This is a genomic window from Mesorhizobium sp. B3-1-9 (assembly GCF_006439595.1).
GTDB lineage: Bacteria > Pseudomonadota > Alphaproteobacteria > Rhizobiales > Rhizobiaceae > Mesorhizobium.
This window is the reverse complement of sequence record NZ_VFTJ01000010.1, coordinates 1-110,949: the sequence shown is the minus strand read 5'-3', so window position 1 is coordinate 110,949 and position 110,949 is coordinate 1. Positions and strand designations below refer to the sequence as shown.

Annotated in this window: 113 protein-coding genes and 2 pseudogenes (1 of these 115 only partly in view); 54 read left to right on the top strand and 61 right to left on the bottom strand. The window is 64.3% G+C overall.

The features are described from left to right. From phnK to phnG, 5 genes are all read right to left on the bottom strand, one after another. A protein-coding gene (gene phnK, locus FJW07_RS19265) for a phosphonate C-P lyase system protein PhnK (protein WP_140544515.1) crosses the window boundary here: on the bottom strand, positions 1-35 show its 5' end (the start). It extends 742 nt beyond the left edge of the window; 35 of the gene's 777 nt are visible here — the first part of the coding sequence; it begins with the start codon at positions 33-35; the stop codon falls past the left edge of the window. Then, on the bottom strand, positions 32-931 hold the full coding sequence (locus FJW07_RS19260) for an alpha-D-ribose 1-methylphosphonate 5-phosphate C-P-lyase PhnJ (RefSeq protein WP_140654424.1): 900 nt from the start codon (positions 929-931) through the stop codon (positions 32-34). The genes phnK and FJW07_RS19260 overlap by 4 nt, the downstream gene beginning before the upstream one ends. Positions 932-1,186: 255 nt before the next feature. Then, complete coding sequence (locus tag FJW07_RS19255; RefSeq protein WP_140858246.1) at positions 1,187-2,302, bottom strand: carbon-phosphorus lyase complex subunit PhnI; 1,116 nt, start codon at positions 2,300-2,302, stop codon at positions 1,187-1,189. Between the two features lies 1 nt (position 2,303). Continuing rightward, the gene (gene phnH / locus FJW07_RS19250) at positions 2,304-2,915 is read right to left on the bottom strand and encodes a phosphonate C-P lyase system protein PhnH (RefSeq protein ID WP_140858244.1); all 612 of its coding nucleotides are present in this window, start codon (positions 2,913-2,915) and stop codon (positions 2,304-2,306) included. After that, a complete protein-coding gene (phnG, locus tag FJW07_RS19245) occupies positions 2,915-3,376 on the bottom strand; it encodes a phosphonate C-P lyase system protein PhnG (protein ID WP_140644618.1) in 462 nt (153 codons plus the stop codon). The genes phnH and phnG overlap by 1 nt, the downstream gene beginning before the upstream one ends. 120 nt (positions 3,377-3,496) lie before the next feature. Here phnG and phnF point away from each other — a divergent pair, with 120 nt between their 5' ends. Further along, complete coding sequence (gene phnF / locus FJW07_RS19240) at positions 3,497-4,243, top strand: phosphonate metabolism transcriptional regulator PhnF (protein WP_140858323.1); 747 nt, start codon at positions 3,497-3,499, stop codon at positions 4,241-4,243. Positions 4,244-4,538: 295 nt separating this feature from the next. On the opposite strand, the gene FJW07_RS19235 is transcribed toward phnF, so the two are convergent. The 5 genes from FJW07_RS19235 to FJW07_RS19215 all read right to left on the bottom strand — a co-directional run bounded on the left by FJW07_RS19235 (position 4,539) and on the right by FJW07_RS19215 (position 11,141). Continuing rightward, positions 4,539-5,558 carry a zinc-binding alcohol dehydrogenase family protein gene (locus FJW07_RS19235; RefSeq protein ID WP_140858242.1) on the bottom strand — a complete coding sequence of 340 codons (1,020 nt, stop codon included), beginning with the start codon at positions 5,556-5,558 and terminating at the stop codon, positions 4,539-4,541. A gap of 70 nt (positions 5,559-5,628) precedes the next feature. Further along, positions 5,629-6,594, bottom strand: coding sequence for an ABC transporter permease (locus FJW07_RS19230; RefSeq protein WP_140644615.1), 966 nt, complete (start codon positions 6,592-6,594; stop codon positions 5,629-5,631). After that, entirely contained in the window at positions 6,591-8,144 is a 1,554-nt protein-coding gene (locus FJW07_RS19225; RefSeq protein WP_140858240.1) for a sugar ABC transporter ATP-binding protein, read from the bottom strand. The genes FJW07_RS19230 and FJW07_RS19225 overlap by 4 nt, the downstream gene beginning before the upstream one ends. Before the next feature lie 158 nt (positions 8,145-8,302). Continuing rightward, complete coding sequence (locus FJW07_RS19220; RefSeq protein WP_140858239.1) at positions 8,303-9,298, bottom strand: ABC transporter substrate-binding protein; 996 nt, start codon at positions 9,296-9,298, stop codon at positions 8,303-8,305. A 337-nt stretch (positions 9,299-9,635) separates the two neighbouring features. Then, complete coding sequence (locus FJW07_RS19215; RefSeq protein ID WP_140858237.1) at positions 9,636-11,141, bottom strand: altronate dehydratase family protein; 1,506 nt, start codon at positions 11,139-11,141, stop codon at positions 9,636-9,638. Positions 11,142-11,611: 470 nt separating this feature from the next. On the opposite strand from FJW07_RS19215, the gene FJW07_RS19210 reads away from it, so the two are divergent. The 6 genes from FJW07_RS19210 (at position 11,612) to gndA (ending at position 17,586) form a co-directional block, all read left to right on the top strand. Continuing rightward, positions 11,612-12,514: a GntR family transcriptional regulator gene (locus FJW07_RS19210; RefSeq protein WP_140858236.1), complete on the top strand. Its 903-nt coding sequence runs from the start codon at positions 11,612-11,614 to the stop codon at positions 12,512-12,514. Positions 12,515-12,809: 295 nt separating this feature from the next. Next, a complete protein-coding gene (locus FJW07_RS19205) occupies positions 12,810-13,157 on the top strand; it encodes a hypothetical protein (protein ID WP_140858234.1) in 348 nt (115 codons plus the stop codon). A 90-nt stretch (positions 13,158-13,247) separates the two neighbouring features. Next, entirely contained in the window at positions 13,248-13,802 is a 555-nt protein-coding gene (locus FJW07_RS19200) for a copper chaperone PCu(A)C (protein ID WP_140858232.1), read from the top strand. Positions 13,803-13,832: 30 nt separating this feature from the next. After that, a complete protein-coding gene (locus FJW07_RS19195; RefSeq protein WP_140858230.1) occupies positions 13,833-14,348 on the top strand; it encodes a YcnI family protein in 516 nt (171 codons plus the stop codon). Positions 14,349-14,399: 51 nt separating this feature from the next. After that, positions 14,400-16,037: a copper resistance CopC/CopD family protein gene (locus tag FJW07_RS19190; RefSeq protein ID WP_140858229.1), complete on the top strand. Its 1,638-nt coding sequence runs from the start codon at positions 14,400-14,402 to the stop codon at positions 16,035-16,037. 121 nt (positions 16,038-16,158) lie between these two features. Further along, entirely contained in the window at positions 16,159-17,586 is a 1,428-nt protein-coding gene (gene gndA, locus FJW07_RS19185) for an NADP-dependent phosphogluconate dehydrogenase (RefSeq protein WP_140858227.1), read from the top strand. Here gndA and FJW07_RS19180 read toward each other — a convergent pair. After that, the gene (locus FJW07_RS19180; protein ID WP_140858225.1) at positions 17,583-18,629 is read right to left on the bottom strand and encodes a LacI family transcriptional regulator; all 1,047 of its coding nucleotides are present in this window, start codon (positions 18,627-18,629) and stop codon (positions 17,583-17,585) included. The two genes, gndA and FJW07_RS19180, sit on opposite strands and share 4 nt — an antisense overlap. A 387-nt stretch (positions 18,630-19,016) precedes the next feature. Here FJW07_RS19180 and FJW07_RS19175 point away from each other — a divergent pair, with 387 nt between their 5' ends. The 8 genes from FJW07_RS19175 (at position 19,017) to FJW07_RS19140 (ending at position 26,901) form a co-directional block, all read left to right on the top strand. Beyond that, positions 19,017-20,255, top strand: a complete 1,239-nt coding sequence (locus tag FJW07_RS19175; RefSeq protein WP_140836146.1) for an ABC transporter substrate-binding protein — start codon at positions 19,017-19,019, stop codon at positions 20,253-20,255. Between the two features lie 79 nt (positions 20,256-20,334). Next, positions 20,335-21,228: a sugar ABC transporter permease gene (locus FJW07_RS19170; RefSeq protein ID WP_140858223.1), complete on the top strand. Its 894-nt coding sequence runs from the start codon at positions 20,335-20,337 to the stop codon at positions 21,226-21,228. Then, positions 21,221-22,153, top strand: a complete 933-nt coding sequence (locus FJW07_RS19165; protein WP_140709593.1) for a carbohydrate ABC transporter permease — start codon at positions 21,221-21,223, stop codon at positions 22,151-22,153. Before FJW07_RS19170 ends, FJW07_RS19165 begins: the two co-directional genes overlap by 8 nt. A gap of 2 nt (positions 22,154-22,155) precedes the next feature. Further along, positions 22,156-23,256 (top strand): sn-glycerol-3-phosphate ABC transporter ATP-binding protein UgpC, encoded by a 1,101-nt coding sequence (gene ugpC / locus FJW07_RS19160; protein WP_140709606.1) that lies wholly within the window; start codon positions 22,156-22,158, stop codon positions 23,254-23,256. A 31-nt stretch (positions 23,257-23,287) separates the two neighbouring features. After that, a complete protein-coding gene (locus tag FJW07_RS19155; RefSeq protein WP_140858221.1) occupies positions 23,288-24,040 on the top strand; it encodes a sugar phosphate isomerase/epimerase in 753 nt (250 codons plus the stop codon). Between the two features lie 5 nt (positions 24,041-24,045). Then, positions 24,046-25,188 carry a Gfo/Idh/MocA family oxidoreductase gene (locus tag FJW07_RS19150; RefSeq protein WP_140858219.1) on the top strand — a complete coding sequence of 381 codons (1,143 nt, stop codon included), beginning with the start codon at positions 24,046-24,048 and terminating at the stop codon, positions 25,186-25,188. A 112-nt stretch (positions 25,189-25,300) separates the two neighbouring features. Continuing rightward, positions 25,301-26,347, top strand: a complete 1,047-nt coding sequence (gene mgrA / locus FJW07_RS19145) for an L-glyceraldehyde 3-phosphate reductase (RefSeq protein WP_140858217.1) — start codon at positions 25,301-25,303, stop codon at positions 26,345-26,347. Positions 26,348-26,496: 149 nt separating this feature from the next. Next, the gene (locus tag FJW07_RS19140) at positions 26,497-26,901 is read left to right on the top strand and encodes a Fur family transcriptional regulator (protein WP_041003614.1); all 405 of its coding nucleotides are present in this window, start codon (positions 26,497-26,499) and stop codon (positions 26,899-26,901) included. Between the two features lie 157 nt (positions 26,902-27,058). Here FJW07_RS19140 and polA read toward each other — a convergent pair whose 3' ends face one another. Continuing rightward, positions 27,059-30,013 (bottom strand): DNA polymerase I, encoded by a 2,955-nt coding sequence (polA, locus tag FJW07_RS19135; protein WP_181182680.1) that lies wholly within the window; start codon positions 30,011-30,013, stop codon positions 27,059-27,061. A gap of 427 nt (positions 30,014-30,440) precedes the next feature. Between polA and FJW07_RS19130 the strand changes: the two genes are divergently transcribed. The 7 genes from FJW07_RS19130 (at position 30,441) to FJW07_RS19100 (ending at position 38,295) form a co-directional block, all read left to right on the top strand. Next, positions 30,441-31,826 (top strand): M20/M25/M40 family metallo-hydrolase, encoded by a 1,386-nt coding sequence (locus FJW07_RS19130; RefSeq protein ID WP_140858213.1) that lies wholly within the window; start codon positions 30,441-30,443, stop codon positions 31,824-31,826. Positions 31,827-31,947: 121 nt separating this feature from the next. After that, positions 31,948-32,568 carry a ribonuclease D gene (locus FJW07_RS19125; RefSeq protein ID WP_140644596.1) on the top strand — a complete coding sequence of 207 codons (621 nt, stop codon included), beginning with the start codon at positions 31,948-31,950 and terminating at the stop codon, positions 32,566-32,568. A gap of 52 nt (positions 32,569-32,620) precedes the next feature. Next, positions 32,621-32,818: a hypothetical protein gene (locus FJW07_RS19120; protein WP_140858212.1), complete on the top strand. Its 198-nt coding sequence runs from the start codon at positions 32,621-32,623 to the stop codon at positions 32,816-32,818. Positions 32,819-32,869: 51 nt separating this feature from the next. Beyond that, positions 32,870-33,016, top strand: coding sequence for a hypothetical protein (locus tag FJW07_RS19115; protein WP_140858210.1), 147 nt, complete (start codon positions 32,870-32,872; stop codon positions 33,014-33,016). 48 nt (positions 33,017-33,064) lie between these two features. Then, positions 33,065-35,032: an acyltransferase family protein gene (locus tag FJW07_RS19110; protein ID WP_140858208.1), complete on the top strand. Its 1,968-nt coding sequence runs from the start codon at positions 33,065-33,067 to the stop codon at positions 35,030-35,032. Between the two features lie 192 nt (positions 35,033-35,224). Beyond that, positions 35,225-37,480 (top strand): transglycosylase domain-containing protein, encoded by a 2,256-nt coding sequence (locus tag FJW07_RS19105; protein ID WP_140858206.1) that lies wholly within the window; start codon positions 35,225-35,227, stop codon positions 37,478-37,480. A gap of 65 nt (positions 37,481-37,545) precedes the next feature. Then, on the top strand, positions 37,546-38,295 hold the full coding sequence (locus tag FJW07_RS19100; protein ID WP_140644591.1) for an SDR family oxidoreductase: 750 nt from the start codon (positions 37,546-37,548) through the stop codon (positions 38,293-38,295). A gap of 10 nt (positions 38,296-38,305) precedes the next feature. On the opposite strand, the gene FJW07_RS19095 is transcribed toward FJW07_RS19100, so the two are convergent. Continuing rightward, the gene (locus FJW07_RS19095) at positions 38,306-39,223 is read right to left on the bottom strand and encodes a zinc-binding dehydrogenase (protein WP_140858204.1); all 918 of its coding nucleotides are present in this window, start codon (positions 39,221-39,223) and stop codon (positions 38,306-38,308) included. 123 nt (positions 39,224-39,346) lie between these two features. Here FJW07_RS19095 and FJW07_RS19090 point away from each other — a divergent pair, with 123 nt between their 5' ends. Further along, positions 39,347-40,153 carry a helix-turn-helix transcriptional regulator gene (locus FJW07_RS19090; protein ID WP_140858203.1) on the top strand — a complete coding sequence of 269 codons (807 nt, stop codon included), beginning with the start codon at positions 39,347-39,349 and terminating at the stop codon, positions 40,151-40,153. 6 nt (positions 40,154-40,159) lie between these two features. Here the strand turns inward: FJW07_RS19090 and ybaL are convergent, their stop codons facing one another. After that, positions 40,160-41,959: a YbaL family putative K(+) efflux transporter gene (gene ybaL, locus FJW07_RS19085; RefSeq protein ID WP_181182679.1), complete on the bottom strand. Its 1,800-nt coding sequence runs from the start codon at positions 41,957-41,959 to the stop codon at positions 40,160-40,162. A gap of 37 nt (positions 41,960-41,996) precedes the next feature. Here ybaL and FJW07_RS19080 point away from each other — a divergent pair, with 37 nt between their 5' ends. Further along, a complete protein-coding gene (locus tag FJW07_RS19080) occupies positions 41,997-42,182 on the top strand; it encodes a hypothetical protein (protein WP_140858201.1) in 186 nt (61 codons plus the stop codon). Here FJW07_RS19080 and FJW07_RS19075 read toward each other — a convergent pair. Together FJW07_RS19075 and FJW07_RS31775 are read right to left on the bottom strand one after the other, a co-directional pair. After that, the gene (locus FJW07_RS19075) at positions 42,170-42,610 is read right to left on the bottom strand and encodes a host attachment family protein (protein WP_140644587.1); all 441 of its coding nucleotides are present in this window, start codon (positions 42,608-42,610) and stop codon (positions 42,170-42,172) included. The genes FJW07_RS19080 and FJW07_RS19075 overlap by 13 nt on opposite strands. 250 nt (positions 42,611-42,860) lie before the next feature. Continuing rightward, positions 42,861-43,028, bottom strand: a complete 168-nt coding sequence (locus FJW07_RS31775; RefSeq protein ID WP_181182678.1) for a hypothetical protein — start codon at positions 43,026-43,028, stop codon at positions 42,861-42,863. Between FJW07_RS31775 and cysG the strand changes: the two genes are divergently transcribed. From cysG to FJW07_RS19035, 7 genes and pseudogenes are all read left to right on the top strand, one after another. Next, positions 43,027-44,475 carry a siroheme synthase CysG gene (gene cysG / locus FJW07_RS19070; protein WP_140858199.1) on the top strand — a complete coding sequence of 483 codons (1,449 nt, stop codon included), beginning with the start codon at positions 43,027-43,029 and terminating at the stop codon, positions 44,473-44,475. The two genes, FJW07_RS31775 and cysG, sit on opposite strands and share 2 nt — an antisense overlap. Beyond that, the gene (locus tag FJW07_RS19065; protein WP_140784531.1) at positions 44,472-44,765 is read left to right on the top strand and encodes a DUF2849 domain-containing protein; all 294 of its coding nucleotides are present in this window, start codon (positions 44,472-44,474) and stop codon (positions 44,763-44,765) included. The genes cysG and FJW07_RS19065 overlap by 4 nt, the downstream gene beginning before the upstream one ends. 43 nt (positions 44,766-44,808) lie before the next feature. Beyond that, positions 44,809-46,479, top strand: coding sequence for a nitrite/sulfite reductase (locus FJW07_RS19060; RefSeq protein ID WP_140784530.1), 1,671 nt, complete (start codon positions 44,809-44,811; stop codon positions 46,477-46,479). Continuing rightward, positions 46,454-47,218 carry a phosphoadenylyl-sulfate reductase gene (locus FJW07_RS19055; RefSeq protein ID WP_140858197.1) on the top strand — a complete coding sequence of 255 codons (765 nt, stop codon included), beginning with the start codon at positions 46,454-46,456 and terminating at the stop codon, positions 47,216-47,218. The genes FJW07_RS19060 and FJW07_RS19055 overlap by 26 nt, the downstream gene beginning before the upstream one ends. Positions 47,219-47,384: 166 nt before the next feature. Next, positions 47,385-47,918, top strand: coding sequence for a DUF934 domain-containing protein (locus FJW07_RS19050; protein ID WP_140858195.1), 534 nt, complete (start codon positions 47,385-47,387; stop codon positions 47,916-47,918). Between the two features lie 183 nt (positions 47,919-48,101). Then, a pseudogene (locus tag FJW07_RS32090) lies at positions 48,102-48,435 on the top strand (GMC oxidoreductase); the annotation flags it as partial. Positions 48,436-48,630: 195 nt separating this feature from the next. Next, complete coding sequence (locus FJW07_RS19035; protein ID WP_140858191.1) at positions 48,631-49,251, top strand: DJ-1/PfpI family protein; 621 nt, start codon at positions 48,631-48,633, stop codon at positions 49,249-49,251. 21 nt (positions 49,252-49,272) lie between these two features. Here the strand turns inward: FJW07_RS19035 and FJW07_RS19030 are convergent, their stop codons facing one another. Continuing rightward, the gene (locus tag FJW07_RS19030; RefSeq protein WP_319023000.1) at positions 49,273-49,440 is read right to left on the bottom strand and encodes a hypothetical protein; all 168 of its coding nucleotides are present in this window, start codon (positions 49,438-49,440) and stop codon (positions 49,273-49,275) included. 250 nt (positions 49,441-49,690) lie between these two features. Between FJW07_RS19030 and grpE the strand changes: the two genes are divergently transcribed. Together grpE and FJW07_RS19020 are read left to right on the top strand one after the other, a co-directional pair. After that, a complete protein-coding gene (gene grpE / locus FJW07_RS19025; RefSeq protein WP_140644579.1) occupies positions 49,691-50,323 on the top strand; it encodes a nucleotide exchange factor GrpE in 633 nt (210 codons plus the stop codon). 101 nt (positions 50,324-50,424) lie between these two features. Next, the gene (locus tag FJW07_RS19020; RefSeq protein WP_140858189.1) at positions 50,425-51,057 is read left to right on the top strand and encodes a trimeric intracellular cation channel family protein; all 633 of its coding nucleotides are present in this window, start codon (positions 50,425-50,427) and stop codon (positions 51,055-51,057) included. A 134-nt stretch (positions 51,058-51,191) separates the two neighbouring features. Here FJW07_RS19020 and FJW07_RS19015 read toward each other — a convergent pair whose 3' ends face one another. The 7 genes from FJW07_RS19015 to FJW07_RS18985 all read right to left on the bottom strand — a co-directional run bounded on the left by FJW07_RS19015 (position 51,192) and on the right by FJW07_RS18985 (position 58,723). Beyond that, the gene (locus FJW07_RS19015) at positions 51,192-52,079 is read right to left on the bottom strand and encodes a GNAT family N-acetyltransferase (RefSeq protein ID WP_140858187.1); all 888 of its coding nucleotides are present in this window, start codon (positions 52,077-52,079) and stop codon (positions 51,192-51,194) included. A gap of 183 nt (positions 52,080-52,262) precedes the next feature. Then, positions 52,263-54,542, bottom strand: a complete 2,280-nt coding sequence (locus FJW07_RS19010; RefSeq protein WP_140858185.1) for a PAS domain-containing hybrid sensor histidine kinase/response regulator — start codon at positions 54,540-54,542, stop codon at positions 52,263-52,265. Positions 54,543-54,652: 110 nt separating this feature from the next. After that, positions 54,653-55,642: an MDR family oxidoreductase gene (locus FJW07_RS19005; protein WP_140858183.1), complete on the bottom strand. Its 990-nt coding sequence runs from the start codon at positions 55,640-55,642 to the stop codon at positions 54,653-54,655. Between the two features lie 54 nt (positions 55,643-55,696). Beyond that, positions 55,697-56,185 carry a signal peptidase II gene (gene lspA / locus FJW07_RS19000; protein WP_140644574.1) on the bottom strand — a complete coding sequence of 163 codons (489 nt, stop codon included), beginning with the start codon at positions 56,183-56,185 and terminating at the stop codon, positions 55,697-55,699. A 10-nt stretch (positions 56,186-56,195) separates the two neighbouring features. After that, on the bottom strand, positions 56,196-57,056 hold the full coding sequence (locus FJW07_RS18995; protein ID WP_140858182.1) for an RNA methyltransferase: 861 nt from the start codon (positions 57,054-57,056) through the stop codon (positions 56,196-56,198). Next, positions 57,057-58,139, bottom strand: a complete 1,083-nt coding sequence (locus FJW07_RS18990; protein WP_140784524.1) for a class I SAM-dependent rRNA methyltransferase — start codon at positions 58,137-58,139, stop codon at positions 57,057-57,059. A gap of 98 nt (positions 58,140-58,237) precedes the next feature. Continuing rightward, positions 58,238-58,723 (bottom strand): DUF1772 domain-containing protein, encoded by a 486-nt coding sequence (locus FJW07_RS18985; RefSeq protein WP_140858180.1) that lies wholly within the window; start codon positions 58,721-58,723, stop codon positions 58,238-58,240. Positions 58,724-58,824: 101 nt separating this feature from the next. Between FJW07_RS18985 and FJW07_RS18980 the strand changes: the two genes are divergently transcribed. The 3 genes from FJW07_RS18980 to FJW07_RS18970 all read left to right on the top strand — a co-directional run bounded on the left by FJW07_RS18980 (position 58,825) and on the right by FJW07_RS18970 (position 60,408). Continuing rightward, complete coding sequence (locus tag FJW07_RS18980; protein WP_140658047.1) at positions 58,825-59,535, top strand: YafY family protein; 711 nt, start codon at positions 58,825-58,827, stop codon at positions 59,533-59,535. A 70-nt stretch (positions 59,536-59,605) separates the two neighbouring features. Continuing rightward, positions 59,606-59,986, top strand: coding sequence for a VOC family protein (locus FJW07_RS18975; RefSeq protein WP_140858178.1), 381 nt, complete (start codon positions 59,606-59,608; stop codon positions 59,984-59,986). After that, on the top strand, positions 59,983-60,408 hold the full coding sequence (locus tag FJW07_RS18970; RefSeq protein ID WP_140858176.1) for an EVE domain-containing protein: 426 nt from the start codon (positions 59,983-59,985) through the stop codon (positions 60,406-60,408). The genes FJW07_RS18975 and FJW07_RS18970 overlap by 4 nt, the downstream gene beginning before the upstream one ends. 106 nt (positions 60,409-60,514) lie before the next feature. Here the strand turns inward: FJW07_RS18970 and FJW07_RS18965 are convergent, their stop codons facing one another. The 4 genes from FJW07_RS18965 to sppA form a co-directional block, all read right to left on the bottom strand. Further along, positions 60,515-61,477, bottom strand: a complete 963-nt coding sequence (locus FJW07_RS18965) for an ornithine cyclodeaminase family protein (protein ID WP_140858174.1) — start codon at positions 61,475-61,477, stop codon at positions 60,515-60,517. A gap of 79 nt (positions 61,478-61,556) precedes the next feature. Next, the gene (locus FJW07_RS18960) at positions 61,557-61,889 is read right to left on the bottom strand and encodes a LapA family protein (RefSeq protein WP_140858172.1); all 333 of its coding nucleotides are present in this window, start codon (positions 61,887-61,889) and stop codon (positions 61,557-61,559) included. Between the two features lie 61 nt (positions 61,890-61,950). Further along, the gene (locus FJW07_RS18955; RefSeq protein ID WP_027165368.1) at positions 61,951-62,235 is read right to left on the bottom strand and encodes an integration host factor subunit beta; all 285 of its coding nucleotides are present in this window, start codon (positions 62,233-62,235) and stop codon (positions 61,951-61,953) included. 76 nt (positions 62,236-62,311) lie between these two features. Continuing rightward, positions 62,312-63,268, bottom strand: coding sequence for a signal peptide peptidase SppA (sppA, locus tag FJW07_RS18950; RefSeq protein ID WP_140858170.1), 957 nt, complete (start codon positions 63,266-63,268; stop codon positions 62,312-62,314). Between the two features lie 390 nt (positions 63,269-63,658). Between sppA and lptC the strand changes: the two genes are divergently transcribed. The 6 genes from lptC (at position 63,659) to ptsN (ending at position 68,884) form a co-directional block, all read left to right on the top strand. Beyond that, positions 63,659-64,372 carry an LPS export ABC transporter periplasmic protein LptC gene (lptC, locus tag FJW07_RS18945; protein ID WP_140644564.1) on the top strand — a complete coding sequence of 238 codons (714 nt, stop codon included), beginning with the start codon at positions 63,659-63,661 and terminating at the stop codon, positions 64,370-64,372. Beyond that, positions 64,359-64,952 carry an LptA/OstA family protein gene (locus FJW07_RS18940; protein WP_140858168.1) on the top strand — a complete coding sequence of 198 codons (594 nt, stop codon included), beginning with the start codon at positions 64,359-64,361 and terminating at the stop codon, positions 64,950-64,952. Before lptC ends, FJW07_RS18940 begins: the two co-directional genes overlap by 14 nt. Next, positions 64,952-65,770, top strand: coding sequence for an LPS export ABC transporter ATP-binding protein (gene lptB, locus FJW07_RS18935; RefSeq protein ID WP_140644562.1), 819 nt, complete (start codon positions 64,952-64,954; stop codon positions 65,768-65,770). Before FJW07_RS18940 ends, lptB begins: the two co-directional genes overlap by 1 nt. A gap of 191 nt (positions 65,771-65,961) precedes the next feature. Further along, entirely contained in the window at positions 65,962-67,491 is a 1,530-nt protein-coding gene (rpoN, locus tag FJW07_RS18930; protein WP_140858166.1) for an RNA polymerase factor sigma-54, read from the top strand. A gap of 279 nt (positions 67,492-67,770) precedes the next feature. Then, positions 67,771-68,358 carry a ribosome-associated translation inhibitor RaiA gene (raiA, locus tag FJW07_RS18925; protein WP_140858164.1) on the top strand — a complete coding sequence of 196 codons (588 nt, stop codon included), beginning with the start codon at positions 67,771-67,773 and terminating at the stop codon, positions 68,356-68,358. 61 nt (positions 68,359-68,419) lie between these two features. Next, the gene (gene ptsN, locus FJW07_RS18920) at positions 68,420-68,884 is read left to right on the top strand and encodes a PTS IIA-like nitrogen regulatory protein PtsN (RefSeq protein WP_140644559.1); all 465 of its coding nucleotides are present in this window, start codon (positions 68,420-68,422) and stop codon (positions 68,882-68,884) included. Positions 68,885-68,971: 87 nt separating this feature from the next. On the opposite strand, the gene FJW07_RS18915 is transcribed toward ptsN, so the two are convergent. Together FJW07_RS18915 and FJW07_RS18910 are read right to left on the bottom strand one after the other, a co-directional pair. Beyond that, complete coding sequence (locus FJW07_RS18915) at positions 68,972-69,229, bottom strand: DUF1150 family protein (RefSeq protein WP_140644558.1); 258 nt, start codon at positions 69,227-69,229, stop codon at positions 68,972-68,974. A gap of 63 nt (positions 69,230-69,292) precedes the next feature. Continuing rightward, complete coding sequence (locus FJW07_RS18910) at positions 69,293-69,718, bottom strand: Hsp20 family protein (RefSeq protein WP_140710216.1); 426 nt, start codon at positions 69,716-69,718, stop codon at positions 69,293-69,295. Between the two features lie 241 nt (positions 69,719-69,959). On the opposite strand from FJW07_RS18910, the gene FJW07_RS18905 reads away from it, so the two are divergent. Next, a complete protein-coding gene (locus FJW07_RS18905) occupies positions 69,960-70,904 on the top strand; it encodes a nucleoside hydrolase (RefSeq protein WP_140858162.1) in 945 nt (314 codons plus the stop codon). A 27-nt stretch (positions 70,905-70,931) separates the two neighbouring features. On the opposite strand, the gene FJW07_RS18900 is transcribed toward FJW07_RS18905, so the two are convergent. The 5 genes from FJW07_RS18900 to FJW07_RS18880 all read right to left on the bottom strand — a co-directional run bounded on the left by FJW07_RS18900 (position 70,932) and on the right by FJW07_RS18880 (position 75,504). Next, entirely contained in the window at positions 70,932-71,312 is a 381-nt protein-coding gene (locus tag FJW07_RS18900) for a hypothetical protein (RefSeq protein WP_140858160.1), read from the bottom strand. 76 nt (positions 71,313-71,388) lie between these two features. Further along, positions 71,389-72,003, bottom strand: coding sequence for a LysE family translocator (locus FJW07_RS18895; RefSeq protein ID WP_140858158.1), 615 nt, complete (start codon positions 72,001-72,003; stop codon positions 71,389-71,391). A 105-nt stretch (positions 72,004-72,108) separates the two neighbouring features. Continuing rightward, positions 72,109-73,566, bottom strand: coding sequence for an amidase (locus FJW07_RS18890; RefSeq protein ID WP_210239898.1), 1,458 nt, complete (start codon positions 73,564-73,566; stop codon positions 72,109-72,111). Continuing rightward, positions 73,566-74,471, bottom strand: coding sequence for a ribokinase (locus FJW07_RS18885; protein WP_140658069.1), 906 nt, complete (start codon positions 74,469-74,471; stop codon positions 73,566-73,568). The genes FJW07_RS18890 and FJW07_RS18885 overlap by 1 nt, the downstream gene beginning before the upstream one ends. A 127-nt stretch (positions 74,472-74,598) precedes the next feature. Beyond that, positions 74,599-75,504: a methylated-DNA--[protein]-cysteine S-methyltransferase gene (locus FJW07_RS18880; RefSeq protein ID WP_181175567.1), complete on the bottom strand. Its 906-nt coding sequence runs from the start codon at positions 75,502-75,504 to the stop codon at positions 74,599-74,601. A gap of 114 nt (positions 75,505-75,618) precedes the next feature. Between FJW07_RS18880 and FJW07_RS18875 the strand changes: the two genes are divergently transcribed. Beyond that, positions 75,619-76,434, top strand: a complete 816-nt coding sequence (locus FJW07_RS18875) for a class I SAM-dependent methyltransferase (RefSeq protein WP_140710222.1) — start codon at positions 75,619-75,621, stop codon at positions 76,432-76,434. An 84-nt stretch (positions 76,435-76,518) separates the two neighbouring features. Here FJW07_RS18875 and FJW07_RS18870 read toward each other — a convergent pair whose 3' ends face one another. Beyond that, complete coding sequence (locus FJW07_RS18870; protein WP_140644552.1) at positions 76,519-77,013, bottom strand: DUF2244 domain-containing protein; 495 nt, start codon at positions 77,011-77,013, stop codon at positions 76,519-76,521. Between the two features lie 22 nt (positions 77,014-77,035). Between FJW07_RS18870 and nth the strand changes: the two genes are divergently transcribed. Then, positions 77,036-77,842: an endonuclease III gene (gene nth / locus FJW07_RS18865; protein WP_140710224.1), complete on the top strand. Its 807-nt coding sequence runs from the start codon at positions 77,036-77,038 to the stop codon at positions 77,840-77,842. 9 nt (positions 77,843-77,851) lie between these two features. Here the strand turns inward: nth and FJW07_RS18860 are convergent, their stop codons facing one another. Continuing rightward, positions 77,852-78,307 carry a DUF2214 family protein gene (locus tag FJW07_RS18860; protein WP_140858156.1) on the bottom strand — a complete coding sequence of 152 codons (456 nt, stop codon included), beginning with the start codon at positions 78,305-78,307 and terminating at the stop codon, positions 77,852-77,854. 188 nt (positions 78,308-78,495) lie between these two features. Between FJW07_RS18860 and FJW07_RS18855 the strand changes: the two genes are divergently transcribed. Further along, complete coding sequence (locus tag FJW07_RS18855; protein ID WP_140710228.1) at positions 78,496-79,056, top strand: GNAT family N-acetyltransferase; 561 nt, start codon at positions 78,496-78,498, stop codon at positions 79,054-79,056. Here FJW07_RS18855 and FJW07_RS18850 read toward each other — a convergent pair. The 9 genes from FJW07_RS18850 to FJW07_RS18805 form a co-directional block, all read right to left on the bottom strand. Further along, on the bottom strand, positions 79,053-81,539 hold the full coding sequence (locus FJW07_RS18850; protein WP_140858154.1) for an EAL domain-containing protein: 2,487 nt from the start codon (positions 81,537-81,539) through the stop codon (positions 79,053-79,055). The genes FJW07_RS18855 and FJW07_RS18850 overlap by 4 nt on opposite strands. Positions 81,540-81,841: 302 nt before the next feature. After that, positions 81,842-82,240 (bottom strand): DUF1801 domain-containing protein, encoded by a 399-nt coding sequence (locus tag FJW07_RS18845; RefSeq protein ID WP_140858152.1) that lies wholly within the window; start codon positions 82,238-82,240, stop codon positions 81,842-81,844. Between the two features lie 78 nt (positions 82,241-82,318). Then, positions 82,319-82,762, bottom strand: a complete 444-nt coding sequence (locus tag FJW07_RS18840; protein WP_181182677.1) for a DUF1801 domain-containing protein — start codon at positions 82,760-82,762, stop codon at positions 82,319-82,321. Further along, entirely contained in the window at positions 82,762-82,995 is a 234-nt protein-coding gene (locus tag FJW07_RS18835) for a hypothetical protein (RefSeq protein ID WP_140786118.1), read from the bottom strand. Before FJW07_RS18835 ends, FJW07_RS18840 begins: the two co-directional genes overlap by 1 nt. Before the next feature lie 39 nt (positions 82,996-83,034). After that, a complete protein-coding gene (locus tag FJW07_RS18830; protein WP_140858148.1) occupies positions 83,035-83,427 on the bottom strand; it encodes a VOC family protein in 393 nt (130 codons plus the stop codon). 78 nt (positions 83,428-83,505) lie between these two features. Next, on the bottom strand, positions 83,506-83,916 hold the full coding sequence (locus FJW07_RS18825; protein WP_140858146.1) for an SRPBCC domain-containing protein: 411 nt from the start codon (positions 83,914-83,916) through the stop codon (positions 83,506-83,508). Continuing rightward, complete coding sequence (locus FJW07_RS18820; protein ID WP_140647935.1) at positions 83,913-84,236, bottom strand: metalloregulator ArsR/SmtB family transcription factor; 324 nt, start codon at positions 84,234-84,236, stop codon at positions 83,913-83,915. The genes FJW07_RS18825 and FJW07_RS18820 overlap by 4 nt, the downstream gene beginning before the upstream one ends. A gap of 185 nt (positions 84,237-84,421) precedes the next feature. Beyond that, positions 84,422-84,889, bottom strand: coding sequence for an NUDIX hydrolase (locus FJW07_RS18810; RefSeq protein ID WP_140858321.1), 468 nt, complete (start codon positions 84,887-84,889; stop codon positions 84,422-84,424). 246 nt (positions 84,890-85,135) lie between these two features. Next, positions 85,136-85,432, bottom strand: a complete 297-nt coding sequence (locus tag FJW07_RS18805) for a hypothetical protein (RefSeq protein ID WP_140710245.1) — start codon at positions 85,430-85,432, stop codon at positions 85,136-85,138. Between the two features lie 60 nt (positions 85,433-85,492). On the opposite strand from FJW07_RS18805, the gene FJW07_RS18800 reads away from it, so the two are divergent. After that, positions 85,493-85,861 (top strand): hypothetical protein, encoded by a 369-nt coding sequence (locus FJW07_RS18800; RefSeq protein ID WP_181182676.1) that lies wholly within the window; start codon positions 85,493-85,495, stop codon positions 85,859-85,861. A 32-nt stretch (positions 85,862-85,893) separates the two neighbouring features. Then, complete coding sequence (locus FJW07_RS18795; RefSeq protein WP_140858144.1) at positions 85,894-86,490, top strand: invasion associated locus B family protein; 597 nt, start codon at positions 85,894-85,896, stop codon at positions 86,488-86,490. 251 nt (positions 86,491-86,741) lie between these two features. On the opposite strand, the gene FJW07_RS18790 is transcribed toward FJW07_RS18795, so the two are convergent. From FJW07_RS18790 to FJW07_RS18760, 7 genes are read right to left on the bottom strand one after another with little or no spacing between them, the layout of a single operon-like run. Then, positions 86,742-87,434 (bottom strand): response regulator transcription factor, encoded by a 693-nt coding sequence (locus FJW07_RS18790; RefSeq protein ID WP_140647932.1) that lies wholly within the window; start codon positions 87,432-87,434, stop codon positions 86,742-86,744. Continuing rightward, complete coding sequence (locus FJW07_RS18785; protein WP_140858142.1) at positions 87,431-90,154, bottom strand: sensor histidine kinase KdpD; 2,724 nt, start codon at positions 90,152-90,154, stop codon at positions 87,431-87,433. Before FJW07_RS18785 ends, FJW07_RS18790 begins: the two co-directional genes overlap by 4 nt. A gap of 54 nt (positions 90,155-90,208) precedes the next feature. Further along, entirely contained in the window at positions 90,209-90,772 is a 564-nt protein-coding gene (kdpC, locus tag FJW07_RS18780) for a potassium-transporting ATPase subunit KdpC (protein ID WP_140858140.1), read from the bottom strand. Positions 90,773-90,784: 12 nt separating this feature from the next. Beyond that, complete coding sequence (kdpB, locus tag FJW07_RS18775) at positions 90,785-92,878, bottom strand: potassium-transporting ATPase subunit KdpB (protein WP_140858139.1); 2,094 nt, start codon at positions 92,876-92,878, stop codon at positions 90,785-90,787. After that, entirely contained in the window at positions 92,875-93,105 is a 231-nt protein-coding gene (locus tag FJW07_RS18770) for a hypothetical protein (RefSeq protein WP_140647944.1), read from the bottom strand. The genes kdpB and FJW07_RS18770 overlap by 4 nt, the downstream gene beginning before the upstream one ends. A gap of 7 nt (positions 93,106-93,112) precedes the next feature. Next, complete coding sequence (kdpA, locus tag FJW07_RS18765; protein WP_140858137.1) at positions 93,113-94,816, bottom strand: potassium-transporting ATPase subunit KdpA; 1,704 nt, start codon at positions 94,814-94,816, stop codon at positions 93,113-93,115. A 21-nt stretch (positions 94,817-94,837) separates the two neighbouring features. Then, a complete protein-coding gene (locus FJW07_RS18760) occupies positions 94,838-94,927 on the bottom strand; it encodes a K(+)-transporting ATPase subunit F (protein ID WP_036257910.1) in 90 nt (29 codons plus the stop codon). Between the two features lie 407 nt (positions 94,928-95,334). On the opposite strand from FJW07_RS18760, the gene FJW07_RS18750 reads away from it, so the two are divergent. Beyond that, positions 95,335-95,865, top strand: coding sequence for a hypothetical protein (locus FJW07_RS18750; protein ID WP_140786110.1), 531 nt, complete (start codon positions 95,335-95,337; stop codon positions 95,863-95,865). Here the strand turns inward: FJW07_RS18750 and FJW07_RS18745 are convergent. The 5 genes from FJW07_RS18745 to FJW07_RS18720 form a co-directional block, all read right to left on the bottom strand. Continuing rightward, on the bottom strand, positions 95,860-97,302 hold the full coding sequence (locus FJW07_RS18745; RefSeq protein ID WP_140858133.1) for an amidase: 1,443 nt from the start codon (positions 97,300-97,302) through the stop codon (positions 95,860-95,862). The two genes, FJW07_RS18750 and FJW07_RS18745, sit on opposite strands and share 6 nt — an antisense overlap. A gap of 184 nt (positions 97,303-97,486) precedes the next feature. Further along, positions 97,487-98,578, bottom strand: coding sequence for a Gfo/Idh/MocA family oxidoreductase (locus FJW07_RS18740; protein ID WP_140858131.1), 1,092 nt, complete (start codon positions 98,576-98,578; stop codon positions 97,487-97,489). Between the two features lie 318 nt (positions 98,579-98,896). Further along, positions 98,897-100,069 carry an ABC transporter substrate-binding protein gene (locus FJW07_RS18730; protein WP_140858129.1) on the bottom strand — a complete coding sequence of 391 codons (1,173 nt, stop codon included), beginning with the start codon at positions 100,067-100,069 and terminating at the stop codon, positions 98,897-98,899. Between the two features lie 64 nt (positions 100,070-100,133). Beyond that, complete coding sequence (locus tag FJW07_RS18725; protein ID WP_140858127.1) at positions 100,134-100,985, bottom strand: ABC transporter permease; 852 nt, start codon at positions 100,983-100,985, stop codon at positions 100,134-100,136. Next, entirely contained in the window at positions 100,982-101,809 is an 828-nt protein-coding gene (locus FJW07_RS18720; RefSeq protein ID WP_140858125.1) for an ABC transporter ATP-binding protein, read from the bottom strand. Before FJW07_RS18720 ends, FJW07_RS18725 begins: the two co-directional genes overlap by 4 nt. 277 nt (positions 101,810-102,086) lie before the next feature. Here FJW07_RS18720 and FJW07_RS18715 point away from each other — a divergent pair, with 277 nt between their 5' ends. Continuing rightward, positions 102,087-103,034: a MurR/RpiR family transcriptional regulator gene (locus tag FJW07_RS18715; protein ID WP_140647920.1), complete on the top strand. Its 948-nt coding sequence runs from the start codon at positions 102,087-102,089 to the stop codon at positions 103,032-103,034. Between the two features lie 201 nt (positions 103,035-103,235). Further along, positions 103,236-105,023, top strand: coding sequence for an NAD(P)/FAD-dependent oxidoreductase (locus FJW07_RS18710; protein WP_140858123.1), 1,788 nt, complete (start codon positions 103,236-103,238; stop codon positions 105,021-105,023). A gap of 214 nt (positions 105,024-105,237) precedes the next feature. Here the strand turns inward: FJW07_RS18710 and FJW07_RS18705 are convergent, their stop codons facing one another. Together FJW07_RS18705 and FJW07_RS18700 are read right to left on the bottom strand one after the other, a co-directional pair. Beyond that, positions 105,238-106,461 carry an amidohydrolase/deacetylase family metallohydrolase gene (locus tag FJW07_RS18705; protein ID WP_140858122.1) on the bottom strand — a complete coding sequence of 408 codons (1,224 nt, stop codon included), beginning with the start codon at positions 106,459-106,461 and terminating at the stop codon, positions 105,238-105,240. Positions 106,462-106,492: 31 nt separating this feature from the next. Beyond that, positions 106,493-106,857 (bottom strand): annotated as a pseudogene (locus tag FJW07_RS18700) (RidA family protein). Between the two features lie 188 nt (positions 106,858-107,045). Here FJW07_RS18700 and FJW07_RS18695 point away from each other — a divergent pair. Next, a complete protein-coding gene (locus tag FJW07_RS18695; protein ID WP_140647916.1) occupies positions 107,046-107,531 on the top strand; it encodes a hypothetical protein in 486 nt (161 codons plus the stop codon). A 259-nt stretch (positions 107,532-107,790) separates the two neighbouring features. Here the strand turns inward: FJW07_RS18695 and FJW07_RS18690 are convergent, their stop codons facing one another. Beyond that, the gene (locus tag FJW07_RS18690; RefSeq protein WP_140647915.1) at positions 107,791-108,045 is read right to left on the bottom strand and encodes a hypothetical protein; all 255 of its coding nucleotides are present in this window, start codon (positions 108,043-108,045) and stop codon (positions 107,791-107,793) included. 239 nt (positions 108,046-108,284) lie between these two features. On the opposite strand from FJW07_RS18690, the gene FJW07_RS18685 reads away from it, so the two are divergent. Together FJW07_RS18685 and FJW07_RS18680 are read left to right on the top strand one after the other, a co-directional pair. Next, on the top strand, positions 108,285-109,778 hold the full coding sequence (locus FJW07_RS18685; RefSeq protein ID WP_140710277.1) for an ATP-binding protein: 1,494 nt from the start codon (positions 108,285-108,287) through the stop codon (positions 109,776-109,778). Positions 109,779-110,404: 626 nt separating this feature from the next. After that, positions 110,405-110,949, top strand: a 545-nt coding sequence (locus tag FJW07_RS18680) for a VCBS domain-containing protein (RefSeq protein WP_210239896.1), incomplete at its 3' end; no start/stop codon positions are given.

The following is a 110,949-nucleotide window of genomic DNA, read 5'->3' as shown; positions in this document are numbered from 1 at the left end:
AGCGCGGAAACGCGCAGCAGCGGTTCGTCGGTCATTCGGCCGGCTCCTTTGTTTCAAGGGCGAGATGGGTTTCCGGCGCAAGGTGGCCTTGATGGCCATCGGCGCGGCGCTTCTCGCAGTGGTCGGTGTCCGAGCAGACGAACATGTGGCCGCCATGGTCGTCGAGGATGACTTCGTCGAGATAGACATTCTCGGCGCCGCAGAGCGCGCAGGGCTGGTCGAAGGTCTGCACCTCGAAGGGATGGTCCTCGAAGTCCAGGCTGACGACGTCGGTGAAGGGCGGCACCGCATAAATGCGCTTTTCGCGGCCGGCGCCAAACAACTGCAGGGCCGGCGAGCGGTGCATCTTCGGATTGTCGAATTTGGGCGTCGGCGAAGGGTCCATCACATAGCGGCCCTCCACCTTGACCGGGTACGCATAGGTGGTGGCGATGCGGCCGTGCTTGGCGATGTCCTCGTAGAGCTTCACATGCATGAGGCCGTATTCCTCCAGCGCATGCATTTTTCGCGTTTCGGTCTCGCGCGGCTCGAGGAAGCGCAGCGGCTCGGGGATCGGCACCTGGAAGACCAGCACCTGGCCCGCGTTGAGCGGATGCTCGGGGATACGGTGGCGGGTCTGGATGATGGTCGCCGTCGCGGTTTCGGTGGTCACGGCGACCTTGGCGACCTTCTTGAAGAAGGCGCGGATCGAGACCGCATTGGTGGTGTCGTCGGCGCCCTGGTCGATGACCTTCAACACGTCGTCCGGGCCGATGATCGAGGCGGTGACCTGCACGCCGCCGGTGCCCCAGCCATAAGGCATCGGCATCTCGCGCGAGGCGAAGGGCACCTGGTAACCTGGAATGGCGATGCCCTTCAAAATGGCGCGGCGGATCATCCGCTTGGTCTGCTCGTCGAGATAGGCGAAGTTGTAGGTGGCGATGTCGGTCATGGCGATCACGTCCGCTTCGTGCTATGGATTTGACGCTCAAGACGCGGAAGCAGATCCACATGGACTCTACCGGTTGGATGCATCTTGGCGTGCTGTTGCTGGTCTTCGCCGGCGTTGCGGCTTTTGCGCTTCGGAAGATGTTTCTCCCCGCGCCAAAGGAGCCCCCGCACGGCGAGACCGTTGCCGGTGCCAGTGGCTACGGCTCGGGCGGCGGCTCGTTCGATGGCGGCGGCATTCCGGTAGCGGGCACTGAACTCATTCCGCCGCCTCCCGCTTTTCCTCGGCGGCCTTGTCCTCGTTTTCCCGCGCCTCGTATTCGGCGCGCATGCGGCGAACCAGGCCGAGCTCGGCCTGGAAGTCGACATAATGCGGCAGCTTCAGGTGCTCGACGAAGCCTGTGGCCTGGACATTGTCGGAATGTGAGATGACGAATTCCTCGTCCTGCGCGGCGGCGACGACGTCCTCGCCAAGCTCGCTCGCGCGCAGCGCCCGGTCGCACAGCGCCATGGCCATCGCCTTGCGCTCGCTCTGGCCGAAGACCAGGCCGTAGCCGCGGGTGAACTGCGGCGGCGCCTTAGCCGAGCCCTTGAATTGGTTGACCATCTGGCATTCGGTGACGCGGATGGAGCCGAGCGGCACGGCGAAGGGCAGTTCCGGCACGTCGAGTTCAAGCTCGACCTCGCCGATGCGCACCTCGCCCACGAAGGGATGGTTGCGGGCGTAGCCGCGCTGCGTCGAATAGCCGAGCGCCAGGAGAAAACCCTCGTCGCCGCGTGACAGCGCCTGCAAGCGGATGTCGCGCGCCATCGGGAATTGCAGCGGCTCGCGCGTGATATCGCCAGGCACGTGGTCAAGCGGCATGTCGCCATCGGCCTCGATCAGGCCTTCATGGGCGAGGATCGCCGAAACGCGCGGCATGGCCTCTGGCCCGACCGGACGCTGCGCCGGCGTCTCGACCTCGGCGCCGGCGGCAAGCTCGGGATCGAGCAGGCGGTGGGTGTAGTCGAAAGTCGGACCAAGCACCTGGCCGCCGGGCAGGTCCTTGTAGGTTGCCGACACGCGCCGCTCGAGCTGCATCGTGCCGGTATCGACGGGGTTGGTGTAGCCGAAGCGTGGCAGCGTGGTGCGATAGGCGCGCACCAGGAAGATCGCCTCGATCATATCGCCGCGCGCCTGGACGACGGCGAGAGCCGCCAGCTCGCGATCATAGAGCGAGCCTTCGCTCATCACCCGGTCGACGCCGAGCGCCAGCTGCTCGACGATCTGGTCGAGGCGCAGCGCCGGCACCGAGCGGTCACCGCGGCGGCGGTCGGCCAGCAGCCGATGGGCGTTGGCAATTGCGGCCTCGCCGCCTTTCACCGCGACATACATGTCATGCCTCCATCGACTTGATGCGGGTGGTGCGCGGCAGGCAGGCGAGGCTGCCGGGCGCCGCCAGGATGATGTCGACGCCGCGCGGGAAACGCTGGTTGTTCTGCTTCCACTGCTCGACGAAATGGCGCGGCATGCCCGGAGGCGCGATCATCGACGTCTTTTCGATCCCAGGACCGTCGAGCAGCAGCGACGGGCCCGAAGCGAGATCATCGACCAGGAGGATCAGCGTCGTCGAGCGATCGGGATATTCTTGCGTGCCCTGCGCAAAACCGTCGAGCGCCGCCATCTCTTTCGGATTGGCGATCAGGGCGAAATGCGCGTCGGCGGGCGTGTTGGCCAAAGGCGCGCCGGTGTGAAAGCCGAGCCATGCCTTGACCGAGGCGTCCGCCTGCAGCGGCGGATCGAGCCAGACTGGCGTGTCGTTGTCGCAGAGCGCCAGCGCGACCGCGCCTGCCGTCGCCGACAATGGCGCTGGCGGGCGGGCGAGTTGCGGCAGGTCCTGGACGGTGCCGGGGCGCGCCATCGCGTCCATGATGGCGCGGAAGACGGTCTGCGCGTCGAAAACCGGCTCGGTGAAGCCGCCGTCGATCGATTGCGTGGCGATTTCCATCAGTCCTCTCCGCGCACCATGGTGAAGAAATCCACTTTCGTTGCCGCCGTCTCGACGCGCCGCATCTCGCGCGCCGCATCGAGCGCCGCGCGCAAGGGCGCGACCAGCTTCGTCTCGACCGCCTCGCGATGCGCCGGGTCCTGCCAGAGCGCGTCGGCGATCGCCGCGAGCTTTGCCTTGCCCTTGTCGCGGCCGAGCGCATAGGAGTGGCCGACCTTGCCGGATGGCAGCCGCACCGTGGCGCGGGTGACTGTCGCCTCGCCGACATTGAACGGCGCGCCGCCGCCGCCGATCCGCCCGCGCACCGTCACCAATCCGGTCTCCGGGCCGCGCAAAAGCTCTGCCTCGGACGGCAGGCCCGCTTCGTTCCACAGACGGGAGATCTCATCGGCTGCGGCATGCGCCAGCGTCGCCATCAAGGCCTTCCGCCCGGCCTGCTCGCGCGCTTCCTGTCCTCGCATGGCATCGCTCCTCACATGCATAAATTTGTCTATTGATATAGACAACTATACAAATTATACTCATCTCGTAACGGGAGTCCATGACGGGTGGATGACAACCGGAAAAAATGCTTGGGGGCGATGGTGACCGGACTGGCGGCTAGTATCGAAAGGCGTAACGGCGTGTCGCTGTGGCGGCAGATCGCCGATCGGATCCTGCAGGCGATCGCCAATGGCGATTTCGCGGAGAACGCGGCGCTGCCGCCCGAAGTCGCGCTGGCGGAACGTTACGGCGTCAACCGCCACACAGTGCGCAGCGCCATTGCAGCACTTGTGCAGGAAGGCGTGCTGAAGGCCGAGCAGGGACGCGGCACCTTCGTCTTGTCGCGCAAACGGCTGTCCTATCCGATCGGCGCGCGCACGCGCTTCTCGACCGGACTGCAAGGGCAGACGAGCGAGCGGCATATCGCGCTGTTGTCGTCATCGACGGAGCCGGCCAGCCGGCGCATCGCCGAGGCGCTGGGCCTTGCCAAGGGTGCTGCCGTTATCCGCCTGGAGACGCGCGGCGAGGCCGATGGTCATCCGGTGTCGCGCGCGACGACCTGGTTCGATGCCAAGCGCTTCGCCGGCATCGAGGCCGCCATGGCGGAAACGGGGTCGATCACTGCCTCGCTGAAGCGTTTCGGCATCAACGATTATCTGCGGCACTCGACAGTGCTGTCGGCACGTCATGCCGACGCCGACGACCTTGCAGCACTCGATTTGCAGCCCGGCGCCATCGTGCTGGTCACTGTCGCGGTGAACGTCACGCTTGATGGCCAGCCGATCCAGTTCGCGGAATCGCGCTTTCCGGCGGAGCGGGTGGAGTTGAGGCTGTCGGCGTCGTAGGAGATGCTGGCATTGTCTCAGACCCGTGATTGATCTGCCTCACGCTGATGTCAGCCCAGCTCGGCCGCTTAATTGTCAGAGTCTTCGCGTTTGAGGAGCGCCTTCCCCCACTCCGTCGCCGCTTCGCGGCGCCACCTCTCCCCCCTCCGGAGGGAGAGGAAGGGAGCCAGCCGGCATAAGCTCGCACCTTTCCTCTTCCCCCGTCGATCGGGGGAGAGGTGTCGAGCGAAGCTCGGCGGAGCGGGGGTCGACCTACGCGGCGGCGTCAATTCGGGTCAGGTTCACCGGCTGCCGTTTATGACCCGACCTCGATGACCGCCTTGATCAGTCCCGACTTCTCATGCGCCCATCTGGCGAGGTCGCGCGGCGTTCCGGCGAGCGTGGTGCGATGGGTGACGAGCTTGTTCAGCGGCGCCGCGCCGTTGCGGATCGAGGCCGCAACATGGTCGAAATCGGCCTTCAGCGCATTGCGGCTGCCGACCAGCGTCATCTCGCGCTTGTGGAATTCGGGATCGGAGAAGGCGATGTCGTCCTTGACGACGCTGACCAGCACCAGCGTGCCGCCATGCGCGACATGGGCGAAGGCGGACTGCACCGACGGCGTGTTGCCCGTCGCGTCGAATACGAGGTCGAAACCCTCGCCGGAGGTTGCTTGCCGGACCAGTTCGGCAGCCGTCGCCTCCGAGCCGTCCAGCGGGGTAAAGCCGAGTTCCTTTTCGGCGAAGCCGAGGCGCTCGGCGCTCATGTCGAGCAAGCTGACATCCAGCCCGGCGATGCGCGCGAAGATCGCCGTGCCGAGACCGATCGGCCCAGCGCCGATGACCAGCGTGCGCGCGCCGGGAGGCCCGAGCGAACGGCGCACCGCATGCGCGCCGATGGCCAGGAATTCCACCGCCGCGGCGTCGGCCAGCGACAGGCCGTTTGCCGGGTAGAGGTTCTCAACCGGCACCAGGATCTCGTCGCACATGGCGCCGTCGCGGTGGACGCCGAGCACTTCGATCTTCACGCAGCAATTCGGTTTGCCGTGCCGGCAGGCGATGCATTTGCCGCATGAAAGATAGGGGTTGATGACGACCGGCTCGCCGACGGCGAGATCTACGCCTTCGCCCTTCTCGACGATGGTGCCGGAGACCTCATGACCCATGATGCGCGGATAGGCCAGAAACGGGTGCTTGCCTTCGAAGATGTGGTAGTCGGTGCCGCAGATGCCGACATGGCTGACGGCAACCCGCGCCCAACCGGGCGGGGGCGCGCCAGGGTCGGCGCGGTCTTCGAGGACAAGCTCGCCGGGTGAGCGGCAGACGACGGCTTTCATTTCGCAAATCCAATATTCAAAAAAGAACGCCGGCCTCGTACGAACGAGGCCGGCGGAAGTCAGGGAGGATTCATTTGCCGCGACGGCGCAGGCCGTCGAAGTAGACGATGACGATGATCAGCACGCCGGTGATGATGCGCTGCCAGAACGAGTTGACGTTGAGCAGATTGGCGCCGTTGTTGATAGTGGCGAGGATGAAGGCGCCAAGCAGCGGTCCGTGCACCGAGCCGACCGCCCCGAACAGCGACGTGCCGCCGATGACGGAAGAGGCGATCGCCTGCAGTTCCCAGCCTTCGGCCTGGGTCGGATTGCCGATGCCGATGCGGGCGGCAAGCAGCACGCCGACGAAGGCCGCGCACAGGCCGGACAGCGTGTAGGCCATGTAGATGGTGCGCTGGACGTTGACGCCGGATAGGCGCGAGGCCTCGGCATTGGAGCCGACGGAGAAGAGGTAGCGGCCCCAGCGGCTGTGGTGCAGGAAGATGTAGGCGGGCACGCCGACAAGGATCACCATCCAGAACAGATTGGGAATGCCGATAAAGGAATTTCTGGAGAAGGCGGTGAAGCTGTCGCTGTTGATGTTGATCGAATTGCCGTTGGTCATCAGCAGGCCGATGCCGCGCAGCGAGGTCAGCGTCGCCAGCGTGATGATGAAGGGCGGCAGGCCCATCCTGACGATGCCGAAGCCATGAAACATGCCGATGGCGACACCGACCAGCAAGGTGGCCAGAATGGCCAGCCAGATCGGGACGCCGGCGTTGATCAGCATGGCGACGACCACTGTGCCGAAGCCGACCACGGCGCCAACGGAAAGGTCGATGCCGCCGGTGATGATGACGAAGGTCTGGCCGACCGCCATGATGGCGATCATGGAACCCTGGCGCAGCAGATTGGCGATGTTGTTGCCCGAAGCGAAGCTCGGCGTCGCCACCGACAGGACGATCCAGAGCAGCACCAGCAGCGCCAGCAGCGTCAGGCCGAACAGGACATTGTAGTTGCGCTTCGGCTTTTCGGCGGAGATCGCCTCGGTGCTCATGTCTGTCCTCCCAATTTCTCTTGTTTCTCGGCGAGCGCCTGGGTGAGAATGTCCTCGTGATCGGCGGTGCGGAAGCCATGCGTGGCGACCAGCTTGCCGCGCCGGAACACATGCAGCGTGTCGGCCAGCTCGTAGACCTCAGGCAGGTAGGACGAGATCAGGATGATGCCCGCGCCCTTGGACAGCAGCTCGCCGAACAGGCGGTAGATCTCGGCCTTGGTGCCGACATCGACACCGACGGTCGGCTCGTCGAAGATGAACAGCTTGGCGCCGTGCGCCAGCCATTTGCCGATGACGATCTTCTGCTGATTGCCGCCCGACAGGCTGGAGGCCAGCGCGCCGCGCGTCGGCGTCTTGATCCTGAGGCCGGCTATCTGGCGATCAGCCTCGGCCTTCTCCTTGGCGCCGGAAATCAAAAGGTTGCTGGAGATGCGTTTGTAGATCGGCAGATTGAGGTTCATGCCGACCGGCAAATTGAGGCAGAGGCCCTGATCGCGGCGGCTTTCCGGCGCCAGCGCCATGCCGAGCCGGATCGCGTCGTGCTCGGAATTGACCTGGACCTCCTTGCCCTCCCACAGGATCTGGCCGGCCGACTTCCTGTGGCGGCCGTACAGCGTGGTGACGAACTCGCTGCGGCCAGCGCCGATCAGGCCGTAGAGGCCGACGATCTCGCCGGCGCGTACGGTCATCGAGATATTCTCGAAGCCCTTGCCGGACAGGTTCCGTGCTTCGACGATGGTCGCGCCCGGCGTGAAATGCTCCTTGTGGTAAACCTGCTCAATCGAGCGATTGATCATCATCTTGACCAGTTCGGCGTCGTTGGTCTCGGCGATGTTGCGGGTGCCGACCAGCGTGCCGTCGCGCAGCACCGAGACGCGGTCGGCGAGCTCGAATACTTCCTCCATGCGATGGCTGATGTAGATGATGGTGACGCCTTCGCCCTTCAGCCGTCGGATCAGCGTGAACAACTGGTCGGCTTCCTTGCGGGTGAGGTAGGCGGTGGGTTCGTCGAAGATCAGGAATTTGGTGCCGCGCACGGTGGCGCGGGCGGCGGCGATCAATTGCTGCTGACCAATGGTGAGGTCGCCAAGCACGACATGCGCCGGCAGGTCGAAGCCGAGATCGTCGATGATCTTCTGCGCTTCCCTGACCATGGCGCGCTGCTGGAGGATGCCGAAGCGCGAATCCTCTTCGCCAAGGAACATGTTGGCGGCGACCGTCAGGTGACGGCAAAGCACGACCTCCTGGTGAACGGCGTTGATGCCGAGCGCCATCGCCTCATGAGGGGTCGCCAGGGCTGCCGGTTTGCCTTCCCAGATGACATCGCCCGCGGTGCGCGGCATGACGCCGGTGAGAAGCTTTATGAGGGTCGACTTGCCGGCGCCGTTCTCACCGACGATGGCGTGGATCTCGCCCGCCTTGAACGCGAGATGCACGGGCTTCAGCGCATGCGTGCCGGGATAGCGCTTCTCCAAGCCGTGGAGCTCGAGGATCGTCCGGCCCGGCGCCAGCGTGGGGGCGGGGTGCAGGTCCTGCGCCTTCGACGTCATGACAATCCTCCCAGATTGATCCTAACCGTTGGATACACAGCGATGCGTCTGCGCGCATCTTGAGGACTGAGCCTAAAGCAAGCCGGCGAATTGCCAAGCCGCTGTGACGGCTGTTTCCGGGGCGCCGAGGCCCCGGAAACGACTGCAAGCGACGTTGCTCAGTTGAGCTTCGGGTTGAGCAGCGCGTCGATCTTGGGATCCTTCATGTTGGCCTTGGTCACCAGATTGGCGCCGGTGTCGACATTGGCCTCGACCTTCTCGCCCTTGGAAGCGGCCAAAGCGGTCTTGATGCCGTCATAGCCCATCCGGTACGGATCCTGGACGACCAGCGCGGAAATGACGCCGTCATTGAGGAACTTGATCAGCTTCTCGTCGCTGTCGAAGCCGACCAACGCCAGCTTGCCGCCAAGGTTGTTCTCGGCGACAGCCTGACCGACGCCCTGCGCCATTATCAGGTTGGACGCGAAGATGCCCTTGAGGTTCGGATTGGCGGTTATCAGGTCGGTGGCGATGTTGAGGCCGGTGGTGGCCTGGCCGTCGGCGTATTTGTCGGCGACCAGCTTCAGGCCCGGATATTTTGCCTTCAGCTGTTCGGTGAAGCCCTGTTTGCGCTGTTCGAGCGAGCCGGCGCCGGGGGCGTTGGTGATCAGCGCGACGTCGCCTTCGATCTTGCCGCCATTGGCGGCGGCGATGGCGGCGGCGAGGCCGTCCGCGGCGACGCGGCCGCCCTGGACGTTGTCGGTGGTCAGGAAGGAGGTGAAGGCCTTGGAGTCGGCGCCCGAGTCGATGCCGATGACCTTGACCTTGGAGGCCGCTTCATCGATCGGCTTGCCAAGCGCCTTGAATTCGGTCGGGGCGATCACGATTGCCGCCGGATTGCTGGCGACGGCGTTCTCGAGGATCGAGACCTGGCCGTTGACGTCGGTTTCAGCCTGGGCGCCGAGCTCGGGCACGTTGATGCCGAGGTCCTTGCCGGCCTTGCGCGCACCGGCCAGCACGATCTGCCAGTAGAAGGAAGTGGTGTCCTTGACGATGATCGGAATGGTGACGTCGGCAGCCGAAGCGGGCGCGGAATGCATCGCGCCGGCAAGCATCGACGCGGCGGCCAAGGCCACGAAAGCACGGCGGTTGAGAAGGCTGGTCACGAATTTCATTAGGTTCCTCCCTAAAGTCGCCTGGTGAAGGTTGCGGAAGCTCCGTCTGGATAGGCGCGGCCCGAACAGAACTTTATCAATAAAAAACAGATGCCTTTTTTTGATAATGCATCGCCATGGTCGATGCAAGCGGTGTCTGGTGCCGTTTATGTGATGCCTGATGAGCTTTGTCCGGCCCCTCCTGGCAGCACATGGGCGCTTCCGTTCCTCCTTGTCGATATGGAACGATAATTTCACTGTACTGTCAATGTGGAATATTCATTCCATCGTGAGGTCGCGCGATTGTGAAGGCCGACTTCCTTGCTGGCGGCGCTTCCTCCACGACAATGGCCTGCGACTAAAGCGTCGCGCCGAGATGCCAGGGCACGAACTCGTTGTCGCCGTAGCCGAACGCCTCGCTCTTGGTCTTGCGGCCGGACGCCGTCTCGATGATCATCTCGAAGATCTCGCGGCCCATGCCGGCGATTGTCTTCTCGCCCGAGGCGATGACGCCGCAATTGACGTCCATGTCCTCTTCCATCTGGTGATACATGGTCGAATTGGTGGCGATCTTGATCGACGGCGTCGGGCGGCAGCCGAAGCAGGAGCCGCGGCCGGTGGTGAAGACGATGACATTGGCGCCGCCCGCGACCTGGCCGGTGGCCGAGACCGGGTCGTAGCCGGGCGTGTCCATGAACACCAGGCCGCTGCCCGAAACCTTCTCGGCATAGCCGAAGACGCCGTTGAGCGGTGTCTGGCCGCCCTTGGCGACGGCGCCCAGAGATTTCTCGAGGATCGTGGTCAAGCCGCCGCGCTTGTTGCCGGGGGAGGGGTTGTTGTCGATCGAGGCGCCGTGCTTGGCGGTATGGTCCTCCCACCATTTCACATAGCCATCGAGCTTGGCGGCGATCTCGGGCGATGCGGCGCGATAGGCAAGCAGATGCTCGGCACCGTAGATTTCGGTCGTCTCCGACAGGATGCCGATGCCGCCGCAACCGGCCAGGATATCGACGGCGGCGCCCAGCGCTGGATTTGCCGTGATGCCGGACATGCCGTCCGAGCCGCCGCATTGCAGGCCGACGACGATCTCCGAGACCGGGATCGGCTCGCGCTGCAAGTGGCCGATCTCATCGGCGATCTCGGCCAGCACGCCCATCGCCCTCTCGACCGATTTACGCGAGCCACCGGCTTCCTGGATGTTGAAATGGCGTTTTCCGGCGGCCACGCCCTTCTGGCCGTAAAGCGTGAGCTGGTTGACCTCGCAGCCCAGCCCCACCATCAGGATGCCGCCGAAATTCGGATGGCGCGCGTAGCCGGCTAAAGTGCGGTGCAGGACCATCATGCCGTCGCCGGTGGCGCTCATGCCGCAGCCCTGGCCATGGACGATCGGCACGAAGCCGTCGATGCCGGGATATTTCGGCAGAAGCGTGCGATTTGCCTCGTCGGCGATGGCGTGGCAGACGGTCGACGAGCAATTGACGCTGGCGATGATGCCGATGAAGTTGCGCGTGCCGGCTCGCCCGTCGGCGCGGCGGTAGCCCATGAAGGTGCGCTTGCGGTCGGCCTCGGTGGCGTGTTCGGCCTCGCTCGGCGGCACCACCGGCAAGCGGCCGCTCTCGAAGACCAGATTGTGCGAGTGGACATGCTCGCCTGCCGCGATGGCTTGCGTGGCGCGGCCGATCGCCTGCGCGTATTTCACCACCGCTTCGCCCGCGGCGATCGACTTGATCGCCACCTTGTGGCCGGGCTCGATCACGGCGGTCGCGGCGCCGCCGCCCGGCAATGGCGTTCCGATTTCGATGCGTCCGTTGGCGACGGCGACATTATCGGAGGGCGAGAGAAGGATGGTGTTTGCAATGGTCACGTGCGGCTGTCCTGGGTGATCCTGGGAATGCGGGCGGATTGACTTGCGCCCGTTTAAAGGTAATGTCTTTTATCGGGAAAAAACAATTCTGCGTCAATTGTTTTCTCACCCTGGGTGGCGCGCGTCTTTTGGACGCCCGCGCCACCCGTTTGGCAAGCCGGCGAAAAACGTTCCGCTTTTCGGAGGCTTGCGCTAGAGCCGGATGGTTTCAGGTCCGTTTGATCTGAAATCTGAATCCGGCTCTAAATCAAAGAGATAGAGCATGATGTCGCCCGAAAACCGCTTCACACTTTTCGGCATCATGCTCTAGAGCAGTTCCAGGAAAAGTGCGCAGCGGTTTTCCGTCCGGAATTGCGCAGAAACAAGGATTTAGAGCAGTTCGGCGATTCCGGGAAACGCTGAACTGCTCTAGGAACACCGATCATATCGCGCTTCCGGCAGGCCGCGGCAAGCGTTGGGGGATACGGGGCATGTCGAAGAGCAACAATGTCTACAAGGACGCCTTCAACCGCTGCCTCAGGCTACTCGACGAGACCAAGAGCCTGCCGTCGGAGCCTGAGCTCGGCACGCTGCTCGGCGTCAGCCGCACAACGGTGCGCAGCATTCTTGCGCGCATGGAAGAAACCGGGCTGATCGCCTGGAACAAACGCAACAAGACGGTGCTCAGGGCGCCGCGGCCGGAGGATTTCTTCCCCGAGGAAGAGACCGATTCGCTCGCCGAGATCATCGAGCGCTCCTTCATGCGGCGCCTGCTTGCGGAAGGCGCGGAAGCCGGCATGCAGATCAACGAGCTGGAGCTGGCGCGCGAGATCGGCGTCGGCACCACCAGCGTGCGCGAATTCCTGATCCGCTTCTCGCGCTTCGGGCTGATCGAGAAGCGGCGCAACAGCCATTGGGTGCTGAAGGGTTTCACGCGCGCCTTCGCGCTGGAGCTGACCGAGATCCGCGAGATGTTCGAGCTGCGTTCGGCGGCGGCTTTCGCCGCGCTGCCAGAGGATAGCGCGGTCTGGGCCGATCTCGATCGGCTGGAGATCGAGCATCGCCAGCTCGCCAGCGAGATCGCCACGCGCTTCAACGAATTTTCCGAGCTCGACGAGCGCTTCCACCGGCTGATCCACCGCGCCTCGCACAACCGCTTCATCGTCGACTTCTACGATGTCATCGCGATGATCTTCCACTACCACTATCAGTGGAACAAGGCCGAGGAGCGCCAGCGCAACGAGGTCGCGGTCCAGGAGCATCTTGCCTATATCACGGCGCTGAAATCGCGCGATCCCGGCAAGGTGGATGCCGCCTGCCGCAAGCACCTGAAGTCGGCGCGCCAGACGCTGCTGAGCTCGATTCCCGAAGGACGCCAGGCGCAGCCCGTCTAGGGTCTGTCGATATTCAGGTGATGCCGGCCTGACCTGCAATCTCAACGGACCCTAATGCATGTCGCCCAGAAGCGCGCAGCGGTTCTGGGATAACGACAATGCATAAAACAAGCGCGTCGCGCCGCGTTGCCGCAGCGCGGTTTTGCCGATTTTCCAGCCGCATCCTCCGTGTTATTTCCTTATTGGTCGCAATCCCGGACGGAAAACCGTTTCACACTTTTCCTGGAATTGCTCTAGTGTCGATCAAGTTTCCGGGAGAGGCTTTCCGTTGCATATCCGGCTGAAACGATGGAGCATGCCGGCCGCGTTCGTCGCGGCGCTGCTCCTGTTGCTTCAGTCCTCTCTCGGCGCTTTCGCGTTCGGCGCGCCTTCGCAGCTCGACGTCTTCGGCAACGTCATCTGCACGCATGAAGGCGCGGTAAAGCTCCCCGGCGGCGATCCGCACCAGCAGCGTATGCCGGCCTGCTGCTCGCTCGGCTGCAGCATGGTTTCGCCGGCGCATCTGCCGCCGCCGGAAACCGCCACGCTGGCCGGGACCCGGCTTTTCGAGGCGGTCGCCTTCCAGCTTCCGGCCTTCCGGCACCAGGACTTCGCCCGCGATCGCTCGCCGGCCAATCCACGCGCGCCGCCGGCAATGGTCTGATCCGCGGAAACTTTTCGCGGGCCTATTCATCCAATGATCAGACTGTTCGCGGCCGCAAAGCGGCGCGATCCTCACATTCATGGAGCAACCATGTCCAATCTTCTTCCCAGGGCTCGGACCTATGCCCTTCGCGGTGCGCCGCCGTTCCACCTCCAGCAGCGTGTTGGCCCTGCCGTGCTCAGCCTGCTTCTTCTCTTGGCCTGCATTCCCGCCGCCCTCGCGCATGAATTCAAGGTCGGCGACCTCGAGATCGAGCACCCCTGGTCGCGGGCGACGCCGCCCGGCGCCAAGGTAGCCGGCGGCTACTTCACCGTGATCAACAAGGGCAGCGCGCCGGACCGGCTGCTGTCGATTTCCTCCGACATCTCCGACAAGGCCGAACTGCATGAGATGGGCGTCAAGGACGGCGTCATGACCATGCGGCCGGTCGAGGGCGGGCTGGCGATCCCGGCCGGCGGCAAGGTCGCGTTGAAGCCGGGCGCCTACCACCTGATGTTCACCGGGCTGAAGCGGCAGCCGAAGCAGGGCGAGAAATTCCCGGCGACGCTGACCTTCGAGAAGGCCGGCAGCGTCAAGGTCGAGTTTGCCGTCGAAGGCATGGGCGAGACGGGCAGTGGCGATATGGACATGGATCACGCCGATTAATCCGCCAATTCGAAATCAGAGGGACAATTCATGAAGACATATCTTTTTGCCGGCGCGCTGTTCGCGCTCGGGACCAATGCCGCGCTCGCCCACATCACGCTCGAAACGCAGGAAGCGGCTGTCGGCTCCACCTACAAGGCGGTCTTGCGGGTGCCGCATGGCTGCGAGGGCAAGGCGACGACCGCCGTGCGCGTGCAGATCCCCGAAGGCGTCATTGCGGTGAAGCCGATGCCCAAGCCCGGCTGGACGCTGCAGACCAAGAAGGGCAAGTACGAGAAATCCTACCAGCTCTATGGCGAGACGCTGACCACCGGCGTCAAGGAAGTGGACTGGAGCGGCGGCAATTTGCCAGACGAGTTCTATGACGAGTTCGTTTTCCGCGCCGCGCTGGCGGCCGATCTACCGGCCGGCCAGATGCTCTATTTCCCGGTGGTGCAGGAATGCGGCGACGCCACCGACCGCTGGATCGAGATCCCCACGGCGGGCCAGGATGAGGACGCCTTGGAAACTCCGGCGCCCGGCATCAAACTGCTGCCGAAGAAATGATCTCTGTTGGCGCGCTCCATCGGACGCGCCGCCATTTCCTGTCATGATCGCATGAACGCAGCACAGCCTTCGTCGACGAACCGGACCGCGGGCCGACATATCGGCCTGCTTGCCTGGCTGTTCGTTTCGCTCGTGGCTATATCGGTGTTGGCGCTGCCCAGTCGTGCCTTCGCGCATGCGGCGCTGGTCGCGACCGATCCGCCCGACGGCGCCGTGCTGACGCAAAGCCGCGCGCAATTTTCGCTGAGCTTCAGCGAGCCCGTCTCGCCACTGGTTCTGACGCTTGTGCGGCCGGACGGCTCGCAGCTTGCGCTGACATCCTTCCATCTCAACGACCAGACGGTCGAGATCGACAATCCCGAAACGCTCAAACCCGGCACGCATGTGCTGAGTTGGCGGGTGGTGTCGGTCGACGGTCATCCTGTCGGTGGCTCGGCGCTGTTTTCCATCGGCGCGCCAAGCGCCGCGCCGGTGGCGGGCGAAGCCGTCGACTGGACGCTGCGCGCGGCGATCTGGGCGGCCAGGCTGTTAGTCTATGCCGGCCTCTTCCTCGGCGTCGGCGGCGCGTTCGCGCTCGCCTGGCTGGCCGAGGACCGGCGCCGCGGCCAACGCTTTGTCGCCTCGGCACTGCTTTTCGGCCTGGCCGGCGCGCCGTTGTCGCTCGGCCTGCAGGGATTGGATGGGCTTGGCGCCCCGCTCGCCCGGTTTGCGACACCAGCCGTCTGGAAGACCGCGCTGGGGACGAGCTTCGTCTGGACGGTGCTGATCGGCTTGATCGCGCTTGGTCTCGCGCTGCTTTCGCTTTCCGGACCTTCGGCTCTTCGCAAGCTGTCGGCAGGCGCGGCGCTGCTCTGCGTCGGCGGCGCCCTTTCCGCGAGCGGCCACGCAAGTGCGGCCGAACCGCAATGGCTGACGCGGCCGCTGGTGTTCCTGCATGGCGCGGCTATCGCGTTCTGGGCCGGTTCGCTGACGCCGCTCGGCCTGGCATTGCGGCGGCAGCCGGCGGAAGCGAAAGCCTTTCTGCGCCGCTTCTCCCGCGCGATCCTGCCGGTCGTCATCCTGCTTGCCGCAAGCGGCATCGTGCTGGCGATCATCCAGGTGCAGCAGCCGGCAGCATTGATCGACACGTCCTATGGCCGGCTGCTGCTCTTGAAGCTGGCTCTGCTGCTCTTCCTGTTCACGCTTGCAGCGGTCAATCGCTGGACGCTGACGGCGCCCGCCGAGGCCGGCGACACCGAGGTGCAGCGGCGGCTGGCGCGCTCCATCCGCATCGAGGTGGTCATCGTGCTTGCCATCTTCGGCGTCGCCGCCGGCTGGCGCTTCACCCCGCCACCGCGCGCGCTGGCGATCGCCGCCGCGCAGCCGGTGTCGATCCACATCCACACGGTGAAGGCGATGGCCGATCTCAGCATCACGCCCGGCCATGCCGGCGAGGCCGCCGCTTCGGTGATGATCATGACCGGCGATTTCGGACCGCTCGATGCCAAGGCGGTGACGCTGGTGCTGTCGAAGCCGGATTCCGGTATCGAGCCGATCAAGCGGCCAGCGACCAAGCCGGGCGACGGAACATGGCGCGTCGACAATCTCGTCATCCCGCTGCCCGGCCGCTGGAATGCGCGGCTCGACATCCTGGTCTCGGACTTCGAGGTGGTGAAGATCGAGGCTCCCATAGAGATCAGGGCGCAATAGCCAACCCAAAGACACAATTCGGCGAGACGGTTGACGCCGCCGCCAAGGCCCGTCATTCATCTGGCAAAGGCGTTCTCCAGGACGCAGCCTTCAACAAGCATCCGAACGCAGGGAAGAAACGATGGAAAAAGCCGAAATCGGCCTGATCGGCCTTGGCACGATGGGCTCCAACCTGGCGCTCAACATCGCCGAGCACGGGCACCGCATCGCCGTCTTCAACCGCACGCCGTCGCGCACCGACGCCTTTATCGAGAGCGCCGGTTCGCTGAAGGACATGGTCGTTCCCTGCTACAGCCTGGAGGAGCTCGCCGCGGCGATCCGGCCGCCGCGGCCGATCATCATCATGGTGCTGGCCGGCAAGCCGGTCGACGAGCAGATCGCGGCGCTGCGCGGCGTGCTGTCGGCCAACGACATCGTGATCGATGCCGGCAACGCCAATTTCCGCGACACGATGCGCCGCTTCTCGGAATTGTCCGGCTCGGGCCTGACCTTCATCGGCATGGGCGTTTCGGGCGGCGAGGAGGGCGCGCGCCACGGGCCGTCGATCATGGTCGGCGGCACCGAGGAGTCCTGGAAGCGCGTCGAGAAGGTGCTGACCGCGATCTCGGCCAAGTTCAAGGATGAGCCTTGCGCCGCCTGGCTCGGCACCGACGGCGCCGGCCATTTCGTGAAAACCATCCACAACGGCATCGAGTATGCCGACATGCAGATGATCGCCGAGATCTACGGCATCCTGCGCGACGGGCTCGACATGGCACCAAAGGAGATCGGCAAGGTCTTCGACGGCTGGAACAAGGGTCGACTCAACTCCTACCTGATCGAGATCACAGCCAAGGTGCTGGCCGCCGACGACCCCAAGACCGGCAAGCCGGTGGTCGATATCATCCTCGATCGCGCCGGACAGAAGGGCACCGGCAAATGGTCGGTCATCGAAGCGCAGCAGCTCGGCATTCCGGCGACGGCGATCGAGGCGGCGGTCGCGGCGCGCGTTCTGTCGTCGATCAAGGACGAGCGGCAGGCAGCCGAGAAGGCCTATGGCGATATCGGTGTCGAGAAGATTGCCGGCGACAGGGCGGCGTTGCTCAAGGATCTCGAACTGGCATTGTTCGCCGGCAAGATCGCGGCTTACGCGCAAGGCTTCGCCGTGATGAGCGGCGCCTCGAAGGAATTCAACTGGAACCTGCCGATGCCGACCATCGCCAAGATCTGGCGCGCCGGCTGCATCATCCGCTCGCAGATGCTGGACACGATGGCCGAGGCGTTCGGTTCAGGCAGCGCTTCCACCAACCTGCTGATGGCGCCGGCCTTCATCGCCTTGATGAAGGAGGCGCATCTGTCGCTCAGGCGCATCGTGGCGCGTGCCTCCGAGGCCGGGTCGCCGGTGCCGGCACTGTCGTCGGCGCTTGCCTATTTCGACAGCTACCGGCAGGGACGCGGCACGTCGAACCTGATCCAGGCGCAGCGCGATTTCTTCGGCGCGCACGGCTTCGAGCGTATCGGCGAGCAGGGGGCGTTTCATGGCCCGTGGGGCAGCGGCGCGGGGCATTAACCCCGATAGGGCAGAACCTCGCTCGGGGTACTGAGTGACTGCAACGAGCCGGGGTCGGCACCGCCGATCCAGCCGAGCACCGCGCGGGCGAGCTCGGAGCCGGCCAGCCGGAAGTTTTCGTTGACGACCAGCAGTTCGTGCCGGAACAGATGCAGCAGCTCCGACGACTGTTTCGACACCACGTCGACGTCGCGGCCGAGTTTCAGCCCGGCGTCCTCGATGCCGGCCACGATGGCGAGCGTCGCTGCGGCGGCGCTGCTGACGAAGCCGTCCGGCCGGTCCTTGCGCCGCATCAATTGCGCTGTGCGCATCCTGATCTGTTCGATCGACTGGTCGATGGAGACGGTGTTGAACGGCACCTCGCTAACGCCCGCCTCGCTCAGCGCATCGGCAAAGCCGTTCACGGTATGGCCGTAATAGGTGAGGCCGACCGGCGGCGTCACAAGGGCAAGCCGGTTGCGGCCCCGGCTGGCGAGATAGCGCACGGCTTCGCCGGCAAAGGCGTAATTGTCGAAGTCGTGATAGGGATGCACCAGCCCCATGTCGGTGCGGCCATGCGTGGCGAAGGGAATGCCGCGCTCCAGCATGTAGCGCGCCCGCGGATCGTTGGGCTGGGTGCGCGAGATGATGACGCCGTCGGCAGAGCCCGTCTCGACCAGATAGCGCACCGGATCCAGCGGATCCTGCGAGCGCGAATAGGGTGTGACGATCAGGTGGTAGGGCGTGTCGGCGATCACCTCGGTGACGCCGTAGATGATGTCGGAGACGAAGCTCATCAGCTCGTGCTCGGTGTTCAGCACAAGCGAGATGACGTTGGTCTTGCCTGTTCTCAGCCTGACGCCGGCGCGGTTCGGGCGGTAGCCGATCTGCTTGGCGACGAGTTGGACGCGACGCCTGGTCTCGGCACCGATCTCGGGTGCATCCTTCAGCGCGCGCGAGACCGTCGTGACGCCGAGCCCGGTCATGAAGGCAAGCGTCTTCAGCGTCGGCCGTTCCTTGCCCGACGCGGCGTCGTCGCCCGTCTTCGTTATCCGTCTATCCATTCGTCCCGCCCGTCAGGCGCATAGCAGCCGCAGGGCCGACCGGCAATCGTGCGGCGGTGACATTTGCGCGACCTTCAGCTTGTGGCTTGGTTCAATATACTGAAACGTTACAGATTGCCAATCTTCGTGATCGACCGGCAAGGTCGCGCCCCTTTGCATAGCGGGTGCGGCGATGAACCGAAAGTCGCTGGAATCACAAAGAAATATCGATCCAGGCCTACTTTTGCCACCAATCGACCGTTCTAGCGCCGGCATCGACGCCTCGGAAGAAAGATTTTGTTCGTGCCTCGAATAAATCCTGGTTGGCTTCAAGGCGAGGGGTTGCCTATGCGGATCATTTGCCGTATCGAAAATCTGTAACGTTTCAGATTCTGGGAGGAAGCCGAAATGCGATACAAATTCCTGACTGCCGCCTTTGCCGCGACGGTTGCGCTCAACTTCGCCGGTCCGGCGGCCGCGACCGACCTGGAAGTCACCCATTGGTGGACTTCCGGCGGCGAGGCGGCGGCGGTGGCCGAGCTTGCCAAGGCATTCGACGCGACAGGCAATCACTGGGTCGACGGCGCCATTGCAGGCTCCGGCGGCACGGCCCGGCCGATCATGATCAGCCGCATCACCGGCGGCGACCCGATGGGCGCCACCCAGTTCAACCACGGCCGGCAGGCGGAAGAGCTGGTGCAGGCCGGGCTGATGCGCGACCTCACCGATATCGCCACCAAGGACAAGTGGACGGAAATCGTGCGGCCGAAGAGCCTGCTCGATAGCTGCACCATCGACGGCAAGATCTATTGCGTGCCGGTCAACATCCATTCCTGGCAGTGGCTGTGGCTGTCCAACGAGGCCTTCCAGAAGGCGGGCCTGCCGGTGCCGAAGGACTGGAATGAATTCGTGGCGGATGCGCCGGCGCTGGAAAAGGCCGGCATCATTCCGCTCGCGGTCGGCGGACAGGCCTGGCAAGCCTCGGGCGCCTTCGACGTGCTGATGGCCGCGACCGGGGGCACCGACACGTTCCTCAAGGTCTACAAGGACAAGGACGCCACCTTCGCGGCCGGCCCGGAGATCGCCAAGGTGTTCAAGGCGGCGGACGATGCCCGCAAGATGGCCAAGAACACCAACGTGCAGGACTGGAACCAGGCGACCAATCTGGTCATCACCGGCAAGGCCGCCGGCCAGATCATGGGCGACTGGGCGCAGGGCGAGTTCCAGGTCGCCGGCAAGACCGCCGGCAAGGACTATACCTGCCTGCCTGGCCTCGGCCTGAACGAAGTCATCGCCACCGGCGGCGACGCCTTCTACTTCCCGCTGCTCAAGGACGAGGCGAAGGCGAAGGCGCAGGTGGTGCTTGCCGAGACCTTGCTCGATCCGAAGACCCAGGTCGCCTTCAACCTCAAGAAGGGTTCGCTGCCGGTGCGCGGCGATGTCGATCTCAATACGGCGAACGACTGCATGAAGAAGGGCCTCGCCATCCTCGCCAAGGGCGCCGTCATGCCGTGGACGGACCAGCTGCTTTCGCAGGACACCCAGAAGCAGAAGGAAGACCTGTTCTCCGAATTCTTCGCCAAGCCCGACATGACAATCGAAGAGGCACAGAAGCGCTTCGCCGAGATCATCGGCTCGGCGGACTGACAACCGGCGCCCCCGCCGGCTTCCGACCCCAGCCTATCGGGGTCGGGAGCTTGATGTCCTCATTGCCCGGCCGGCCGAGATGAGCAGCAGCGAACGCCCGAGTAAGCTTTTCCGCAACCTGAACGCCAAGGTCGCATCGATCCCGATGGTGCTCACCGCGATGGTGGTGTTCGTCGGCGGCACGGCGTGGACGGTGCTCTACTCCTTCACCAATTCGAAGCTGTTGCCGCGGCTCAATTTCGTCGGGCTCGACCAGTATCACCGGCTGTGGTCGACATCGCGCTGGCTGGTGTCGATCGAGAACCTTTTGATCTACGGCGTGATCTCGCTGGTGTTCTCGCTGGTCATCGGCTTCCTGCTTGCAGCCCTTCTCGACCAGAAGATCCGCTTCGAGGACACGTTCCGCACCATCTTCCTCTATCCCTTCGCGCTATCCTTCATCGTCACCGGGCTGGTCTGGCAGTGGCTGCTCAATCCGGATTTCGGCGTCCAACGCGTCGTGCGCGACCTCGGCTGGACGAGTTTCAGCTTCGATCCGCTCTACAATTCCAGCATCGTCATCTACGGCATTTCGATCGCGGCGCTCTGGCAAGGCACGGGCTTGATCATGTGCCTGATGCTCGCCGGACTGCGCGGCATCGACGAGGACATCTGGAAGGCGGCGAGGGTGGACGGCATTCCGGCCTGGAAGACCTATCTCTTCATCGTCATCCCGATGATGCGGCCGGTCTTCATCACCACGCTGGTGATCATCGCCGCCGGCATCGTCAAGGTCTATGACCTGGTCGTGGCGCAGACCAGCGGCGGCCCCGGCATCGCCTCCGAAGTGCCGGCGAAATATGTCTACGACTACATGTTCTTCGCCCAGAATCTCGGCCAGGGTTTCGCCGCCTCGACCATGATGCTGTTGTCGGTGGTGATCGTCATCGTGCCATGGGCCTATCTCGAATTCGGAGGCAAGAAGCGTGGCTGACGTCGCCTCCCTGTCCACCGGTGCCGAAGCGCTCGGGCGCAATGCCATCGGCCCGAGCGGGCCCAAGCCGCGGCGCGTGCTGTCGCGCCGCAATATCTTCCTTTACGGCACGCTGATCGTGGTGGCGCTCTATTACCTTTTGCCGCTCTACGTGATGATCGTCACGTCGCTGAAGGGCATGCCGGAAATCCGCCTCGGCAACATCTTCTCGCCGCCGGTGGAGATCACCTTCGAACCCTGGGTGAAAGCCTGGGCGACAGCGTGCACCGGGCTCAACTGCGACGGGCTCTCGCGCGGTTTCTGGAATTCGGTGCGCATCACCGTGCCGTCGGTGATCCTGTCGATCGCGATCGCCTCGGTGAACGGCTATGCCTTGGCCAACTGGCGCTTCAAGGGTGCCGACACCTTCTTCATCATCCTGATCGTCGGCGCCTTCATCCCCTACCAGGTGATGATCTATCCGATCGTCATCATCCTGCGCGAGATCGGCATCTACGGCACGCTGACCGGCCTGGTGATCGTGCATTCGATCTTCGGCATGCCGATCCTGACGCTGCTTTTCCGCAACTATTTCACCTCGATGCCGGAGGAGCTGTTCCGCGCCGCGCGCGTCGACGGCGCCGGTTTCTGGGGCATCTATCTGCGCATCATGCTGCCGATGTCGCTGCCGATCTTCGTCGTCGCCATCATCCTACAGGTGACCGGCATCTGGAACGACTTCCTGTTCGGCGTCGTCTACACGCGCCCCGACACCTATCCGATGACGGTGCAGCTCAACAACATCGTCAACTCGGTGCAGGGCGTGAAGGAATACAACGTCAACATGGCCGCGACCATCCTGACCGGCCTCGTTCCGCTCGTCGTCTACTTCATTTCCGGCAAGCTCTTCGTGCGCGGCATCGCCGCCGGCGCGGTGAAAGGATGATGATGGCCGCTGAAATCGCCAATCCCAGCGTTTCGATCCAGGACCTGTCGCTCAATTTCGGCGCCGTCTCGGTGCTGCAGACGCTCAACTTGGATGTCGCCGACGGCGAGTTCATCGTGCTGCTCGGGCCGTCCGGCTGCGGCAAGTCGACCTTGCTCAACTGCATCGCCGGGCTGCTCGACATTTCCGACGGGCGCATCTTCATCAAGGGCAAGAACGTCACCTGGGAGGAGCCGAAGGACCGCGGCATCGGCATGGTGTTCCAGTCCTATGCGCTCTACCCGCAGATGACGGTGGAGAGGAACCTTTCCTTCGGCCTGCGCGTCGCCGGCGTGGCGAAGGACGAAATCGCCAAGCGCATCGCGCGCGCCGCCGAGATCCTGCAGATCGAGCCGCTGCTGCAGCGCAAGCCTTCGGCGCTGTCCGGCGGCCAGCGCCAGCGCGTGGCGATAGGGCGCGCGCTGGTGCGCGACGTCGACGTCTTCCTGTTCGACGAGCCGCTCTCCAATCTCGATGCCAAGCTGCGTTCGGAGTTGCGCGTCGAGATCAAGCTTTTGCACCGCCGCTTGCAGAACACGATGATCTACGTCACCCACGACCAGATCGAGGCGATGACGCTGGCCGACCGGATCGCGGTGATGAAGGGCGGCGTGATCCAGCAGCTCGACGCGCCGCAGACGATCTACAACCGCCCCGTCAACCGCTTCGTTGCCGGCTTCCTCGGCTCGCCGGCGATGAATTTCATCGAAGGCAGGCTGGAGAAGGACGGCGGCGACTGGCACTTTGCCGTCGAGGATCTGCGCATTCCGCTTGCGACCTATTCCTTCGAGAAGGAGCCGGCGCCGGGCCCTGCTGTGTTCGGCATCCGGCCAGAGCATGTCGCCTTCAACAGCGGCACGGGGTGGCCCTTCACCGCGACAGCCAATGTCGAGGTCGTCGAGCCGATGGGCTCCGACACGCTGGTGTGGCTGAAACTCGGCCGGCAGAACTTCACCGTGCGCGTCACCTCCGAACGCACGCCGAAGAACGGGGATGCGGTCGGCATCGGCTTCGATCCGCTGCGCGCCTCGCTCTTCGACGCTCAAACCGGCAACCGAATTTAACTCCCCAGGATCAACAGAACGGACAGGACAGATGAACTGGTCATTCCAACTCTACAGCGCCCGCAATTTCCAGCCATGGAACGGCGTGGTGAAAATGCTCGGCGAGCTCGGCTACAGCCAAGTCGAGGGCTTCGGCGGCGTCTATGACGACCCGAAAGCGTTCCGCGCCGAGCTCGACAGGAACGGGCTTGCGATGCCGACCGGGCATTTCTCGATCGACGCGCTGGAAAGCGATTTCGACGGCGTGCGCAAAACCGCCGACGCGCTCGGCATCACGCTCCTGATCTGCCCCTATCTGATGCCCGATCAGCGCCCGTCCGATGCCGTCGGCTGGCGCGGCTTCGGCGAGCGTCTCGCCAAGGTCGGCGAGATGGCAAAGAAGGCCGGCTACGGCTTTGCCTGGCACAACCATGATTTCGAGCTCAAGCCGCTTGCCGACGGCTCGCTGCCTCAGGACCATATCCTGTCCGCCGCGCCCGACATCGGCTGGGAGATGGACGTCGCCTGGGTGATCCGCGGCGGCGCCGATCCGCTGCCCTGGATTGAAAAGCACGGCAAGCGCATCGTCGCCGTGCACGTCAAGGACATGGCAAAGCCGGGCGAGGGGCTGGACGAGGACGGCTGGTCCGACGTCGGCCACGGCACGATCGACTGGGCGGGCCTGTTCAAGACATTGCGCGCCAAGAGCGCGGCGCAGTATTTCATCATGGAGCAGGACAACCCCAACGACATCGAGCGCTATGCCCGCCGCTCGATCGCGGCAGCCAAGAGCTGGCAGGAGTGATCGAAATGGCAGAGAAACTTGGCGTCGGCGTCATCGGCTGCGGCAACATCTCTAAGGCGTATTTCTCGCTGTCGCCGCTGTTTCGCGGCATCAAGATGCGCGCCTGCGCGGATATCAACATGGATGCGGCGAAAGCGCGGGCAAAGGAGTTCAAGCTGCGTGCCGAGACGGTCAACGACCTGCTCAAGGACGACGAGATCGACATCATCGTCAACCTCACGGTTCCGGCGGTGCACTACGAAGTCACCAAAGCGGTGCTCGACGCTGGCAAGCATGTCTATTCGGAAAAGCCGTTCGTGCTGTCGGTCGGGGAAGGGCTCGATCTCAAGAAACGGGCCGAGAAGAGGGGCCTGCGCATCGGTTCGGCGCCAGACACGTTCCTCGGCGGCGCGCACCAACTGGTCCGCGATCTGATCGACAGCGGCAAGCTCGGCGCGATCACCAGCGGCACCTGCCATGTGATGGGCCACGGCATGGAGCATTGGCACCCCAACCCGGACTTCTTCTTCCAGCCGGGCGCCGGTCCGGTGCTGGATATCGGGCCGTATTATGTCACCAACCTGATCCAGCTGATCGGGCCGGTGAAACAGGTGGCGGCCTTCGCGACGACGCCGGCCAAGGAGCGTACGATTTCGTCGAAGCCGCGTGCGGGCGAAAAGATCCCGGTAAACACGCCGACCACCATCCATGCGCTGCTTGAATTCGCCAATGGCGCGGTGATCACGCTCAACACCAGCTGGGACGTCTGGAGCCATGGCCACGCGCCGATGGAGCTCTACGGTGAATTGGGCACCGTCTTCGTGCCGGACCCGAATTTCTTCGGCGGCGAGGTGCGCTTCACCGACTCGGCCAAACCGGTGAAGAAACTGCCGAAATGGAACCATCCGTTCGGCGTGCCGAACGAGATGCATGGCCATGGCATGATGGCGAACTACCGCACCGCCGGCCTGGCCGACATGGCGGTCGCGATTGCCGAGGGACGGCCGCATCGCTGCTCGATGGAGCTGGCGCTGCACGCGGTCGATGTCATGACCGGCATCCTGCGTTCCGGCGAAAGCGGCAAGTACGTCGCCATGCAGACGACCTGCGAGCGGCCCGCCGCGCTCGGCGTCAAGGACGCCAAGGCGCTGCTGGCGAAGAAAAAGTAGGTGGCGACCCTCTCCCCGTCCCGGCGGGGAGAGGGTAATGGTGGGGGACAAGCATCGATTCAATCCGCCATGACGGCGCCCGCGGCGCCGCTTCGACCCCCGAGGATTTCCCATGCCCTATGTCGCCGCCGAAAACCGCTACCAGAAGATGATCTATAATCGCTGCGGGCGGTCCGGCCTGAAGCTGCCGGCGATCTCGCTCGGGCTGTGGCACAATTTCGGCAACGACACGCCGCACAAGACCAAGCAGGCGCTCGTGCGCAAGGCATTCGACCTCGGCATCACGCATTTCGACCTCGCCAACAATTACGGCCCGCCGCCCGGCTCGGCGGAAACCGCGTTCGGCGAAATCCTGCGCACCGATTTCGCTGCTTACCGCGACGAGATGATCATCTCGACCAAGGCCGGCTACGAGATGTGGGCCGGTCCCTACGGCGAATGGGGCAGCCGCAAATATGTGCTGGCCAGCCTCGACCAGAGCCTCAAGCGCATGGGGCTCGACTATGTCGACATCTTCTATTCGCACCGTTTCGATCCCGAGACGCCGCTCGAGGAAACGATGGGCGCGCTCGACCACGCAGTGCGCTCGGGCAAGGCGCTCTATGCCGGCATCTCTTCCTACAATTCGCAGCGCACGCGCGAGGCGGCCGACATATTGCGGCAGCTCGGCACGCCATGCCTGATCCACCAGCCGAGCTATTCGATGCTCAACCGCTGGGTCGAGGAGGACGGGCTGCTCGACACGCTGGAGGGGCTCGGCATCGGCTCGATCGTGTTCTCGCCGCTGGCGCAGGGCATGCTGACCGACAAATATCTCGGCGGCATTCCCGACGGCAGCCGCGCATCCCAAGGCAAATCGCTCAAGCCCGCCTTCATCAACGACCAGTCGATCGCCAACATCCAGGCGCTCAACGCCATTGCCGGCCGCCGCGGCCAGACGCTGGCGCAGATGGCGCTGGCCTGGGTGCTGCGCAAAGGCCGCGTGACCACGGCGCTGATCGGCGCCAGCCGGCCGGAACAGGTCGAGGATTGCGTCGGCGCGCTCAAGGCGCTCGACTTCAGCGACGCGGAGCTTGCCGAGATCGACACTTACGCGCGCGAGTCCGACATCAACCTTTGGGCGGCTTCGGCCGAACGCAAGGGACCGCCGCGCAAGTAGCGGTTAGCCGGCGAACCATCGCCATCGCGTCGTGTCGGAGGGGGCGCGCTTCGGAAACAGTGGCAAAATCACTCGTTCGTCGCTATCTCAGAGGAAATTGAAGTCGTTCGCATGCGAGATCTGCTGCGAGCGTCGATTGGGCGAACAAGATGACGGCAAGAGATGCGCTAACCAAGAACCAGCTCTGCGTGCTCGAGAAGCTCGAGGCGTCCAGCGGGCCGCTCAGCGCCTATACGCTGCTCGACCAGCTGCGCGAGCGCGGTTTCCGGGCGCCGCTGCAGGTCTATCGGGCGCTCGACACGCTGGTGAAGTCCGGCTTCGTGCATCGGCTCGAAAGTCTCAACTCCTTCGTCGCCTGCGCCGAGCCGCACGACCACAGCCATTCGATGACGGCCTTCGCCATCTGCGACAATTGCGGCCAGGTGACCGAAATGTCCGACCACGATGTCGATCACCGGCTTGACGAATGGGTGCGCTCGACGGGATTTGCGGCGAAAAAAGCGGTGATCGAGTTTCGCGGGGTGTGTGCCAAATGCAGGGCTGAAGCGGCGTAAGAACGCCGATATTCAGGTGAGGTCGGCCTGCAAATGGCGGCTCCCTGCGCTTCCGGTGCTCACGTACTTTAAGTACGCTCCGCTCCGGTTCTCGGGACCCACCATTTTCGACTCGACCTGACCTGAATCTCGACGCTCTTACAGCGTGGGGTAGCGCCTAATGCGCCTCGTCCCAGTTGTTCGCCGCTCGCGCGTCGACGTGCAGCGGCACCGACATCGACACCGCCGGCATCGGCGCGTTCTCCATCACGCGGCGCACCACCGGGATGGTCGCCTCGACCTCCGAGTCCACGGTCTCGAAGATCAGTTCGTCATGCACCTGCAACAGCATGCGGGCGGAGAGTTTCGCCTTGTCCAGCGCCTCCTCCATATGCACCATGGCGCGGCGGATGATGTCGGCCGCGGTGCCCTGGAGCCTGGCGTTGATCGAGGCGCGCTCGTTGAAGGCGCGCACCGACGGGTTGGACGACCTTATCTCTGGATAATGGATGCGGCGGCCGAAGATGGTTTCGACGAAACCGTTTTCCCGCGCATAGGCCTTGGTTTCCTCGATATAGTCGCGGATGCCTGGGAAGCGCTCGAAATAGCGCTTGATATAGGCGCTCGCCTCGTCGCGCGGGATCGACAGCTGGTTGGCGAGGCCGAAGGCCGAAATGCCGTAGATGATGCCGAAATTGATCGCCTTGGCGCGCCGGCGCACCTCCGAAGGCATGCCTTCGACCGGCACGTTGAACATTTCCGATGCGGTGATGGCATGGATGTCGGCGCCGTCGGCGAAAGCCTGCTTGAGCTGCGGGATCTCCGCGACATGGGCAAGCACGCGCAGCTCGATCTGGCTGTAGTCGGCCGAAACCAGCTTGTGGCCCTTTTCGGCGATGAAGGCGGTCCTGATCTTGCGGCCCTCGGCGGTGCGCACCGGGATGTTCTGCAGATTGGGATCGGACGACGACAGACGCCCCGTCGTCGTCGCGGCGAGCGCATAGGAGGTATGGACGCGGTTGGTGCCGGGGTTGATGAAGCCCGGCAGCGCGTCGGTATAGGTCGATTTCAGCTTGGTGAGCTGGCGCCAGTCGACGATCTTGCGCGGCAGCTCGTGGCCTTCGGTGGCAAGGTCTTCCAGAAGCTGCGCCGAGGTCGACCACTGGCCGGTCTTGGTCTTGGAACCGCCCGGCAGGCCCATCTTGCCGAACAGGATATCGCCGAGCTGCTTGGGCGAGCCGATGTTGATGCGTTCGCCGACGATTCCGTAGATTTCCTCCTCGACGCGGGCGGCGCCCTGCGCCAATTCGCCCGACAGTCGCGACAGGATTTGGCGGTCGACCGAGATGCCGCGCTGTTCCATCCGGGCAAGCACCGGCACCAGCGGCCGCTCCAGTCGCTCGTAGACGGAAACGAGGCCCTTGGCGGCCAACCTCGGCTTCAGCACCAGCCAGAGTTGCAACGCAATGTCGGCCTGCTCGGCGGCGTATCTCGTCGCGCGCTCGATATCGACCTGGTCGAATCCGATGGCGCTCTTGCCCGAGCCGGCGAGTTCCTTTTTCGAGGCCGGCGCGTGACCGAGCCACTTCTCCGACAGCGAGACGAGGTCATGACCGCCGGAGGTGCCTGCGTCAAGCACGTAGGAGATCAACATCGTGTCGTCGAACGGCCCGACCTCGATGCCGTGCCGGCCCATCACGACGATGTCGTATTTCGTGTCCTGGACGATCTTGAGAACCGACCGGTCCTCGAGCAACGGCTTGAGCAGCGCCAGCGCCTCGCGGACCGGGATCTGGTTCTCCAGCATGCCGCCGCCGAGCAGGTCGCCATTGCCGCTCTTGTGGGCGAGCGGCACATAGACAGCCCGGCCCGGCGCGATCGCAATGGAAATGCCGATAAGGTCGGCCTGCATCGGATCGGACGAGTTGGTCTCGGCGTCGAGCGCAAGGACGCCGGCGTCGCGGGCTTCGGCTATCCAGGCCTTGAGCGCCGCCGCATCGCGGATGGCGGTATAGGCCGAGGGGTCGATCTTGCGGGCCGCCGCCTGTTCGAGCCGCAGCGCCGAGAGCAGCGAAGGGGTGTCGCCCTGCGGCGGCGCGTCCTCGCCCCTTGTGGCAGGTTTCGCGGCACCCTTCGATTCAGGTGCCGGCTGTCTCGATGGCGCGCCGGCGCCGACATCGGGGCCATGCGCGGTATCGGCGCGCTCGACGGTGACGGCGGAAGCCTGGACATCGCCGATCTCGGTGGCGGTCGCCTCGGCGACGCGCCGCGTCAGCGTGGTGAATTCCATCGTCTTCAGGAAGCCGATCAGCTTCGGCCCGTCCGGCTCATGCAGGACCAAATCGTCCAGTCCCTCCTTCAGGGGCACGTCGTTCCTCAGCGTCACCAGCTCGCGCGAGATGCGCGCCTTGTCGGTATTGGCGATGATGGTTTCGCGGCGCTTGTCCTGCTTGATCTCGGAAGCGCGCGCCAGCAGCCCGTCGAGGTCGCCGAACTGTTCCAGCAGCTGCGCCGCGGTCTTCGGGCCGATGCCGGGCACGCCCGGCACGTTGTCGACCGAATCGCCGGTCAGCGCCTGCAGGTCGATCATCTTCTCCGGCGGCACGCCCCATTTCTCGATCACCTCGGGAATGCCGATCTGGCGGTCTTTCATCGGGTCGTACATGCCGACCGTCGGACCGACCAGTTGCATCAGGTCCTTGTCGGAGGAGATGATGGTGGTGTCGGCGCCGACCTCGCAGGCCAGCCGGCAATAGGTCGCGATGATGTCGTCGGCCTCGAACCCCTCCATCTCGATGCAGGGCAGGTTGAAGGCCACGGTCGCCTGGCGGATCAGCCCGAATTGTGGGATCAGGTCCTCCGGCGGCGCCGAGCGGTTCGCCTTGTATTCGGGATAGAGATCGCTGCGGAAGGTTTTCGAGGAATAGTCGAAGATGACGGCGAAATGCGTCGGCACGATGCCTACACTGGTGTTGCGGGCATCCTGCATCAGCTTCCACACCATGTTGCAGAAGCCGAGCACGGCGCTGGTCGGCAGGCCATCGGATTTGCGGTTCAGCGGCGGCAGCGCGTGATAGGCGCGGAAAATGTAGCCGGAGCCGTCGACGAGGAAGAGGTGATCGCCTTTTTTCATGCCGGCAGGGATAGCGCGGCCAGCCTTCGCGGTCCATGCCAAAGGCTGTGCAACCTGCCAGTTCGGGCAACACCCCTGACAGATACTGTCCTGGCGGGAATCCACTGCTCACGGGCATGTTACAAAAGTGTAATTTTCGTGCCCTTGAATCGCCACGTTCACAGACCCAAATACATCTCATCGGCAGTTTTCGCCGAAGTCCGGAGTAAGGCCCGTCCCCCGCCTATCCCGGGCAACTTGCGGCAGCCTATCCCCCCTCTCCGGGCTGCCGCATCGTTTCGAGTAAAGACCGCCGTGGTTCCCCCTCCACCACGGCGGTTCTTTTTTGCCTCCAGGCAAGCCTTTCCCGCTTGGTCCAACGATCGCGGCTTTTCGTTTTCCGCATCGCCCTTTAGGGTCTGCCGCAAAAATCGAAAGGCCCCCCAAAATGTCCAAACTCTCCCCCGTCCTCGACCGTCTCGACCAGAACCTCGACCAGAGCCTGGAGCGGCTGTTCGGCCTGCTCGGCATCAAGTCGATCTCCACCGATCCCGCCTTTGCCGCCGACTGCCGCAAGGGGGCCGAATGGCTGGTGGCCGAACTCAAGCTGATCGGCTTCGACGCAAGCGTGCGCGACACGCCCGGACATCCGATGGTGGTGGCGCATCACGAGGGGCCGGCAGGCGCGCCGCATGTGCTGTTCTACGGCCACTACGACGTCCAGCCGGTCGATCCGATCGAATTGTGGGAAACCGATCCGTTCGCGCCGTCGATCAAGGAGATCGAGCCTGGACGCAAAGTGATCACCGGACGCGGCTCGGCCGATGACAAGGGGCAGCTGATGACCTTCGTCGAGGCCTGCCGCGCCTGGAAGCAGGTGCACGGCAATCTGCCTTGCCGCGTCACCATCCTGTTCGAGGGCGAGGAAGAATCCGGCTCGCCGTCGCTGAAGCCGTTCCTGGAAGCCAACGCCGCCGAGTTGAAGGCGGATTTCGCGCTGGTCTGCGACTCCAGCATGTGGAACCGCGAGACGCCGTCGATCTGCGTGTCGCTGCGCGGCATGGTCGGCGAGGAGATCACCGTCAAGGCGGCCAACCGCGACCTGCATTCAGGCCTCTATGGCGGGCCGGCCGCCAATCCGATCCGCATCCTGGCCAAGGTGCTGGCCGACGTCCACGACAAGGACGGCCACGTCACCATTCCGGGCTTCTATGACGGCGTCGAGGAGACGCCTTCGCAGGTGCTGAAATCCTGGGAAGGGCTCGGCGAAACGGCAGAGACCTTCCTTGGACCGGTCGGACTTTCCATTCCGGCCGGCGAAAAAGGGCGCTCGGTGCTCGAGCTCACCTGGGCGCGGCCGACCGCGGAATTCAACGGCATCATCGGCGGCTATACCGGCAAGGGCTTCAAGACGGTGATCGCGGCGGAAGCGTCGGCGAAAGTATCGTTCCGGCTCGTTCACAAGCAGGATCCGAAGAAGATCCGCGCCGCCTTCCAGGCCTTCGTGCGCGAGCGCATCCCCGGCGACTGCTCGGTAGAATTCCACCCGCATGGCGGCTCGCCGGCGATCCAGCTTTCCTATGACTCGCCGTTCCTGACCAAGGCCAAGGATGCGCTTTCGGACGAGTGGGAGAGGCAGGCCGTGACCACCGGCGGCGGCGGCTCGATCCCGGTGGTGGGCGATTTCCAGACCTATCTCGGCATGGAATCGCTGCTGGTCGGCTTCGGCCTCGACGACGACCGCATCCATTCGCCGAACGAGAAATACGATCTGACCTCCTTCCACAAGGGGCAGCGGTCCTGGGCGCGAATCCTCGATGCGCTGACGCGTTGAAATTCAACTTTCTATTGATTTTTCTCCGGATCGCGGCGAGGACGAATGACCAGCGCAACGCGCCGCCTGCTGGCGCATCCCAGGCGATGCGCGGTATTGCGGCCGCGATCCGGAGAAGAGAATGACCGATATCCGTTTCCACAAAAACGATCTGCCTGACCTGTCGCGCTACAATGTCGGGGCGGTGGCCATCGACACGGAAACTCTGGGGCTCAACCCGCATCGCGACCGGCTCTGCGTGGTGCAGATTTCGCCCGGCGACGGCAGCGCCGACGTCATCCAGATCGCTCCAGGCCAGAAAGAGGCGCCGAACCTCGCCAGCCTGTTGAGAAACAACACAATCACCAAGCTGTTTCACTACGGCCGGTTCGACATCGCCGTGCTCTACCACACCTTCGGTGTGATGGCCGAGCCGGTGTTCTGCACCAAGATCGCCTCGCGGCTCACCCGCACCTATACCGATCGTCACGGGCTGAAGGATCTCTGCAACGAACTGCTCGGCATCGGCCTTTCCAAGGCGCAGCAATCCTCCGACTGGGCGGCCGAAACGCTCTCGCCCGAACAGCTCGAGTATGCCGCCTCGGACGTGCTCTACCTGCACAGGCTGCATGAGGTGCTGGGCGCGCGCCTGGCGCGCGAAAACCGCACCAAGGAGGCGGACGCCTGCTTCCGTTTCCTGCCGACCCGCGCCAAGCTCGACCTTATGGGCTGGGCGGAGGAAGACATCTTCGCGCATAGCTGACGGAACCCGGCGCGTCGAAAGGACGTTGGGGCCGGTTCGTGGAGGGAGTGAGATGGCAGAGCGCAAACCGATAGAAAGCGCGCCGAAGGACGGCTCGAAAGTCACCATCCTGTGGAAGGACGGCGACGGCGTCGTCAATGAATCCATCGGCCAGTATCGCGACGGCGGCTGGTGGGTCTACACCGACAGCGACACGCAAAAGAAGGTCGATCCGACGAGCTGGCGCCCAGCATCAAATGATGACGACTAGTAGGCTGCGTGCAGGCTTCAAAGCGGGCCTCGACCGAAACAAGGGGACGCAATGAGGCAGAACACGCTCTATCTTATCATCGGGGCGCTGGTCGCGGCGGTCATCGCGCTCGGCATCTATGTCTATCGCGAGCAGACCAGGCCGAAAGGCGTCGAGCTCAAGATCGACGACAAGGGCATTTCGATCCAGCAGAATTGACCATGGTGGCCAGCCGGGAGACCGGCGCCGTGAGGGGCTAGACCGGCTTTGCGAGACGACATTGCGCCGGGGGGATTTCGGCCGGAGATACAGGGGCTGCGCGGGCTCGCCGTAGCCTTTGTGGTGATTTTCCACATCTGGCCGGCAGCGCTTCCCGGCGGCTATGTCGGGGTCGACATCTTCTTCGTCATCTCCGGCTTCCTGATCACCGGCCTGCTTACGCGCATGGCTCTGAGTGATAGCGGCATCTCGCTTGTCGGCTTCTACACGCGCCGGGTCAGGCGGTTGCTGCCGGCGGCGATCGTCGCGCTCTTCGTCACGCTCGCGGGAACGCTGCTGTTCGTGTCGGACGCCTGGTGGGAAGAAACCGCCAGGCAGGTTATTGCAAGCGCGCTCTACGTGCAGAACTGGCGGCTTGCCGAGCAGGCCGTAGACTATCTCGGCGCCGAGGACGCCCCGAGCCCGGTGCAGCATTTCTGGTCGCTGTCGATCGAGGAGCAGTTCTACATCGTCTGGCCTGTGCTGATGATCGCTGCGCTGTGGTGGGCCAGGCGTCGCGGGCACTCGCCCGTGCAAACACTTACCTTCGTGCTCGGCGCGGTCCTGGCGGGCTCGCTCGCGGCTTCCGTCGCGCTCACCCGATCCGATCCGGCATGGGCTTATTTCGTTACCCACACCCGGGTCTGGGAACTGGCCCTTGGCGGGCTCCTGGCGCTGACCCTGGACCGGTTCCAGCCGAAAGCGCGTGCCCGGGCGGGGATGGCTGCCGCCGGCATGCTGGCGATGCTTGCGTCGGCGATGCTGTTTACAAGGGCGACCGATTTTCCGGGCTTCAAGGCGCTGCTGCCGACGCTCGGCGCGGCTCTGATCATCGCGGCCGGCAGCGTACGCATGGGCCGCTTCCGCGGCCTGGACATCGCGGGGCTGCGCTATATCGGCGATCGCTCCTATTCGATCTATCTGTGGCATTGGCCGCTGATCATTTTCTATGCGGCGCAGTGCGGCGCGATCGACCTTCTCGATGGCGTTGGGCTGATCATCGCCACCCTGGTCGTTTCCGGTCTCTCCTACCGCTTCATCGAACAGCCCTATCGCCATTCGCGCTCGTCCCTGGCATGGCGGCCGCTGATCGACGGCACGGTGGCGGTGGGGTTGTGCGTGGCGGTGGCGGGCGGACTCGTCCATGCGATCGACCGGCAGCCCATCGATACCAGCCTGATCGGAACGCCGAATTATCCGGGGCCTGCGGCCTTGCTCGCGAACGCTGTCGTCCCCGAGGGCGTCAAGCCGCTGCCTCCCTTGAGCAAGATCGGCAGCGACGTGCCCGTCATTTACAGGTTGAAATGTCATCAGGAGCAGAAGGGCATTGATGCGACCGGTTGCCCGCTCGGCGACCCGGCTGGGACGAGGACCATTGTCGTGATGGGCGATTCCCACGCGGCGCAATGGGTGCCGGCAATCGACAAAATCGCCAAAGACAGAAAATGGAAGCTCGTCAGCTTCACCAAGGCGGCATGCCCGGTAACCCGGGTCGCCATCGTTGACGACGGCAAGCCGTATGAGCAATGCGCGCTGTGGCGGGAGAGGGTTCTCTCCGAGATTGCGAAACTGAAACCCGATTTGGTTTTCACCAGCCAGAGCAACTACACCAGCGTTGCGCAGGACGTGATGATCGAGGGGCTGCGCAGCGTCTGGAGCGAGCTCACCGGGCAGGGCGTGCGCGTCGTCGCGATCCGCAACACACCTTTCAGCCTGTTCGATCCGCGCAATTGCCTGGGAACCAATCCCGGCAAATGCGTCAATCCGCGCAACGAGGTCGAACGGGAAAACATCTACGCGCTTGCCGCCCGGTCCGTACCGGGGGTGAGCGTGGTGGACATGAACGATGCGCTATGCGGCAAGGAGAGCTGCCCGGCGGTGGTCGGCAACATTGTCGTGCTGCGCGACAACCATCACCTCACGGCAACCTACGCGCTGGCGCTGGCGCCTTATCTGGCCAAGGCGGCGGGACTTTGAGCAACCATCCACTCGTAATCATGCGGCGCCCCGCAATGGACCGACTGCGAAAGATAGCGCGAGACCGTTGGATTCAGAAAATCGTAAGGGTTTTCAAAAGGCTGCATAAACCCTGCTTTAACCCGCCTTTAAACCGCCGCATCTAGTCTTCAACCCGAACGCCATCGGCACCGGGGCAGCAAGCAAGAGCGCATGGCGAACCGCAGAGACAGTCGCATCGAACCGAGCTTCGAGGGATCGCCGCGCGCGAAATCCTCCGAAGGCTTTTCGGTCAGCGAGGAGGATCGTGTCGTGCCGGGCAGTCGTAAATCCGCTTCGAAGGGCAGGTCCGCCAAGGCGAAATCGCGCGGCCGTGGCCGCGACCGCAATCGGCGCGGGCTGCTCGGCATCGCCACGCGGCTTGTCTACTGGTGCTTCGTGCTCTGCATATGGGGCGGTATCGCGACGGCCGGCATCGTCGTCTATTACGGCGCCAAGATGCCGGCGGCGACGACGTGGTCGGTCCCGGACCGTGCGCCGAACATCAAGATCGTCTCGGTCGATGGCGCGCTGATCGCCAATCGCGGTGCGTCGGGCGGCGAGGCCGTCGGCCTGCAAGAAATGTCGCCCTATATCCCCGAGGCCGTGGTCGCCATCGAGGACCGGCGCTTCTATTCGCATTTCGGCATCGACCCGATCGGCCTGTCGCGCGCCATGGTCGCCAATCTCATCGGCGGCCATTTCTCGCAAGGCGGCTCGACGCTGACGCAGCAGCTGGCCAAGAACCTGTTCCTGACACCCGACCGCACGCTGGAGCGCAAGGTCCAGGAAGTGCTGCTCGCGCTGTGGCTCGAGCACAAGCACAGCAAGGACCAGATCCTCGAAATGTACCTCAACCGGGTCTATTTCGGCTCGGGCGCCTATGGCGTCGAGGCGGCCTCGCGGCGCTATTTCGGCAAGAGCGCGCGCGACGTGACGCTTTCGGAAGCCGCGTTGCTGGCGGGACTGCTGAAGGCGCCGTCCAAGCTGTCGCCGGCGCGCGACCCAAAGGCGGCCGAGGAGCGGGCGCAGCTCGTGCTCGCGGCCATGCGCGAGACCGGCAAGATCAGCGACAAGGAATACAAGACGGCGCTGAGCGCGCCGGCGACGCGCGCGCCGTCCTACTGGACCGGCTCGGAAAACTATGTCGCCGATACGGTGATGGACGAACTCCCGGACCTCATCGGCGACGTGCGCGGCGACATCGTGATCAACACCACGGTCGACCTCAACCTGCAGAAGCTTGCCGAACAGTCGATCCGCCGGCTGATCGACGAGAGCGGCAAGAAGCTCAACGTCACGCAAGGCGCGCTGGTGTCGATCGACGATTCCGGCGCGGTGCGCGCGATGGTCGGCGGCTATGATTATTCGACCAGCCAGTTCGACCGCGCCTCGGAAGCGCGCCGGCAGCCGGGCTCGGCCTTCAAGCCCTTCGTCTATATGGCGGCGCTGGAGGCCGGCCGCACGCCTGACAGCATCCGAAACGACGCGCCGATCAAGATCGGCAAATGGACGCCGGACAATTACGGCGGCAAATATTACGGCAAGGTGACGCTGGCGACCGCTTTGGCCAAGTCGCTCAACTCGGTGGCGGCCCAGCTCACCATGGAAGTCGGCCCCGACGCCGTGGTGGAAGCCGCGCATCGCATGGGCATCCAGTCGGACCTGCAGGCCAACACCTCGATCGCGCTCGGTACCTCGGAGGTGACGCCGCTGGAACTGACCTCGGCCTATGTGCCTTTCGCCAATGGCGGCTACAAGCCGGACATCCACTTCATCCAACGCATCACCACCGCCAACGGCAAGGTGCTCTACGAGAACAGCGGCGGTAGCGCGCCGCGCGTCATCAAGGCCGATATCGTCGGCATGATGAACTCGATGATGACGGGCACCGTCGAGGTCGGCACCGCCAAGAAGGCGGCGTTCAACTGGCCTTCGGCCGGCAAAACCGGCACCAGCCAGAATTCGCGCGATGCCTGGTTCGTCGGCTACACCGCCAATCTCACCACGGGCGTGTGGTTCGGCAATGACGACGGCAGCCCGATGAAGAAGGTCACCGGCGGCGCCCTGCCGGCGCAGGCCTGGCACGAATTCATGGTGGCCGCGCATGAAGGCGTGCCGGTCAGGCCGCTGCCCGGCACCTGGAAGTCGACGCCGTCCGATACGATCGTGCCGGACGAGATCCCGTCGGCTGACGCCTCGCAGCCGCCAGCGCCGCCCGCGGCCGTCGGCCAGTCCCAGCCGGTCGCTCCGGCGCCAGCGCCGGTACGTCAGGCGCGCCCGGCCCAGACCGTCGATGCGGACGGCTTCGACATGCCAAGCGACAGCGGATCGACCGCCTCGATCAAGCATCCGGTGCCGCCCGGCAATGTCGGCGGACCGACCAAGAAGCGGCAGACTTCGATCCTCGATATCCTGGGCGGCGGTTGAAGCGGCAACTCGCCCTCTCGTAATGGCAAGCGCCTTCGGCTACATGTCCGGCCGGAGATCAAGCCATGGCCGAGACCGACAGCAGAAAAACCATCGTGCTCACCGGCGCCAGCCGCGGCATCGGCCATGCAACCGTGAAGCGCTTTTCGCGCGAGGGCTGGCGCGTCATCACCTGCTCGCGCCAGGCTTTCGCCGAGGATTGCCCGTGGCCGGCCGGCCCCGAGGACCACATCAAGGTCGACCTCGCCGACCAGGAGGATGTCGGCATCGCCGTCTCGGAAATCCGCCACCGGCTGGAGGCGCATGGCGGACAGTTGCACGCGCTGGTTAACAATGCCGGCATCTCGCCGAAGCTAAAAGACGGCAGGCGCATGGATTCGATCGAGACGCCGATGCATGTCTGGCGCGACGTGTTCCAGGTCAATTTCTTCGCGCCGATCATGCTGGCAAGGGGGCTGTTCAAGGAACTCGCCGCCGCCAAAGGCTCGATCGTCAACGTCACCTCGATCGCAGGCACCCGCGTGCATCCTTTCGCCGGCACGGCCTATGCCACATCGAAAGCGGCGCTCGGCTCGCTAACGCGCGAGATGGCGCATGATTTCGGTCCGCACGGCATCCGCGTCAACGCGATCGCGCCGGGCGAGATCGACACCGCGATCCTTTCGCCCGGCACCGACAAGATCGTCGAGACGATCCCGCTGAGAAGGCTTGGCGCCACCTCGGAAGTCGCCGACATCATCTTCTTCCTGTGCTCAGGCCAGGCGTCCTACGTCACCGGCTCGGAAATCCACATCAATGGCGGCCAGCACGTGTGATTGGCTGACTTCAGGCCATGCTGACAACAGCCTTGCCGCTGAAGCTGCGCTGCCGCAGCGCGTCCAGGGCCTTGCCGATGTCCGTCCATGGCACAGTCATGGCCACGCTGGTCTCCAGCCGGCCGGCCGCGACGAGATCGAGCAGCGCGGCGATGTCGGCGCCGATGGCCGAGCCGGACGTATAGTAGGCGAAAGTCTGGAGCCTTGCGCCCTCGTGGCCCGGAACGAACTGCCGGAATCCGATCGGCGTGAGCTCGCCGCTGCTCGAGCCGAACATGACGACAGTCCCGCCGGGCGCGACACGCTCGATCGCGTCGGCGAGGCTTTTGCCGCCGACCGACTCGGTGATCAATGAAAATGGTCCCCCGGCCAGTTCGATCGACTCGACGACCTGCCCGGCGCCCAGATCGCGAAGATCATCGTGGTGCCGGGCCGAAGCGATCGCCGTCACCGAAGCGCCTTGCTCGCGGGCGATCTGGAGCTGGAAGCGGCCGACCGCGCCGCTCGCGCCGGTGATCAGGACCCGCTGGCCGGCGAGGTCGCCGCCATGGCGCAAAGTTCTCAGCGCCGTCGTGCCCGCCACCGGGAGCGTGGCTGCGTCGGCGAAGCTGACCACGTCCGGCAGCACGGCAAGACGGTCGGTCGGAACGGCGACGTGTTCAGCCCAGCCGGCCTGGTCGATCAAAGCCGCGACGCGCGTGCCGGCAGCCGGGCCGGAGCCATCGGCCGCCGCGCACTCGACAATGCCGACGATGTCCTGGCCAGGGATCCAGCCGTCGGGACGGATGCCGAGCAGGCGCAGCTCGCCACGGTTCAACGATGTTGCATGAACAGCCACCAATGCTTCATTCGTATTGCAGCTTGGCTCATCAATTTCGACGAGCTTCAGCCTGTTCGGACTGTCTGAAGAGATAGCGAGAGCAAGCATGGACCACCTTGAATGACGCTCGAGAGCCGCGATCGATTGCGACGGAAACGGCTCGAAACCTATCGACTTTCGCTGTTGTTGAATTTAGAGATAAAGCCAGATGATCGCTAAAAGACGTCAGATATGAGACAGCCGCTCCGCTGGCCTTGGCTGGATTTCGACGTCGACGACGTGGCCGCGCCGGCGATCGCCGTTGGCGTCGATGTCACCGGGACCAAGGCCGAGGTGCCGGCGCATCGGCATCGCAAAGGGCAACTCGTCTTCGCGCTCGGCGGCGGCGTCACCTGCCACGTTCCAAGCGGGCTTTGGATGGTGCCGCCGCATTGCGGGGTGTGGGTGCCGAGCCGCATGGAACACAGCAACATCGCGACGGCGAATGCGCGGATTTTCTTCGTCTATATCGAGCCTGGAGCCGCCGAGTTGCCGGACCGGTGCTGCACGCTATCGATCTCGCCGCTGCTGCGCGAATTGATCATCGAGCTATCGGAGTGCGCGCCGGACGAGCCGAGATGCGATTTCCTGGGAAAGGTCTTGCTTGCCGAGCTGCCGCTTATGCCGGTTCAGCAGTTGCACCTGCCGATCTCGGCCGAGCCCCGGTTGCGACGGATCGCCGAGGCGTTGGCGGACGACCCCGGCGATCGCAGCACCTTGGCCGATTGGGCAGACCGCGTTGCGCTCAGCGAAAGCAGCCTGGCGCGCCTCGTGGTGAAGGAGACCGGCTTGAGTTTCGGGCGCTGGCGCCAGCAGCTGCACCTGATCGTAGCACTCAGGGAACTGTCCGCCGGCGCCAGTGTGCAGCAGGTGTCGGGCGATCTCGGCTACGAATCCGTCACCGCCTTCATCACCATGTTCAAGAAGGCGCTGGGCAAGCCGCCGGCCAAATATCTCAGCGATATCGCGCAAAACGGCGGCTCCGCGTTCGTGGCGTGATGCCAATCAAGCGGGCTGCGGGTTGATCTCCATGGCAGGCCCGGCCCGATCGACGGTCTTGCCGGTCACCACCTCGACGATGCCGCGGGCGATCTCGCGTTCGCCCATGATGACGGTGTCGGCGCCGAGGCCTTTCAGATGCTCGACCTCGGCGTCGGAATGCGCGCGGGCAATGACGTTGATCGCCGGATTGGCCGCGCGGGCCCTGAGCACAACCTGCCCCGCCTCGAAGGCGTTGGGGATGGCGAGGATAAGCCGCCTGGCGCCTTCCGGGTTGGCGGCCGCGAAGACATCCGCATTGGCGGCGTTGCCGGCAACGGTTTCGACGCCGTCGTCCCGCAGCTTCGCCAGCGTCTTGTCGGCATCCTCGATGACCAGGAAGGGCAGGGCGGCTTCCTTCAGAGCCGCGCCCACCAGGCTGCCGACGCGGCCATAGCCAATCAGGATGGAATGGCCGGCAAGCGCCGTTTTCGGTGGCGGGCCGTCTTCCTTACCCGGGGCCGACACCGAAGCGACCTGGCCGGGCTCGGTCGCCGGTCCGATTGGTCGCTGCTCCACGGCCGGCGCGGCATCCTTGCCGGCACGCTTTTCCAGCCAGGGTTTCATCCAGTCGACGATCAGGAACATCAGCGGATTGAGCAGGATCGACAGAATGGCGCCGGCCAGGATCAGGTCGCGGCCCTGCTCTGGCAACAGTTTCAGACCGACGCCAAGCTCGGCCAGGATGAAGGAAAATTCGCCGATCTGGGCAAGGCTCGCCGAAATCATCAGCGCGGTGGCGATCGAGTAGCGGAAGACAATGACGATGACGAAAGCAGCGATCGACTTGCCGATGACGATGATGGCCAAGGTGGCGAGGATGGGCAGGCCGTTGCTGATCAGGCTGAACGGGTCGAACAGCATGCCGACCGAGACGAAGAACAGCACCGAGAAGGCATCGCGCAGCGGCAGCGATTCTTCCGCCGCGCGGTGGCTGAGCTCGGATTCGCTCATGATCATGCCGGCGAAGAAGGCGCCGAGCGCCAGCGAGACGCCGAACAGCTTCGCCGCGCCGAAGGCGACGCCGAGCGCGATGGCCAGCACCGCGAGCCGGAACAATTCCCGGGAGCCGGTATGGGCGACGTAATGCAGGATCCATGGAATGACCCTGCGGCCGACCACCAGCATGACGACCACGAAGGCGGCGACCTTGGCGAGCGTGATGCCGACCACGCCCCATATGCCGTAGCTGGCGGGCAGCGAGAGCAGGCTCGCATGGTCGTCGATCTGGGGCTGGCCGCCAAGCACGCCGGCGAGCGCCGGCAAAAGCACCAGCGCCAGCACCATGGCGAGATCCTCGACGATCAGCCAGCCGACGGCGATGCGGCCGCGCTCGGTCTCGATCAGCCGCCGCTCCTGAAGTGCGCGCAAAAGCACCACGGTCGAGGCGACCGAAAGCGCGAGGCCAAAGACCAGGCCGGCCCCCAGCGACCAGCCGAGCAGCCAGGCAAGCCCAACGCCAAGCAAGGTGGCAAAACCGATCTGCACGATGGCGCCCGGCACGGCGATGGCGCGGACGGACAGAAGATCCTTCAGCGAAAAATGCAGGCCGACGCCGAACATCAAAAGAATGACGCCGATTTCCGCGAGCTCATTGGCAAGGCTGGCATCGGCCACGAAGCCGGGCGTGTTCGGGCCGACAAGGACGCCGGCGACAAGATAGCCGACGAGCGGCGGGATGCGGAACCGGTTGGCTAAAGCCCCGAAGACAAAAGCAAGCCCCAGACCGGCGACGATGGTGGCGATAAGGGGTGTGTCATGCGGCATTGTCTATGGAGCGCCTTTCAAAAACTGACGATGTCGGATGAGCGCCGTCCAAAGGGTCGACGCCTCCTGGCAATATGGCGGGGAGAGCGGCGATGATGCAACCATCGCCGCGCAGAATTGCAACGGCACGCGCTTGAAAATCGGCGCCGCGCCGCCAAAGAGGTGGCTCTTAGATCAATCAGGCTTCGAAGCTGCGTTCGTTCCGCCGCGTCATGCCGCCTGAAGCAGGTTCTCGATGTCGGAAATGGTGTGGTTGGTGAGCGTCTTCGGGATTTCCGCCTGTACCTTCTCACCGACCTCCTTGTGCAGTTTCTGGCGCATCTCGCCAAGCACCTGCGGCGGTGCGATCAGCACGACCGCGTCGAACTCGCCACGATGCGCGAGCTTGTAGAGCCGGTCGGCAATCTCGACGGCGAAGCGCTCCTTGCCGAGACGGTGCCAGTCGGTTTCCTCGACGGCGCTGCGGGGACCCTCGTTGCTCTGGCGGCCTGGCTTGTCGCTGCCTTGCTCGCGCGTGGCGGGGTTCTCCTGCTCCATCTCCTGCACCACTTCCAAATTCGGGAACTTGCTGTCGCCCTGGTTGCGCAGGAAGAGCGCCTTCTCGCCATCGGCCACGACGACCCATAATCCGTGCTTCAGCTTGATGCTCATCGCGTTCCTCCTTGCTTGCATGATTGCCGATCGATGGAGCTTCGGATCGACAAATGGATTGCTAAGCAAACGAGCCGCGAAGCATGATTGTTCCGATCTGGCGGCGGCGCTTCGATCACTCTCAGCCGACGTGGCTGGCGCCGAAACAGCCAAGGCAGGCTTTAATCTACTAACTTAGTAGAATTTAGAAAAAACTGTTTTGCAACTTTCCCCTCCGGCGCTAAAAATTACGACGGATCAAGGCAGTTTCTTATGCCGCTCTGGCGGCTTCAATCTCAAAGTAGAATTTTTTTCTCTTGTCTTTCGCGGTTGCGAAAAAGCGATTGCCTGCCGTTCGGCGGCGCGCGAGTGCTTGCCTTCTGATTTTTGGCGTGGCCGCGTAAAACTGCCAAACTGTTCCACTATTGCTCATCGCCATGTCGCCAGCCAACGCCAAGCTCAATGCCTTTCCCGTCTTCATGCGGGTCGACGGCGAAGCCGTAGTCATTGTCGGAAATGGCGAGGAGACGCTTGCCAAGTCGCGGCTACTTTCGCAATCGAGTGCGGTGCTGCGCATCGTTGCCGACAATGCCAGCGACGGCCTGCTGGATTTCATCGCGTCGGCCGGCGCCGTCCATATCAACGCTGCCTATGAGGCCGTGCATCTCCAAGGTGCCGTCCTGGTGTTCGCGGCCAGCGGCGATGAAGCGGTCGACCGCCGCATAGCCGAGGACGCACGCCGGCTGGGCATCCCGGTCAACGCCGTGGACCGTCCCGATCTCTGCGATTTCTTCACCCCGGCCTTAGTCAACCGGGCGCCGGTGGCGATTGCCATCGGCACCGAAGGCGCCGGACCGGTCCTGGCGCAGATGCTGCGCGGGCGCATCGACCGCATGCTGTCGCCGTCGCTCGGCCGGCTGGCGGCGCTTGCCGCTTCTTTCCGCACTGCCGCCGAGACGCTGCCAAAGGGCCATCGCCGCCGCCGCTTCTGGAGCGATTTCTTCGCCGGCGCGCCGGCCAAGGCCATCGAAGCCGGCGAATTCGCTCAGGCGCATGGCGCGGCGCTCGAGCTTTTGGCCCAGGATGCTCCGGTTGAAGGACATATCGCGCTGGTCGGCGCCGGTCCGGGCGCGGAGGACCTTTTGACTTTGCGCGCGCATCGCCTGCTGATGGAAGCCGATGCCATCGTCTACGACGCGTTGGTGCCGGAGGCGATCGTGGCCATGGGCCGCCGCGACGCCGAGCGCCTGCCGGTCGGCAAGCGCAAGGGCTGCCATTCCAAGAGCCAGGCTGAAATCAATGCGCTGCTCATCGAACTCGGCCGTGCCGGCAAGCGCGTGGTGCGGCTGAAGTCCGGCGATCCGCTGGTGTTCGGACGCGCCGGCGAGGAAATGGCAGCACTTCGCGAGGCCGGGATCGCCTATGAGGTGGTTCCGGGCGTCACCGCCGCTTTTGCCGCCGCCGCCGATTTCGAGCTGCCGCTGACGCTGCGCGGTGTTTCGTCATCGATGGTGTTCACCACCGGCCACGATCTCAAGGGCAACTCGCTGCCCGACTGGGCCAAGCTCGCCATCTCGGGCGCGACCGTCGCCGTCTATATGGGCCGTTCGGTGGCCGCCGAGGTCGCCGGCCGGCTGATCGAAGCGGGGCTGTCGCCGGACACGGCGGTTGCCGTCGTCGAAAACGCCAGCCTCGGCGAGCGCCGCCGTTTCCACGGCACCCTTGCCGACCTGCCGTCGCTGGAGGAGCGCGCCGATCTCACCGGACCGGTGATGACGATCATCGGCGACGCCGTCGCCGGCGCCAATTTTGAACAATCCGAGCCGCTCGCGGCACACAAGCATGAGGGCGCGGCCTCAGCCGTGGCCGAAGGAGTCCGGCAATGAAGGTTCTCACCGCGAACAGGCTCTCCGACGGCATCGCCGTCTGGTACGCCGATGGCGGCTGGGCGGAGACGGTCGGTCATGCCGATATCGCGCATGACAAGGCGGCGGAGGACCGGCTCGAAGCGATCGGCGCCGCTGCCGCCGCCAACAATGAAGTCCTGGACGTCAACGTGATCGACGTCACGGTTGTCGATGGCTTGGTGGAGCCGGTGCGGTTGCGCGAGAAGATCCGCGCCGCTGGCCCGACCATCCACCCCGATCTCGGCAAGCAAGCGGCGCGGGCGGCTTAAATCCAAGGTAGGCAGCGGGCGGACGCGCCCTGAAAGACGAAGCATGTACCGTTACGACGAGTTCGACCACGATTTCGTTCAGGCCCGTGTCGCCGAGTTCAGCGACCAGGTGAAGCGCCGGCTTGCCGGCGAAATCAGCGAGGACCAGTTCCGGCCGCTCCGGCTGATGAACGGCGTCTATTTGCAGTTGCATGCCTATATGCTGCGCATTGCGGTGCCCTACGGCACGCTCAACAGCCGGCAATTGCGCATGCTCGGCCATATCGCGCGCAAGTACGACAAGGGCTACGGCCATTTCACCACGCGCCAGAACCTGCAGTTCCACTGGCCGGCGCTCGCCGACGTTCCGGCGATCCTGGCCGATCTCGCCAGCGTCGAGATGCATTGCATCCAGACCAGCGGCAATTGCATCCGCAACGTCACCGCCGACCATTTCGCGGGGGCGGCCGCGGACGAGGTCGCCGATCCGCGTCCCTACGCGGAAATCCTGCGGCAATGGTCCTCGGTCCATCCGGAATTTTCGTACCTGCCGCGCAAGTTCAAGATCGCGGTGACGGGCGCCGAGCGCGACCGGGCTGCCATCCAGGCGCATGACATCGGCCTGCACCTGAAGAAGAACGCGGCCGGCGAACTGGGTTTTGCCGTTTATGTCGGCGGCGGCCTGGGCCGCACGCCGATGATCGCCAAGAAGATCCGAGACTTCCTGCCGGAGGCCGAGTTGCTGTCCTACTGCACGGCGATCCTGCGCGTGTACAACCTCTACGGCCGCCGCGATAACAAGTACAAGGCGCGCATCAAGATCCTGGTGCACGAGACTGGCGTCGAGGAGATCATGCGGCAGATCGAGGCCGAATGGCAGGAGCTCAAGGACACCGATTTGAAGTTGCCGGAGGCCGACATCCAGGCGATCAACGCCTATTTCGCGCCGCCGGCGCTGTTGGCCCGGCCGGAAGGCGATGCCCTCGTCAAGCAAGCGCGGCTCGATTCCAAGAGCTTTTCGGAATGGCTCGACCAGAATGTCGTGACGCATCGCCATCCCGACTACGCGGCGGTGACGATTTCGCTCAAGGGCATCGGCGAGGTGCCCGGCGATGTCACCGACAGTCAGATGGAAGCAGTCGCAGACATCGCAGAGAAGCATGCGTTCGACGAATTGCGCGTCAGCCACGAGCAGAACCTGATCCTGCCGCATGTGGCGCGCGCCGATCTGAAGGCGGTCTATGACGCGCTGGTCGAGATCGGCCTGGCGACCGCCAATTCGAACCTGATCAGCGACATCATCTCCTGCCCGGGCCTCGACTATTGCGCGCTGGCCACGGCGCGTTCCATTCCCGTGGCTCAGGAAATCTCGCGCCGCTTCGCCTCGCTCGAGCGGCAGCGCGAGATCGGCGAATTGAAGCTGAAGATCTCCGGTTGCATCAACGCCTGCGGTCACCACCATGTCGGCCATATCGGTATCCTCGGCGTCGAGAAGAAAGGCTCCGAGCTCTACCAGGTGACGCTCGGCGGCTCGGCCGACGAGAACACCTCGGTCGGCGAGATCATCGGCCGCGGCTTCTCCTCGGAAGAGATCACCGATGCCATCGAGCAGATCGTCGATACCTATCTTGGCCTTCGGCTCAATCCCGAAGAACGTTTTATCGACGCCTACCGCCGTGTCGGTCCCGCGCCGTTCAAGGAGGCGCTCTATGCTGGCGAAACCAAGGCCGCTTGACAGGGTAGTCGGCGTCGAGGCCGGCGTTGCCGCGGAAGCGGCGGGGCTGGACGCGCTGCTCGGCCATCTGAAGCCGATCGAGATCATCGAGCGCTCGGCGCGCGAAGCCTTCCGCGGCGAGGTCGCCGCGGTGTCGTCCTTCGGCGCGGACTCCGCCGTGCTTCTGCACATGATCTCGGAGATCGACCGAACCTTGCCGGTGATCTTCCTCGATACCGGCAAGCATTTCGAGGAGACGCTCGGCTATCGCGACGCGCTGGTCGCCGATTTCGGCCTGACCGATATCAGGGTCATCAAGCCGGAGGAGGCTGCGCTCGAACAGGTCGATCCGACCGGCAGGCTGCATGAGACCAACACCGACGCCTGCTGCAATGTGCGCAAGGTCGAGCCGCTGGCGCGCGGCGTCGAGCCGTTCCGCGCCTGGTTCACCGGGCGCAAGCGCTTCCAGGCTTCGACGCGCGCGGCACTGCCCGTCTTCGAGGCGGTCGGCTCGCGCATCCGCATCAACCCGCTGGCGCATTGGACGACGTCGGACCAGGCCGACTACATGCGCGCGCATGCGCTGCGCGAAAATCCGCTGGTCGCCTATGGCTACCTTTCGATCGGCTGCTTTCCCTGCACGCAGCCGGTGCAGCCGGGCGAGGATGCGCGCAGCGGCCGCTGGGCTGGCCACGCCAAGACCGAGTGCGGCATTCACCTCTCCGGTTTGGAAAAGTCGCTGACCGACGCCTCACTTTAGGCTATGCCGATAGTCAGGTGAGGCCGGCCTGCGAACGGCGGCTTCCTGCGCTTCCGGTGCTCACGTACTTGAAGTACGCTCCGCTCCGGGTCTCGGAAGCCACCATCCTCGGCTCGGCCTGACCTGACTCTCGACATACCTTGGATTTTTGAACTTAGGAATTTTGATGACTGGATCGACGACAGCGGGAACCCGCCTCTGGACCCCGGATGGTTTTCGCGAGGATGAGTGGACGCATGCCGAAAGCGCCGAGGCGCTGGCCGGCAATGGCAGCTTCATCCTGCCGCTGCAGGTCTTCCTGGGGCTGGACGAAGAGGTCCGCAAGTCGGCGCGCGAACGCCTTGGCGTGCTGCTGCAGCCTGGCGACGAGCTCGACAAGATAACCGGCCTGCTGGACCAGCTGTCGCTGGTGGCGCTCGCCTTCCCCGCCTTCAATGACGGCCGCTCTTTTTCCAAGGGCGAATTGCTGCGCGCCCGGCATGACTTCAAGGGCGCGGTGCGCGCCACTGGGCAAGTTCTGGTCGACCAGTTGCCGCACATGCTGCGGCTCGGCTTCGACGAGTTCGAGGTCTCCAATCCGGTGCTCTTGAAGCGCCTGGAGGAAGGCCGCACCGGTGGCCTGCCGGTCTATTACCAGCCGGCCGTGGAAGTGGAGCCCAGGGGTCCGAAATATTCGTGGCGGCGCAAGCGTCCCAGCTGACGCTGCGGCATCTTTGCAAGCCACGCCGGCGGGCATTCTCTCAGGTGAACGGACGGAAACATCCGCCGGCAGGAGAGGATGCGCTACGACTATGTCATCGCCGGCGGCGGCTCCGCCGGCTCGACGCTTGCCGCCAGGTTTTCCGAAGACCCGTCGAAGACGGTCTGCCTGCTCGCCGCTCTTCTGCTCAAGGGCGTGCGGATGACGCGCGCCATATTGGAGGCGCCGGCGCTGGCGAAGTATCGCGCCAGGGAGATCTACACCACGGCGCTTCGAGCGATGCTGAATTGATGGCGCATATCAGGGCGCGCGCCGACACGATCTACCACCCCGCGGGCACCTGCAAGATGGGCGTCGACGACATGGCCGTGGTCGACCCGCAGCTCAAGGTGCGCGGCTGGAGGGGTTGCGCGTGGTCGACGCTTCGGTGGTGCCGACCCTGATCGGCGGCAACACCAATGCGCCGACGATCATGATCGCCGAGAAGGCCGGGGACATGATCCGGGCGACCGCCTGACCCTTGGTTTCTTGGTCGGACCAGCCTCTTCGATTTTCCCTGCACGGAGTCGTTCCTGTACGCCGGCCGGTGCAATCGAATTCATCTGGTCAGACCACTTGTGCGATTTTGACTTCCCCTCCCATCGTCTTGCCCTTAGGATAGGGTCATTATTTCGTGCTTCGAAATAAATAGCCAGCTAAGGGAGGAAGCAACATGGCAGGCAAGAAAATATTGATGCTCGTTGGCGAGTTCAGCGAGGAGTACGAGATTTTCGTCTTCGAACAGGCCATGCACGCGGTCGGCCACACCGTCCATGTCGTGTGCCCGGACAAGAAGGCCGGCGACGTGCTCAAGACTTCATTGCACGACTTCGAGGGCCACCAGACCTATACCGAAAAACTCGGCCACGACTATATCCTCAACAAGACCTTCGCCGAGGTGGACCCCGCCGACTACGACGCGGTCTACGCGGCGGGCGGGCGCGGGCCGGAATATATCCGCATCGACAAGCGCGTGCAGGCGCTGGTCAGGCATTTCCATGAGACCGGCAAGCCGATCTTCACCATCTGCCATGGCGCGCAGATCCTGATCGCGGTCGACGGCGTGGTGCGCGGCAAGGAAGTGGCGGCGCTGCATTATTGCGAGCCGGAAGTGACGCTTGCCGGCGGCATCTATATCGATGTCGCGCCGACCGGCGCGCATGTCGACGGCAATCTGGTCTCAGCCAAGGGCTGGCCGGGCCTTGCCGCCTTCATGCGGGAATGCCTGAAAGTGCTCGGCACCGAGATCCGCCATGGCGAAGCGCTGATGCGTGACGACCGGAAGGCGGCCTGAATCGTCAGTCGCGGCGCGCGGCTACCGCCGCCGCCCGCCGCCTGCATTCTCAGCCTCTGCGCCGCTGAGGCGGTCAAGCAGGTCGCTCAGTTGCCGGGGCACTTCCTTTTCCAGGCGAAATGCGGGCAAGGTGCGCAGAAAGCGCTTGGTCGCTTCGCTGCCCGCCTGCCGCCTGATATCGTTGGCCAATTCGGCGCGCCTGTTGCCTTTGTTGCCGTTCATAGCCCCAAAATCCTGTGTTGGCTTCGAAACTCCTCCAGCCCGCTTATGGTTCCCGCAACGGCATTTGAGGGCAAGCAAAGCCGCGTGGTACGGTAAAATTTGAATTAATTTGGAATGGCAGCCCGACATTGGACGCCAGCGCTTACCCCTTGATTTTTCGCTTCCAAACCTCGATATCGGGCGCAAATCCAGACCAATCCGAATGACGGGAAACGCGATGAGCGACCAGGCAAAAGACGAACGCACGCCCGAAGACATGGAAGCCACCCAGGCTTCCGGCGAGCGTGCGGAAGGTGGCGTCGACGGCGACTACGAAGCGCTGGTGCGGCTGCTGAAGGAAAACGAGGAACTGAAGGACCGCGCGCTGCGCACGGCGGCCGAAATGGAGAATTTGCGGCGGCGCACCGCGCGCGACGTGCAGGACGCCCGCGCCTACGCCGTCGCCAATTTCGCGCGCGACATGCTGTCCGTGTCCGACAATCTGCGCCGCGCGCTGGATGCGATCCCCGCCGAGGCGAAGGCTGGCGGCGACGCCGGTTTCAAGGCGCTGATCGAGGGCGTCGACCTCACTGAGCGCGCCATGCTTTCGGCGCTGGAACGCCATGGCGTGAAGAAACTCGCGCCCGAAGGCGAGAAGTTCGATCCGAACTTCCACCAGGCGATATTCGAGGTGCCCAATCCGGAGGTTCCGGCCGGTACCGTCGTCCAGGTGGTGCAGCCGGGCTATTCGATCGGCGAGCGCGTGCTGCGGCCGGCGATGGTCGGTGTCGCGAAGGGCGGCCCGAAGACGGCCGCCGAGGCCAAGGTCGAGCCGGGTCCGGTGAACGAGCAGGCCGAGAAGGATGCTTGATAGTAAGTAGTGAATAGGGAGTAGTGAGCAGGGGCTGATATTTATCCGCGGCTTCGTGCTATTTCGCTACTCACTATTCGCTGCTCACTACTCGCTCAGCCATGAACCCCATCGCGTTGCTCGACTATGCCGGCGTCGCCGTCTTCGCGGCGACGGGCGCGCTTGCCGCGTCGCGCAAAGAGCTCGACATCATCGGCTTCCTGTTCCTGGCCAGCGTCACCGGCATCGGCGGCGGGACGCTGCGCGACGTCATCCTCAACCTGCCGGTGTTCTGGGTCGCCAACAGCGGCTATGTGCTGATCTGCGCCGTGGTCGCGGTGCTGGTCTTCTTCAGCGCCCACCGGTTCGAATCCCGCTACAAATTGCTGCTGTGGCTCGATGCCATCGGACTTGCCGCTTTTTCGGTGATGGGCGCGGCCAAGGGGCTGGCGATCACCGGCTCGCCCGTCGTGTCGGTCATCACGGGCGTGCTGACGGCGACCTTCGGCGGCATCTTGCGCGACCTGCTAGCCGGCGAGCCCTCGGTTCTGCTCAGGCCCGAGATCTATGTCACGGCCGCCCTTGCCGGCGCCACCATCTTCACCCTTGGCGATCTTGCCGGCCTGCCTGCGCTGGTGTCCAGCCTGCTCGGCTTCGCGGGCGCATTCATGGTGCGCGGCGGGGCGCTTAAATTCGGCTGGTCGTTTCCGGCCTATAAGAGCCGGCCGGGGCGAAGGCCGGAGGATATTCCCTGAGGGAGTAGGGGTTAGTGAGTAGGGGTTAGTGAGTAGTCAGTAGTCAGTAGTCAGTAGTGACAAAGCTCAAGTGATGGTGTCCACCACTACTCACTACTCACTACTCACTACTCACTACTCACTACTCACTAGAATCACGCCGCGAAGCGCTGGCCTTCGCCGCCATAGTAGTTGACGTAGCGGGCGCCGATCTCCTTGACCGGCATGACGACGAAGACGTCGACGGTCGAGAATTCGTGGTCGATGACGCAGCCGTCGCCGATGCGGGCGCCGACGCGCAGATAGCCCTTGACCAGCGGCGGCATGGCGGCGATCGCCGCCTTGGTGTTCACCGCCTCGATCGGCATCAGGTCCATGGAGCAGTAGCGTCCCGGAACCGCGCGGACATCCCACGCGGAATCGGTGCGGCAATGATGGGCGAGATAGGTCAGCGCCTCGGCATGCGCCGCCGGCACGATGCCATGGAAGGAGGCGCAGCCCGTCATCACGCCGATGCCGTAATGGTTGATATAGGCCCAGATGCCTTGCCAGAGCGCCTCGATGGTGCGCTTTGAGCGGTAATCCGGCAGAACGCAGGAACGGCCGAGCTCGAGGAAGCGCTGGCCGGGATGCCGCGCGATCAGCTTGGTGAGCTCAAATTCGCCTTCGGAATAGAAGCCGCCGGCGGCCGTGGCGATCTCCTGCCGCAGCAAGCGGTAGGTGCCGACGATGCGGCGATGCTCAGGACCGGGAAGGGAGGTATCGGACACAAGAAGGTGATCGCAGAGCGGGTCGAAACGGTCGGCGTCGCGCCGGTCCTGCGCCTGGAACAGGTCTTTCCTGGCGCCAAGCTCGTCGTAGAATACCCGATAGCGCACTTCCTGGGCGGCGGCGATTTCGGCCTCGTTGCGGGCGAGCCGCACTTCGAGATTGCCGATGCGGCCCAGCGGAGCACCGCTTGCGACGGCGTCGGCGGTACGGGCGGCGAGCAGGGCGCCGCCGGCATTCGGCCGAGTGTCACATTCAGGCACGACTGTATGCACGAGTGATTCTCCTTCGAGCCATCCCTCTTGGCACGGGGATACGGTGTAGGTGCAACAGGATTGTGACAGTACCGTGATACGACGTGGCGGGCAATACTTTGTCGGCTGGGCAATACCCTCAACCGGCTATCTTGTGATCGCGAAAGCCAGGCAAGCCAAGGCGTTCAAGGGTTAAAAATTTCCTCAGGCGGCAACCTGGCCCTCGACTGCCTGGACAAGCGCGTCCGGGTCGAGCGGCTTGGTCACGAAACCGCTGGCGCCATGGGCGAGCACGGCATGCCGGGTCTTTTCCTGGCTGTCGGCCGAAAGCACCATGATCGGGATCGGCGGCATTGCCAGCGACTCTTCATGGCGGCGGATGGCGGCGATCGCGTCCAGCCCGTCCATGACAGGCATATGCAGGTCCATCAGCACCACATCGAAGCGGAACTTGAGGCCGGCATCGGTAATGGCATCGACCGCGGCCTTGCCGTTGCCGACGACCTTGACGCGATGCCCGGCCTTCAACAGCGTGGCACGGGCGAGCATGGCGTTGATGTCATTGTCTTCCGCGATCAGCACCGACAGGCCCTGGTCGCGCTTGCGCACCGAGGGCGCCCCGCGCGGCTCCGGCCGCGGCTGGGCGAGCGTGGAGCCATGGCTGGTCAACAGCACCCGCAGCAGGGTCTCGCCGCGCACCGGCCTGGCGAGGAAGGTGGCGTAGCCGCTGGCGCGGAATTCGCCGAGCATGCCGCGATCCGTCGGCGCGATCAGGGTGACGGCCTCGCAGTCGGCGAAGCCCGAGTCGCGCAACCGCTTGAGCAACCTGCCGTCGCTGTTTTCGAGCGCGGCGTCGATCAGGAGTACGTTGCAGCCGGCGGCGAAGGGGGCGGCCTGGCTTGGTGTCGCCGCGATCTCGACGATGCCGCCATGGGCCCTGATCGTGCGGGCGATGGCATCGGCCTCGATGGCGTTTTTCGACACGATCACCGCCCGCCGGTCGGCAAGGATGTTGTGGCGATGCGGCGGCGGCTCGGTCGCGGCGACTGCCGGAAGCTCGAGGACGAATTCGGACCCTTCGCCGAGCCGGCTCGAAACCGAGATCGCGCCGCCCATCGCCGTCGCCAGCCGCTTCGAGATGGCAAGACCGAGACCCGCGCCGCCATGCACCCTGGTCGAGGTGCCGTCGGACTGCTCGAATTCCTCGAAGATGCGCTCCATGTCCTCTTCGCGCAGGCCCGGGCCGCTGTCGGCGACGGTGAAGCAGATGCGGTCCGTGGTTTCGGTGCGGGCGCGCGCCACGGTGAGCAGCACGCCGCCCGCGTCGGTGAACTTCACCGCATTGCCGATGAGATTGAGCAGCACCTGGCGCACGCGGCCGGGATCGGCGGTGATCATCTGCGGCACGTCGGGCTCGACATGGCAGCCGAGGCCGATGTTCTTGGCGAAGGCCTTCGCGGCCAGAAGCTCGATGATGTTGTCGGCGATCTCGCGCAGGGAGGTCGGCTGCGGCTCGGGCTCGAAGCGGCCCGCCTCGATCTTGGAATAGTCGAGCAGGTCCTCGATGAGCGCGAGCAGCGCGCTGGCCGAAGTGGAAACGGCGCCGACATAGGTGCGCTGCTCGGGCGAGAGGTCGGTGTCGGCAAGCAGCTTCGCCATGCCCATGATGCCGTTCATCGGTGTGCGAATCTCATGGCTAACGGTGGCCAGGAAGCGCGATTTGGCCAGGCTGGCATATTCGGCCCGTTCGCGCGCGGTGATCAGTGAGGATTCGGCGCGCTTGCGGGCCGTGATGTCGCGGGCGATCGCGCGGTGCGAGACCGCGCCCGTGTCCTTGTCGCGCACCGACAATTCGATCCAGGAGAACCAGCGCGGCCCGTTCGGGGTGCGGATCGCGACATCGGTGGAACTCAGGCATTCATGATCGGAGAAGGCGGCGTCGGGAACGATGCCGACATCGATGCCAAGCTCGGACAAGGTCTTGCCCGCAAGATCGCGCGCGTCGACCTCGACAAGCGAGGCGAAGACGCTGTTGGCGTAAACGATATGGCCGTCGCGATCACGGTGGACGACGAGGTCGCCAAGCGCGTCGATCAGGCCGCGGAAGCGTTCCTCGCTCTCCTGCATCTCCCACATGCGATCGGCGAGAGTCTCGATCTCGGCACGGCTGCGGGCGGCGGTCTCGTCGAGAAGCGCTGCGGCGCGCCGCTCGTCGCGACGGCTGCGGAGATGCATGGCAAGGCCGGCAAGCGCGGCGGCGGCAAGGCCGATTGTGACGATGAGCGGCGCGCCGGTAAGATGCGCCAGCCCCGCCATGACGGCGATGGCGACGATCGTCAGGAACGGCAAGCCTTCGTGGCTCGCCGCGGGCAATTCAGGAGCCAGCGGCGGCGCGACGAGCACCCGCCGCTTCGGCGCATTGGGTATGAGCCTGTCAGCGCCCGCGGCTTTGCTGTCCTGTCTGATGTCGGAGTCCGCGACCATGGGCAGACCATGCCAGACAGAAATTATGGAAGACTGGGACGGATCGTTCGAATTTTAGCGATTGCGCGGATTCTAACCACCGCATGCGCGGGCGAAACCGCCATTCCCAGCTACATATCGACGACGACGCGGCCCCTGATCTTGCCTTCGACGATGTCGCGCGCGGCGGCGACAATGCCGTCGAAACCGATCGTGCGCGACAATGTCGACAGCTTCTTCAAGTCGAGATCGGTGCCGATGCGGCGCCATGCTTCCAGGCGTACCGGCTTCGGCGCCATTACCGAATCGATGCCGAGCAGCGAGACGCCGCGCAGAATGAAGGGCGCGACGCTTCCGGGCAGGTCCATGCCGCCGGCCAGGCCGCAAGCGGCGATCGCGCCGCCATAGGAGGTCATCGACAGCACATTGGCCAAGGTATGGCTGCCGACCGAGTCGACGCCGCCTGCCCAGCGCTCCTTGGCGAGCGGTTTCGCGGGCTGCCTGAGCTCTTCGCGCGAGATCACCTCGGCCGCGCCAAGGTCGATCAGATAGGGGCTCTCGGCGTTGCGGCCGGTCGAGGCGATGACATGGTAGCCGAGGCTCGACAGGATCGAGATGGCGACCGAGCCGACGCCGCCGGCAGCGCCCGTCACCACCACGGGACCGCGGTCCGGCACGATTCCGTGCCGCTCCAGCGCCATGACCGAGAGCATTGCCGTGTAGCCCGCCGTGCCGACAGCCATCGCATCATGCGCGCTCATGCCCTCGGGCAGCGGCACCAGCCAGTCGCCCTTGACGCGGGCGCGGCCGGCATAGGCGCCGTAATGCGTCTCGCCGACGCCCCAGCCGTTGAGGATCACCTTGTCTCCCTTGCGCCAGTCGGCATGCGAGGAGGAGATCACGGTGCCGGCGAAATCGATGCCTGGAACCAGCGGCCAGCGGCGCACGACCGGCGCCTTGCCGGTGATGGCGAGCCCGTCCTTGTAGTTCACCGTCGTCGCCTCGACGGCGACAGTGACATCGCCTTCCATCAGGTCGGCCTCGGTGAGGTCGACGACATCGACGGACTGCTTCTTCTCTGCATCGCGCGAAACGAGGATGGCTTTGAAGGTATCCGACATTTTTTTCTCCTCGGTTCTGGCTGTTGAGAAGTCTGCGGTTTCAACCGCGTGAGGTCAATTGCCCGGATCCTGCGGCTTGGCCTCGCGGCCCCAGCCGATCAGCTCGTCGAAGACGACAAGCGCGGCGCCGACCGAGATGAAGGCATCGGCGAGATTGAACACCGCGAAGGACCAGACGGGCGTGTGGAACAGGATGTAGTCGATGACGTGGCCGTAGACGGCGCGGTCGATGAGATTGCCGAGCGCGCCGCCGATGATGAGCGCAAAGCCGATGCGGGCGACGACATGGCCGGCCGGCGTGCGCGCGGCGAGGTAGAGCACGAAGGCGACGACCAGCACGGCGATGACCACCAGGCCGGTATCGCCGAAGGACTGGAACATCGAGAAGGCGATGCCGGTGTTGTAGGTGCGGAACAGCGCCAGGAACGGCAGGAGATCGACCTTCTCCTGAAAGGCGAGACCGTTCTCGACCAGTTGCTTGATCCACTGGTCGAGCGCAATGGCGATGACGACCAGCACGACGTAAGGGGACCAGGATTTCACTTAGCAGTCCTCATCGGCTGTCGTTGGCAGGCTCGAGCTTCAACGCGCCGCGCCGGATCTCGAACAACATCACGCCGGTGGCGACCGCCAGATTGAGCGAATCGGCCCGGCCTGCCTGGGGGATTCTGAGCAGCCGGTCGCAGCTTTCGGCGAGGCTGTCCGGCAGGCCCTGCTGCTCGTTGCCCATCAGCAGCAAGACCGGCCCCCTGGAGAAATCGACGGAGCGATAGTCGACCGCGCCCTTGAGGTGCGTTCCGGCGACCAGGCCGGAAAAATCGCGCCGCCAGGCAAGGAAGGCCTGCTCGGTCGCCCTGGCGACCGGCACGGCGAAGATCGAGCCCATGGTGGCGCGCACCGTCTCCAGCGAGAACGGGTCGGTGGTGTCGCCGACCAGGATGACGCCCTTGGCGCCGACGGCGTCGACGGTGCGGATCACGGTGCCGAGATTGCCCGGGTCGCGCACCCGGTCGAGCGCCACCCAGACGTCGCCGTCCCTGGCGCGGATGTCCTTCAGCGGCACGGTCTGCTGCGCAAGGACACCGACCACCATTTGCGGGTTTTCACGGCGGGTGATGGCCGCGAGCACCTTTTCCGAGACTTCGAGCACCGTGCCGCCGGCGGCAACGGTCCGCGCGGCGGTCTTTTCGACGGCCGCGTTGCCGCGTCCGGCCTTGGCGAAGACCAAGGTCCTGATCGACCAGCCGAGGTCCAGCGCGTCGATGACCAGCTTCAGGCCCTCGGCCATGAAGGCGTTCTGCTGGTCGCGGAATTTCTTGAGCGCCAGCGCCTTGATGTCCTTGACCAGGGGATTGGCAAGGCTGGTGACTTCCTTGACCTGCCCGACAGGGCGCGCGCCGTCATGTGCCGTCATTCAAGCCACCCAGCGCGAGAACAGCGAGGTCGACAGCACGCGGCCGGCCGATTTCTCGCGAATGATCAGTTCGCCGGATTCGATCGTGCCGCCCATGCCGGCGAAGGTATCGCGCATCAGCGCATGGATGGCGAAGAAGGAGGCGCGGATCGAATAGGCGGTGAGAACGACGGCGAGCGGCTTCGGCGTCAGGATCGAGCGGCAGAGGTCGGTGAGGCCCGGCAGGTCCTCGAACAATTGCCAGACCTCGCCCTTGGGGCCGCGGCCATAGGCCGGCGGGTCGAACAGCACGATGTCGTAGCGGCTGCCGCGGCGCTCCTCGCGCTCCGCGAACTTCACCGCGTCCTCGACGATCCAGCGGATCGGCTTGTCGGCAAGGCCGGCCATTTCCTGGTTCTCGCGCGCCCAGCCGATCGCCTTCTTCGAGGCATCGACATGGGTGACCTCGGCGCCGGCGCGGGCCGCCACCAGCGAGGCAAGGCCGGTATAGCCGAACAGGTTCAGCACCTTGACCGGACGCTTCGCCGCCGCGATCAGCCCCGCCATATGGTCCCAATGCGAAGCCTGTTCCGGAAAGACGCCGACGTGACGAAACGAGGTGAAACGGCCGAGATAGTCGATGCCGTCATGCTTCATCGGCCAGGTTTCGCCAAGCGGCGCCTTCGGAAAGCGCCAGCGGCCGATGCCTTCCTCATCGGTGTCGCCGGTGAAGATGGCGTCGGCGCGCTGCCATTCCTTCGCCGGAAGGGCCCGCTGCCAGATCGCCTGGCCTTCGGGACGCACGATGCGGTAGGGGCCGTATTGCTCGAGCTTCTCGCCGGCGCCGCTGTCCAGCAGCGCGTAATCGGCGTTGGGCGCGACTTCGAGGATCAATGGCAGGCGCTCGGCGGGCAGCACGCCCTCGCGGCGCGCGAGCACGCGCGGCGCCGGTTTGGCGTCCTGCCGGTCCGCCGGTCTCGTTTCACGTCGCTCGGCGGGTGCGGCCTGCTGCCGTCCGGCCGGGGACGCATCACGCGGGCGGGGCTGTTCCGCCCTTGCGGGATGCGGGCGGCCATCGCGGCGTTTGTCGCGAAAAGATTTCAAGAAAGATCATCTCCGGCGGTTCGGCCCGCTTCTGCCACAGCTCAGCCCACCGGCGCAATAAAGCGCGGCTCATTCAATGGTGTTCAATGGTGGGGTCATCAGCCTTGCCGGACACCGAGCAGGCCGAAACAAAGCGAAATGAAGCCAAGCGCCTTCGCCACGGTCACCGCCATGTGGCCGGTCTCCCAACGGAGCCGGACGGCCTCGAAATTGTCCGGGATCGGTCCGGGCGTCCAGGTCGCAAGACTGTCGTTGGCGGGTTTGACGAGGCCGAACCAAAGCGCTAGCGAGACCGCATAAAGCAATGCGGCGACGAGCACGAACCGGAAGGCAAGCGGGTCTCGACGCAGCATCCAGGCAAGCAGCGCCGGACAAAGGATCGCCACGACGTCCAGCGGCGCTCCGATCACGGCAAAGAGCTGGAACTGCGCGTTGAAAACCGTCGCCTCACGCCAGAGCGCCGGTGACCATCTGGTCAACCTTGGCAGCGATTCCAGCACATGGGCAAAAGAGGGCCCAAGGCTGAGCGCCGCGACGAAAGTGGTCAGCACCGACCAGAACAGCAGGAATCCGCGCATCTCCATTGCGGAGACAACGGGAACAGGACGCAGGCGTTCCGTGGCATCGGTCTGCTTGCCGTGATGTGCGGGCCAGCCCTATTGTCCAGCACACCGGTTAGGCAATCATGTCCCGTTCAGCCCGCCTGCTCGACCTTGTCCAGATCCTGCGCCGCCACCGCCGGCCGGTGAGTGGCCGCATGCTTGCGGACGAGATGGGCGTCTCGATCCGCACGCTCTATCGCGATATCGCGACGCTGCAGGGGCAGGGCGCGCCGATCGAAGGCGAGGCCGGGCTTGGCTATGTGCTGAAGCCCGGCTTCATGCTGCCGCCTTTGATGTTCAGCGACGAGGAGATCGAGGCGATCGTGCTCGGGTCGCGCTGGGTGGCAAAGCAGCCGGATAAAAGGTTGGCCGCCGCCGCGGCCGATGCGCTGGCAAAGATCGCGGCGGTGCTGCCGGATGATTTGCGCGAGGACCTCGACGCAACAACGCTGCTTGTCGGACCGCGATCGGAAAGCGTCGAAACGATCGACCTCGGTGTCGTGCGGCAGGCGATCCGCGAGGAGCGCAAGCTCGGTTTCCTCTATCGCGATGCCGGCGGTTCGACGTCGAAGCGCGTGGTCTGGCCATTCGCGCTCGCCTTCTTCGACAAGGTGCGGGTGATGGCGGCGTGGTGCGAGACGCGCCAGGATTTCCGGCATTTCCGCGCCGACCGGATATCCGACCTGACAGCGACCGACATCCGCTATCCGCGCCGCCGCCAGGCGATGCTCAAAGAATGGCGGGCGACGCTCGATGCGCCGGGCCAGAATGGAGCGAAAGACGCTTCCGGCTGATCGCTGCTGCCAGAATCTGACAGCAGGCCCACGTATGGTTCCCAAGGTTCAGACACTTTGGAGATCAGACATGACCACGCCGAATTTCGTCATCCTCTATGTCGACAGCCCGGAAAGGAGCGGTGCGTTCTACGCCTCGTTGCTTGGACGCGAGCCGGTCGAATCCTCGCCGACCTTCGCGATGTTCGTGCTCGACAAGGGTTTCAAGCTCGGCCTCTGGTCACGTCGCACGGTGGAGCCGGCTGCGACGGCCACAGGCGGTGGTGGCGAGCTTGTGCTTGCCGTCGAGAACGCGGCGGCGGTCGATGCCACCCACGCGGATTGGACTGGCAGAGGCCTCAACGTGCTGCAGGCCCCAACCGATCTCGATTTCGGCCGTACCTTCGTCGCGCTCGATCCGGACAATCACCGCCTGCGCGTCTACTGGCCGTTCGAGGGAGCGCAAGGATGAGCGCCTTCTGGGTTGCCGTCGCATCGGCCGAGCACGTGCGGATCGGCCGCAAAGATGGCTTCATGCAGGTCAATCACGGCAAGGCGGCCCCGTTGCGCCGTATCAAGCCGGGCGACGGCATCGTCTACTACTCGCCGAGCACCGTGCTCGGCGAGAAAGACCGGCTGCAATCCTTCACCGCTGTCGGCACGGTGCGGCAAGGGGAAGTCTATGAGGGCGTCATGGGCGGCGGGCTCACGCCTGCGCGGCGCGACGTCGACTGGGTCGACGCCAAGGAAACGCCGATCAAGCCGCTGCTCGACAGGCTGGATTTTACCGCCGGCAAGCCGAACTGGGGCTACCAGTTGCGCTTTGGCCTGTTCGAGATCAGCGAGCGCGATTTCCGGCTGATTGGCGAAGCGATGGGGGCCACCCTGACCTAAAGCGCGTCGCGTCGAAACGGATTCACGCGACGCGCTTTAGGTCGTTGCCTGATGCATGCCGTTGTCGCAAAACCGAGGGTCACTTTTGCGCGACATGCATTAGCGGCTACTTGAGCGCCTTGTAGACGGCGATGCCGGCAGCGAGATCTTCAAGCGCCGCGCCAACCGACTTGAACAGCGTGATCTCGCTGTCGTCTTGCCGGCCCTGTTTCTCGCCGCGCGCGAGTTCGTGCAGATCGGCGACGATCGCTTCCGGCTTCAGCACGCCCGAGGCCAGCGGCTGGACGATGTCGCCCGCCTCCCTGGTGGCGCCGGCGCGGGTGTCGACATAGACGCGGGCACGGGAAATGGCGTCGTCATCGGCCTCGCGCATATCGGGCGTGAAGCCGCCGACGAGATCGACATGGGCGCCCGGTTTCAGCAGCGCGCCCTTGACCAGCGGCGTGTTCGAGATCGTCGCCGAGGCGACGATGTCGGCCTCGGCAAGCTCGGCGTCGAGATCGCCGGCGGCACTCGCCGGAAGGCCTTCGGCGCGCAAGGCGGCCGCCACCTTTTCGGCGTTGGCCGGCGTGCGGTTCCAGATGCGGATGGATGTGATCGGCCGGACCGCTGAATGCGCCTTGGCAAGGAAGGGCGACAGCGCGCCGGCGCCGATCACCAGAAGCCGCGAGGCGTCCTTGCGGGCGAGATAGGAGGCGGCGAGCGCCGAGGCGCAGGTCGTGCGCCACTGGGTCAGTCGCTGGCCGTCGATCAACGCCTGCGGCTCGCCGGTGACGCCGTCCAGCAAAAGGTAGAGGCCCATCACCGCCGGCTTGCCTTTTGTGTTGTTGTCCGGCGACACGGTGACGATCTTGACGCCGATATGGCCTCCCGCAGAGGTGCCCGCGGCGTTGAAGTCGGTCCAGGCCGGCATCAAAAGCAGGGTCGAGGCGGCGCCATCTGGGCGCTCCACGCCATGATGATGGCGAACCGGCTGCACGGCGCCTTCGCGGAAGGCGCTGCGCAATGTCTCGACAAGGCCCGGAAAGGTCAGCGCGCGGTCGACCTCGGCGGCCGAAATGGTCAGCATCGGAAGCTCCGTGAGGCGTTACTTAGAGACTGAGCATGATGTCGCCCGAAAGCCGCTTCGCAGTTTTCGGCATCATGCTCTAATTCGTCGGCCTGGGCAGCGCCGGTCCATTGGGCGCCACGGGCGGGCGGCTCACCGCCTGGCGCAGATTTTCCGCCTCGAGGCCGCGCTGGCGCGCGAGCTTGCGATAACGTCCCTGCTTCACCCAGGTGGCCAGGCTGCCGACGACCATGCCGATGGCCAAAGCCAGGAACAGGAAAATGAAAAGCGGCAGGCTCAGCGTCAGTGCGGGATTGCCGGGATGAAATGGATCGACCGTGAAGGCGACGGCGCCGCGGTTGGCGACGGCGAGCGCGATCAGGATGATTGCCAGCGGCACGAAGACCACGACGAGGATGAAGCGATTGAACATCAGATCTCCATGGTGAAGCGGCTTTGCGCCAAGATCCCGTTTCAACCCGCCGGCGCGGCGCCTATTTGCCGCCGTTCAGCCTTTCGCGCAACTCCTTGCCGGTCTTGAAGAACGGCACCCACTTTTCCTCGACTTCGACGGATTCGCCGGTGCGCGGGTTGCGGCCGGTGCGGGCGGGACGGTTTTTCACCGAAAAGGCGCCGAAACCGCGCAATTCGACCCGGTTGCCCTCGGCAAGCGCATCGGTGATCTCGTCAAAGATCGCGCCGACGATGTTTTCGACATCGCGCAGAAAAAGGTGCGGGTTGCGTGCAGCAATGATCTGCACAAGCTCGGATTTGATCATACAACGTTCCCCGTAAAACCACAGCGATCGATTATCAGGATGATTTTATTGCTTTTTTGGCTGGTACCAACGGCCCTCAAGGGTGCCAGACCGAAACGAGACCGTCAAGAAACAAGCGGTCGGCACCGAGCTCGTGAATGACATCGCCGCCGGCATCGGGCAGGCCGAGCGCCTTGGCCGCCATTTTTGCCATCGACTGGGAAAACAGGAAACCGCCGCGCCTGTCCTTGTCCTTCCACTCGACGACCTTGAGCTTGCCGTCCACGCCCTTTGTCGCCAGCCAGTCGATCGCCTCCTGCTCGCCGCCGACGGCGTCGACCAGATGGTTGGCCAAAGCCTGGCGGCCGGTGAAGATCGAACCGTCGGCCAGCGCCAGCGCCTGATCATGCGTCATCTTGCGGCGGTCGGCGACGATGCCGACGAACCAGTCGTAACTGTCGAGGATCAGCTTGCGCACCATGGCGCGCTCGTCGTCATTGGTCGGCTTGAAGGGCGAGGGGGAAGCCTTGAGCGGCGACGATTTCACTTCCTCAAGCTTGATGCCGAGCTTATCCATGAGGCCGCTGACGTCCGGATACTGGATCAGCACCCCGATAGAGCCGACGATGGAGGTCTTGCGGGCGACGATGTGGTCGGCGGCGCTGGCGATCATATAGCCGGCGGATGCCGCCAGCGTGCCGACTTCGGCCACCACCGGCTTGTCGCCGGCAAGCTTGCGCACCTGATCGAAGATCGACTCTCCGCCGACCGTGGTGCCTCCGGGCGAATCGATCGAGAGGATGACGCCCTTCACCTCCGGCGACGTGCGGATAGCTTCCAGCCTTTTGAGTAGTTCCTCGTCTTCGGTGATGGTGCCTTCAATCTTGACCTTGGCGATATGAGGCACTGCCCGGCCGGTAAAATTGTCGTCATAGACCCAGGCCGAGAAGGCGATAATTGCAGACGCCAGAACCAGAAACGCGGCGACGCGCCAGAACGTCAGCTTGCGGCGCAAGCGGCGGCGGTCGATCAGGTCGTCGGCTCTCATTGCCATCGTCAGCCTCGTGGATGGGTGGAAGCACGCTTTTAAAGCAAGCCTCGGCGCACGGCTACCGTTTCCTGGAGCGGTCACCGCTTCACGGAATGGTGACACGCACTATTCCTTGTCCTGATGCAATTCCCGTCGGAAAACCGCTCGGACTTGTCCTGGAATTGCCTTGAAAGACCTGGTTTCGGGCTTCGGCGTTGACGCCGGCCTCACGAAAAATTAACGCAAGCAGTCCGTATCTGCTATGAAGTACAAGCCGTCTCGCCGGATTCCTCTCGATTTTGCGGGCGGCAGTTGTCACATTTTTGCAGTTTTCCTCCGCTTGTGCTTGCTTGTAGGTGCCGGCATACCACCTATAGGCGGTGTTTGGGCGGGCAAAGGTCCATTAGAAAAGTCATGTTGGCGCGATCTGACGAAACGAGCGATGCCGGTGAGGCATCGGCTCCCGCGAGCCAAGACGGCACGCGTGGCGATGCCTTCAACCGCGCGCAGCGGCACTCCCGCCGCGTCCGCGTGCTGAAATTCGCCGTGCCGCTGCTCGCTGTCGCGATCGCCGTCGCCTTTCCGGTCTACTCCTACCTCAAGGCGCCCCTGTCCGTCTCGGTGCAGGCCGATGGCACGGCGTTCTCCGACGGCAAGCTGGTGATGGCCAATCCGAAGCTCAACGGCTTTACCAAGCAGAAGCTGCCCTATTCGCTGACGGCGACCCGGGCGACGCAGGATGTAGGGCAGCAAGCCGTCATCGACCTCGACGGCATCAATGCCAAACTGCCCGTCGCCACCGACAACATCGTGTCGGTCGACGCCGCGCACGGTATCTACAATCGCGACGCCAATACGATGGACCTGACCAGCGAGGTCAGCGTGACGACGACGGACGGCCTGGTGGCGAAGTTCAAATCGATCTTCCTAGACATGGGCAAAGGCTCTATGAAGACGAGCAATCCGGTCGACGTCAGCCGTGGCGGGTCGCGCATCACCGCGGACTCGATGTCGGTCGAGGACAATGGCAGGCTCGTGGTCTTCGAGAACCGGGTTCGCGTCAACATAGATCCAACTGCGCTGAAGGCAGCGGGGGTAAACGGTGGAGAACAGAATGCGTCGCAGTAAATCCGCATGGCTTCCGGGCGCTGCTTCCGCATTGCTGCTTTTGGCAACCGTGCATTCGTTCGCGCAATCGAGCGCGACCAGCCAGATCCCGGGGTTGAAACTGTCAGGCGACCAGCCGATCCAGATCGAAAGCGATAAGCTTGAGGTCCGCCAGGCCGACAGCATGGCCATATTCAGCGGCAACGTCACCGTCAATCAGGGGCCGACCCTGCTCAAAGCCGGCAAGATGACGGTCTACTACGTCAAGGACCCAAAAGCTGGCAAAAGCGCGGCGGCCGGCGCATCGGCGATGACGGGCGCGGCCAATATCGACCACCTCGAGGTCGAGAACAAAGTCTACATCAAGTCGAACGACCAGATCGCCACCGGCGACACCGGCAAATTCGACATGAAGACGCAGGTGCTGGTGCTTTCGGGCAAGGAAGTGGTGCTGTCGCAGGGCGACAATGTGCTCAAGGGCTGCAAGCTCACCGTGCAGATGAAGAGCGGCCTCGGCAACGTCGAGGGCTGTCCGCGCGTCATCATGATGTTCAAGCCGCAGAAACAGGACGGGCAGCAGCAGGGAGCGTCGAGCAACTAATGGCCGGCGTGACTTCGCTGCTGGCCCGTCTTCCGGGACGGGCGGCCGCACAACCCGCTGCGCCGGCGACGGTCGGCACCGACAAGGCGAAGTTCAAGGGCACCCTGATCGCCAAGGGGCTGACCAAGAGCTACAAGGGCCGCAAGGTGGTGAGCGGGGTGACGCTCGGCGTGCGCGCCGGCGAGGCGGTCGGCCTGCTCGGCCCCAACGGCGCAGGCAAGACCACCTGTTTCTACATGGTCACCGGCCTTGTTCCCGTCGACGAAGGTTCGATCGAAATCGACGGCTTCGATGTCACCTCGATGCCGATGTACCGGCGGGCCCGCCTCGGCATCGGCTACCTGCCGCAGGAAGCGTCGATCTTTCGCGGCCTGAATGTCGAGCAGAACATTCGCGCCGTGCTGGAGGTGGTGGAAAAGAGCCGCAAGGAACGCGAGCGCACGCTCGACGAACTCCTCGAGGAGTTTCACATCAGCCATCTGCGCAAGGCGCCGTCCATGTCGCTGTCGGGCGGCGAACGGCGTCGCCTTGAAATCGCGCGGGCGCTGGCGACGCGGCCGGCCTATATGCTGCTCGACGAGCCCTTCGCCGGCATCGACCCGATCGCCGTCGCCGACATCCAGCAGCTCGTTCGCCATCTCACGGCGCGCGGCATCGGCGTCTTGATCACCGACCACAATGTGCGCGAGACGCTCGGCCTGATCGACCGCGCCTACATCATCCATGCCGGCCAGGTGCTGACGCATGGCCGCGCCGACGAGATCGTCGCCAACGCCGATGTGCGGCGTCTCTATCTCGGCGAGGGTTTCACGCTCTGACCCGCGGGTTCCGACGCGGTTTCGATGGCCGCGTCGCGGCTTTCGGTCATTTTAGCGCTCGATAACGCTCCGGTAAGCCGCAACTGCTAGCGTTTTCCTTGACAAGCAAAAGCCGGGCCAGTTTCTATGCCTGGCCGGGAAAATCTGCTTCGGCACAGTCCGATGCGTAGACGAGGCGTTTGAATCACACCATGGCGCTGGCAGCCAAACTGCAGCTCAGACAGTCCCAGTCGCTGGTGATGACGCCGCAGCTGATGCAGTCGATCCGGCTGCTGCAGCTCACCCATGTCGAGCTCGAGCGCTTCATCGACGAGGAGATCGAGCGCAACCCGCTGCTGGAACGGGCCGAACCGCAGGACGATGCCGCCGGCGATCTATCCCAGAAAAGCGAGGCGTCGCCGGAAAAGGATACCGAAGGCGATTGGTTCGAGGGCGAGACGGAGTGGAGCGCGGAAGCGATCTCGCAAAAGCTCGATTCTTCCCTGGAGAACCTGTTTCCCGACGATCCAGGCACCAGCGAGAGACTGGGGCCGGATCTCACGGCGCAATGGAAGTCGGCCGCTGGGGGCGGCGCGGGCGCAGCATCGTCCGAGGGGTTCGACGTCGGCGACATGGCCGCGGCCGCCATTACGCTGCGCGAGCATGTCGGCGAGCAGATCGCGCTTGCTTCGCTCAGCCCCGGCGAGCGGCTGATCGCGGGTGAGCTGGCCGACGGGCTCGACGAAGCCGGTTATTTGCGCACCGAACTCGATGAGATCGCGGTCCGGCTCGGCGCGGATAAGGCGGCGATGGCGCATGTGCTTGGCGTCTGCCAGACCTTCGAGCCGGTGGGACTTTTCGCGCGCGACCTTGCCGAGTGCCTGTCGCTGCAGCTTGCTGCGCGCGACCGGCTCGATCCGGCGATGAAGGCGCTGGTCGCCAACCTCGAGCTTCTGGCGCGGCGGGATTTCCAGACGCTGAAACGCATCTGCGGCGTCGACGAGGAGGATCTGCTCGACATGCTGGCCGAGATCCGCGCGCTCGATCCGCGCCCCGGCCTGGCGTTTTCGGGCGGCGCGAGCGATGCGATCGTCGCCGATGTCGAGGTCCGCGCCGCCAATGACGGCAGCTGGGCGGTGGAACTCAACGCCGACACGCTGCCGCGCGTGCTGGTGGACAATGTCTACTTCGCCCGCATTTCGAGCCACGCCAAGGACCAGGTGGAAAAGGACTTTCTCGCCGAATGCCTGCAGAACGCCAACTGGCTGACGCGCAGTCTCGACCAACGGGCCAAGACCATCCTCAAGGTGGCGTCCGAGATCGTGCGGCAGCAGGATGCCTTCCTCGTCCGCGGCGTGCGCCACCTCAAGCCGCTCAACCTGCGCACGGTGGCCGACGCCATCGGCATGCATGAATCGACCGTCAGCCGCGTCACCGCCAACAAATACATGCTGACGCCGCGCGGCGTCTTCGAGCTGCGCTATTTCTTCACCGCGTCGATCGCCTCGGCCGAAGGCGGCGAAGCGCATTCGTCCGAGGCCGTGCGCGACCGCATCAAGCAGATGATCGACGAGGAAAAGCCCGCCGACGTGCTTTCCGACGACGCCATCGTCGACATGCTCAAGGAAAGCGGCGTCGATATCGCGCGCCGTACCGTCGCGAAATACCGCGAAGGCATGAACATCCCATCGTCGGTGCAGCGGCGGCGGGAGAAGCGAGCGCTGGCGAACGCCGGCCGCTAGGCCGCCCCCGGAATCTCGACAGTTCTCCACAATTCCCAAGCTTGATTGACAAGCCGCAATGAAGTGGCTAGAAGCCCGCCCGCATGAGCAGGGCGGTAATGCCAGCTTGCGAATGGGTCCGTCAGACAAGGCCGCGGACGGCCAAGAAGGCGACTTGTGATCAACCGGAAAGTTCGGGTCTAAAATCGGCGCGCATGCCGCTGCAAAGCTTGTGCGCGCGCACCACGGGTATAAACTCGGGAACAGTTTGAAGCCTGAGCAAGGAAGGTCAGTTTTCAGATGAATCTACGCATTTCGGGAAAACACATGGACATCGGCGATGCGTTGCGTACGCGCATCAACGACCGGGTCGGCGAGGCGATCGAGAAATATTTCGATCGGGGTTTTTCAGGACATGTCACGGTCATCAAATCGGGGTCGCGTTTCTCCGCCGACTGCATGGTCCGGCTCGATTCCGGCGCTTCGCTGCAGGCGACCGGCGACGCCCAGGATCCGACGCTGGCCTTCGAGGCGGCCGCCGACCGCCTGGAAACACGGCTGCGGCGCTACAAGCGCCGGCTGAAGTCGCGCAATACGGGCAACGGCAATGGCGAAGAGCCGACCGACATCGCCTACACCGTGATGGCTCCTCTCACCGACGATGAGGAAGATATTCCGGAGGACTTCGCTCCGGTCATCGTCGCCGAATCAAGCATGACGCTGCGGACCATGTCGGTGGCTTCGGCGGTCATCGAACTCGACAACAGCGACAGCCCGGTCTTCTTGTTCCGCAACGCCGGAACCGACCATCTCAACATCGTCTACCGCCGGCCGGACGGCAATATCGGCTGGATCGATCCGTCGACGACCAAAGTCGCGCAGGGATAAAAAGCCAGCCGCGCGAGGGGGCGACGACTGGCGCGGCAGGCGAGCAAGGGATTTTTCAAGCATGGATCTCAGTGATCTCATCAGCGTCCCGGCGATCATGCCGGCGTTGAAAGCGAATTCCAAAAAGCAGCTTCTGCAATTGCTGTCGGAGAGGGCCTCGGCGATTTCGGGGATTCCGGAACGGGAGGTGTTCGACACCATCCTGCAGCGCGAGCGGCTGGGCTCGACCGGCGTCGGCAACGGCATCGCCATTCCGCACGGCAAGCTCGCCGGCGTGAAGCGGATCGCCGGCGTCTTCGCCCGACTGGAAACGCCGGTCGATTTCGAGGCGCTCGACGACCAGCCGGTCGACCTGGTGTTCCTGCTGCTTGCTCCGGAAGGCGCCGGCGCCGACCATCTCAAGGCGCTGTCGCGCATCGCGCGCGTGCTGCGCGACGCCGACACCGTGGCCAAGATCAGGGGGACGCGCGACGCGGTGGCGATCCACGCCTTGCTGTCGGACACACAGGCCTCGCACGCGGCCTGAAATCTTAGGATTGAAACCTTCGGAGGGTCGCCGTGGGCGGCCCTTTTCATTTCGAAGGTCAGGAGTCTCGAAGGGCCTGGAGTTGCGTTAGTGGATCGCGACTGTGGTCAGGTCGTTCTCCCGCGCACCCGCCAGCGCCCGGTCACGGGCATCGGAAAGCAGGATCGGCTGGCCGTTGGCGGCAAACAGCGCCCACAGTTCCATACCGGGCGCGATTTCGTCGAGGCCGGGGAAGCGGCCGCGCAGGTCGTCGCTCGACACTTTCCTGAGATAGGCGACCGAACCTTCGCCGAGATGGGCGAGTTCGCCGCTGGTCATGGTGGTCGTTTCGTCAGTTCTGGTCATTTCAAGCCTCCTTGGCGCGAGGACGCCAGGATTGGCCGCCTCGCATAGAGCCATCGGCAAAGATCAGTCTTTCACCGATATGTTTATTTTCCGTACCAGCCGCTCGGCCTCCGGCCGGTCGAGATCGACCGACAACAGGCCGTTCTTCAGTTCCGCCGCGATCACCCGCATGCCGTCGGCCAGCACGAAACAGCGCTGGAACTGGCGCGCGGCGATGCCGCGGTGGAGGAATTCGCGCTCGGTGTCGTCAGTCTGACGTCCGCGCACGATTAGCTGGTTTTCCTCCGTGGTGACATCGAGGTCGCTCTCGGCGAAACCGGCAACGGCCAGCGTGATGCGCAGCCTTTCGGCCTTGCCGTCGGCGGCGTTGAGGCGCTCGATATTGTACGGGGGATAGCTGTCGCCGGACTTCGCCAGACGCTCAAGCGTCTTTTCCATGGCATCGAAGCCCAGAAGAAGCGGGCTGGAGAAGGGCGTCATTCGACTCATTGTTACACTGTCCTCTGAAGAGCGACACAAACTGGAAAAACCCGGATGGCATTTTTCCCGATGGTCTTGATATGGTCCGCCGCGCGATCAAGTTCAAGCCACTGAAATCAGGATGACGTTTCGTTGAACCCGCCATCCTGGTTCAGCACTTCGTTGGAGCATGATCTTGTCCGAAAACCGGTCCCACTTTTCGGGATCATGCTCTAAATCCCGCCCAAAAAGACTCCCCAAAGGAATTGAAATGCCCCAGTCCAGAAAGATCATCATCGACACCGATCCCGGCCAGGACGATGCCGTCGCCATATTGCTGGCGCTCGGCAGTTCGGAGCTGGAGATCGTCGGTATCACTGCAGTTGCCGGCAACGTGCCGCTGAAACTGACCCAGAACAACGCCCGCAAGATCTGCGAACTGGCCGGCCGGCCCGACATCAAGGTCCATGCCGGCGCCATCCGGCCGCTGGCGCGCGAACTCGTCACCGCCGAGGAAGTGCACGGCAAGACCGGCCTGAACGGCCCGCAACTGCCAGAGCCGACCATGCCGTTGCAGGAACAATACGCCGTCGATTTCATCGTCGAGACGCTGATGCGCGAGGAAAGCGGCACGATCACGCTCTGCCCGCTCGGACCGCTCACCAACATCGCGCTGGCGCTGATCCGCGAGCCGAGAATCGCGCCCCGCATCAAGGAAATCGTCTTGATGGGCGGCGGCTTCTTCGAGGGCGGCAATGTCACGCCGGCCGCCGAATTCAACATCTATGTCGACCCGCAGGCCGCCGATCTGGTGTTCAAGTCGGGCATTCCGATCGTGATGATGCCGCTCGACGTCACCCACAAGGCGCTGACCACGTCCAAGCGCACGCAGGCTTTCCGCCAGCTTGGCACCAAGGTCGGCACCGCGACCGCCGAGATGCTGGAGTTTTTCGAGCGCTACGACGAGGAAAAATACGGCACCGATGGCGGGCCGCTGCACGATCCGTGCGTGATCGCCTATCTGATCAAGCCCGAGTTGTTCAAGGGCCGCCACTGCAACGTCAGCGTCGAGACGACCTCCGAGCTCACCATGGGCATGACGGTGATCGACTGGTGGGGTGTCACCAAGCGCAAAAAGAACGCCATGGTGATGCGTGACATCGACCATGACGGCTTCTTCGCGCTGCTGGTCGAGAGGCTGGGGCGACTCAACTGACCGTCGAGGATTACAAGGCGTGCGCCGTCACCCGTTGAACAATCGGTAGGTGTCGACGCCCCGCTTGTGGTGCTGCCGCTCGATGGGGATGATCGAGCCGATAGAGTGAGGAGTCCCCACATCGCCATCGACCAAGACCAGCGCATTGTCGTCTTGAAGACGGACGTCGTAGATATAGTAGATCCCGCGACCAACTGCGGCTTTGGGATTAATAGGTGCCAAGCTGACATGCTCAACTACGCCCGTCACACGTTGCGTTGCAACGACAGGATCGTTCTGCAGCCTTAAGACGGAAGCCCCAACCGCCAGTGCCAAGGCGCAGAAGAAAGCGACGCCGAGGACGGCGTCGCTGTACTCGTATCGCCAAATAAGCAAGTGATTCCGGAAGGAAACGTTTGACTTGTTCATGACTAAGAGTTGTGGGGGCGCTCACAGCTCTTCAATATGCTTGCAAAAATAATTGGGGGGACGGTAGGTCCGTCGCTCACTTCGCCTTCGAGAACGCCAGCCATAGCCCGCCGCCGACCAGGAAGCTTCCGCTGATGCGCGACATCAGCTTGACGCGGCTGGCCGACAGAACGCGCCCGGCGCGGCCCGCGGCAAGCGCGTAGGTCGAATCCGACATGGCGGCGAAGATCATCGCGGTCAGGCCCATCACGACGATCTGTAGCGTGTAATTGCCCTGCGGCGCGATGAACTGCGGGAAGAAGGCGCCGAAGAAGACCAAGGTCTTCGGATTGCTGATCGCCACCAGAAAACCCTGCAGGAAGAAGCCGCCGCGCGGTTTTCTCGCCGTTCCGTCGGGATTGAGCGGGCCCTTGGAGCGGAACATCTGCACGCCCATCCAGATCAGATAGGCGGCGCCGATCAGCCGCACCCACTCGAACCAGTGGCCCATGCCGGCGATCAGCGTGTTGAGGCCGATGCCGACGATGGCGATCATGATCGCGAGCCCGGCCTGGGTGCCGGCGACGTTGGCCAGGCCCGCGCGCGAGCCGTGGCGGATGCTGTTGGCGATGATCAGCGTCACCGTCGGACCGGGCACCAGGATGATGACGATGCAGGCAACGACATAGGTTGCGTAAAGTTCCAGCGACATGGTCTTTCCTTGGACCGACAGAGGTGATGCGGCGGTGGCTGCTGGATCAATGCACGGCGTCACTGTTGGCGCAAGCGGTGCCGACTTGCCCGATTCAGAGGCTGCTCAGCAGGCGCCCGCCGTCCACGGCAATATCGCCTCATAGGCGGCGCCGGCCTTGAGCACAGCGAGGTCGCCGCGTGGGCGGCCGATCAACTGCATGCCCATGGGTCGGCCTTTCTCGTCGAACCCCGCCGGGACGCTAAGCGCCGGGCAGCCGCCCAGGGTGGCGAAGGCGGAGACCTGCATCCAGCGGTGATAGCTGTCCATGGGTCGTCCCGCGACCTCGCGCGGCCAGTGGGTCGTGACGTCGAACGGGAAGACCTGCGCGGTCGGCAGCGCGATCAGGTCGAAACGCTCGAACAGCGAAAGCAGCGTTCGGTGCCACGAGGTGCGCCGGACGCTGGCGGCATGGACCTGCGGCGCGGTCAGGCCCATCGCCTGCTCCACTTCCCAGACAGCCTCGGGCTTCAGAAGTTTGCGTTTTGCCGGGTCGTCGTAGTGCGCCTTCAGCCCGCAGCCGCTGCTCGCCTGGCGCAAGATGACAAAGGCCTGCCAGAGCCCCTCGAAATCGACATCCGGAACCAGGGCCTCGCTGCGGAAGGATGCAGCGGCGAAGCGGGCAAGCGCGGCCTCGCAAAGGTCGAGCACGCCCGGTTCCGTCGGCAGATGGCCGCCGAGGTCGCCCAGCCAGGCGATGCGGCCGCCGGACGCTTTCGCGCCGAAGCCGTCGAGGAACGAACCCTCCTTGGCATATGACAGCGGCGCGTGCGGGTGATAGCCGGCCTGTTCGTCGAGCAAAAGCGCGATGTCGCGAATGTTGCGGCCCATCGGGCCTTCGACGCCCATCTGCGAATGGAAGACATCGAAGTCCGGGCCTGCAGGCACAAGGCCCTGCGAGGGACGGAAGCCGTAGACATTGTTGTAGGCTGCCGGATTGCGCAGCGAGCCGCCGAAGTCGCTGCCATCGGCGACCGGGACCATGTCGAGCGCCAGCGCCACGGCCGCGCCGCCGCTCGAGCCGCCGGCGGTCAGCGCCGGGTCGAAGGCGTTGAGCGTCGGCCCGAAGACCGGATTGTAGGTGTTGGAGCCCAGCCCGAATTCCGGGACATTGGTCTTGCCGATGATGATGGCGCCGGCCTTGCGGACGCGCTCGACGAAGAAATCGTCCACGTCGGGGATGAAATCGGCGAAGATCGGCGAGCCGAAGGTGGTTCTGAGCTCCTTGGTCAGGGCGAGGTCCTTGATGGCGATCGGCAGGCCGAAGAGCGCTCCGGCCTCGCCGCCGCGGGCCAGATGAGCATCGGCCCTGTCGGCCTCGGCCAGGATATCGGCGCGCTCGCGCAGCGAAACGACGGCGTTGACCAGCGGGTTCACCGCCTCGATGCGGTCGAGGAAAGCGCCGGCCACCTCGCGCGCCGACAAATGGCGCTGCCTGATCTTCCCTGCAAGCTCGACAGCGGGGAGGCGGCAGATATCGCCGGCCGGCGGCACTGCGTGCTTGGTGACGGGACGCATGGCCATTACCGCGCCGCCGCCAAGGCGGCGTCGACATCCTTTGCCGGTGGAATTGCCGGCTGCGCGCCGGGTTTCAGGCAGGCGAGCGAGCCAGCCGCGGCGGCGCGGGTGAGCGCCTCCTGAAGCGGCAGGCCGGACGACAGGCCGGCGCCGAAATAACCGCAGAAGGTGTCGCCCGCGCCGACCGTGTCGACCGGCGTGATCTTCAGCGCCGGAACGGTGAGGAAATCGTCCGGCGTGGCGGCCAGCACTCCGTCGCCACCGAGCGTGACGACGATGGCGCGGCCTGTCTTCTTGGCATAGTCGCGCATGCGGGCAGGGCGATCGCGCCCCGAAAGCGCCAGCGCCTCGCCATAGAGATCGAACTCGGTTTCGTTGGCGACGGCATAATCGGCCTTGCCGACGAAGCCGGCGGCCTCGGCACGGAAAGGGGCGGTGTTGAGCACGCTGACAGCGCCCGCCGCGCGCGCCGCGTCGAGTGTGGCGTCGACCGCCTGCAGCGGGATCTCATGCTGCAAGAGCACGACGTCGCCCTTTTTGAGGAAGGCCTTGGCGATATCGCCCGGCACCACCGAATCATTGGCGCCCGGCACGACGGCGATGACGTTCTCTCCATCAGCGCCGACCAGGATCAACGCCGTGCCGGTGGAGGCGAAGCTCTGGCCGACACCGGACAGATCGACATTGCCGGCCTTGAGAAGGGCGAGCGCCTCGGCGGCAAAGCTATCCTTGCCGACCGCGCCTACCATGCGCACTTGCGCGCCGGCGCGCGCCGCGGCCAGGGCCTGGTTGGCGCCCTTGCCGCCGGGCGCGGTGGCGAAGCCGGAACCGCGCACCGTCTCGCCGGGCGCCGGCAAGCGGTCGACATTGGCGATGAGGTCGAGGTTGATAGAGCCGACAACGATAATCAAGAAAGTGCCTCCCGCTGGTTGCGCGGGAGGCTAACGCATGCCCCTGAAAATCGGAACCGATTTTAGAAAGGATCATGCGCAAAATCAAAGTGCTAGGAAGATCTCCACAGGGCCTTGGCCGTCGACTTCACGACGCTACTTGCCCCGCTTCCCAGCCGAGGATGGCGCGTTTGCGCGTCAGCCCCCAGTGATAGCCGGTGAGCGCGCCGGACTTGCCCAACGCCCGGTGGCAGGGCACCACGAAGGACATCGGGTTGGCGCCCACGGCCGCGCCCACGGCCCGGCTGGCGCTGGGTGCGCCGATGCTTGCCGCGATCGAGGAATAGGTGCAGGCCCTGCCCATCGGGATGCGCAGCAACGCTTCCCAGACGCGAAGCTGGAAATCGGTGCCGATCATCACCACGCGCAGCGGCTGGTCGGCGCGCCATTGCGTCGGGTCGAAGACCCGCGCGGCGTAAGCCTGGGTGGCCGACATGTCCTCGACGTAAGTCGCGTTCGGCCAGCGGCCGGACATGTCGGCGAAGGCCGCCCGCTCGCCGCCGGCGTCACAGAAGGCGAGGCCCGCGAGACCTCGGTCGGTGACCATGATCAGCGCAATGCCGAAAGGCGAGATGTGGTAGCCGTAGCGGATGGTGAGGCCCGCGCCCCGGGTCTTGTAGTCGCCGGGCGACATCGCCTCATGGGTGACGAAGAGGTCGTGCAGCCGGCCGGGACCGGACATGCCGAGCTCGAACGAGGTCTCCAGCAGCGGCATGCCGGAATCGAGCAGCCTGCGCGCATGGTCGAGCGTCACCGCCTGCAGGAAGGCCTTGGGCGATAGGCCGGCCCAGCGGGTGAAGAGTTTCTGCAGGCCGGTGGGCGTCTCGCCGACCTCTTCGGCCAGGACCTCGAGCGAGGGCTGGTCGCGATAGTCGAGGCTGATCTTCTCGATGGCGCGGCGCACGACCTCGTAGTCGCTGCCTTCCGGCGTGATGTCGTTCTGGAGGATCGCGGTCGGTTTCATGCGGGTATTCATGGTCATCTGAGCGTTCATGGCAATATCTCCTTGTCCCGAATATCGGCCTTCCAGAACTTTGCCTCCACCCGAAACTTGCCTTCCTGCCATCCACACCCAGATAGAGTGAGCTTCGGGCCGAAAAGGACGATCATGGCCGGCGAAAAGGTCGATATGACCGGGGCAAGGGAAACCTTGCTGATGACGCTCTACGGCAAGGCGCTGGAGAGCCGGCTGCCCAATTCATTGCTTCAGGATCGCTTCGCCGACGAGGCGGTGCGCAAGATCGACTATGATTTCGCAAGGCTCAAGGTCGACGGCAATCTCGGGCTGGGATTTGCAATCAGGGCGAAGACACTGGACGTCTGCGTCGCGGATTTCCTCGCAAGATATCCGGACGCGATCGTGCTGCATCTGGGATGCGGGCTCGATACGCGGATATTTCGCGTCGACCCGCCGCAAGGCGTCGACTGGTTCGACGTCGACTATCCGGACGTCGTCGAGCTCAGGCGCAGGCTCTATCCGTCCAGGGACCGTTACCATCTGATCGCTTCCTCGGTGACCGAACCGGGCTGGCTGGCCGCGGTGCCCCGCAATCGCCTGGCGATCGTGGCGGCCGAGGGGCTGACACCCTATCTTCCAGCCGAGGAGGGACCGCGGCTGCTTGCGCGGCTTGTCTCGCATCTTGCCGGCGGCGAGTTGATGTTCGACGCCTATAGCCGGTTCGGCCTGAAGCTGATGCGCCTCAATCCGGCCATCAAGGCGACCGGCGCCGAAGTTCATTGGGCCATAGAGGATCCGCGCGAATTGGAGCGGGCGGTGCCCAAACTTCGCTTCATCGGCGAGATCCCATCCTACAAGCCGGAGCAAGGGGCGCGCCTGGGCTGGTCGGCGCGTCTGTTCGTCGGTCTCTGGAAGCTCATCCCAGCGATGCGCAAGGTCGGCAGGCTGTTGCGCTACCGGTTCTGAAAGGCTTGTTTGCTCCGAGCATGATCTTGTCCGAAAACCGGCGTCCACTTTTCGCTGACGCGGATCTTCGGTTCGGGATCGTGCTCAGCGTGTCTTGGCGGTCGCCAGCGCGCGCGAGAAGGCGGTGGCAAAACTCTCGCGATCGTCGGGATTGAGGAAGCCGCCGATCGCCACGCTCTTGCCCTGCGCTTCGACGGCCATCTTGGTGATGCCGATCTCGCTGTGGCGGGCGATCGAAAACCGCGTCCAGAACGGATTGAAATGATGCGCTTCCGAACGACCGGACGGCGCTGTCTTGCGAATGTCGAGACTGGTGCGCGAGACCGAGATTTCCTCGCGGGCGCGCGCGGCCCGGTAATTGGCGCGGAAGGCGATGTAGACGGCGATCACGTCGAGGCCGAAGAAGCCGAACACCGGCCAGGCGCCGTGCGCCAGGAAGAAGGCGCCGGTGACCGCCCAGCCGAACAGAAGCGCTCCCATCAGGATCAGGAAGCCGGTGCGGCCGAGCGAGCGGTGCGGCGTCAGCAAGGCCTGGAAAAATGGCTCGTCGGCCTGGAACGAGGCGTTTGTGTCGCTCATGAGGGAATATTATAGGAAGGAAATGGCGCCTCCCAAGTCGAAAAAATCCGTAGCTGTCAAAAAGTCTCAACCCTCCACTGCCGGTGGCAGCCGGGCGCCTGGTCGGCGGCCGCGAAAGGCCGGCTCGCGGTCGCTCTATAGCCCCGCCGAGGTGCATGAGATCTTCCGGCGCTTTTCCGTGCAGCGGCCTGAGCCGAAAGGCGAGCTCGACTATGTCAACGCCTTCACGCTGCTGGTCGCGGTGGTGCTGTCCGCGCAAGCGACGGACGCCGGCGTCAACAAGGCGACGAAGGCGCTGTTCGCGGCGGCCGACACGCCGGCCAAGATGCTGGCGCTGGGCGAGGCCAAGGTCGGCGATTACATCCGCACCATCGGTCTGTGGCGCAACAAGGCGAAGAACGTGATCGCGCTGTCGAAGGCGCTGATCGACGACCATGCGGGCCAGGTGCCGCAGGATCGCGACGAGCTGGTGAAGCTGCCGGGCGTCGGACGCAAGACCGCCAATGTCGTGCTCAACGTCGCCTTCGGCGAGCACACCATGGCGGTCGACACGCATATCTTCCGCATCGGCAACCGGATCGGGCTGGCACCGGGCAAGACGCCGGAGCAGGTCGAAGAAGGGCTGCTCAAGGTCATCCCGGCTGAATTCATGCGCCATGCGCATCACTGGTTGATCCTGCACGGCCGCTATGTCTGCAAGGCGCGCAAGCCCGATTGCCCGGCCTGCGTCATCGCCGATATCTGCAAGTCCAAGGAAAAGACCACCGACGTGCCGGCCCCGCTGGTGCCGATCGCGCCGCTGGACGAGACGTTTCCGGCCGAGGCCTAAAGCGGTGTTCTAATAACCGTAGCCGCGCGCCATGGCCGCGGCAAAAACCGGAATGAGCAGGAAGATGAAGCCCTCGGCGCGGACATAGTTCTTCACCGAGGCCAATTCCGCCGCCGGCACCGCGAAAGACGGATTGCCGCTCGCCTGCTTGTTCCAGGAGAGGAAGCGCATGGTCGGCACGATCGACAGCAGGCCGACGATGGCGAAGGCCGCCATCTTTGCCCAGAACATCCAATTGTAGACGTAGAATTCCCAGCCTTTCAGACCGAAGAACACCCGGCAGACGCCGACGATGACGATGAGCGCGGCGACGATGCCGTAGTGGCGGTCGATGCCGGCAAGGCGCTTCAGCGTCGCCGCCGCCAGATCGCCGCGCACCAGCACGAACTCCGCGCCGATGATGCCGGCCAGCGAGAACACCAGAAGGTGATGCGCGATCGCCAGCAACAGGTCTGTGGTGTCCATGGTTCTTCCTTCGGTAGACTTGCGCTTTTGGGTCGGCTTCGCGCGCAAACTAGCATCGCCGGGCGAAAAGCCCATAGCGATGCAGCCGTGCCATGGCCGTTATGGCTGGAAGAGCCAACGCATTGGCCTGGCTCTTGATCGAGCGTGCTGTTTTGCTAAGCGCTGTCGCGTCGATGGAGGGCAATGCCATGAGCATCAGGACGGAAGCCGGCGTGCCGCTTCTCGAAACAGCGCGCACCGTTTTGCGGCCGCACAGGCTGGACGATTTTGAAACCTATGCCGTCATGTGGGCGGAGCCCGCCGTCACCCGTTTCATCGGCGGCAAGCCGCGCACGCGCGAGGAGAGCTGGATGCGCTTCCTGCGCCATGCCGGCCTGTGGTCGCTGATCGGCTACGGTTTCTGGGCGATCGAGGACAAGGAGACGAAGCGCTTCATCGGCGAGGCCGGGTTCCACGATCTGAAGCGTGAGATCGAGCCGTCAATCGAAGGCGTGCCGGAGGCAGGCTGGGCGCTGGCCTCAGAGGCGCATGGCCAGGGGCTTGCAAGCGAAGTCGTCGGGCGGATCGTCGCCTGGAGCGACGAGGCGTTGGGGCAGGCGAGAACCGTCTGCATCATCGATCCGGAAAACGGCGCGTCGCTCAAGGTGGCCGAGAAGAACGGCTATCGCGAAATCCTGCGCACCACCTATCACGAAAAGCCGACGATCCTGTTGGAGAGGCCGGCCGGATCGAGCGGCGCCAAGGCCTAACCAGCTTTGCGGCGCAGGGTCTTGGCCAGCGTGTCCCAGGCATCCGTCACCGCACCCTGTGCCGTGTGCCCGCCGTGCAGGACCGTGACCGCATCGAATGGCTGGGGTCGCGCGATCGCATAGCCCTGTGCGTAATCGACGCCGATCGCTTTCAAGGCTTCGACGATGCCGTCGCTTTCGACGAATTCGGCGATGGTGCGTTTTCCGGTCACCTTGCCGATATGATGGATCATCTCGACCATCGCGCGATCGATGCGGTCGTCGAGCATGTCCTTGACGAAGCCGCCGTCGATCTTGAGGTAATCGACCGGCAAATGCTTCAGATAGGCGAAGGACGACATGCCGGAGCCGAAATCGTCGAGCGCGAAGCGGCAGCCCAGCCCGCGCAGGTCGGCGATGAAACGCATGGCCTCGGTCAGATTGGCGATGGCGCTGGTTTCGGTGATCTCCAGGCAGATCGTTTCGGGCGCAATGGCGTGCGCGGCGAACTGCTCGCGCATGAAGCCGAGAAACGTTTCGTCGCCGAACGTGGCGCCGGAGAGATTGATCGCGCAGGTGGATATCGGCGTCGCGCGCGGATCGGCGCGTCTGGCCGCCAATGTGGCGAAAGCGTTGCGCACCACCCAGCGATCGATCGCGGGCATCAATCCGTAGCGCTCCGCCGCCGGAATGAAGCTCTGCGGGGTGACGAAGCTGCCGTCGTCGTCGGTCAGCCTGAGCAGGATTTCGATATGCGCGCCTGGCTCGGCAATATCGTCCCGCAGCGGCGCGATCTCCTGCGCATGCAGCCTGAAGCGGTTCTCGTCCAGTGCGGCATGCAGGCGCTGCACCCAGGCCATCTCGCCGAAGCGCTCGCGCAACGCCGTGTCGCCGTCGCTGTGGATCTGGACGCGGTTGCGGCCCTTTTCCTTGGCCATGTAGCAGGCGACATCGGCGGCGCGCAGCACCTCCTCCAGCGTCATGCCGACATTGGCGACTTCGACCATGCCGATGCTGACGCTGGTGTTGAAGGGACGACCTTCCCAGGAAAAGTGCAGATCCTGGACCGTCGCGCGCAACCGTTCGGCGGTGGCGGCGGCACAGTCGGTATCGCAATCGAAGAGCAGCACGCCGAACTCGTCGCCGCCCAGCCTCGCCAGGATGTCGCCGGGCGGCAGCTCATTGGCGAGCAGGACCGAGATCTGGCGCAGCAGCTGGTCGCCGGCGGCATGGCCGCAGGTATCGTTGACCAGTTTGAACTGATCGAGGTCGAGATACATCAGCGCGTGCCGGCGCGGCCTTTCCGGCGCTTCGGAGATCGCGCTCGCCAGACGGTTCTCGAAGTCGCGGCGGTTGACGAGACCGGTCAGCGCATCATGCGATGCCTGCCACGACAGCCGCTCGATATAGTCCTGCTCACGTGTCATGTCGTGCAGGGCAAGGACGCACCCCAGGATCGTGCCGGAGACGATCAGCGGAGCACCGTTCAGCGCCACCGGTACGACCGAACCGTCGGGACGCTCCAGAAGCTGCGGGCGCACATTGGAGCGGCGCGGCTCGCCCGCCAGCGGGCGCGGGACCAGATCGGTCTCCTCGACGCCGCTGTCCTTGTCGACGAGCCGGAACAATGAGGCGACCGGCTTGCCCTTGGCGGCGGCCAGCGAACAGGCAAGCAGCCTTTCCGCTCCGGTATTCATATAGTCCAGCCGCCCCTCGGCATCGGTGCTGATGACGGCTTGGCCGATCGAAGCCAATGTGATCTGGGCACGCTCGCGCTCGGCATTGAGAGCGTTCTGGAAGGCCTGGCGCTGCTTCATCAGCTTGCGCGTGCGCCAGACGGCAAGCAGGATAAGCAGTGCGGCGGTGGCGAGATTGGCGGCCGTCAGCGCCATCTTGATGAAGCGCGATCCCTTACCCAGACTGTCGGAAAAGGCTTTGGAGAGTGGCCCAATCCGGAGATCGAGCTGGTGGATTTGCGCCTTCCAGAGACTGATCTCGGCCGTCGAGGCCGGTCCGTTCTCGAGCCTGCGATGCATGTCGTCGCCAAGGCTTTCGATGGCGAGGATCATTTCGTCGGCCGTAGCCCAGTGGCGGATGGCGATGTCGAGATAGCTCACGGCGCGAAAATTCCGGAACAGCCAGATCATGCCGGCGACATCGTCGGGATGGTTGTTGCCGCCAAGAAAGCCGAGCCTGGCCGCATTCGCGTCGGGCTCGGCCTGTTCGAGCGCAAGCCGCGCGGCGCGATCGGCCAGCGGCACGGCGATGGCTTGACGATATTCGCTGAAATACTCTCCCCGGCCGGTGTCGGCATAAAGGCTGAGGAAATAGATGGCGTGCTTCTGTCCCTTCGACCATTGGCTTTCGCCGCCGACATAGGCGCGGACAGCTGACAGCGTGTGGAGGCTAAGCGTCGCAACCAGTGCCTGGATCAGGACGACCGCGACGAAAGGCCAGACCAGCCCGATGAGACGCGGGGCGGCATCGGTCGATGACAGCTTCATCCCATTCCCATGGAGCGTGCGCGGGCTCCCTCGGTGTCTGTCCGACTGGCTCATCCGCCGGTTGAGACGATGTTTTTCCCCACATGTCGTCCGGTTACTGGCGACATCAATCCAGATAGCGTGCCTGGCTTAACAGCCGATAAATTTGTTCAGTATTTGTTTTATGAGTTGTTGCTCAGCAACAAAAGGATGCGTACGCCGCTTGATGCCGATATTTTGTGCATAGTGTCGATCCAGAGTGCGGGGACCCGGAAGAAAAAGCCGGCAACATCAATCCGATAGCGCTGCGCGGCAGCCGCGTCTCAGCGCTTGGTCTTGGATTTGTTGAGGGCCACGGCCTCGCGGACGAGCGCCTTCAGGGCATCGGCGTCGACCGCGTCGCCTTCCTTGAAATCGATGGCGCGCCTGGTGTTGCCTTCGAGGCTGGAGTTGAAGAGCTTCTTGGGATCGGACAGCGCCGCGCCTTTGGCGAAGGTCAGCTTGACGACGGCCTTGTAGGTCTCGCCGGTGCAGATGATGCCGGCATCCTCCCAGACCGGCACGCCGCGCCATTTCCATGTCTCTACGGCTTCCGGCGCGGCTTGCCTGATCAGGGTGCGGAGCCGGGCAAGCGTCTCGCCGCGCCAGTCGCCGAGTTCCTTGATCCTTCCGTCGATCAGCTCGGATGCGGACTTGTCGTCCTGCGCGCTGCCTTCTTGCATATCCGGTTCTCCTTCGGGCTGGATAAGAGATCGCCACCATGGCCTTTTCAGGGAGGCGACGCTTGATCTTTCGTGCGCTTACATCCGTTCGCCGGGCAACTGGCTGGCCTGCTTCACCCAGGAAATGAATTGCTCCTCGTCGAGCCGGTCGCTCTCATGGATGTGGAAATAGCGCGTGTCCCTGCTCTTGGATTCGACAGGCGGCACGGGTTCCAGCGACAGGCCGCGGAAGAAGGCCACCTTGATGTATCTGGCGAAGCAGTGGACGCCGAGGAACCAGCCTTCGCCTTCCATTCCGTAGAAGGGAGAGTTCCATTTGACGGCCTTCTGCACGTTGGGAACGGCCTCAACGATGAGCTGGTCGAGCCGGTGCCCGACCTCGCTCTTCCAGCCCGGCATCGCCGCGATATAGGCCTGCACGGAAGCATCGCCAAAGCCCTTGGCGATCTGCGGGTTGCCGCCTGAAAGCAGGACAGGTTCCGCGTCCACGGATCGCGCAACCTTTGCTTTTGCCTTCGCCATCAGGCCGATCCCGTTCGCTCGCTCGTCTGCTCGCTGCGCCATCTGACGGCATAGGGCAGCACGAACATGTAGAGCCCGCTGAACAGCAGCAGGAAAAGCGGGATCAACGGCGAATAGACGATCCAGGCGGGCGGTGGGCCCATGGCCATGGCGGCGAAATTGGCAATGACGGTGACGGTGAAGATGATCGACAGCCAGCGGTGAAGCTGCCTGATCCATTTGCTCCAGTTCAATCTAACCTCCCTTGCAAATGACGATACGGATCGAGCTGCCTACCAGCGCGCCAGCTGCGAAAGCTGAATGAGGTTGCCGCAGGTGTCGTTGAGCTGGGCGATGGTCGCGCCGGTCACCGCGGTCGGCGCCATGGCAAAGCTGCCGCCATTGGCCTTGATGCGCTCATGGTCGCTCTTGATGTCGTCGGTGAACAGCATCAGCGCCGGCTGGCCCTGCCTGAAGATGGCCTGCTGATAAGTCTTTGCCGCCGGATTGTCGTTGAGGGCCAGCTGCAGTTCAGTGCCGTCCGGATCGTCAGGCGAGGTGACTGTCAGCCAGCGAAAAGGCCCGTTGGTGAAGTCGGCCTTCTTGGTGAAGCCCAGGACGTCGGTGTAGAAACGAAGAGCCTTTTCCTGGTCGTCGACATAGATGCTGGTCAGCTTGATCTTCATTGTCGTGTCTCCATTGCTTGCGCCCGCGGTTTGCCGCCCCGCCAGGACCGTGTCTGTCTTTTGAAGCTTCGGCGGACTTCAATCGATCCGCGAAAGCAGCTGCTCCAGGGCGGTGAAGTTGCGCTTCCAGCCCACCGTGGCGCCGCGGTAGTACGGCTCCTGATCGGTGCGGAAGCCGACCTGCTCCATGCGCAGATGCGTGCCCGTGCCAGTCGGGGTGAGCGTCCAGGTGACGACGCTCTCGAGGTCCTTGGTGTCCCAGCTGTAGGACAGGGTCCTGTTGGGCTCGACCGTCCGCACCTGGCAGTCGACGCCTCCCCATTCCGCGCTCAGACTGAAGCGATGGTCCACGACCGGCTTGAAGCTGTTCTTCATCAGCCACTCCTCGATGAGATGCGGTTGGGTGAGCGCGCGCCAGATCTTTTCCGGCGGAAAAGGTATCTCGCGCTCGACGATGACGGAGCGCGTTGCGGCCGGCACTTCATTCATTGATCCATCCTTTTGAGCAGTTCCTCCAGATCGTCGAACCGGCTTTCCCAAAACCCCGCCATGTCGCGCGTCCAGTCCATCAACGGCGCCAGCGCCTTGAGCTGGGCGCTGTAATGGGTCTGGCGGCCCTCATGGCGGTCGCGCACCAGGCCCGCCTCCTTGAGGACGCCGAGATGCTTCGACACCGCCGGCTGCGATACGCCGGCCTGCGCGGTCAGGGCACCGACCGTCTGCTCGCCCTGGCGGCAGAGACGTTCGAAGATGGCGCGCCGTGTCGGATCGGCAAGCGTCCTGAACAGTATATCGTGCGAGGCCGACATCTCAATCAATAACCCGTTGGCTATTGATTACGTATAACCACTGGGATATGTATGAGTCAAGCAGCGAATCGCCAGCCGCAGCAAAGCGACCGCAACAAAGGGGCCGCTGCCCAGGGAATGGCTTTGGGCCTATACCGACACGCCGGCACGACCTTTCCCGAACGACACCGAATAGGATGGTTGCTTTATGCCGGATCGACCACCGGAACGGTCAGATCCCTAAGCAGCGTCGAAAGCTCCGGTTCGTCGATGAGCAGGGCGGCGTCGGCTGCTGGAAGCCATGCACGCTGCCGGTTCGCGGCTTCCTGCCAGTCGGCAAGCTCCTCGGTGACCTCGAGCAAATAGACCGCGACGTCCACGCGAATGAAGCCATTGGTCATGCGTTTCCAATAGGAATAGGTGCCGGCAGGCTGCTTCAGCGTCCTGCCGAGAACGCCTGCTTCTTCCTGGGCTTCGATCGTTGCCGCCTTGCGCCCGCTCTTGCCCTTCATCGGCCAACCCTTTGGCACAATGAAGCGCCGTGTGGTGCGTGAGGTGACCAGCAACACTTCCAGGTTGCCGTCTTCCCGCAAGCGATACGGAATGGCCGCCACCTGGCGGATCCGTTGGCCTTTCTTGGCTCTGCGAACTGCTTTCTTCTTGGTTGTTGCCATCCCAAATTCCGGTGAGAGCAGCATCCCTGCCATACGCTCTCGCGCGGCAAAAACCTGTCCTCCTGCAAACCCTAGAGCGTTTCACCGTTTCACGGAAACGACGAACCGCTCTATCTCTTTAGTTTTGACGCAATTCCGACGGAAAACCGTGTCACACTTTTCCTGGAACTGCTCTAGAACCACCGCCCTGCAATCCGGCAATTTGCCAGCAAGTAAGTCGGCTAATAAACTGAAAAAAACAAAATGTCAGCGGCAAACCCGTGAAATCGTGTTGCCGACCGCTTCCATCCGACAGGTCTTGTCATATACCGGCACATCGGGCTTGGGCTTGGGCGCGCTCTGCCGGTCAAGCTCGCGATACAATTGCTGTTGCTGCTGGTATTGCTGCCGCTGCAAGCGGTTCTGCAACTGCTGCAGCTGGTTCTGCTGCACCAATGCGTCGCGATTCGTCGGGATGACGATCTGCGCATGAGACGCCGCAACCTGAGAAATCGCGGCCGCCAGCACGGCGCCTGCCAGAACAGCCTGAATGTGACGAAGCATCCGCACGGCTCCCATAGGAAAAACCATGCACTTCATATAGTGCGGGCGGCCAATAACGCCATGGGCACTGCGAAACGTGATGCGGCCCACGGAAGCCGGGCGATTGGCTATGCCGTGACGCCGGCGCTGGAGGTCGGGGCCGACATCCCGGTCAGCGACATCGCCAGCTTCCGCATCTACGGAAAGGCCGGCGTCGAATTCTCCACCAAGCAGTGGGCGATCGAGGGGCGTTTCGCCGCCGCCGAGAATCTGCCCGGCAACCCGGCATTGCACTTGACGGAAGCCATCGATTCGCCGCTCTATCGGGTCGGCGCCGGGCTGGAGCTCAATGGCGTCAACGGCGTTGGTCTGGCGGTCAGGTACAACGGCGCCTTCGGGGAAACGGTCAAGCAGAATGCGGTCAGCGCGTCTCTCAAGGTCAGCTTCTAGCTGACGCGGGGCGGCGGCCAAGAAGGGAAGTCATGAGGACGAAGTACGCGTATCTCGCGGCGGTGCTGGCAGCCGCCTGCATTGCCGGTGTGCCGGCGGCGGGATTTGCCGCGCAGAACAAGGGCGACAAGGTGGCGCCAGCGGCCCAGCCCGCCGACGCAGCGGCCAAGCCGCAACTGCCGGGCGGCGCCTCGGCGCTGTCGGAAACGCATGGCGACTGGACGGTCAATTGCCAGGTCACCGGCACCAGCAAGGTCTGCAGCCTGTCGCATCAGCAGTTCAACAAGCAGAGCGGCCAGCGGCTGCTGGCGATCGAATTGACGACCAAGACAGGCCAGGACGCCGCCGGAACGCTGGCGCTGCCCTTCGGGCTTGCCCTGGCCAACGGCATTTCGCTCGAGATCGACGACAAGAAGCTGGACGGGACGCTGCAATTCAACACCTGCCAGGCGGTCGGCTGCCTGGTGCCGGTGACGTTCGATGCCGATACCACGCCGCTCTTGCAGAACGGGACCACGCTGAAGATCAACGCCACGGCGGCCGACACGACGCAGCCGATCTCCTTCACCATCTCGCTCAACGGCTTCGGCAGCGCGCTGGCGCGGACGGCGGACCTGTCGGCGGACTAGTTTGTCAGAGACCGGCCGGCTGAACGCTTCGTCATCCACGGGCGAAGCAAGGAGCGAAGCGACGCGGCGCAGACCCGAGGATCCATTCCGTGACATAGGAGCGCCGCCCACGGTGCAGAATTCTGCACCGCTGCGCTCTACAATCCAGGTTACGGAATGGATCCCAGGGTTTCCGCGACGCCGCTTCGCGGCTGCTCCGCCCAGGGATGACGAGGTTGGAAGGCTTCGGCCAACCACCACGGCTTGCCTCGCTACTCCACCTCGCGCAGACGGTAGCCGACGCCGGTCTCGGTGATGATGTAGCGCGGCTGGTCCGGCGTCTTCTCGATCTTCTGCCGCAGCTGGCGCACATAGACTCTCAGATACTGGACGTCGGTGGAGTCGTTCCAGATCTGCTTCATCAGGAACTGGTGCGTCAGCACCTTGCCGGCATACTGCACGAGCATGCGCAGGATGTCGTATTCCTTGGGCGACAGTTTCACTTCCTTGTCCTCGACCTTGACGATGCGCTTCACCAGGTCGACGGAAAGGTCGCCGGTGTGGAACACCGGCTTCTCGCCCTGCTGCTGGAATTTGTGGCGCAGCGCCACGCGAATGCGCGCGACCAGCTCGTTCATGCCGAAAGGCTTGGTCACATAGTCATCGGCGCCGAGCTCGAGCGCGGCGACGATACCGGCCTCGTCGGTGCGGCTGGACAGGATGACGACCGGAACGTCGAGGCCGTCGCCGCGCCATTTGCCGAGCAGCTCGAGGCCAGTCATGCCGGGCAGGCCGAGATCGAGCAGGATAAGGTCGGGCCGTTCGGCCTGCATGAGTTCGATCGCCGCCTTGGCGTTAGGCGCCTCGGAGACCGCGTAGCCCTGGCTGCCGAGGCCGACGCGCAGCAGTTTGCGGATCGGCGGTTCGTCGTCGACGACCAGGATGGAGACGGTCTGGTTCGTCATGCCGCGTCGTCCGTAAGGGGTGCGCCGAGCGCCGGCAACTCAGCCGGCACCGGCATGCGGATGATGAAGATCGCGCCCGGACGGTCGGTGCGGTTGGCCGCCGCGATCGTGCCGCCCATCGCCTCGATGAAGCCGCGGCTGATCGACAGGCCGAGACCCGTGCCGGCGCGCACCTGGTCGCGCTTGCGCACGCGGTAGAAGGAGTCGAATATCCGCTCCAGGTCGTCGGGCGGAATGCCCGGTCCCTCGTCCATCACCTGCAGGATGACGGCGCCGTTGTCGACCCAGGCCTGCAGCCGGATGGCCGAGCCGGGCGAGGCGTATTTGGCGGCATTGTCGAGGAGGTTGAACAATGCCTGCTCGAACAGAACGGGATCGAGCTGCAGCATCGGCAGGTCGGCCGGAATGTCGGTTTCTATTCTGTGCTCGGCGGTGATCTTCCGCGCCCGGTTCAGCGCCGATCCAACGACATCGCCGACATAGTGGAATGCGTGGTTTGGCTCCATCGCGCCCGACTCGATCCTGGTCATGTCGAGCAGATTGGCGATGAAGCGGTTCAGCCGCTCCGCTTCGCTGACGACCGTCGCCAGAAGTTCGTCGCGATCGTTTTCCGGCAGCGCCGGCGCGAATTCCTTCAGGGTGCCGGCCGCGCCCATGATCGCGGCAAGCGGCGTCTTCAAGTCATGCGAGATCGAGGTGAGCAGCGCCGAGCGCAAGCGGTCCGCTTCGGCGGCCAGCCTGGCGCGGTCGACATCGGCGACGAGTTGGACGCGCTCGATGGCGACCGCTGCCTGGTCGGCCAGGGCGTCGAGCAGCCGCTGCTGCTCGGGCGTCAGCAGGGGCCCCTGCTTGTCGTTGTCGAGGCCGACCACGCCGATCGCGGTGCGCCCCGTCCGCAGGGGGAGATAGAGGCGTTTCGCGCCAGGCAAGGTGTCGGCGCCGCGGCCGGCGGCACGGTTGTGCTCCCAGGCCCAGCGGGCGGCCGCGATATCGGCTTCGGCCAGCGTGTCGTCCGGCGGATAGCCGGCCTTGACGGTGATGGTGCCGTTTTCCGGCAGGAGCAGCACGACGCGGAGCTTCAGCATCGAGGCGATCTGGAAGGCGGTGGCCCACAGCACGTCGTCGAGCGTGCCGGCGCCGGCGAGCTTCTTGGAGAAGGAGTAGATGTCCTCGGTGGCGCGCGCCCGCGAGCGGGCGGCAACCGCCTGGCGCTGAACACGCGCGGTCAGGTTGCTGGCGATCACGGCTACGACGAGGAAGACCGTGAAGGCGACGATGCTTTCCGGATCCCTGATCGTCAGCGTGTAGCGCGGCTCGAGGAAGAAGAAATTGAAGGCAAGCGCGCTGAGAAAACACGCATAGAGCGCCGGCCAGAGCCCGAAGGTCACGGCCGCGGTCAGCACGGCCAGAAGAAGGACGCTGGCAAGATTGCGGACGTCGAGGAACTGGTCGAGGATCGAGCTGACGGCTAGCGCGCCGGCGACATAGGCCGTCGAGAACAGATAGGGCCAGATCTGGACAGGCTTCTGCTCGGGCGCGGCCTTGACCCGTGCCGGCGGTGTGTCGCCATCGCGCTCGGCGCCTGAAATGACATGGACGCTGATGTCGCCGGCATTGCGGATCAGGTCATAGGTAAGCGAGCCCTCGATCAGCTCGCGCCAGCGCGAGCGGGTCGGCCTGCCGACGACGATATGGGTGAAGTTGTTCGCCGTCGCGTGGCGCACGATGTCCTGGGCGACGTTCTGACCGGGAATGGTGGCGATCTCGGCGCCGAGCTGTTCGGCAAGGCGCAGATTCCTGGCCAGGCGGTCCTTGTCCTCCTCGGACAAGCCGGCGAGCCGCGGCGTGTCCACGTGCAGCGCCGTCCAGGGCGCGCGCAGCCGGTCGGCGAGCCGGCGCGCATAGCGGATGCGGGCCGCCCCGCCAGGTTGCGAGTCGACGCAGACGAGAACCCGCTCGCCGGCCGCCCACGGGCCCGGAATGGCATGCGACTGCATGTGGTTGAGCAGCTGCTCGTCGACGCGCTGGGCGGTGCGGCGCAGGGCCAGCTCGCGCAGCGCCGTCAGATTGCCCGGCGAAAAGTAATTCTCGATCGCGCGCTGCGCGGTGTTGGGGAAATAGACCTTGCCGTCCTGCAGACGTTTGATCAGGTCGTCGGGTGTGAGGTCGATGATCTCGATGTCATCGGCCTCGTCGATGAGGGAATCGGGAACCGTCTCGCGCACCCGGACGCGGGTGATCTGGGCGACGACGTCGTTCAGGCTTTCGACATGCTGGATGTTGAGCGTGGTATAGACGTCGATGCCTTGCGCCAGGATCTCCTGCACATCGAGATAGCGTTTGGGGTGCCGGCTGCCGGGCGCGTTGGTGTGAGCAAGCTCGTCGACCAGGACCAACGCAGGGCGCCGCTTCAGGATGGCGTCGATGTCCATCTCGTCGAGCGTCTGGCCGCGATACTCGACCAGGCGGCGCGGGATCGCCTCATAGCCGTCGACCAGGGCCTGGGTTTCCTTGCGGCCATGGGTCTCGACGATGCCGATCACGACGTCGATGCCGTCGGCGCGGCGGGCGCGGCCCGCCATCAGCATCTCATAGGTCTTGCCGACGCCGGGCGCGGCGCCGAGAAATATGCGCAGACGGCCACGGCCCTCGCGCTCGGCATGCTCGAGGAGCGCGTCGGGGGAGGGTCGGTTCTTAGGGTCGGTCCTGTCGTCCGGCATCAGGTCCAATCATGAATTGCGCCGGGGATCGTGTCGATCCCCGGCGCGGGTGGATTACTTCAGCTCGTCCAGCGCCAGGTTCAGCGCCAGCACGTTCACCACCGGCTCCCCGAGGACGCCAAGCTCGCGGTCCTCGACATGGCTGTCGACCAGCGCCTTCACCTTGGCCTCGTCCACGGCGCGGGCCTTGGCGACGCGCGGCACCTGGAAATAGGCGGCCTCCGGGCTGATGTCGGGATCCAGGCCGCTGCCCGAGGTGGTGACGAGGTTCATGGGCACCGGCTGATTCGGGTTCTCGGCCTTCAGCTTCCCAGCGTCACCCTTGATGCGGTCGATGAGCTTGGGGTTGGTAGGGCCGAGATTCGATCCGCCCGAGGACGCGGCGTTGTAACCGTCACCGGCCGCCGACGGCCGGCCGTGGAAATAGCGGTCGCTGGCGAAAGCCTGGCCGATCAGGCTGGAGCCGATGACCTTGCCATCCTTTTCGATAAGGCTGCCATTGGCCTGGTTCGGAAACAGCGCCTGGGCGATGCCGGTCATGCCGATCGGATAGACGAGGCCGGTCAGCACGGTGAAGAAGACGATCATGACAAAGGCGGGTCTAAGTTGCTTGAACATCGGGGCAAATCCTTATGCGAGGCCTAGGGCCGTGACGATCAGGTCGATCGCCTTGATGCCGACGAACGGCACGACGATGCCGCCGAGGCCATAGATCAGCAGATTGCGGGTGAGCAGCGAGCCCGCCCCGATGGCGCGATATTTCACGCCTTTCAGCGACAGCGGGATCAGCGCGATGATGATCAGCGCGTTGAAGATGATGGCCGACAGAATGGCGCTCTGCGGCGTCGCCAGATGCATGACGTTGAGCGCCTGCAGCGGACCGGTGGACTGGCCGGGCGCGACGTAGAAGACCGCGAACATCGCCGGGATGATGGCGAAGTACTTGGCCACGTCGTTGGCGATGGAGAAGGTCGTCAGCGAGCCGCGCGTCATCAACAGCGCCTTGCCGATCTCGACGATCTCGATCAGCTTGGTCGGGTCGGAGTCCAAGTCTACCATGTTGCCGGCCTCGCGCGCGGCGACGGTGCCGGTGTTCATGGCGACGCCGACATCGGCCTGGGCCAGCGCCGGCGCGTCGTTGGTGCCGTCGCCGCACATGGCGACCAGCTTGCCCTTGGCCTGCTCCTCGCGGATCAGCGACAGCTTGTTCTCGGGCGTTGCCTGGGCGAGGAAGTCGTCGACGCCGGCTTCGGCGGCGATGGCAGCCGCGGTGAGCGGGTTGTCGCCGGTGATCATCACCGTGCGGATGCCCATCTTGCGCAGCTCCGCGAAACGCTCGCGGATGCCGCCCTTGACGATGTCCTTGAGGTGGACGACGCCGAGCAGGCGGCCGTCGCGCTCGACCGCCAGCGGCGTGCCGCCGGCCTTGGCGATCTCGTCGGCGATCACCTGCAGGTCGCGGATCTTTTCGGTCGTCGGACGCGTGCCATGGGCGGCGACGGTCGCCTGATTGACGTGGTTGAGCACCGCATCGACCGCGCCCTTGCGCACCGACGAACCGTCGACGTCGACACCGCTCATGCGAGTCTGCGCGGTGAAGGGCACGAAGGCCGCGTGCAAGGTTGCCATGTCGCGGGCGCGGATGGCGTATTTCTCCTTGGCGAGCACGACGATCGAGCGGCCTTCCGGCGTCTCGTCGGCTAGCGATGCAAGCTGTGCTGAATCGGCCAGCTCCTGCTCGGTGACGCCTTTGACCGGACGGAACTCGGTTGCCTGGCGGTTGCCGAGCGTGATGGTGCCGGTCTTGTCGAGGAGAAGCGTGTCGACGTCGCCGGCGGCCTCGACGGCGCGGCCGGACATGGCGAGCACGTTGAAGCGCACCAGGCGGTCCATGCCGGCGATGCCGATGGCCGACAGCAGCGCGCCGATCGTGGTCGGGATCAGCGTCACGAAGAGCGCAACGAGGATCGTCACCGAGATATAGCCGCCCGAATAGGAGGCGAAGCTCGGGATGGTCGCGGTGGCCAGCACGAAGATCAGCGTCATGCCGACAAGCAGGATGTTGAGCGCGATCTCGTTCGGCGTCTTCTGGCGCTCGGCGCCCTCGACCAGCGAGATCATGCGGTCGAGGAAGGTCTGGCCGGAAGCGGCTGAGATGCGCACGCGGATCCAGTCGGACAGAACCTGGGTGCCGCCGGTGACGGCCGAACGGTCGCCGCCGGATTCGCGGATGACGGGCGCGGATTCGCCGGTGATCGCCGCTTCGTTGACCGAGGCCACGCCTTCGATCACCTCGCCGTCGGATGGGATGATGTCGCCGGCCTCGACCAGCACGACATCGCCGACCTTCAGGCTGGTGCCCGGCACCAACTTGAATTTGTTGCGGTCGCCGTTGGTGAGCAGCTTGGCCTGGGTTTCGGTGCGCGCCTTGCGCAGCGAGTCGGCCTGCGCCTTGCCGCGGCCCTCGGCCACCGCCTCGGCGAAATTGGCGAACAGCACGGTGAACCACAGCCAGATGATGATCTGCAGCGTGAAACCGAGATCGCCGCCGCCGGCGATCAGATCGCGGATGAAAAGCACGGTGGTCAGCAGCGAGACGACCGCAACGACGAACATCACCGGATTCTTGACCAGTGTGCGCGGATCAAGTTTGCGGAAGGCGCCGCCGATGGCGGGCACCAGGATGCGCGCATCCATGATAACAGCGGATTTGGACTGGCTCATTTTTGGGCTCCAGTATCGGTTATGTTGGACGGCGCCGGGTGTTCGGTCTTCGGGAAAAGGCGCGGAAGGCCGATGGCCAGCAGCCACAGCACGAACAGCACGGCCGCCATGCCGAGAAAGGTCGAAAGGGTCGGGAAAGGACGAGGCTTTTCGTCCCTTCCGTTGTCGGGCGCTCCGTCACCGGTCTGGTGACGGTCGTTGCCACGTATGTCGTTGAAGCGGGGCATGGTCATCTCAGAAGGTCTGTCCATGGATCATCGCCAGATGCTCGACGATCGGACCGACGGCGAGCGACGGGAAGAAGGTGAGGCCGCCGACGATGACGATGACGCCGACCAGCAGGCCGACGAACAGCGTGCCGTCGGTCGGGAAGGTGCCGGCGGAGGCAGGCACGGTCTTCTTGGCGGCGAGCGAGCCGGCGATGGCCAAAGCCGGGATGATGACCAGGAAGCGGCCCATCAGCATGCCGACCGCCATGGTCAGATTATACCAGGGCGTGTTGCCGGAGAGGCCGCCGAAGGCCGAGCCGTTGTTCGCGGCCGCCGAAGTATAGGCGTAGAGCACCTCGGTGAAGCCGTGCGGGCCGCCATTGGCCATCGAGGCCACCGCGCTTGGCAGGACAACGGCGATGGCCGTGAAGATCAGCATCGCCAGCGGCAGGCACAGGACGGCAAGCATCGCCATCTTGACCTCCCTGGCCTCGATCTTCTTGCCGAGATATTCCGGCGTGCGGCCGACCATCAGACCGGCGACGAAGACGGCGACGACGACGAACATCAGGATGCCGTAGAAGCCGGCGCCGACACCGCCGACGATGACTTCGCCGAGCTGCATGTTGATCAGCGGGATCATGCCGCCGAGCGCTGTGAAACTATCGTGCATGGCGTTGACGGCGCCGCAGGAGGCGGCCGTGGTGATGACCGCGAACAGCGCCGAGGCGGCGATACCGAAGCGCGTCTCCTTGCCTTCCATGTTGCCGCCGTCGATGCCGAGCGCATGGACCAGCGGGTTGCCGGCAGCCTCGGCCCAGTAGCAGACGGCGACGCCGATGAGGAACAGCACGCCCATCGAGGCGAGGATCGCCCAGCCTTGGCGCTCACTGCCGACCATGCGGCCGAAGACATTGGTGAGGCCGGCGCCGAGCGCGAAGATCGACAGCATCTGGATCAGGTTGGAGATGGCGTCCGGATTCTCGAACGGATGCGCGGCGTTGGCGTTGAAGAAGCCGCCGCCATTGGTGCCGAGCATCTTGATGGCGACCTGCGACGCGACCGGCCCGAGCGCGATCGTCTGCTTGGCGCCCTCCAGCGTGGTGGCATCGACATACGGCCCAAGGGTCTGCGGGATGCCGAGCCACACATAGGCAAGCGTCAGCACGATGCAGAGCGGCAGGAGCACGTAGAGCGTGCAGCGGGTGAGGTCGACCCAGAAATTGCCGATCGACTTGCCGGAGGCGCGTGCGAAGCCGCGGATCAAGGCGATCGCGATGGCAATACCGGTAGCGGCCGAGACGAAGTTCTGGACGGTGAGGCCGGCCATCTGCACGAGGTAGGACATCGTGCTTTCGCCGCCATAGTTCTGCCAGTTGGTGTTGGTGATGAAGCTGGCGGCGGTGTTGAAGGCCAGCTGCGGGTCGACCGCGGTCATGCCCGCGGGATTGTAGGGCAGCACGCCCTGCAGCCGCTGCAGCGCGTAAAGGACCAGCAGGCCGGCGAGATTGAAGAGCAGCATGCCCGTCGCGTAGACGGCCCAGTGCTGTTCTTCCCTGTCGCTCGTGCCGGCGAGGCGATAGAGGCCACGCTCGATAGGGACGAGCACCGGCGACAGCAAGGTGCGATCGCCGCTGAAGACGCGGTACATATAGAAGCCGAGCGGCTTCACGAGCAAAAGCAGGATCCCGCAATAGACGAGGATCTGTATCCAGCCATTTATGGTCATGATGGGCTCTCCGCGTACCGGTCAGAAGCGCTCTGGGCGGATCAGCGCGTAGGTGAGGTAGGCAAGCAGGAACAAGGTCACCGCGCCGCCGAGGATGTAGTCGAAAAGCATGGTACGGCCCCTTTCTCAGATTCTGTCGCAGGCTTTGACGTAGGCTAAGGACAGGGCGAAGAATAAAACCCCGATCCCGAGAACTATGAGGTCCATTGCAGCTGTTCCTTGTTTTCCACTTGTGTCCACAGACCGCATAGGCGGGCTGAAAACTGCACGCACGCGCTCGTCACCTTGGCGGCGACGGCGGTTCACAGCGTTTCTTCGAATGGAAATATGGACCCGATCGCCATAAAGGTTCGAGACGGGAGGGATGGGAAAGATATAGGAATTTTATAGGGGTTTTGAGCGGGCGGCGACCGCGTTATCCAACCTGCTGAATAGGCGCCGTAAACTTATATGGTGGTTTAGTCCGTGAAATTCTGAAGACCGGGTCAATCGACATACCTGCAGCGGAAGGCGAGGAAGTGAGCGAGATCTTTGAACCCAAGATCATAAGTGGATCCAGAGGCAAAGCTGTGCTGTATCTTGTTGGAAGCTTGGCTCTCTTCTGGGCCGGTGCAACGATTGTGCCGGATACCGATTTCGAACGTGTCCTAACCGAGCTTGGACTGGTTCTCTTTGGGTTGTGCTTACCTCTGTTCGGCTGGCTGATAATCCGTCCACAATCGCTGCGGCTGAATAGCTGCGGATTTACTCTATGCGGCGGACTAGTCCGTTCACAGAAGCAAGTTCTTTGGGCAGACATTGACGGCTTCTTTGTCCATAACTTACCCAAAGGCAACCAGGCAGTTGCTTACAATTTTCGACCGGGGGCTAAAACCGCTTCACCGCTTACGCGGATCAGCAAAAAACTGGGAGCTAAAGCCTTGTTACCCGGTATATGGCCGTTGTCGGCCGAGCAGATGGTCGAAACCCTGAACGTCTATCGGCTCCAGGCGTTAAGTCGTGAGCCCGAGCAGTCGTCAGAACCGCCGCTCTCAGGTGGTGGATTATAATCCAGTTCCCGGCCGCCGATCCTTCCACGGCATCTCCCCTTCCAACTGCGTGGAAAGCGCCAACACCGTCGCCTCGTCGCCATAGCGGCCGACGAGCTGGACGCCGATCGGCACGCCGCCGGCCGACTGCCCGAGCGGCAGCGAGATCGCCGGCAGGCCGGAGATGTTGAAGGGGAAGTTGAAGACCGCGTCGCCCCATTTGGCGTTGTAGCGATCGAGATCGGTCTCCGACATGTCGTAATAGCCGAGCGGGCGCGGCAGTTGCGTCAGCGTCGGGGTGATGAAGATGTCATAGGGGTTGAGGTCGCCGACGATGTCGCGGCCGATCAACCTCAACTGCTCGACATCCGAAATATGCTTGATGCCACTGGTCGCGCGGCCGCGCTGGATGATCGCCCAGGTCAACGGTTCGACATCGTTCGGCGTGACGGGGCGGCCGACCAGCGTCTCCAGGAAGCCGAAAGTGGCAGCCGTCTGCACGCAGGTCATGTCGGTGTAGATCTTCCATACGGCATCGGCGTCGAGCGGCATGTCGTGCTCCTCGATGTCGTGGCCGAGACGTTCCAGCGCGGCGACCGTGGAGAGCACGGTTGCCTTGACGTCAGGATCAATCGCCGTGCCGTTGGGCGGCGTGACGGTAAAGCCGACGCGCAGTTTCTTCGGCGCTCGCGCGGAAAGGCTGAGCCAGCTGTCCGCCGGCACCGGCGGCGTGTAGGCGTCGCCGGGCAGGGCGCCGGCCACCGCGTCGAGATAGGCGGCGGTGTCGCGGACCGTTCGCGAGCAGCAGAGGAAATAGGCGCCGCCATACCAATAGTCGCCGAAGGGCGCCAGGCTGACGCGGCCGCGCGATGGCTTCAGGCCGACGATGCCGCAGCAGGAAGCCGGAACGCGGATCGAGCCGGCGCCGTCGCTGGCTTCGGCGATCGGGACCATGCGCGAGGCAATCGCGGCAGCAGCGCCGCCGCTCGAGCCGCCCGGCGTGACGCCTTCCTTCCACGGGTTCTTCGTCGTGCCGTAGAGTTTCGGCTCAGTGGTGATCGACCAGCCGTTCTCCGGCGCGTTGGATTTCCCGACCAGGACAAGGCCCGCCGCCTTGATGCGGCGCACCACCTCGCTGTCGGAATCGGCGACGAAGTCCTTGAGGTAGCGGCAGGAATTGGTGAGAGGCGCGCCGGTCCAGGACGAAGCGAGCTCCTTGAGCAGATAGGGAACCCCGGCGAAGGGCGCGTTCTTGTCAACCGACGCCGCCTGGGCGCGCGCCAGGTCGTAGAGACGATGGACGACCGCGTTGAGTTCCGGGTTGAGGCGCTCGATCATGGTGATCGCCGCTTCGACGAGCTCGGCGGGAGAAACCTCGCCGCGCTTCACAAGTCCGGCGAGAGCCAGCGCGTCGGACTGGGTGTAGGTTTCGAGCAAGCTTTTCGAGATCGCGACCATGTGTTTCCTCCCACTTGCAAGTGCTGTCGGCTGAGAACTGGCCCGGACTCGCCCTCACCCAGCCTCCGCTTCGCTCGGCTGACCTCTCCCCGCTGGGAGAGGAGATTGTCGGCGTCGGCGCCAACCTCTTCTCCGCGCAGGGGAGAAGGTGGCCGCGAAGCGGCCGGATGAGGGAGCGACGGCTTTAGGCCAGCTCGACGGTGCGCTTTTCCGCGATGCTCTGCTCGGCCGCCAGCACGATGCGCAGGCTGTTCACCGCGGCATCCATCTGTTCGGTCAAATCGAGATCCTCGCGGATGGCGCGCAGGAAGAAGGCCTGCTCGCGGTCGCAAAGCTCCTGATGCCCAGGTTCGTCCTTCATGCTGACGATCTCGTCGGGCTTGGCAAAATTCTTGTCGCCGTCGACCTGCGCATAATGGATTTTCAGCGCGTCGGTCTTGGTGTGGCGGTCGATGTCGGCGGAATCAGACACCTCCTCGGCGTCCTTGGCGCTGCTGCCCGATTGGCCGGCGACGATCGAGACGGAGCCCTTGGGACCGACCACGTCCTTCACGAAATAGGCCGTCTCGCTCATCATCGGGCCCCAGCCCGCCTCATACCAGCCGACCGAGCCGTCGTCGAAGGTGACGTGCAAATGGCCGTAATTCTGCTTGTCGGCCTCGGCCCACAGCTTGGCGCCGATGCCGTGCACGCGCACCGGCTTGGCGCCGGTCAGCTGGCACATGACGTCGACATAGTGCACGCCGCAGTCGACGATCGGGATCAGCGAATCGATCAGGTTCTTGTGCCAGTGCCAGGCGGTGCCGCTGCTCTGCTGGTTGAGGTTGAGGCGCATCACCAACGGCTTGCCGAGCGTCTTGCCGACCTCGATGAATTTGATCCAGGACGGGTGGACGCGCAGGATGTAGCCGAGCACCAGCTTGCGGTACTTCGCCCGCGCCGCGGCCACAACCTTCTCGGCGTCCGCGATGTTGGTGGCCAGCGGCTTTTCCATGAAGACATGGCAGTTGGCGGCGATCGCCTTCAGCGCGTATTCGGCGTGCGTGTTCGGCCAGCTGTTGATGGAGACCGCGTCCGGCTTGGCCTCCTTCAGCGCCAGGTCGAAATCCTCGTAGAGCGGGTAGCCGGCGAGTTCTTTCGGGATCTTCTTGTTGCTCTTGATGCTGCGGCTCATGATGCCGACGATCTCGAAGCCGTCGGAGCGGTGATAGGCGCTGGCATGCGAGGCGCCCATATTGCCCAGACCAACCACCAGAATTTTAACTTTGTCGGCCATTTCAGCCTCCCTAATTTCTTGATTCAGTCATGGGCGGCGATCGATCGCCGCTCGTATGCCTATCTGGGACAACCACCTTAGGTCAGCGCCGCCGCTCATCACCCGGCCCCTTCCTCTCCCCCGTCGATCGGGGGAGAGGTGTCGAGCAAAGCTCGACGGAGTGGGGGTCGACCTTCGCCGCGCGCCTGGTTTCTTGCGCGCCAGATTGTGCCTGTCTTGCAGCGGCTACGCGTTTGGCGAACGCCTTCCCCCACTCCGTCGCCGCTTCGCGGCGCCACCTCTCCCCCTTCCGGAGGGAGAGGAAAGGAGCCAGCCCCCTTACTTCACGGCCGAATCGAACAGGTGCGCCTTGATCTTGTCGACGTCGAGCGCGGCAAAGCCTTCCGACAGCTTCACGCCGTCGGCGTCGGCCTTGACCTTGGCCTTGTCGAAGTCGTTGGCGGCCGGGATCAGGTCGTTGGTGCAGACGTCCTCGGCCTTCACCGGCGCGGTGATCTGGCCGATCTTGAGGATCTCGTCGAAGAAGCCCTGCCAGCTCGCCATGTCGTGCGAGCCCCAGCCGCCACGCTTGTCCATGTCGCCGCGGAAGACGTTGATCTGCTGCAGGATCGAGGTGGTGCCGAGTTCGGGGCCGAGGTTCTTGGCCAAGGTCGGGAACTGCTCGAACACGGCCTCGACCGCGGCGCGCGGGTTCTGGTAGCCGAATTCGAGACCCATCGCCCAGCCACGCAGATATTTCTCCAGGAAAGCCTTCTTGTCGGCGTCCTCGAGATCGGCGGCGCGCACGACGAAGGTGTTGGCCGGCAGCTTCGAGTTCTGCACGCCGAGCCAGTATTCGAAGTCGAGGCCCTTGGCGATCCATTCGGCGCGCAGCCCCTCCCAGGAGAGCGCGGCATCGCCCTGGCCGCCGGCAAGCGCGGTGCCCCAGGTCGGCCAGCCGGCCTCGACATATTTCACCTTCTTGATGTCGACGCCTTGGGCCGCAAGCAGCGGATCGACGATCGCCTGCCAGGCGGCGGAGCCGAGCAGGATGGTCTTGCCTTCGAGATCCTTGAGGTTCTTGGTGCCCTGGCCCTTGCGGAAGGCGATGCTGAAGGTGTCGCGCGCGCCCATGTGGAAGACGGACTTCAGCTTCATGCCGTTCTGGATGGCGAAGGAGAAGACGCCGGGCGAGGGGAAGCCCATGTCGGCCTGGCCGACATCGACGAACTTCACCGTCGCGGTGCCATCCGACGGGCCTGGCTGCATGTCGGTGGCGAGGTCGCCGAAATAGCCGGCCTTCTTGGCCGACCAGTAGGGATAGTCGTCCAGCACCTCGAGCGTGCCGCGCGGCGAGATCCAGGTGAATTTCTCATAAGCCGCCGCCCTGGCCTTCAGGCCAGACGCGCCGAGCGCGGTGGCGGTCACGACGCCGGCCGCCGTCACCTGCAGGAAATAGCGGCGGCTGATGCCCGCTCTTGTCGCTGTGTCGAATGAGCTTTCGTTGATCATGGCATTCCCCTTTTGTTGATTGCTTGCCTTCGCCCGCCTCCCGGGCGACCTCGTCCTTTCGCGCTTATGTTTCCCAGCTCGCCCATTTCTTGCCGATCAGGAAGAACAGCACGTAGATCAGGATGCCGAGCGTCGAGAGGATCAGCACCACCGCGAAGAATTGCGGCATCTGGATCATCGACGAATAGGAGGTCAGCCGGTTGCCGAGGCCGAAGCCGCCGCCGACCATCTCGGCGCCGACGGCGGTGAGCAGCCCGAAGATCGCGCCGATCATCAGCCCGACCAGGATCATCGGCAGCGCCATCGGCGCGCGGATCTTCCAGAAGATCTGCAGTGTGCTGGCACCATAGGAGCGGGCCAAAGCGATCTTGGCGCTGTCGACGCGGCGGAAGCCGGTCGCGGCGTTGATCATCACCATCGGGCCGGCGGCCAAGGCCACGGCGATGATGCGCGGCGTATAGCCGAAGCCGAAGCGCAGGATGAGCAGCGGCACCAGCGCCAACATCGGCGTGGTGACGAGGATGAGGATGTAGGGCGCGACGATTTTTTCGGCGAAGGGAAACTGGGTGATCACCGCCGCCATCACCAGGCCGACTATGGCGCCGATGGCGAAGCCCGAGACGAGCTCGACCAGCGTGTAGCCGAGATGCGGCGCGATCAGCGGGAACTCGTCGAACAAGGCGTAGGCGATCGAGCTCGGCGGCGGCATGATGTATTGCGGCACGTGGAAGATGCGCAGCGCGAGCTCTATGCCGCCGACGATCACCACCGCGACGGCGAGGATGGCCGCCACCTCGGCGCCGGACTTGATGCCGGGGCCGCTGGCGAAGGCCGAAAGATTGGTCAGGCTGACATCCTGGCCATCGCCGCCTGACTTCACCTTGGAGAATTCCGGAATGGCGTCGCCCCCGCTCACGGCCTGATCCTCACGATTTCGGCCGACGGCCGCTCCGGCGTGCTCGGCCGGACGCGCTCGCCGACAATGTCCATCTTGATCTTGTTGGTGAGATCGAAAACCTCCTTCGTCGCCATGATTTCCAGCGAGCGCGGCCGCGGGAACGGCACGTCGTAGACCTTGGCGACGCGGCCGGGCCGCGTCGTCAGCACCACCACGCGGTCGGAAAGGAAGATCGCTTCCTCGATGCTGTGGGTGATGAAGACGATGGTGGTCTTGGTGTCGAGCCAGATCTCCTCGACGAGGTGGTTCATCTCCTCGCGGGTGAAACTGTCGAGCGCGCCGAAAGGCTCATCCATCAGCAGCACCGAGGGTTTCAGCGCCAGCGCGCGCACGATCGCGGCGCGCTGCTGCATGCCGCCGGAAAGCTCGCGCGGGAACTTGCCGCCGAAGCCGTCGAGTCCGACGCGGTTCAACAGATGCGCGATCCAGGCGCGATCGGGTTTCTCGCCCTTGATCTCGAAAGGGAAGTTGATGTTGGCGTCGAGATTGCGCCAGGGCAGGAGGTTCGCTTCCTGGAAGACGATGCCGATCTCGGGCCGCGGGCCGGTGATCTCCTTGCCGTCGAGCAGGATCGCCCCCGTGGTCAGGCGATGCAGGCCCGACATCGACCACAACAGCGTGGTCTTGCCGCAGCCGGAGGGGCCGACGATGGATACGATCTCGTTGGGCCGCACATCCAGGCTGCAGCGATCCAGCGCCAGAAGATCGCCGGAGGCCGTTTGATAGACCTTGGTCGCTGCCTGCACGCCAAGCTTCGGCGTTGTTGCGCTTGCCGTATTCATGCTCCCCCTCGGAGACTGCGCGATGCGTTGCCGGAGGCCCCATCTGTCCACGAAATCAGTCTGTAACTATCCTACTTTACTGTCAAGCGGCGACAGATGGCGGATGCAATCAGGTCCAATCAGATTTTGTCTAACTGTTTGGTTTTCATAAATTTTATGATCCCTTGCCGTGTGTGTTACTTTCCTACATACTCCGTCTCGGTTGATTGCCTATGGCCAGCGGGCGGATAATCGCGAAGATGATAGTTCCAGAAGCGGGCTGGGGAGGACTTGGCGAATGACCGAAGCTGACAGCCAGGCGTTGCGAGCGACCGACGAGGACGACGAGCGGCACGACCATCTCCGGCGCATTCCCGATATCATCTCGCAGGTGAAGGACAGTTATGCGGAATTGCGGCCGGCAGAGCGCCGCGTCGCCGACGTCGTGCTCGACGACGTCAAATATGCGGTCGACGCTTCCAACGCCGCGCTTGCCCAGCGCGCCGGGGTCAGCGAGCCGACGGTCACCCGCTTCTGCCGCGCCATCGGCTGCGATGGCGTGCGCGATTTCAAGCTGAAGCTGGCGCAGAGCCTTGTCGTCGGCGCGCTCTATCTCGCCACCAAGCCGCAACCCGCGAACGGCGACAGCGGCATGCCGTTCTGGAACGCGGTGTTCGGCGAGGCGCGGCGCGCGCTGCAGGAGGCGGAGCGGCAGATCGATCCGGGACAGTTGCAAAAGGCCGCGGAACTGATCGCCAAGGCGCGGCAGGTGACGGTGTTCGGCCTCGGCGGCAGTTCGTCGGCGCTGGCGCAGGAGACGCAATACCGCCTGTTCCGCTACGGCATCACCATCAGCGCGCAATGCGATCCGTATTTGATGCGCATGACCGCCTCGACGCTGAAGCCGGGCGATCTGGTGATCGCGATTTCGGCAACGGGGCGCACGCGCGAGGTGATCGAAGCGGTGGAGCTCGCCAAGCATTACCGCGCCAACGCGATCTGCGTGACGGCGCCGGATACCGAATTGACGCGCGTCTGCGATGTGCGGCTGACGATGGCTGTTCCCGAATATCCCGACACGCTGAAGCCGACGGCGTCGCGCTATGCTTTCCTGGCGGCCATCGATCTGCTGGCGGTGGCGACCGCCTACAGGATCGACGGCCCGGCGCGCGAAACGGTGCGCCGGATCAAATACAACGCCCAGATCCACCGGACCGGCAAGGAGATGGAGCCGCTGGGGGATTGAGATATTCAGGTGAGGCCGGCCTGCAAATGGCGGTTTCCTGCGCTTCCGGTGTTCACGTACCTAAGTACGCTCCGCTCCGGTTCTCGGAACCCACCATTCTCGACTCGGCCTGACCTGAATCTCGACCGCCTCAAGGCGAGTTTCGACAAGGTCGACAAAGGTGGCCGTGTCGTTCGATTATATTCGGAGGGAAGAACAAAAATGCTCGACATCGCACCATCGCAACAGGCGGCAACCTGGCTCGGCGCTTTCGGCCGGGCGCTCGAGGCCGGCGACATCGACGCTGCGATCGGTCTTTTCGCGGAGGATTGCTACTGGCGCGATCTTTTGACTTTCACATGGAACATCAAAACCATGGAGGGGGAGGCCGCGATCCGCGCGATGCTGAAGGCCACGCTCCACCTGGCGCAGCCGTCGCACTGGCGGCTGACCGGAGAGCCAGGCGTCTACGATGGCATCGTCGAAGCCTGGTTCAGCTTCGAGACGACGGTGGCGCGCGGCGAGGGGATTCTGCGGCTCAAGGACGGCCGCTGCCGCACGCTGTTCACGGCGATGAGCGAGCTCAAGGGTTTCGAAGAGCGGAAAGGCCCGGCCCGGCCGCTCGGCATCCGCCACAAGGCCGACCCCAAGCGCGAAACCTGGGCGGAAGCCAGGGCGCGCGAGGCGCGCGATCTCGGCGTGCACGAGCAACCCTATTGCCTGGTGATCGGCGGCGGGCAGGGCGGCATCATGCTGGGCGCCCGGCTGCGGCAACTGGGCGTTCCGACCCTTGTCATCGAGAAGAACGCGCGCGCCGGCGACTCCTGGCGCAACCGCTATCGCTCGCTCGTGCTGCACGACCCAGTCTGGTACGACCATCTGCCCTATGTTCCATTCCCGGAAAACTGGCCGGTCTTCACGCCCAAGGACAAGATGGGCGACTGGCTGGAAATGTATACCCGCGTCATGGAGCTGAACTATTGGGTGGCCACCAAATGCATCAGCGCTGCCTATGACGAGGCCGAAAAGGTGTGGACGGTGGTGGTCGACCGCGTCGGCCAGCGCGTCACGCTGAAGCCGAAACACATCGTCTTCGCCACCGGCGCCTATGGTCCGCCGCGGCCGATCGAATTGCCGGGCACGGACAGCTTCAAGGGCGAGCTTTTGCATTCCAGCCAGTATTCCACCGGCGAGAAATTCCGCGGCAAGCGCGTCGCGGTGATCGGCGCTGCAAGTTCGGGGCACGATGTCAGCGTCGATCTCTGGGAAGCGGGCGCCAAGGTCACCATGGTCCAGCGTTCGCCGACGACCGTGGTGAAATCCGACACGCTGATGGATGTCGGCTTCGAGATCTTCTCGGAAAAGGCGCTGGCCCGCGGCATCACCACCGACAAGGCCGACATGATCGTGGCCTCGACGCCCTTCGCGCTGGTGCCGAAGGGCCAGCGCGCGCTCTACGACGCGATCCGGGCGCGCGACGCGGATTTCTACAAACGCCTCAGCGACAGCGGCTTCGCCATCGATTTCGGCGAGGACGAGACCGGGCTGCTGATGAAGGCCTACCGCACAGGCTCCGGCTATTACATCGATGTCGGCGCATGCGAGCTGATCCTGAACGGCGAGATCAAGGTCCAGAGCGGCGTCGGCATCAAGACGCTGACGCCGTCCGGCATCCTGTTCGAGGATGGCAGCGAACTCGCCGTCGACGCCATCGTCTGCTGCACCGGCTACCAGTCGATGAACGAGACGGTTGCGGGGATCGTCTCGCGCGAGGTCGCCGACAAGGTCGGCCCGTGCTGGGGGCTGGGCTCCGGCGTCAAGGGCGATCCGGGTCCGTGGCAGGGCGAATTGCGCAACATGTGGAAGCCGACGGCGCAGGAAGCGCTGTGGTTCCACGGCGGCAACCTGGCGCTCTCGCGCTTCTATTCGAAATATGTGGCGCTGCAGCTCAAGGCGCGGATGGAGGGGATCGCGACGCCTGTCTATGGCGAGCCGAGCAACGCGAGGTAAGGTCGACCCCCACTCCGTCGAGCTTCGCTCGACACCTCTCCCCCGATCGACGGGGGAGAGGAAGGCGCGCGCTTATTCCAGCTGGCTCCTTCCTCTCCCTCCGGAGGGGGGAGAGGTGGCGCTGCGAAGCAGCGACGGAGTGGGGGAAGGCGCTGCTCAACGCGAAGCCGCGAAACCTGCCGGGCATCTCCCCCACGTGGGGGAAATTATCCAATCATCGACTAAAATGCCTCGCCGCCACATCCACATGCGTGTGGTGCGCAGGCGCCTCGAAGCGCTCGGTCTCATTGTGGTCGGGCGCTTCGTTCGGCCACCATTTGCCGCCGATGGCGATGCCGTTGGAGACCAGACGCTGGTCCGCGACCAGTGACGCTCCGACAGCGTCGACGAAGGTGAAGCGGCCCGGCTGCAACTTCAGCACCGCGACATCGCCGATGCCGCCGACCTTCAGCGCGCCGAGCTCGGGCCGGGCAATCGCCTGCGCGGGATTCATGGTCGCCGCGCGCAACACTTCGACCAGCGGCATGCCGAGCGCCATGAGCTTTGACATGCAGACCAGGATGTCGAAGGCCGGGCCGTCAACGCAGTAGAGATGGACGTCGCTCGAAATCACGTCTGGAGCCAGGCCTTCGGCCAGCATCGCCTTGGCGACCTCGAAGTCGAAGGAGCCCATGCCGTGGCCGATGTCGAAGATGACGCCGCGCTCGCGGGCGAGGCGCATGTCCGGCCGCACCGCGCCGGAGGCGAAGACCGGCGCGTTGGGGAAGGGCCGGAAGCAATGGGTGAGGATGTCGCCGCGGCGCAGCCTGGGCAGCACTTCCGAGCGGCCCGGCGGCGGCTCGTCGATATGCGCCATCAGCGGCAGCCTGGCCTTGTCGGCGGCCTCCAACGCCAGGTCCACCGGAGCGATGCCGCTCGAGCCGCCGGCATGCTTGCCGGAACGCACCTTGACGCCGACGACCACGTCGGCGTGCTCGCGTACCGCGGCAACCGTCTCGCGCGGCTCGCAAAGCCTGAGGTCGCTGCATTCGCCGACAGACACGGTGTTCGAGAATCCGAAAATGCCGGCGAAGGAGATGTTGACGTAAGCGAGGATGCGGACCTTCGAGCGCTCGATGACATGAAGGCGAAAGCCGAGGAAATTGCCCGCGCCGGCGCTGCCGGCGTCGATGAAGGTGGTGGTGCCGCTCTTGGCGGCGAGCCGGTCGGCATCGACGCCGAGCGAGGTTCCGCCCCAATAGACGTGGCTGTGCAGATCGACGAGGCCGGGCGCGACGATACAATCCCTGGCGTCGACCACCTGCGTGGCATGTTCGGCATCGATGGCAGCCTCGATTGCCGCAACACGCCCATCGGCGATGGCGATGTCGCGCTGCGCGTCCAGGCCCGATGCGGGATCGATGAGGCGCCCGCCCTTGATCAGGAGATCGAACTGCATCGGTGCACTCCCTGCTGCTGCGTGTTCGCGATCAGAGCGGCCGGTAGGCGACCGCCTCGACCTCGATCTTGATGTCGATCATCAGGCGGGATTCGACGGTGTGCGCGCCGGCGGATCCTGCGGGAAATGCTTTGCATAAACGGTGTTGAACGTGCCGAAATCGCGCGCATCCTCCAGCCAGACGGTGGTCTTCACCACATCGTCCATGGTGCAGCCGGCGAGCGCCAGCGCCGCCTTGACGTTCTGCAGCACCTGCTCGGTCTGTTCGGCGATGCCGCCCTTGACCACGAGCCCGTCGCTGCCCACCGGCACCTGGCCGGAGACATAGACGAAATCGCCGGCGCGCACGGCGGGCGAGAGCGGAACATGCGATTTTCCAAAGCATTGCTTGGGCAAGTGAGCCTCCTCCTGGCGATCGAGCGGGACCGTTCACATAGCCGTCTACGCTCGTCGGCACGATCCTCCTAGAGGCAATGTCGGAAAGCAACATTTTTTCGAAACTCATGTTGCTTTATTACAGAAGCCTGAGCATCTTGCGCTCGACGCCGCCTCCGACCGGCCGCGCGTATGAGGAGAGATCCAGCATGACCTTAGACAAGAATCCGTTTCCGGAGGGCGATGCCGACCGCCATGCGCTTTGGGAAATGCTGGTGCGGCGCGATATCGATGCTTTCCTCGGTCAGGACTGGTCGATGGTCGAGGACGATTTCATCGCCGAAAGCTTCTTCGGCATGCACGCGCATTTCCTCAACAATGCCGATGCCTGGAGGCTGCAATTCCCGAGGCTGGAGGTCTATCGCGACGAATGGCTGCGGCAGGCCAAGGAAACCGCGGCGACGAAATTCGCCGAACCGCTGCGCGAGGCGCTGTTCCGCGTCACCAACATGCGCGACATCGATGTCGATGGCGACCGCGCGGTGCTGCACAAGAAGTTCGACGGCTCGGTCGCCAAGGCCGACGGCGGCGTCGACCGGCTCAAATGGCAGACGCTCTATTTCTGCCGCAAGGTCGGCGGACGCTGGAAGATCGCCGGTTTTGTCGGCTATATGCCGCATCCGCTGGGAAGCTAGCGGCCCGTCGGACGGCGCCGGCGTTGGTAAAATCGACCATTGTGGAGATTAGCCGAAGCGCCGGTCAGTTCGTCATCCAGGGCGGAACGGCCGCGTAGACCCGAGGATCCTATGCCGTGACCTTCGAGGCGTCGCGGCGGTGAAGGCTTTGGCACCGCAGGCATTCTTCGGCAGGCTCAATGGCACAGGATCCTTGGGTCTTCGCTCCCGCTTCGTGTCGCTACGCACCAAGATGACGACGTTGGGGCCAATCGGCAGCCTATGACAGAAGCGGCGATCGTTCGTCCGGGGAGCGGTGGTCGAAGACGACGCCCATGGTCTTACCAACGGCAGCCATGACGATCAGTTCGATCAGATGGTCGTCACTGTCTTGGCAGGCCGGGTCGGATCGGCGGATGACGTCGAGCATCGCCCGGGTCGAGACGGTGTCGCCAGCGCGAAATTTCGAAAGAGCAGACGAAACAAGGTCTTGCACCGTCGGGTCCATGACGGGTACTTCCGCAGCGACGTTCATTGGCCTCCTCCTGCCATGAACCCTCCCATAAAAAGATGATACGCCAATGGTTGGATTGCGCCAGTGAAATGGTGGTCCGACCAGTGTGGCTGGCGACAGCCTGCCGCCATTCGCGCCAGCGACGGGCCGACGCCGCCCTTAGGTGTGGAACACCGAGCCGACGGCTGCGACCCATGCTCGACGCACCGCGCTCAGGTTGGTAAGCCCGTCGCGCGCAGGGAGACGATCCGAGTCGAGACATGACGGTTGCAATCGAGATGGGGCAGACGACGGCGGGCGCGCCGGCGGCCCTCGACCTGGAGGAGTTGTTGGCGACCCGCCTGCTGGTGCAGGGCAATTCGGGCTCCGGCAAGTCGCATCTGCTGCGCCGGTTGCTCGAACAGAGCGCGCCCTGGGTGCAGCAGACGATCATCGATCCCGAAGGCGACTTCGTGTCTCTGGGCGAACGCTATGGCCATCTGGTGATCGACGCGGAGGAGCATACCGAGCGCGGCCTGCAGGCGGCGGGCGAGCGGGCGCGCATCCATCGCGTCTCGACGGTGCTCAACCTCGAAGGGCTCGATGCCGAGAACCAGATGCGGCGTGCCGCGGCATTCTTGGGCGGGCTGTTCGAGGTCGCGCGCGACCATTGGTATCCGATGCTCGTGGTCGTCGACGAGGCGCAGCTCTTCGCGCCCGCCGCCGCCGGCGAGGTTTCGGACGAGGCACGCAAGCTCTCGCTGGGCGCCATGACCAATCTGATGTGTCGCGGCCGCAAGCGCGGGCTTGCCGGCATCATCGCCACGCAGCGGCTGGCGAAGCTCGCCAAGAACGTCGCGGCGGAGGCCTCCAACTTTCTGATGGGCCGGACCTTCCTCGACATCGACATGGCGCGCGCCGCCGACCTGCTCGGCATGGAGCGGCGCCAGGCCGAAGCTTTCCGCGACCTGGAGCGCGGGCATTTCATGGCGCTCGGTCCGGCTTTGTCGCGCCGTCCGCTCAGCGTGCGCATCGGCCAGACCGAAACCAGCCCGCGCAACGGCACGCCGCGGCTGATGCCGCTGCCGGAAGCGATGCTGGAAGATGCGCGCTCGATCATCCTCGCGGCGCCGCCGCCGGAGACGGTCAGGCCGCAACGGCGGCCTTCGCCCGATCTGCTCGACCAGCTGATGGCGGCCAAGGCCGCGCCGCTGGACATCCGCCCCGAGCCGGCGGAACCGCAGCCCAGCGCCGAGGACCTCGCCGAGCGGCGCGAGCGGTTGGACCGCATCCTGCGCGCCATCCTGGCCGAGCCGGATGCCGGGTTCCGCCTCATCGGCGTGCTCTACCAGGAGTTCGTCGTTCGCTGCCGCATCGAGGGGCTCGCTTCGGTCGTGCCTGACCTTTCGGAATTCCGCCGCATGCTGACGCGGGCGCGTGCGGGCGTCGGCTCCGACATGGCCGAGGACGACGCCTGGCGCGACGTTTCCGTGCGCGCTTCGCTGCTGCCCGAGGATATGCAGGGCGTGTTCATGATGATCGCCCGCGCCGCCAAGGAAGGCTGGCCATGTCCGAGCGACGCGGCGATCGCGCGAGCCTACGGCTCGCATTCGCTGCGCCGCGCGCGCCGGCTGCTCGACTATATCGAGGAGCAAGGCCTCATCGTCTGCCAGGTCGACGGCGTCGGCCGGCGCACGGTGACGCTGGTCGAACTCGCCTGGGCGACCGCGCCGGGCGACCCGAATGCCGCAGAGCAAGCCAGCCTGGCTGGCTGACATCGGAAGACGCTGGCGACCTGGCTCTGGCGGCCTTTGCGCCATTGGTTGACGGCCAGCCTGCTTTGTCGGTTGCACGCAGCGCTACATGTTCCGATAAAATTTCCAACAGAAATGCCAGCGACCGAGCGATGGCGAAGTCAACGCTGCGCCATCAAAGCACGCTGCGCCGAAACGGACTCGGGCCGCGCACTTTAAGTCTTTGTTTTGATGCATATCATTCCCTCCAAATCGCAGTCCACTTTGGCAGACACAGGCATCAATCGATGGGGTGGCAGATTCGTTAAATGTCTAATGAATCGTTAACATTACGCGGCAATATATATTCCGTTATGGTTTCCAAATCGTAAAAAGCTAATATACCTGAATATAGGTATGCTTGTCCCGCGATTGCGGCGACCGAGGGGGGCACGCCAGCTAGGAATGTTGGGTGCGAGCGTGCAAGCGCTCTGGGGTGGGGTTTTGTCTCTCGGCGAGAGAAGTCTTTACGTTCAATCAGAGTGGCTTGGTCCTGACCAACCGCCGCAGGCGGAAGCATCCGCTTGCGTCGTCTGCACCAGGATCAGCAGTAACCGTTGGGGCGAACACTTCCATTGTTCGCAAGGGATCACAGGGGGAAATTGGCAATGGCGACCACAACAGTTTCGGGCTCGACCGTCACGTTTTCGAATTCGGGCGCGGCAGCCGATCTGACTCAATCCGGCACAGAGGACGGCAGCCTTCAGTTCACGTTCGACGTGCTTGCGGCAAGCGGTGGCGGGACCAAGACGACGATCTATTCGGTGGATGACGGCACCAAGAACGACGACGGAGGGGCCAGCATCACAGTCACCAACAAGGCCTTCGCCGATTATAACAAGGATCTCCTGATACAGGATGTATCTGTTTCGTCTGTCTCCGCTGCGACCGAAACGACCCAAAAGGGTGCGACAATCTGGATTGGGACCGACGGAAAGATTCACTATGACGCGAGTAGCCTGAGCGCTGAAATCCAGGCGCTGGGCGCCAACCAGACCTTCACTGACACGTTTCAGTACACGATCAAGATGTCGAACGGCACGCTCAGTGTCGCAACGCTGACGGTTGTGATCAATGGCGTCAACGACGCGGCGGTGATCGGCACCCCGACGGTGGCCGATGTGACCGAGGACAGCGCCAGTCCGACGCTGAC

Bases quoted from the DNA above. Each gene is read 5' to 3' on its own strand.
- FJW07_RS31775 (WP_181182678.1), bottom strand. From the start codon at position 43,028: ATGGCGATGAGCAATAGTGGAACAGTTTGGCAGTTTTACGCGGCCACG.
- FJW07_RS19170 (WP_140858223.1), top strand. From the start codon at position 20,335: ATGAGCAGCAGCGAACGCCCGAGTAAGCTTTTCCGCAACCTGAACGCC.
- FJW07_RS18730 (WP_140858129.1), bottom strand. From the start codon at position 100,069: ATGATCAACGAAAGCTCATTCGACACAGCGACAAGAGCGGGCATCAGC.
- FJW07_RS19065 (WP_140784531.1), top strand. From the start codon at position 44,472: ATGAAGGTTCTCACCGCGAACAGGCTCTCCGACGGCATCGCCGTCTGG.
- FJW07_RS18705 (WP_140858122.1), bottom strand. From the start codon at position 106,461: ATGCAGTTCGATCTCCTGATCAAGGGCGGGCGCCTCATCGATCCCGCA.
- FJW07_RS19155 (WP_140858221.1), top strand. From the start codon at position 23,288: ATGAACTGGTCATTCCAACTCTACAGCGCCCGCAATTTCCAGCCATGG.
- FJW07_RS19195 (WP_140858230.1), top strand. From the start codon at position 13,833: ATGAAGACATATCTTTTTGCCGGCGCGCTGTTCGCGCTCGGGACCAAT.
- FJW07_RS19125 (WP_140644596.1), top strand. From the start codon at position 31,948: ATGACCGATATCCGTTTCCACAAAAACGATCTGCCTGACCTGTCGCGC.
- FJW07_RS18900 (WP_140858160.1), bottom strand. From the start codon at position 71,312: ATGAACAAGTCAAACGTTTCCTTCCGGAATCACTTGCTTATTTGGCGA.
- FJW07_RS19115 (WP_140858210.1), top strand. From the start codon at position 32,870: ATGAGGCAGAACACGCTCTATCTTATCATCGGGGCGCTGGTCGCGGCG.
- FJW07_RS18720 (WP_140858125.1), bottom strand. From the start codon at position 101,809: ATGAATACGGCAAGCGCAACAACGCCGAAGCTTGGCGTGCAGGCAGCG.
- FJW07_RS18825 (WP_140858146.1), bottom strand. From the start codon at position 83,916: ATGAATGAAGTGCCGGCCGCAACGCGCTCCGTCATCGTCGAGCGCGAG.
- cysG (WP_140858199.1), top strand. From the start codon at position 43,027: ATGTCGCCAGCCAACGCCAAGCTCAATGCCTTTCCCGTCTTCATGCGG.
- FJW07_RS19010 (WP_140858185.1), bottom strand. From the start codon at position 54,542: ATGGTCGCGGACTCCGACATCAGACAGGACAGCAAAGCCGCGGGCGCT.
- mgrA (WP_140858217.1), top strand. From the start codon at position 25,301: ATGCCCTATGTCGCCGCCGAAAACCGCTACCAGAAGATGATCTATAAT.
- FJW07_RS19200 (WP_140858232.1), top strand. From the start codon at position 13,248: ATGTCCAATCTTCTTCCCAGGGCTCGGACCTATGCCCTTCGCGGTGCG.
- nth (WP_140710224.1), top strand. From the start codon at position 77,036: ATGGCGCCTCCCAAGTCGAAAAAATCCGTAGCTGTCAAAAAGTCTCAA.
- FJW07_RS18980 (WP_140658047.1), top strand. From the start codon at position 58,825: ATGTCCCGTTCAGCCCGCCTGCTCGACCTTGTCCAGATCCTGCGCCGC.
- FJW07_RS19020 (WP_140858189.1), top strand. From the start codon at position 50,425: ATGAACCCCATCGCGTTGCTCGACTATGCCGGCGTCGCCGTCTTCGCG.
- FJW07_RS19055 (WP_140858197.1), top strand. From the start codon at position 46,454: ATGCTGGCGAAACCAAGGCCGCTTGACAGGGTAGTCGGCGTCGAGGCC.
- FJW07_RS18975 (WP_140858178.1), top strand. From the start codon at position 59,606: ATGACCACGCCGAATTTCGTCATCCTCTATGTCGACAGCCCGGAAAGG.
- FJW07_RS18790 (WP_140647932.1), bottom strand. From the start codon at position 87,434: ATGACGAACCAGACCGTCTCCATCCTGGTCGTCGACGACGAACCGCCG.
- FJW07_RS18785 (WP_140858142.1), bottom strand. From the start codon at position 90,154: ATGCCGGACGACAGGACCGACCCTAAGAACCGACCCTCCCCCGACGCG.
- raiA (WP_140858164.1), top strand. From the start codon at position 67,771: ATGAATCTACGCATTTCGGGAAAACACATGGACATCGGCGATGCGTTG.
- FJW07_RS19130 (WP_140858213.1), top strand. From the start codon at position 30,441: ATGTCCAAACTCTCCCCCGTCCTCGACCGTCTCGACCAGAACCTCGAC.
- FJW07_RS18820 (WP_140647935.1), bottom strand. From the start codon at position 84,236: ATGTCGGCCTCGCACGATATACTGTTCAGGACGCTTGCCGATCCGACA.
- FJW07_RS19095 (WP_140858204.1), bottom strand. From the start codon at position 39,223: ATGCTTGCTCTCGCTATCTCTTCAGACAGTCCGAACAGGCTGAAGCTC.
- FJW07_RS18875 (WP_140710222.1), top strand. From the start codon at position 75,619: ATGGCCGGCGAAAAGGTCGATATGACCGGGGCAAGGGAAACCTTGCTG.
- FJW07_RS18965 (WP_140858174.1), bottom strand. From the start codon at position 61,477: ATGCTGACCATTTCGGCCGCCGAGGTCGACCGCGCGCTGACCTTTCCG.
- kdpC (WP_140858140.1), bottom strand. From the start codon at position 90,772: ATGTTCAAGCAACTTAGACCCGCCTTTGTCATGATCGTCTTCTTCACC.
- FJW07_RS19090 (WP_140858203.1), top strand. From the start codon at position 39,347: ATGAGACAGCCGCTCCGCTGGCCTTGGCTGGATTTCGACGTCGACGAC.
- FJW07_RS19175 (WP_140836146.1), top strand. From the start codon at position 19,017: ATGCGATACAAATTCCTGACTGCCGCCTTTGCCGCGACGGTTGCGCTC.
- FJW07_RS18810 (WP_140858321.1), bottom strand. From the start codon at position 84,889: ATGGCAACAACCAAGAAGAAAGCAGTTCGCAGAGCCAAGAAAGGCCAA.
- FJW07_RS19060 (WP_140784530.1), top strand. From the start codon at position 44,809: ATGTACCGTTACGACGAGTTCGACCACGATTTCGTTCAGGCCCGTGTC.
- FJW07_RS18800 (WP_181182676.1), top strand. From the start codon at position 85,493: ATGGGCACTGCGAAACGTGATGCGGCCCACGGAAGCCGGGCGATTGGC.
- FJW07_RS18740 (WP_140858131.1), bottom strand. From the start codon at position 98,578: ATGGCCGACAAAGTTAAAATTCTGGTGGTTGGTCTGGGCAATATGGGC.
- ptsN (WP_140644559.1), top strand. From the start codon at position 68,420: ATGGATCTCAGTGATCTCATCAGCGTCCCGGCGATCATGCCGGCGTTG.
- FJW07_RS19150 (WP_140858219.1), top strand. From the start codon at position 24,046: ATGGCAGAGAAACTTGGCGTCGGCGTCATCGGCTGCGGCAACATCTCT.
- FJW07_RS19050 (WP_140858195.1), top strand. From the start codon at position 47,385: ATGACTGGATCGACGACAGCGGGAACCCGCCTCTGGACCCCGGATGGT.
- FJW07_RS18685 (WP_140710277.1), top strand. From the start codon at position 108,285: ATGACGGTTGCAATCGAGATGGGGCAGACGACGGCGGGCGCGCCGGCG.
- FJW07_RS18995 (WP_140858182.1), bottom strand. From the start codon at position 57,056: ATGACGGCACATGACGGCGCGCGCCCTGTCGGGCAGGTCAAGGAAGTC.
- FJW07_RS18985 (WP_140858180.1), bottom strand. From the start codon at position 58,723: ATGGAGATGCGCGGATTCCTGCTGTTCTGGTCGGTGCTGACCACTTTC.
- FJW07_RS19140 (WP_041003614.1), top strand. From the start codon at position 26,497: ATGACGGCAAGAGATGCGCTAACCAAGAACCAGCTCTGCGTGCTCGAG.
- FJW07_RS18850 (WP_140858154.1), bottom strand. From the start codon at position 81,539: ATGAAGCTGTCATCGACCGATGCCGCCCCGCGTCTCATCGGGCTGGTC.
- rpoN (WP_140858166.1), top strand. From the start codon at position 65,962: ATGGCGCTGGCAGCCAAACTGCAGCTCAGACAGTCCCAGTCGCTGGTG.
- ugpC (WP_140709606.1), top strand. From the start codon at position 22,156: ATGGCCGCTGAAATCGCCAATCCCAGCGTTTCGATCCAGGACCTGTCG.
- lptB (WP_140644562.1), top strand. From the start codon at position 64,952: ATGGCCGGCGTGACTTCGCTGCTGGCCCGTCTTCCGGGACGGGCGGCC.
- FJW07_RS18710 (WP_140858123.1), top strand. From the start codon at position 103,236: ATGCTCGACATCGCACCATCGCAACAGGCGGCAACCTGGCTCGGCGCT.
- FJW07_RS19220 (WP_140858239.1), bottom strand. From the start codon at position 9,298: ATGAAATTCGTGACCAGCCTTCTCAACCGCCGTGCTTTCGTGGCCTTG.
- FJW07_RS18970 (WP_140858176.1), top strand. From the start codon at position 59,983: ATGAGCGCCTTCTGGGTTGCCGTCGCATCGGCCGAGCACGTGCGGATC.
- FJW07_RS19100 (WP_140644591.1), top strand. From the start codon at position 37,546: ATGGCCGAGACCGACAGCAGAAAAACCATCGTGCTCACCGGCGCCAGC.
- FJW07_RS19075 (WP_140644587.1), bottom strand. From the start codon at position 42,610: ATGAGCATCAAGCTGAAGCACGGATTATGGGTCGTCGTGGCCGATGGC.
- grpE (WP_140644579.1), top strand. From the start codon at position 49,691: ATGAGCGACCAGGCAAAAGACGAACGCACGCCCGAAGACATGGAAGCC.
- FJW07_RS18795 (WP_140858144.1), top strand. From the start codon at position 85,894: ATGAGGACGAAGTACGCGTATCTCGCGGCGGTGCTGGCAGCCGCCTGC.
- FJW07_RS18940 (WP_140858168.1), top strand. From the start codon at position 64,359: ATGCGTCGCAGTAAATCCGCATGGCTTCCGGGCGCTGCTTCCGCATTG.
- FJW07_RS19190 (WP_140858229.1), top strand. From the start codon at position 14,400: ATGAACGCAGCACAGCCTTCGTCGACGAACCGGACCGCGGGCCGACAT.
- FJW07_RS19235 (WP_140858242.1), bottom strand. From the start codon at position 5,558: ATGAAAGCCGTCGTCTGCCGCTCACCCGGCGAGCTTGTCCTCGAAGAC.
- FJW07_RS18960 (WP_140858172.1), bottom strand. From the start codon at position 61,889: ATGTTCAATCGCTTCATCCTCGTCGTGGTCTTCGTGCCGCTGGCAATC.
- FJW07_RS19260 (WP_140654424.1), bottom strand. From the start codon at position 931: ATGACCGACATCGCCACCTACAACTTCGCCTATCTCGACGAGCAGACC.
- polA (WP_181182680.1), bottom strand. From the start codon at position 30,013: ATGAAAAAAGGCGATCACCTCTTCCTCGTCGACGGCTCCGGCTACATT.
- FJW07_RS18855 (WP_140710228.1), top strand. From the start codon at position 78,496: ATGAGCATCAGGACGGAAGCCGGCGTGCCGCTTCTCGAAACAGCGCGC.
- FJW07_RS19255 (WP_140858246.1), bottom strand. From the start codon at position 2,302: ATGTATGTCGCGGTGAAAGGCGGCGAGGCCGCAATTGCCAACGCCCAT.
- FJW07_RS19230 (WP_140644615.1), bottom strand. From the start codon at position 6,594: ATGAGCACCGAGGCGATCTCCGCCGAAAAGCCGAAGCGCAACTACAAT.
- FJW07_RS19180 (WP_140858225.1), bottom strand. From the start codon at position 18,629: ATGGATAGACGGATAACGAAGACGGGCGACGACGCCGCGTCGGGCAAG.
- FJW07_RS18880 (WP_181175567.1), bottom strand. From the start codon at position 75,504: ATGAACGCTCAGATGACCATGAATACCCGCATGAAACCGACCGCGATC.
- kdpA (WP_140858137.1), bottom strand. From the start codon at position 94,816: ATGACCATAAATGGCTGGATACAGATCCTCGTCTATTGCGGGATCCTG.
- FJW07_RS18715 (WP_140647920.1), top strand. From the start codon at position 102,087: ATGACCGAAGCTGACAGCCAGGCGTTGCGAGCGACCGACGAGGACGAC.
- FJW07_RS19080 (WP_140858201.1), top strand. From the start codon at position 41,997: ATGAGCGCCGTCCAAAGGGTCGACGCCTCCTGGCAATATGGCGGGGAG.
- FJW07_RS18840 (WP_181182677.1), bottom strand. From the start codon at position 82,762: ATGGCGAAGGCAAAAGCAAAGGTTGCGCGATCCGTGGACGCGGAACCT.
- FJW07_RS18690 (WP_140647915.1), bottom strand. From the start codon at position 108,045: ATGAACGTCGCTGCGGAAGTACCCGTCATGGACCCGACGGTGCAAGAC.
- FJW07_RS18890 (WP_210239898.1), bottom strand. From the start codon at position 73,566: ATGGCCATGCGTCCCGTCACCAAGCACGCAGTGCCGCCGGCCGGCGAT.
- FJW07_RS18695 (WP_140647916.1), top strand. From the start codon at position 107,046: ATGACCTTAGACAAGAATCCGTTTCCGGAGGGCGATGCCGACCGCCAT.
- FJW07_RS19005 (WP_140858183.1), bottom strand. From the start codon at position 55,642: ATGTCGGATACCTTCAAAGCCATCCTCGTTTCGCGCGATGCAGAGAAG.
- FJW07_RS18955 (WP_027165368.1), bottom strand. From the start codon at position 62,235: ATGATCAAATCCGAGCTTGTGCAGATCATTGCTGCACGCAACCCGCAC.
- phnF (WP_140858323.1), top strand. From the start codon at position 3,497: ATGGTGACCGGACTGGCGGCTAGTATCGAAAGGCGTAACGGCGTGTCG.
- gndA (WP_140858227.1), top strand. From the start codon at position 16,159: ATGGAAAAAGCCGAAATCGGCCTGATCGGCCTTGGCACGATGGGCTCC.
- FJW07_RS19105 (WP_140858206.1), top strand. From the start codon at position 35,225: ATGGCGAACCGCAGAGACAGTCGCATCGAACCGAGCTTCGAGGGATCG.
- FJW07_RS18830 (WP_140858148.1), bottom strand. From the start codon at position 83,427: ATGAAGATCAAGCTGACCAGCATCTATGTCGACGACCAGGAAAAGGCT.
- FJW07_RS18910 (WP_140710216.1), bottom strand. From the start codon at position 69,718: ATGAGTCGAATGACGCCCTTCTCCAGCCCGCTTCTTCTGGGCTTCGAT.
- FJW07_RS18860 (WP_140858156.1), bottom strand. From the start codon at position 78,307: ATGGACACCACAGACCTGTTGCTGGCGATCGCGCATCACCTTCTGGTG.
- FJW07_RS18845 (WP_140858152.1), bottom strand. From the start codon at position 82,240: ATGCAAGAAGGCAGCGCGCAGGACGACAAGTCCGCATCCGAGCTGATC.
- FJW07_RS19225 (WP_140858240.1), bottom strand. From the start codon at position 8,144: ATGACGTCGAAGGCGCAGGACCTGCACCCCGCCCCCACGCTGGCGCCG.
- ybaL (WP_181182679.1), bottom strand. From the start codon at position 41,959: ATGCCGCATGACACACCCCTTATCGCCACCATCGTCGCCGGTCTGGGG.
- FJW07_RS19035 (WP_140858191.1), top strand. From the start codon at position 48,631: ATGGCAGGCAAGAAAATATTGATGCTCGTTGGCGAGTTCAGCGAGGAG.
- FJW07_RS19205 (WP_140858234.1), top strand. From the start codon at position 12,810: ATGCCGGCCGCGTTCGTCGCGGCGCTGCTCCTGTTGCTTCAGTCCTCT.
- FJW07_RS18870 (WP_140644552.1), bottom strand. From the start codon at position 77,013: ATGAGCGACACAAACGCCTCGTTCCAGGCCGACGAGCCATTTTTCCAG.
- FJW07_RS19120 (WP_140858212.1), top strand. From the start codon at position 32,621: ATGGCAGAGCGCAAACCGATAGAAAGCGCGCCGAAGGACGGCTCGAAA.
- FJW07_RS18770 (WP_140647944.1), bottom strand. From the start codon at position 93,105: ATGCCCCGCTTCAACGACATACGTGGCAACGACCGTCACCAGACCGGT.
- phnH (WP_140858244.1), bottom strand. From the start codon at position 2,915: ATGGAAATCGCCACGCAATCGATCGACGGCGGCTTCACCGAGCCGGTT.
- FJW07_RS18895 (WP_140858158.1), bottom strand. From the start codon at position 72,003: ATGTCGCTGGAACTTTACGCAACCTATGTCGTTGCCTGCATCGTCATC.
- phnG (WP_140644618.1), bottom strand. From the start codon at position 3,376: ATGCGAGGACAGGAAGCGCGCGAGCAGGCCGGGCGGAAGGCCTTGATG.
- sppA (WP_140858170.1), bottom strand. From the start codon at position 63,268: ATGGCAATGAGAGCCGACGACCTGATCGACCGCCGCCGCTTGCGCCGC.
- FJW07_RS18745 (WP_140858133.1), bottom strand. From the start codon at position 97,302: ATGGTCGCGATCTCGAAAAGCTTGCTCGAAACCTACACCCAGTCCGAC.
- FJW07_RS18805 (WP_140710245.1), bottom strand. From the start codon at position 85,432: ATGCTTCGTCACATTCAGGCTGTTCTGGCAGGCGCCGTGCTGGCGGCC.
- FJW07_RS18915 (WP_140644558.1), bottom strand. From the start codon at position 69,229: ATGACCAGAACTGACGAAACGACCACCATGACCAGCGGCGAACTCGCC.
- FJW07_RS18760 (WP_036257910.1), bottom strand. From the start codon at position 94,927: ATGCTTTTCGACTACATCCTCGGCGGCGCGGTGACCTTGTTCCTGCTT.
- lptC (WP_140644564.1), top strand. From the start codon at position 63,659: ATGTTGGCGCGATCTGACGAAACGAGCGATGCCGGTGAGGCATCGGCT.
- FJW07_RS18905 (WP_140858162.1), top strand. From the start codon at position 69,960: ATGCCCCAGTCCAGAAAGATCATCATCGACACCGATCCCGGCCAGGAC.
- kdpB (WP_140858139.1), bottom strand. From the start codon at position 92,878: ATGAGCCAGTCCAAATCCGCTGTTATCATGGATGCGCGCATCCTGGTG.
- FJW07_RS19210 (WP_140858236.1), top strand. From the start codon at position 11,612: ATGTCGAAGAGCAACAATGTCTACAAGGACGCCTTCAACCGCTGCCTC.